At 38.9% G+C, this 115,343-nt stretch carries 87 protein-coding genes, 10 tRNA genes, 1 rRNA gene, 5 pseudogenes and 1 riboswitch (2 of these 104 cut by a window edge); of the genes and pseudogenes, 80 read left to right on the forward strand and 23 right to left on the reverse strand.

Annotated features, from left to right (window positions below):
• From GOP56_RS17050 to GOP56_RS17180, 27 genes and pseudogenes are all read left to right on the forward strand, one after another.
• A 23S ribosomal RNA gene (locus GOP56_RS17050) occupies positions 1–325 on the forward strand; it begins 2,605 nt to the left of the window's first position.
• Positions 326–383: 58 nt separating this feature from the next.
• Positions 384–458: transfer RNA gene (locus GOP56_RS17055), tRNA-Asn, on the forward strand.
• A 5-nt stretch (positions 459–463) separates the two neighbouring features.
• A tRNA-Glu gene (locus tag GOP56_RS17060) sits at positions 464–540 on the forward strand.
• Positions 541–547: 7 nt separating this feature from the next.
• Positions 548–623: transfer RNA gene (locus tag GOP56_RS17065), tRNA-Val, on the forward strand.
• A gap of 34 nt (positions 624–657) precedes the next feature.
• A tRNA-Tyr gene (locus GOP56_RS17070) sits at positions 658–742 on the forward strand.
• Positions 743–749: 7 nt separating this feature from the next.
• Positions 750–824 (forward strand) — tRNA-Gln (locus GOP56_RS17075).
• Between the two features lie 4 nt (positions 825–828).
• Positions 829–904: transfer RNA gene (locus tag GOP56_RS17080), tRNA-Lys, on the forward strand.
• 10 nt (positions 905–914) lie between these two features.
• A tRNA-Gly gene (locus tag GOP56_RS17085) sits at positions 915–990 on the forward strand.
• 8 nt (positions 991–998) lie between these two features.
• Positions 999–1,075 (forward strand) — tRNA-Arg (locus GOP56_RS17090).
• Between the two features lie 6 nt (positions 1,076–1,081).
• Positions 1,082–1,158: transfer RNA gene (locus GOP56_RS17095), tRNA-Pro, on the forward strand.
• A gap of 8 nt (positions 1,159–1,166) precedes the next feature.
• Positions 1,167–1,240: transfer RNA gene (locus tag GOP56_RS17100), tRNA-Gly, on the forward strand.
• 178 nt (positions 1,241–1,418) lie between these two features.
• Positions 1,419–2,315 carry an arginase gene (gene rocF / locus GOP56_RS17105; protein WP_003345994.1) on the forward strand — a complete coding sequence of 299 codons (897 nt, stop codon included), beginning with the start codon at positions 1,419–1,421 and terminating at the stop codon, positions 2,313–2,315.
• 387 nt (positions 2,316–2,702) lie between these two features.
• Positions 2,703–3,266 carry an RNA polymerase sigma factor SigW gene (sigW, locus tag GOP56_RS17110; protein WP_022586417.1) on the forward strand — a complete coding sequence of 188 codons (564 nt, stop codon included), beginning with the start codon at positions 2,703–2,705 and terminating at the stop codon, positions 3,264–3,266.
• Between the two features lie 20 nt (positions 3,267–3,286).
• On the forward strand, positions 3,287–3,910 hold the full coding sequence (locus tag GOP56_RS17115; RefSeq protein ID WP_163246109.1) for a zf-HC2 domain-containing protein: 624 nt from the start codon (positions 3,287–3,289) through the stop codon (positions 3,908–3,910).
• A 111-nt stretch (positions 3,911–4,021) separates the two neighbouring features.
• On the forward strand, positions 4,022–4,840 hold the full coding sequence (gene cdaA / locus GOP56_RS17120; RefSeq protein ID WP_003333740.1) for a diadenylate cyclase CdaA: 819 nt from the start codon (positions 4,022–4,024) through the stop codon (positions 4,838–4,840).
• Positions 4,833–6,068, forward strand: a complete 1,236-nt coding sequence (locus tag GOP56_RS17125; protein WP_163246110.1) for a CdaR family protein — start codon at positions 4,833–4,835, stop codon at positions 6,066–6,068. Before cdaA ends, GOP56_RS17125 begins: the two co-directional genes overlap by 8 nt.
• Positions 6,069–6,113: 45 nt before the next feature.
• Positions 6,114–7,460, forward strand: a complete 1,347-nt coding sequence (glmM, locus tag GOP56_RS17130) for a phosphoglucosamine mutase (protein WP_003333737.1) — start codon at positions 6,114–6,116, stop codon at positions 7,458–7,460.
• A 558-nt stretch (positions 7,461–8,018) separates the two neighbouring features.
• Positions 8,019–9,854 (forward strand): glutamine--fructose-6-phosphate transaminase (isomerizing), encoded by a 1,836-nt coding sequence (gene glmS, locus GOP56_RS17135; protein ID WP_163246111.1) that lies wholly within the window; start codon positions 8,019–8,021, stop codon positions 9,852–9,854.
• A 279-nt stretch (positions 9,855–10,133) separates the two neighbouring features.
• Positions 10,134–10,889, forward strand: a complete 756-nt coding sequence (locus tag GOP56_RS17140; RefSeq protein ID WP_163246112.1) for a TnsA endonuclease C-terminal domain-containing protein — start codon at positions 10,134–10,136, stop codon at positions 10,887–10,889.
• Positions 10,876–12,951 (forward strand): Mu transposase C-terminal domain-containing protein, encoded by a 2,076-nt coding sequence (locus GOP56_RS17145; protein WP_163246113.1) that lies wholly within the window; start codon positions 10,876–10,878, stop codon positions 12,949–12,951. The genes GOP56_RS17140 and GOP56_RS17145 overlap by 14 nt, the downstream gene beginning before the upstream one ends.
• Before the next feature lie 9 nt (positions 12,952–12,960).
• On the forward strand, positions 12,961–13,905 hold the full coding sequence (locus GOP56_RS17150) for a TniB family NTP-binding protein (RefSeq protein WP_163246114.1): 945 nt from the start codon (positions 12,961–12,963) through the stop codon (positions 13,903–13,905).
• 550 nt (positions 13,906–14,455) lie between these two features.
• Complete coding sequence (locus tag GOP56_RS17155; RefSeq protein WP_101667196.1) at positions 14,456–15,226, forward strand: GIY-YIG nuclease family protein; 771 nt, start codon at positions 14,456–14,458, stop codon at positions 15,224–15,226.
• Between the two features lie 251 nt (positions 15,227–15,477).
• On the forward strand, positions 15,478–17,295 hold the full coding sequence (locus GOP56_RS17160) for a TniQ family protein (RefSeq protein WP_163246115.1): 1,818 nt from the start codon (positions 15,478–15,480) through the stop codon (positions 17,293–17,295).
• 252 nt (positions 17,296–17,547) lie between these two features.
• Positions 17,548–19,398 (forward strand): TniQ family protein, encoded by a 1,851-nt coding sequence (locus GOP56_RS17165; protein ID WP_163246116.1) that lies wholly within the window; start codon positions 17,548–17,550, stop codon positions 19,396–19,398.
• Between the two features lie 542 nt (positions 19,399–19,940).
• Positions 19,941–21,977, forward strand: a complete 2,037-nt coding sequence (locus GOP56_RS17170; RefSeq protein ID WP_163246117.1) for an ATP-dependent nuclease — start codon at positions 19,941–19,943, stop codon at positions 21,975–21,977.
• Positions 21,978–21,979: 2 nt separating this feature from the next.
• A complete protein-coding gene (locus GOP56_RS17175; RefSeq protein WP_163246118.1) occupies positions 21,980–24,067 on the forward strand; it encodes a UvrD-helicase domain-containing protein in 2,088 nt (695 codons plus the stop codon).
• 615 nt (positions 24,068–24,682) lie between these two features.
• Positions 24,683–25,672: pseudogene (locus tag GOP56_RS17180) on the forward strand (IS3 family transposase).
• 786 nt (positions 25,673–26,458) lie between these two features.
• Here GOP56_RS17180 and GOP56_RS17185 read toward each other — a convergent pair.
• Positions 26,459–26,902 carry a MarR family transcriptional regulator gene (locus GOP56_RS17185; protein WP_163246119.1) on the reverse strand — a complete coding sequence of 148 codons (444 nt, stop codon included), beginning with the start codon at positions 26,900–26,902 and terminating at the stop codon, positions 26,459–26,461.
• 242 nt (positions 26,903–27,144) lie between these two features.
• Between GOP56_RS17185 and GOP56_RS17190 the strand changes: the two genes are divergently transcribed.
• The 4 genes from GOP56_RS17190 to GOP56_RS17205 all read left to right on the forward strand — a co-directional run bounded on the left by GOP56_RS17190 (position 27,145) and on the right by GOP56_RS17205 (position 32,118).
• Complete coding sequence (locus GOP56_RS17190) at positions 27,145–27,354, forward strand: hypothetical protein (protein ID WP_163246120.1); 210 nt, start codon at positions 27,145–27,147, stop codon at positions 27,352–27,354.
• Positions 27,355–28,322: 968 nt separating this feature from the next.
• Positions 28,323–29,606 carry a dsDNA nuclease domain-containing protein gene (locus GOP56_RS17195; RefSeq protein WP_163246121.1) on the forward strand — a complete coding sequence of 428 codons (1,284 nt, stop codon included), beginning with the start codon at positions 28,323–28,325 and terminating at the stop codon, positions 29,604–29,606.
• Positions 29,587–30,117: a hypothetical protein gene (locus GOP56_RS17200; RefSeq protein ID WP_163246122.1), complete on the forward strand. Its 531-nt coding sequence runs from the start codon at positions 29,587–29,589 to the stop codon at positions 30,115–30,117. Before GOP56_RS17195 ends, GOP56_RS17200 begins: the two co-directional genes overlap by 20 nt.
• 12 nt (positions 30,118–30,129) lie before the next feature.
• The gene (locus tag GOP56_RS17205) at positions 30,130–32,118 is read left to right on the forward strand and encodes an AAA family ATPase (RefSeq protein ID WP_163246123.1); all 1,989 of its coding nucleotides are present in this window, start codon (positions 30,130–30,132) and stop codon (positions 32,116–32,118) included.
• Between the two features lie 320 nt (positions 32,119–32,438).
• Here the strand turns inward: GOP56_RS17205 and GOP56_RS24020 are convergent.
• Positions 32,439–33,012, reverse strand: a pseudogene (locus tag GOP56_RS24020) (transposase); the annotation flags it as partial.
• A gap of 408 nt (positions 33,013–33,420) precedes the next feature.
• On the opposite strand from GOP56_RS24020, the gene GOP56_RS17215 reads away from it, so the two are divergent.
• The 16 genes from GOP56_RS17215 to GOP56_RS17290 all read left to right on the forward strand — a co-directional run bounded on the left by GOP56_RS17215 (position 33,421) and on the right by GOP56_RS17290 (position 58,146).
• Positions 33,421–34,260, forward strand: a complete 840-nt coding sequence (locus tag GOP56_RS17215; RefSeq protein WP_163246125.1) for a TnsA endonuclease N-terminal domain-containing protein — start codon at positions 33,421–33,423, stop codon at positions 34,258–34,260.
• Complete coding sequence (locus tag GOP56_RS17220) at positions 34,257–36,413, forward strand: Mu transposase C-terminal domain-containing protein (protein WP_163246126.1); 2,157 nt, start codon at positions 34,257–34,259, stop codon at positions 36,411–36,413. The genes GOP56_RS17215 and GOP56_RS17220 overlap by 4 nt, the downstream gene beginning before the upstream one ends.
• Positions 36,388–38,079 carry an ATP-binding protein gene (locus GOP56_RS17225; protein ID WP_163246127.1) on the forward strand — a complete coding sequence of 564 codons (1,692 nt, stop codon included), beginning with the start codon at positions 36,388–36,390 and terminating at the stop codon, positions 38,077–38,079. The genes GOP56_RS17220 and GOP56_RS17225 overlap by 26 nt, the downstream gene beginning before the upstream one ends.
• A 27-nt stretch (positions 38,080–38,106) precedes the next feature.
• Positions 38,107–39,342 carry a ComEC/Rec2 family competence protein gene (locus GOP56_RS17230; protein ID WP_163246128.1) on the forward strand — a complete coding sequence of 412 codons (1,236 nt, stop codon included), beginning with the start codon at positions 38,107–38,109 and terminating at the stop codon, positions 39,340–39,342.
• Between the two features lie 42 nt (positions 39,343–39,384).
• Positions 39,385–41,238, forward strand: coding sequence for a TnsD family Tn7-like transposition protein (locus tag GOP56_RS17235; RefSeq protein ID WP_163246129.1), 1,854 nt, complete (start codon positions 39,385–39,387; stop codon positions 41,236–41,238).
• Complete coding sequence (locus tag GOP56_RS17240) at positions 41,219–42,757, forward strand: Tn7-like element transposition protein TnsE (protein WP_174250681.1); 1,539 nt, start codon at positions 41,219–41,221, stop codon at positions 42,755–42,757. Before GOP56_RS17235 ends, GOP56_RS17240 begins: the two co-directional genes overlap by 20 nt.
• Positions 42,758–42,897: 140 nt before the next feature.
• Positions 42,898–45,651: a type I restriction endonuclease subunit R, EcoR124 family gene (locus GOP56_RS17245; protein WP_163246130.1), complete on the forward strand. Its 2,754-nt coding sequence runs from the start codon at positions 42,898–42,900 to the stop codon at positions 45,649–45,651.
• Between the two features lie 121 nt (positions 45,652–45,772).
• On the forward strand, positions 45,773–46,363 hold the full coding sequence (locus tag GOP56_RS17250) for a restriction endonuclease subunit S domain-containing protein (protein ID WP_254068440.1): 591 nt from the start codon (positions 45,773–45,775) through the stop codon (positions 46,361–46,363).
• Positions 46,364–46,375: 12 nt separating this feature from the next.
• On the forward strand, positions 46,376–47,929 hold the full coding sequence (locus GOP56_RS17255; RefSeq protein WP_163246131.1) for a type I restriction-modification system subunit M: 1,554 nt from the start codon (positions 46,376–46,378) through the stop codon (positions 47,927–47,929).
• Between the two features lie 3 nt (positions 47,930–47,932).
• Positions 47,933–49,102 carry a restriction endonuclease subunit S gene (locus GOP56_RS17260; RefSeq protein ID WP_163246132.1) on the forward strand — a complete coding sequence of 390 codons (1,170 nt, stop codon included), beginning with the start codon at positions 47,933–47,935 and terminating at the stop codon, positions 49,100–49,102.
• Complete coding sequence (locus GOP56_RS17265; protein WP_254068442.1) at positions 49,050–49,673, forward strand: hypothetical protein; 624 nt, start codon at positions 49,050–49,052, stop codon at positions 49,671–49,673. The genes GOP56_RS17260 and GOP56_RS17265 overlap by 53 nt, the downstream gene beginning before the upstream one ends.
• A gap of 1,182 nt (positions 49,674–50,855) precedes the next feature.
• On the forward strand, positions 50,856–51,395 hold the full coding sequence (locus tag GOP56_RS17270; protein ID WP_163246133.1) for a hypothetical protein: 540 nt from the start codon (positions 50,856–50,858) through the stop codon (positions 51,393–51,395).
• Between the two features lie 65 nt (positions 51,396–51,460).
• Positions 51,461–51,811, forward strand: coding sequence for a DUF1878 family protein (locus GOP56_RS17275; RefSeq protein WP_163246134.1), 351 nt, complete (start codon positions 51,461–51,463; stop codon positions 51,809–51,811).
• Positions 51,812–52,425: 614 nt separating this feature from the next.
• On the forward strand, positions 52,426–53,052 hold the full coding sequence (locus GOP56_RS17280; RefSeq protein ID WP_163246135.1) for a C39 family peptidase: 627 nt from the start codon (positions 52,426–52,428) through the stop codon (positions 53,050–53,052).
• 508 nt (positions 53,053–53,560) lie between these two features.
• The gene (locus GOP56_RS17285; protein WP_163246136.1) at positions 53,561–54,094 is read left to right on the forward strand and encodes a DoxX family membrane protein; all 534 of its coding nucleotides are present in this window, start codon (positions 53,561–53,563) and stop codon (positions 54,092–54,094) included.
• Positions 54,095–54,246: 152 nt separating this feature from the next.
• Complete coding sequence (locus tag GOP56_RS17290; protein WP_163246137.1) at positions 54,247–58,146, forward strand: Ig-like domain-containing protein; 3,900 nt, start codon at positions 54,247–54,249, stop codon at positions 58,144–58,146.
• Between the two features lie 407 nt (positions 58,147–58,553).
• On the opposite strand, the gene GOP56_RS17295 is transcribed toward GOP56_RS17290, so the two are convergent.
• Positions 58,554–59,414 carry a LysR family transcriptional regulator gene (locus tag GOP56_RS17295; protein ID WP_163246138.1) on the reverse strand — a complete coding sequence of 287 codons (861 nt, stop codon included), beginning with the start codon at positions 59,412–59,414 and terminating at the stop codon, positions 58,554–58,556.
• Positions 59,415–59,513: 99 nt separating this feature from the next.
• On the opposite strand from GOP56_RS17295, the gene GOP56_RS17300 reads away from it, so the two are divergent.
• From GOP56_RS17300 to rpmG, 4 genes are all read left to right on the forward strand, one after another.
• Entirely contained in the window at positions 59,514–60,644 is a 1,131-nt protein-coding gene (locus tag GOP56_RS17300; protein WP_163246139.1) for an MFS transporter, read from the forward strand.
• Positions 60,645–60,788: 144 nt separating this feature from the next.
• Positions 60,789–61,262, forward strand: a complete 474-nt coding sequence (gene ybaK, locus GOP56_RS17305; protein ID WP_163246140.1) for a Cys-tRNA(Pro) deacylase — start codon at positions 60,789–60,791, stop codon at positions 61,260–61,262.
• 299 nt (positions 61,263–61,561) lie between these two features.
• Positions 61,562–62,782 carry a GTP-binding protein gene (locus tag GOP56_RS17310; protein ID WP_163246141.1) on the forward strand — a complete coding sequence of 407 codons (1,221 nt, stop codon included), beginning with the start codon at positions 61,562–61,564 and terminating at the stop codon, positions 62,780–62,782.
• Positions 62,783–62,809: 27 nt separating this feature from the next.
• Entirely contained in the window at positions 62,810–62,959 is a 150-nt protein-coding gene (rpmG, locus tag GOP56_RS17315; RefSeq protein ID WP_163246142.1) for a 50S ribosomal protein L33, read from the forward strand.
• Between the two features lie 165 nt (positions 62,960–63,124).
• Here the strand turns inward: rpmG and GOP56_RS17320 are convergent, their stop codons facing one another.
• Entirely contained in the window at positions 63,125–64,327 is a 1,203-nt protein-coding gene (locus GOP56_RS17320) for a serine hydrolase domain-containing protein (protein WP_163246143.1), read from the reverse strand.
• A 299-nt stretch (positions 64,328–64,626) separates the two neighbouring features.
• A riboswitch (cobalamin riboswitch) is annotated at positions 64,627–64,824 on the forward strand.
• A 167-nt stretch (positions 64,825–64,991) separates the two neighbouring features.
• On the opposite strand from GOP56_RS17320, the gene GOP56_RS17325 reads away from it, so the two are divergent.
• The 8 genes from GOP56_RS17325 (at position 64,992) to GOP56_RS17360 (ending at position 74,562) form a co-directional block, all read left to right on the forward strand.
• Positions 64,992–65,216, forward strand: a complete 225-nt coding sequence (locus GOP56_RS17325) for a hypothetical protein (protein WP_163244156.1) — start codon at positions 64,992–64,994, stop codon at positions 65,214–65,216.
• Positions 65,213–66,325 carry a citrate synthase gene (gene mmgD / locus GOP56_RS17330; protein WP_163246144.1) on the forward strand — a complete coding sequence of 371 codons (1,113 nt, stop codon included), beginning with the start codon at positions 65,213–65,215 and terminating at the stop codon, positions 66,323–66,325. Before GOP56_RS17325 ends, mmgD begins: the two co-directional genes overlap by 4 nt.
• A gap of 115 nt (positions 66,326–66,440) precedes the next feature.
• Positions 66,441–67,865, forward strand: a complete 1,425-nt coding sequence (gene prpD, locus GOP56_RS17335; protein WP_371807997.1) for a 2-methylcitrate dehydratase — start codon at positions 66,441–66,443, stop codon at positions 67,863–67,865.
• Between the two features lie 15 nt (positions 67,866–67,880).
• The gene (gene prpB / locus GOP56_RS17340) at positions 67,881–68,789 is read left to right on the forward strand and encodes a methylisocitrate lyase (protein WP_163246146.1); all 909 of its coding nucleotides are present in this window, start codon (positions 67,881–67,883) and stop codon (positions 68,787–68,789) included.
• Positions 68,790–68,955: 166 nt separating this feature from the next.
• Positions 68,956–70,350, forward strand: coding sequence for a sigma 54-interacting transcriptional regulator (locus tag GOP56_RS17345; protein ID WP_163246147.1), 1,395 nt, complete (start codon positions 68,956–68,958; stop codon positions 70,348–70,350).
• Between the two features lie 142 nt (positions 70,351–70,492).
• A complete protein-coding gene (locus GOP56_RS17350; RefSeq protein WP_163246148.1) occupies positions 70,493–72,199 on the forward strand; it encodes an acyl-CoA dehydrogenase family protein in 1,707 nt (568 codons plus the stop codon).
• Positions 72,200–72,204: 5 nt separating this feature from the next.
• Entirely contained in the window at positions 72,205–73,092 is an 888-nt protein-coding gene (locus GOP56_RS17355; protein WP_163246149.1) for an NAD(P)-dependent oxidoreductase, read from the forward strand.
• A gap of 15 nt (positions 73,093–73,107) precedes the next feature.
• The gene (locus GOP56_RS17360) at positions 73,108–74,562 is read left to right on the forward strand and encodes a CoA-acylating methylmalonate-semialdehyde dehydrogenase (RefSeq protein ID WP_163246150.1); all 1,455 of its coding nucleotides are present in this window, start codon (positions 73,108–73,110) and stop codon (positions 74,560–74,562) included.
• A gap of 42 nt (positions 74,563–74,604) precedes the next feature.
• Here the strand turns inward: GOP56_RS17360 and GOP56_RS17365 are convergent, their stop codons facing one another.
• From GOP56_RS17365 to GOP56_RS17375, 4 genes and pseudogenes are all read right to left on the reverse strand, one after another.
• A complete protein-coding gene (locus tag GOP56_RS17365; RefSeq protein ID WP_163246151.1) occupies positions 74,605–75,645 on the reverse strand; it encodes an enoyl-CoA hydratase/isomerase family protein in 1,041 nt (346 codons plus the stop codon).
• Between the two features lie 11 nt (positions 75,646–75,656).
• Positions 75,657–75,764 (reverse strand): annotated as a pseudogene (locus tag GOP56_RS24420) (enoyl-CoA hydratase); the annotation flags it as partial.
• Positions 75,761–75,913 carry a hypothetical protein gene (locus GOP56_RS17370; RefSeq protein ID WP_003343216.1) on the reverse strand — a complete coding sequence of 51 codons (153 nt, stop codon included), beginning with the start codon at positions 75,911–75,913 and terminating at the stop codon, positions 75,761–75,763. The pseudogene GOP56_RS24420 and the gene GOP56_RS17370, both read right to left, overlap by 4 nt.
• Before the next feature lie 198 nt (positions 75,914–76,111).
• A pseudogene (locus GOP56_RS17375) lies at positions 76,112–76,348 on the reverse strand (response regulator transcription factor); the annotation flags it as partial.
• Here GOP56_RS17375 and GOP56_RS23450 point away from each other — a divergent pair.
• Positions 76,332–76,481: a hypothetical protein gene (locus GOP56_RS23450; RefSeq protein ID WP_162988307.1), complete on the forward strand. Its 150-nt coding sequence runs from the start codon at positions 76,332–76,334 to the stop codon at positions 76,479–76,481. The pseudogene GOP56_RS17375 and the gene GOP56_RS23450 overlap by 17 nt on opposite strands.
• A 6-nt stretch (positions 76,482–76,487) precedes the next feature.
• Here GOP56_RS23450 and GOP56_RS17380 read toward each other — a convergent pair whose 3' ends face one another.
• A complete protein-coding gene (locus GOP56_RS17380; protein WP_163246152.1) occupies positions 76,488–77,576 on the reverse strand; it encodes a DUF418 domain-containing protein in 1,089 nt (362 codons plus the stop codon).
• 369 nt (positions 77,577–77,945) lie between these two features.
• Positions 77,946–78,527 (reverse strand): TetR/AcrR family transcriptional regulator, encoded by a 582-nt coding sequence (locus GOP56_RS17385; RefSeq protein WP_163246153.1) that lies wholly within the window; start codon positions 78,525–78,527, stop codon positions 77,946–77,948.
• A 191-nt stretch (positions 78,528–78,718) separates the two neighbouring features.
• Here GOP56_RS17385 and GOP56_RS23455 point away from each other — a divergent pair, with 191 nt between their 5' ends.
• The 7 genes and pseudogenes from GOP56_RS23455 (at position 78,719) to GOP56_RS17410 (ending at position 84,351) form a co-directional block, all read left to right on the forward strand.
• Positions 78,719–78,862: a hypothetical protein gene (locus tag GOP56_RS23455; protein ID WP_022585363.1), complete on the forward strand. Its 144-nt coding sequence runs from the start codon at positions 78,719–78,721 to the stop codon at positions 78,860–78,862.
• Between the two features lie 58 nt (positions 78,863–78,920).
• Positions 78,921–79,025 (forward strand): annotated as a pseudogene (locus GOP56_RS17390) (DNA-binding response regulator); the annotation flags it as partial.
• 11 nt (positions 79,026–79,036) lie between these two features.
• Positions 79,037–79,240 (forward strand): ATP-binding protein, encoded by a 204-nt coding sequence (locus GOP56_RS24425; protein ID WP_371807974.1) that lies wholly within the window; start codon positions 79,037–79,039, stop codon positions 79,238–79,240.
• A gap of 281 nt (positions 79,241–79,521) precedes the next feature.
• Positions 79,522–80,499: a hypothetical protein gene (locus GOP56_RS17395; protein ID WP_163246154.1), complete on the forward strand. Its 978-nt coding sequence runs from the start codon at positions 79,522–79,524 to the stop codon at positions 80,497–80,499.
• A gap of 242 nt (positions 80,500–80,741) precedes the next feature.
• Positions 80,742–81,644, forward strand: coding sequence for an ArsR/SmtB family transcription factor (locus GOP56_RS17400; protein ID WP_163246155.1), 903 nt, complete (start codon positions 80,742–80,744; stop codon positions 81,642–81,644).
• Complete coding sequence (locus GOP56_RS17405) at positions 81,644–82,852, forward strand: MDR family MFS transporter (protein WP_163246156.1); 1,209 nt, start codon at positions 81,644–81,646, stop codon at positions 82,850–82,852. Before GOP56_RS17400 ends, GOP56_RS17405 begins: the two co-directional genes overlap by 1 nt.
• A 350-nt stretch (positions 82,853–83,202) precedes the next feature.
• Positions 83,203–84,351 carry a cation:proton antiporter gene (locus GOP56_RS17410; protein ID WP_163246157.1) on the forward strand — a complete coding sequence of 383 codons (1,149 nt, stop codon included), beginning with the start codon at positions 83,203–83,205 and terminating at the stop codon, positions 84,349–84,351.
• 206 nt (positions 84,352–84,557) lie between these two features.
• Here GOP56_RS17410 and GOP56_RS17415 read toward each other — a convergent pair whose 3' ends face one another.
• The 4 genes from GOP56_RS17415 to GOP56_RS17430 form a co-directional block, all read right to left on the reverse strand.
• The gene (locus GOP56_RS17415; RefSeq protein WP_163246158.1) at positions 84,558–85,490 is read right to left on the reverse strand and encodes an acetamidase/formamidase family protein; all 933 of its coding nucleotides are present in this window, start codon (positions 85,488–85,490) and stop codon (positions 84,558–84,560) included.
• Between the two features lie 85 nt (positions 85,491–85,575).
• Positions 85,576–86,076: an anaerobic ribonucleoside-triphosphate reductase activating protein gene (gene nrdG / locus GOP56_RS17420; RefSeq protein ID WP_101669396.1), complete on the reverse strand. Its 501-nt coding sequence runs from the start codon at positions 86,074–86,076 to the stop codon at positions 85,576–85,578.
• Positions 86,077–86,084: 8 nt separating this feature from the next.
• The gene (locus GOP56_RS17425; protein WP_163246159.1) at positions 86,085–88,343 is read right to left on the reverse strand and encodes an anaerobic ribonucleoside triphosphate reductase; all 2,259 of its coding nucleotides are present in this window, start codon (positions 88,341–88,343) and stop codon (positions 86,085–86,087) included.
• Positions 88,344–88,578: 235 nt separating this feature from the next.
• Entirely contained in the window at positions 88,579–90,663 is a 2,085-nt protein-coding gene (locus GOP56_RS17430) for a TerD family protein (protein ID WP_174250731.1), read from the reverse strand.
• Positions 90,664–90,878: 215 nt separating this feature from the next.
• Between GOP56_RS17430 and GOP56_RS17435 the strand changes: the two genes are divergently transcribed.
• Positions 90,879–92,903, forward strand: coding sequence for a molybdopterin-containing oxidoreductase family protein (locus GOP56_RS17435; RefSeq protein ID WP_163246161.1), 2,025 nt, complete (start codon positions 90,879–90,881; stop codon positions 92,901–92,903).
• A 206-nt stretch (positions 92,904–93,109) separates the two neighbouring features.
• Here the strand turns inward: GOP56_RS17435 and GOP56_RS17440 are convergent, their stop codons facing one another.
• Complete coding sequence (locus GOP56_RS17440; RefSeq protein ID WP_163246162.1) at positions 93,110–94,105, reverse strand: hypothetical protein; 996 nt, start codon at positions 94,103–94,105, stop codon at positions 93,110–93,112.
• A 199-nt stretch (positions 94,106–94,304) separates the two neighbouring features.
• Between GOP56_RS17440 and GOP56_RS17445 the strand changes: the two genes are divergently transcribed.
• The 4 genes from GOP56_RS17445 (at position 94,305) to GOP56_RS17460 (ending at position 99,137) form a co-directional block, all read left to right on the forward strand.
• On the forward strand, positions 94,305–95,963 hold the full coding sequence (locus GOP56_RS17445; protein WP_163246163.1) for a helix-turn-helix domain-containing protein: 1,659 nt from the start codon (positions 94,305–94,307) through the stop codon (positions 95,961–95,963).
• A gap of 106 nt (positions 95,964–96,069) precedes the next feature.
• Complete coding sequence (locus tag GOP56_RS17450; RefSeq protein WP_163246164.1) at positions 96,070–97,062, forward strand: iron-hydroxamate ABC transporter substrate-binding protein; 993 nt, start codon at positions 96,070–96,072, stop codon at positions 97,060–97,062.
• A gap of 22 nt (positions 97,063–97,084) precedes the next feature.
• The gene (locus GOP56_RS17455) at positions 97,085–98,095 is read left to right on the forward strand and encodes a FecCD family ABC transporter permease (protein WP_003343248.1); all 1,011 of its coding nucleotides are present in this window, start codon (positions 97,085–97,087) and stop codon (positions 98,093–98,095) included.
• Positions 98,085–99,137 (forward strand): FecCD family ABC transporter permease, encoded by a 1,053-nt coding sequence (locus GOP56_RS17460; RefSeq protein WP_022585377.1) that lies wholly within the window; start codon positions 98,085–98,087, stop codon positions 99,135–99,137. The genes GOP56_RS17455 and GOP56_RS17460 overlap by 11 nt, the downstream gene beginning before the upstream one ends.
• A gap of 117 nt (positions 99,138–99,254) precedes the next feature.
• Here GOP56_RS17460 and GOP56_RS17465 read toward each other — a convergent pair whose 3' ends face one another.
• On the reverse strand, positions 99,255–99,653 hold the full coding sequence (locus GOP56_RS17465; RefSeq protein WP_003333673.1) for a DoxX family protein: 399 nt from the start codon (positions 99,651–99,653) through the stop codon (positions 99,255–99,257).
• Between the two features lie 219 nt (positions 99,654–99,872).
• Here GOP56_RS17465 and GOP56_RS17470 point away from each other — a divergent pair, with 219 nt between their 5' ends.
• The 3 genes from GOP56_RS17470 to GOP56_RS17480 all read left to right on the forward strand — a co-directional run bounded on the left by GOP56_RS17470 (position 99,873) and on the right by GOP56_RS17480 (position 102,299).
• Positions 99,873–100,130, forward strand: coding sequence for a hypothetical protein (locus tag GOP56_RS17470; RefSeq protein ID WP_003343252.1), 258 nt, complete (start codon positions 99,873–99,875; stop codon positions 100,128–100,130).
• Between the two features lie 104 nt (positions 100,131–100,234).
• Positions 100,235–100,939 carry a response regulator transcription factor gene (locus GOP56_RS17475; protein ID WP_121473279.1) on the forward strand — a complete coding sequence of 235 codons (705 nt, stop codon included), beginning with the start codon at positions 100,235–100,237 and terminating at the stop codon, positions 100,937–100,939.
• Positions 100,929–102,299, forward strand: a complete 1,371-nt coding sequence (locus GOP56_RS17480; RefSeq protein WP_163246165.1) for a sensor histidine kinase — start codon at positions 100,929–100,931, stop codon at positions 102,297–102,299. The genes GOP56_RS17475 and GOP56_RS17480 overlap by 11 nt, the downstream gene beginning before the upstream one ends.
• Positions 102,300–102,453: 154 nt before the next feature.
• Here GOP56_RS17480 and GOP56_RS17485 read toward each other — a convergent pair whose 3' ends face one another.
• From GOP56_RS17485 to GOP56_RS17510, 6 genes are all read right to left on the reverse strand, one after another.
• A complete protein-coding gene (locus GOP56_RS17485; protein WP_163246166.1) occupies positions 102,454–102,966 on the reverse strand; it encodes a hypothetical protein in 513 nt (170 codons plus the stop codon).
• 194 nt (positions 102,967–103,160) lie between these two features.
• Positions 103,161–104,078: an NAD-dependent epimerase/dehydratase family protein gene (locus tag GOP56_RS17490; protein WP_163246167.1), complete on the reverse strand. Its 918-nt coding sequence runs from the start codon at positions 104,076–104,078 to the stop codon at positions 103,161–103,163.
• Positions 104,079–104,081: 3 nt separating this feature from the next.
• Positions 104,082–105,311: a class I SAM-dependent methyltransferase gene (locus GOP56_RS17495; RefSeq protein ID WP_163246168.1), complete on the reverse strand. Its 1,230-nt coding sequence runs from the start codon at positions 105,309–105,311 to the stop codon at positions 104,082–104,084.
• Between the two features lie 21 nt (positions 105,312–105,332).
• On the reverse strand, positions 105,333–106,394 hold the full coding sequence (rfbG, locus tag GOP56_RS17500; protein ID WP_163246169.1) for a CDP-glucose 4,6-dehydratase: 1,062 nt from the start codon (positions 106,392–106,394) through the stop codon (positions 105,333–105,335).
• Position 106,395: 1 nt separating this feature from the next.
• Positions 106,396–107,163, reverse strand: a complete 768-nt coding sequence (gene rfbF / locus GOP56_RS17505) for a glucose-1-phosphate cytidylyltransferase (RefSeq protein WP_022585383.1) — start codon at positions 107,161–107,163, stop codon at positions 106,396–106,398.
• A gap of 168 nt (positions 107,164–107,331) precedes the next feature.
• Positions 107,332–108,048, reverse strand: a complete 717-nt coding sequence (locus GOP56_RS17510; protein ID WP_254068444.1) for a glycosyltransferase family 2 protein — start codon at positions 108,046–108,048, stop codon at positions 107,332–107,334.
• Positions 108,049–108,408: 360 nt separating this feature from the next.
• Between GOP56_RS17510 and GOP56_RS17515 the strand changes: the two genes are divergently transcribed.
• From GOP56_RS17515 to GOP56_RS17535, 5 genes are all read left to right on the forward strand, one after another.
• On the forward strand, positions 108,409–109,014 hold the full coding sequence (locus tag GOP56_RS17515) for a DedA family protein (RefSeq protein ID WP_003343267.1): 606 nt from the start codon (positions 108,409–108,411) through the stop codon (positions 109,012–109,014).
• A 200-nt stretch (positions 109,015–109,214) separates the two neighbouring features.
• Entirely contained in the window at positions 109,215–109,646 is a 432-nt protein-coding gene (locus GOP56_RS17520) for a MarR family winged helix-turn-helix transcriptional regulator (protein WP_003343269.1), read from the forward strand.
• Between the two features lie 101 nt (positions 109,647–109,747).
• Positions 109,748–111,472, forward strand: coding sequence for an ABC transporter ATP-binding protein (locus GOP56_RS17525; protein WP_022585385.1), 1,725 nt, complete (start codon positions 109,748–109,750; stop codon positions 111,470–111,472).
• Complete coding sequence (locus GOP56_RS17530) at positions 111,473–113,311, forward strand: ABC transporter ATP-binding protein (protein ID WP_163246171.1); 1,839 nt, start codon at positions 111,473–111,475, stop codon at positions 113,309–113,311.
• Positions 113,312–113,480: 169 nt separating this feature from the next.
• Positions 113,481–114,551 (forward strand): DUF418 domain-containing protein, encoded by a 1,071-nt coding sequence (locus tag GOP56_RS17535; protein WP_163246172.1) that lies wholly within the window; start codon positions 113,481–113,483, stop codon positions 114,549–114,551.
• Between the two features lie 63 nt (positions 114,552–114,614).
• On the opposite strand, the gene GOP56_RS17540 is transcribed toward GOP56_RS17535, so the two are convergent.
• Positions 114,615–115,343, reverse strand: the end of a protein-coding gene (locus GOP56_RS17540; protein ID WP_163246173.1) for an ABC transporter permease. The gene runs 1,167 nt beyond the window's last position; only the last 729 of its 1,896 coding nucleotides appear in the window; the start codon falls outside the window, past its right edge — the gene reads right to left on this strand; the stop codon is at positions 114,615–114,617.

The following is a 115,343-nucleotide window of genomic DNA, read 5'->3' on the forward strand; positions in this document are numbered from 1 at the left end:
CGAGCTGGGTTCAGAACGTCGTGAGACAGTTCGGTCCCTATCTGTCGCGGGCGTAGGAAGTTTGAGGAGAGCTGTCCTTAGTACGAGAGGACCGGGATGGACGCACCTCTGGTGCACCAGTTGTCACGCCAGTGGCACAGCTGGGTAGCTATGTGCGGACGGGATAAGCGCTGAAAGCATCTAAGCGTGAAGCCCCCTTCAAGATGAGACTTCCCATAGCGCAAGCTAGTAAGACCCCTTATAGACGATGAGGTTGATAGGTTCGGTGTGGAAGTGCAGTAATGCATGGAGCTGACGAATACTAATCGGTCGAGGACTTATCCACATTGCCTTTATGCTGACTTTCATTATCTAGTTTTGAAAGAACAATTCTTTCATATTGTTCCTCAGTAGCTCAATGGTGGAGCAACCGGCTGTTAACCGGTAGGCTGGCGGTTCGAGTCCGTCCTGAGGAGCCATATATGGCCCGTTGGTGAAGCGGTTTAACACAGCAGCCTTTCACGCTGTCATACAGGGGTTCGAATCCCCTACGGGTCACCATTTATCTGGAGGATTAGCTCAGCTGGGAGAGCATCTGCCTTACAAGCAGAGGGTCGGCGGTTCGATCCCGTCATCCTCCACCATTTGTTTTTAAAAATGCAAATTTTTGCATCATATGGGGAGATAGTGAAGTGGCTAAACACGGCAGACTGTAAATCTGCTCCCTCAGGGTTCGGCGGTTCGAATCCGTCTCTCCCCACCATTCCTATTGGGGTATAGCCAAGCGGTAAGGCAACGGACTTTGACTCCGTCATTCCCAGGTTCAAATCCTGGTACCCCAGCCATAGGGAGCCATTAGCTCAGTTGGTAGAGCATCTGACTTTTAATCAGAGGGTCGAAGGTTCGAGTCCTTCATGGCTCACCATTTTTAGTTTGCGGACGTAGCTCAATTGGTAGAGCGTCGCCTTGCCAAGGCGAAGGTCGCGGGTTCGAGACCCGTCGTCCGCTCCATATATTATGTGCCCTTAGCTCAGCTGGATAGAGCGTTTGACTACGAATCAAAAGGCCGGGAGTTCGAATCTCTCAGGGCACGCCATATTGTCGGGAAGTAGCTCAGCTTGGTAGAGTACTTGGTTTGGGACCAAGGTGTCGCAGGTTCGAATCCTGTCTTCCCGACCATGCATAATGCGGGTGTAGTTCAATGGTAGAACTCCAGCCTTCCAAGCTGGTCGCGTGGGTTCGATTCCCATCACCCGCTCCATATTAGTACAGGAAAAGCAACTCAGTTGATCTGAGTTGCTTTTTTGTTTGCTAATGAATTGTTTAATAAATTCATAACTATGCAAAAAAATGTTGAGTTGAGTCATTGCCCTATTTCCGTCTACAATATAGCTTAAGAAGTTAGAAGACTTTGTTTCGCCAAGGAAGGAGTCTCGCATATGAATAAAAAAATATCATTGATTGGTGTACCTCTCGATTTAGGGGCGGATCGTCGCGGTGTAGATATGGGACCTAGCGCTATTAGGTATGCTGGGGTAGTAAAGCGTTTAGAGGGTTTAGGATACTCAGTGAAGGATTTGGGAGATATTCCTGTAATTAGACCTGAAAATTTCGAAGAGACTGACAATCATAAGTATTTACAACAGGTGTTAGAGGCTAATGAAAGACTTGCAACAAAGGTGGCACTAGAAATAGAAAATGGACGTTTTCCTTTAGTTGTAGGTGGAGATCACAGCATAGCGTTAGGAACGCTTGCAGGGGTTGCGCAGACAAAAAAGAATCTTGGTGTGATTTGGTTTGATGCTCATGGCGATATCAATACAGGTCTAACATCTCCCTCTGGGAATATTCATGGTATGCCACTTGCTGCTTCGTTGGGAATTGGGCATGAGGCGTTGGTTAAAATCGGGGGATATAGTCCAAAGATAAAGCCAGAACATGTCGTCATTATTGGAGCTAGAGATTTGGATCTTGGTGAACGTGAATTAATCAAGGAACTTGGTATTAAAGTATACACGATGCACGAAATCGATCGGTTAGGTATGACCCGTGTTATGGAAGAAACCATTGAATATGTTACACAAGGAACAGACGGAGTTCATCTGAGCTTGGATTTAGATGGTTTAGACCCAATATATGCTCCAGGAGTAGGAACACCGGTTATCGGAGGCATTTCGTATCGAGAAGGGCATTTGGCTATGGAAATTTTAGCTGAAGCGAATGTCTTAACCTCAGCCGAATTTGTAGAAGTAAATCCTATTCTCGATCAACAAAATGCAACAGCTGCTGTGGCGGTTGCATTAATGAGCTCTGTATTTGGAGATAAGCTTTTGTAAGAGTAAGACAGGAGATGGAAAAGTATCTTCCATTCTCCTGTCTTTTGTTTATTTGTTTCATATCTTATATACTTAAAGTAAGCCATTCAATTGTCTTTTCATAATGCCTTTACATTTGGAAAAGGTGGAGGTAGGTCAAAGGGTGAGTTTTGGCACTGGCTTGAAAAACCAACCATAGCACAAAACAGCTTATTTATGTTCTTTTTTATACATGATGATAAAATTCTTTTCATAAAGACTGGTTTCACACAGTTTTAATCAAGAATAAAAGGTAAACTACCTATATAATAAAAAGATAAAAATTCCGCAGAACTTTAACAGTAAAATTTGAAACTAAATCGTCTTTAGTTCGTATTAGAAGACGGGTTACATTCTAGGGAGGATGGCATGGAATTTGTAGAGAGACGCTTGGTAGAACGAGCGAAACGGGATGACCGTGAAGCGTTTGCGGAACTGGTGGAAATGTACAAGGATAAAATCTTTCAGCTTGCTTTCAGAATGGTTGGCAATCGCCAAGAGGCTGAAGATATTGCACAGGAAACCTTTTTGCGCGTTTATGCCAATCTGCATTCCTATGATGAAAATTATCGTTTTTCAACGTGGATATATCGTATTGCCACTAACCTGTGTATTGACCGGGGAAGAAAGAAAAAACCACAATTTTCTTTAGATGAAGAGCAGGGCGGAGATTTAGAAGGGCTAGATTGGTACTCCAGACTAGCCTCCGATGAGAAAACCCCTGAGGAAAAAGTCGTCGTACAAGAATTACAAGAAACGGTGCAGAACGCACTAACCAAGTTAAATCCTAAGTATCGGTCTATCATGGTGCTGCGTTACATTGAGGATTTATCATTGCAGGAAATAAGCGATGCCTTGCAATTACCAATTACAACGATTAAAACGAGAATTCATCGTGGGAGAGAAGCACTGCGAAATAAGTTGCGATTTTAATTGAAAGGAGACGTATTCAGATGGATTGCAGAGAAGCGAAGCAGCTTAACCATGTGTTTTTGGATAAAGATATCGATCAACTATCGAATCAACGTCTTCAACAGCACCTGCTAAACTGTGAAGAATGCCGTATACATTTACAACAATTGCAAAAAGTAATTGCCTATGTGGAGAGTGCCTCCCATATTCAAGCACCAAGTGATTTTACTGCACGCGTTATGGCTCAGTTGCCTCCGGTAGCGAAGCGTAAGAGCTTTGGAAACTGGATGAGACGCCACCCATTCGTAACGGCAGCGGCAGTCTTTTTTGTTCTTATGACAGGAAGTTTGTTTACCAGTTGGATTGATCGGGATAACACCTTGCAAATCACATCATCCAATATGGATAAGCTAAAGATAGATAAAGAGCGTAATGTAGTTGTCGTGCCGGCTGGGACTACCTTAACGGGAGACTTGATTGTCCGCAATGGCAGCGTAGAAGTAGAAGGTGAAGTTAAGGGAAATGTCATAGCTATTGATGGCAGAGTCTTTTTAGCTTCTACGGCTCAGGTGGCAGGAGATACAGAATCCATCGAAATGATTTTCGATTGGGTATGGTATGAAATGAAAAATATCGGAAATGACTTGCTTCCATTGACTCATTAGGGGAAAATAGAAGAAAGAGAAGTAGCACGGCATGAGAAGCCGTGCTTTTTTCCGCAAACAATCCAATCAGAATTCTTGGATAGTATTGGAGTAGGAATGTGAGGCGGCGGTATGGGGTATTTAAACTACGTGAACATACTGCGTGACGGAATAGATATTCTTTTAGTCACGTACTTGATTTATAAACTAATCATGCTGGTCCGCGGAACTCGTGCTGTACAACTTTTGCGAGGAATTATGGTAGTTATCGTTACCTGGTTACTCAGCAAGTACTTTGATTTCCGTACCCTGCACTGGTTGATGTCCCAAGCTTTTACGTTTGGAGTATTAGCGGTTGTCATTATTTTTCAGCCTGAGCTGCGTCGTGCATTGGAGCAAATTGGACGAGGTAAATTATTCTCCCGATCTTACTCGAATGATGATGAAGACAGCGTACAACGAATGGTTCAGGAAGTCGGCAAGGCTGTGACTTATATGGCTAAGCGCCGTATTGGAGCTCTAATCGTAGTGGAGCGAGATACAGGGCTAAATGATTACGTGGAGACAGGAATCGCCATAAATGGTCGAGTCACGTCAGAGTTGTTAATCAATATCTTTATCCCGAATACTCCTCTGCATGATGGAGCTGTTATTTTGCGTAAGGATACGGTGTTAGCAGCAGCTTGTTATCTGCCGTTATCTGAGAATCCTTCCATTTCTAAAGAGCTTGGAACAAGACACCGAGCCGCTATTGGAATGAGTGAAGTCTCCGATGGTGTTACCATTATTGTGTCGGAGGAAACAGGTAACGTCTCGATAACGACCAACGGAGAAATAACGCGCAACTTGACCGAAGAGCTATTAGCGCAAAAAATGCTGAGCAGACTCTCTCCACAAGCGAAGAGTAAATCCATGGCAAGTCGTTGGCAATGGGGGCGAAAAAATGGATAGATGGTTAAACAGTCATTGGTTTGTCCGCGGAATTGCCCTATTTTTGGCCATTATGTTGTGGATGATCGTAAACTTAGAGCCAGAGCAAGGCAATTCCAGTGAAGCAGTACAGCCAACTCGAATTATCGAGAGTGCAAAGGTCAAAGCTTATTATGACGCCGATAATTTTGAGATTACGAACAAATTACAATCGGTTAAGGTAGCAGTGGAGAGTAACAATCCTTTTCTAAAATATAATATTTTTGACAACTACGAGGTATTTATAGACGCTAGAGGTTTAGCGAGTGGAGTGCATCGTTTGCAGGTACAGTCGCGCGGATTTCCCGATGGGTCAAAAGTGACCATTACACCGGATTATATTGATGTTACATTAGAGGAAAAACAAACCGTTGAAATGGACGTCCAGGTCGAGAAAATTGGCAAGGCAGCGGATGGGTATGAGTTAAAACAGCCTATCGTTAAACCATTCCGCGTACTGGTTACTGTTCCAGCGAGTCAGGTTAAGAAGATTGGCGTAGTAAAAGCTGCTGTCAATGTAGATGGAGCGACAGATACTGTTTCTAGTAATGCCCAATTAAAAGTGTATGACAAGCAAGGAAATCTGATGACGGGCGCAGAAATCTCACCGCTAGTGGCTGAAGTAAGTATACCGGTGACAAGTCCGTCCAAAATGGTGCCGCTCAAATTAAACTTGACGAATGAGCTGCCAGATGGATATAGTTTGGCTAGTATCACCATGAACACGCAAGAGGTGACGGTATACGGACCAAATGAAGTGATTAAGCCTATGGATATCTACTCGGGTCCATCAATTGATTTAAAAAATATTACTTCAGATCGGGTACTTCAACTAAAAATGCCGTTGGCGCCAAAAGTGGTAAAAGTTGACCCAGATACGTTAGATGTCACACTGAAAATAGTGCCATCTGAAACCAAAAAATTGGAGAACGTACCATTAAGGGTAACTGGACTCGCTGAAGATTTGGTTGCTAAAGTCGTAACAGCGGATGGACAGGAATTAAGCACAGCAAGCTTCGATGTGATCGGTGCTCCTAACATCCTAAAAGACCTCACGGCAAATGACATTCAAATTGTAGCAGATGTAAGCTCGCTGCCTGTAGGTGTGCATGAGATCCCGCTGGTTTACAATAACAATTTACCAGATTATCTCAAGATAGCATCGAATGCACTTCATCAGGTCACGGTAGAAATCACAAAAAAACAGTAGGAACATAGCCTATTACGTGTACTAGGAAAGAAATGAGGGACAAGGATGGGGAAGTATTTCGGAACAGACGGCGTACGTGGGGTTGCTAATACGCAACTTACACCTGAATTGGCTTTTAAGATCGGTCGAGATGGTGGATACGTACTGACAAGACACAAAGAAGAAGGTAAACCAAAGGTAGTTATTGGTCGCGATACGCGTATCTCTGGTCAAATGCTGGAGAGTGCTCTAATCGCAGGTCTTCTCTCTGTAGGTGCAGAAGTAGTTCGTTTGGGAGTAATTTCTACGTCTGGCGTAGCGTATCTGACCAAGGCTTTAGGGGCAGATGCAGGTGTCATGATTTCTGCTTCACATAATCCATTTGAGGATAATGGAATCAAGTTCTTTGGTAACGATGGCTTTAAGCTGTCAGATGAAGACGAAAATGAGATTGAAAAATATCTGGATACTCCAGAGGATACGTTACCGCGCCCTACAGGGGACAAAATCGGTACTGTAATCGATTATCTGGAAGGCAGCCAGAAATACCTGTCTCATCTCAAAAGTTCTGTAAATGAGCGTTTTGAGGACATGAAAATCGTTTTGGATTGCGCTAATGGAGCGGTCTCTTCCTTGGCAGCCAGATTATTTGCAGATGTAGAGGCAGATGTAATTACGATTGGTGCAAGCCCGAATGGTATCAACATCAATGATCAATGCGGATCAACACATCCAGAACGCTTACAGGAAGAGGTTGTGAAGCATAAGGCTGTATTGGGGCTTTCCTTTGATGGAGATGCAGATCGTTGTATAGCTGTCGATGAGAATGGTGAGCTGGTGGATGGCGATTATTTAATGGCTATCTGTGCGCGTGCTCTTAAGCATAAGGGCAAACTTAACAACAATACCGTAGTAACGACCGTAATGGCTAACCTTGGCTTCTTTAAAGCAATGGAGGAGCAAGGCATTAATAGTACACGCACAGCTGTAGGCGATCGTTATGTAATGGAAGAAATGGTTCGTGGAGGCTATAACCTAGGTGGAGAGCAATCTGGGCATATTATTTTCCTGGATTACAATACTACCGGGGATGGCTTATTAACAGGTCTGCAACTGCTTAACATCATCAAGGAAACAGGCAAACCATTGTCTGAGCTAAAACAGATGATGACGAAATTCCCGCAGCTATTAGTAAATGTGCGTGTGGAGGATAAGACAAAGCTAAATGGCAACGTAGCTATTGAGCAAGCGATTAAAGAGGTAGAGGAAAGTCTACAGGGCAATGGTCGCGTGTTGGTTCGTCCATCAGGCACAGAGCCAATCGTTCGTGTCATGGCAGAAGGGCCAGATGCTGATGAACTAGAGGTTATGGTTCAAAAAATCGTAGAGGTTGTTAAAAAGGAGTTAGCATAAAAGTAATGGTAGAAAAAGGAGCGGCTTACGTCAGCTCCTTTTTTTTATGTGCTTTTGAACCCTGACAAGGGGAGCGTTTCCGCTACATTTTTTGAGTAACACATTCATACCTACACCTACATAACATAAAGTGTGGGGAAATCTTAGCCATTTATCATTAATTTATGAGGGTCATAGCGGAAAAGAGATATTGTCCCCCGCACAAAGCTGTGCTAAAGTAAGAAAGGATTTGAATATCAGAAAAAGGAGGGGGGAGAGGATTTTCATTTTCAAGATCACAGATATCTTTTAAAAGCGCCAGCACTGTGGCTGCCCGACATGGAGCACAGTGGACGAGGTGGAGGTTTATCGAAATGTTCGGCGGATGCCTCCCGGTCATGTATCAGGACCGTAAGCTCAGTTACAAAACATAGGGGCAACTTTATGGACAAAATCTGAGTATGATATGTTCACAATTACCTTATAGATAAAAATTTGCAAAGGAATGACGGGGGTACACCCCGTTAGCAAATTCAGTTGGGTCGTACCCCTGTCCATTAGAGAGGGGTTTCTATTACTATGTGCGGAATCGTTGGATATATTGGAAGTAAACAGGCGCAGGATATCGTTATTGGAGGTCTGCGTAAGCTGGAATATCGTGGGTATGACTCTGCAGGTGTAGCAGTAATGACGGAGCAAGGTTTGGATCATGCAAAATCCAAGGGACGGATTGCTACGTTAGAAGAGCGCCTAAGAGACAGACCGCTAGCGGGAATGGCTGGAATTGGCCATACTCGTTGGGCAACACACGGAAAGCCTTCCGATGAAAATTCTCATCCTCATTTAGACAAAACGCATAAATTTGCAGTTGTTCATAATGGGATTATTGAAAATTACCTGACTATCAAGGAAGAATTGATAGCAAAAGGATATGAGTTCCTGTCTGAAACAGATACAGAGGTCATCGCTCATCTATTGTCCGACCTATATAATGGCGATATCGTAGCTACAGTGCGCAAGGCTATACAAAAAATGCGCGGTGCCTATGCACTTGGTATCATGACAGAGCACGAACCAGATAAATTAATTGCCGTACGTTTAGCAAGTCCACTCATCGTGGGTATTGGTGAAGGGGAAGCGTTTATTGGCTCTGACATCCCGGCTATTTTGGAGCATACGCGTGATATGTACATTTTAAATGAAGGTGAAATGGCTGTTTTAACTCGCGATAACATCCAGTTGACAGTGGCAGAGACAGGCGAGCCTGTGGAGCGTGAAATTTTCCATGTGGATTGGGACTTGGTGCAAGCGGAGAAGGACGGCTATGACTCCTTTATGTTAAAAGAGATTCATGAGCAGCCAAAAGCAATGCGAGATACAATTGGCTCCCGTATTAATTTGGAAACCAAGCGTGTGCTACTTCCTGAGATGAAAATGACTCCAGAAGAGCTAGCTGCTTTTGACAGAATGTATATCGTAGCATGCGGTACTTCGATGCATGCTGGATTAATCGGGAAAGAAGTCATTGAGAAGCTGACACGCATTCCTGTCGAGGTAGCGATCGCTTCAGAATTTAGATATCGTGACCCGATCTTCACAGATAAGACGTTAGTGGTTGTCATCAGTCAATCAGGAGAAACAGCAGATACGCTCGCGGCTCTGCGTGAAGCGAAGAAACAAGGCGTTAAAGTAATGGCAGTCAGCAACGTAGTAGGAAGCTCAGTAGCTCGTGAAGCAGATGAAGTTATCTACACTTGGGCAGGCCCAGAGGTAGCGGTTGCTTCTACAAAAGCTTATACATGCCAAAGCTTGGCTCTGTATCTGTTTGCGCTTTATCTTGCACAGGTAAAAGGTACACAAACAGATGCACAAATCGCTGAGATTGTCGATCACCTATTAGAAATTCCAACTCAAACAGCTAACATTCTAGAAATGGAAGAGGGCCTACGCAAGGTAGCTACTTCTGTAACAAAGGATGTTCAAAACCTGTTCTTCATCGGACGAGGTCTCGACTATGCTGTGACGCTGGAAGGCTCCCTGAAGCTAAAAGAGATTTCTTACATTCATTCCGAAGCTTACGCAGCGGGTGAATTAAAACACGGTACCCTAGCTCTCATTGAAGAGAATGTACCAGTGATCGCATTGGCTACCCAGCCAGACCTATTTGACAAGACGGTTTCCAACATCGTTGAAGTCAAAGCCCGCGGCGCCTACACGCTAGGTCTCGCGTTTGAAGGAGATACAGAATTGGAGAAAACAGTGGATGAAGTGGTATATGTGCCACGCACACTGCCGATCTTAGCTCCGGTATTAACTGTCATTCCATTGCAATTGCTTGCTTACTTTGCGTCTACAGCTCGTGGTCTGGATGTGGATAAACCACGGAATTTGGCTAAGAGTGTGACGGTGGAGTAGGGTGGATTTGTTTTTATGCATGGAAATGTGGTCAGTAATATAGTTTGTCCCCAACGGGATTTAAACTTTGTCCCTGGCTGGAATAAAAAAATGTCACTAAATTTAACACCTTGATACAGTAAATATCTTTCTGTATCAAGGTGTTTTTGTTTATTAAGTAAAAAACGTTTTTTGGATAATAATGGACATATTGGTTACTCTATGCTTAGATATAGGAGAGTATTTCCAGTAACTACTTTTGTCACTTTTCGATGATTTTAATCATAAATGAGGGATTGTATGGATTGGTCAAATCATAATTGGGTGAAAGAAGATGTTGATTTTACACCAAAACGGAAGATTGAAAACAAAGGAAGTGAAAAGAACCCACATATAATCGGAACAATTTCAAGTCAAAAAATGAGCAAGGAAGTAGGGTATCAATCTCTGGGGGAGTGCCTGTTTTATTATTTATTAGAGCTAGATCATTCAACGATCCGATATTATGTACAGCCTATAGAGGTCCCTATAAAGTACTTGGATGATCAGGGAGATGTGAAGGAATGGTTGCATGTACCCGATGTTCTTGTATTCAGACAGGGTTCTGTCCCACACTTGTATCAGATTAAAGAGTCTCCAGAACAAACTAATAAAAAATTTGAGTTGTGCAATCAAAAGTGTCAGCAATTATCCAAGGCTCGAAATTGGAAATATAGCGTTATTTATCCCAAGAAATTGCCGGATAATATCACGCGTAACCTCAAATTTTTGACCCCTTACTTAAAAAAACGAACGACATATGATAAATGGATTGATGAGATCATTTTAAAGCTCTCTACTATGAGAAATTCGACAATTCTGGATTTGGCACTAAGTTTTTCGGCAAAAACAGATTTTCGATATATTCTCCCGATCATTTATCACTTGATAGCGTCAGGTGTTATTTATTCGAATATTCAAGAAGTTTTGAACGAAAGTAGCGTCATTTGCTTGGGGAATTACGCTAACCACTTATTACTGTATCTAGACGGGAGTGATCGACTTGAATCTTTATAACCTCAAGGTAAATGATCAATTTCATTTATATGGAAAACGATATGTAGTAACTGAGCTTGACCCCCCAAAAGTTTTTGTGATAGTAGTAGGTGACGTAGACGCTAAGGAAGAGATGTTTGACTATATAGCATTGGTTACCAATCATACATTTGTTGCAAGTTCCACAATGACAAAAAAGGTAAACTATAAGGTTGAAAAAGAGAAAAAAAGACATAGCTCTGCTTTGGATGCACTGGACGAAGACAAGCGAAATGAGGTATCGAGAAAGTTTGAAGCCATTCAACCAGTGCTATTATTGGAGAAGGTAAAAAATGGTGATGTTAAAGCGAAGTATGAACTTGCTGGACGTTATCAAGAGTATCTCGATGGTGTAACAGCTCTTGAAAGATTATCACAAAAGACTTTATTAGAACGCATATCCCGAAAAATGGAAATATCAACCAGGACAATAAAACGATATTTAGAAAATTATCGAAACGAACAAAAGGAACGTGGAAAAACGGGTATCGAGGGTTTAATTAGAAAAAATGCTTTAAAAAGTGACAGAATCAGAAGTGATGAAAAGCCACTATACATATGTCATCCGAAAAAGAAAGAACTTGTCCTTGATACCATCTTCATCAGAAAAGACGAAAAATATATACCCATCCTGAAAGAAGTTATTGAAACTGAATTTTTGATCACCAAAAAACCTAATATACAAAGTATTAGTGATTCCCTTGAAGCTAAATGTTTGAAAGAAAAACTAGAGCCCTTATCTTATGAAACCGTTGTGAAATTATTAGGAAGAATTAATAAGCAAATCAGAGAAAGAATGCGTAATGGTAAAAAGGCTGGAGAAATATATGATCCTATACAACGTGGATGGTCGAATGAGGAAGCGATGTTTCCACTCCATATCGTAGAAATTGATCATACACTATTAGATATTGATGTTATTGATAAGTCTGGAGAGGTTATGGGGCGTCCTTGGATCACTTTAGGTATAGACGTATATACCAGAATGGTTTGGTGCATGTATGTTTCCTTTGAACGACCATCTGCAAATAAGGTAAGAAAAGCCATTCAACACGGCATCTTTTTGAAAAGGTCGAAGGAGAAATACAACACAATAAACGAGTGGGATATTCATGGCATACCTTCCATTATCTATATGGATAATGGTCCCGAATTCAAAAATGCAGAGGTTAAACGAATGATTAATGAAACGCTTCAGTCAGAAGTGAGATATAGACCTGTAAAGACTCCTAATTACGGTGGTACAATCGAAAGATTATTTGGGACCTTGAACTGGGGAATCATTCATAATTTAGATGGTACTCGAAAAAGTTCAGTTGAGGAACTAGGAGAGTATGAACCCGAAAAGCATGCAATTTATACCTTAGACGATGTGATTGAGCTTCTGACCATCTTTATTACAGATATATATCATCATCGTGTGCACCGTTCGCTACCGTTAGACACTCCTACGCCGGCTGCGAGGTATTATTTGGGTTTAAATATTACTGGTTTCCCAGAATGGATTAATGAGGAGGATGAGGAATATTACAAAATCGAGTTATTACCAACGGATAAAAAGCCGTATACCCGCGACGGGGTAAGATTAAATAACGTTGAATACAGATCAAACGAGTTATCCAACTTAGTCGGGAGGAGAGATGTAAAGTATAAGATCAAGTACGATATTGATGATATTTCCAAAATTTATCTTCATCAGCCAAAAACAAATGAATACGTAGAATTATTAGCGGCCAATCCGTCTGCAGACGAACTATACGGGGTCAATAGTTACAGATATAAAAAAATGAGAGAGTACCTGCGAGATCGTGGTAAATTAACGATTAATAGAATACCTGGTTCTCGTCACCTGAAGGAAGCGAAAGCATACCTGAAAGACAAAGTTGAGGAGAAGAAAAAATTAAACAGAAAAGAGATTAGAGAAGCACAGAAGCTAGGCTTCGAGATCACATTAAGTACACCCAAAGTTTCAAAGATCAGTAAAGAGCCGCAAGTAGACTTATTTGATTTGTTTGATTTACAAAAGCAACAAAAAAAACTATAGGTGGTACTTATGACAGCTTATAATCCCTTCAAAGAGTTTGCAAACAGAGTAGCCAATTTATACGTTGTACATCCAAGAGTAAATGAAATATGGGAAATGTTTGATTCAAAACGAGTGATGAACCAAGCTAAAGAATCGAAAACAACGTATAGTCACTACTTCCTAATGGGAGTCTCTGGCGTAGGTAAGACAATGCTTTGTGAAAAGTATACTGAAAAAAATAGTGGGTATGTTCATATTGAGGATGACGGAACGGAAATTGATATCAAACCTGTTATCTATTTGAACCTTCCTCATCCTTTTACTGTGTTAGAATTCTATCATAGCATAGTGAAAGCATTAGGAGCTCCCCGTTTACCAGGAAGACCATTAATAGGAGAAGTCAAAACACAGGCATTTCATTTATTGGAGACACAGCGAGTTGAAATGCTGATTTTAGATGAGATTGATCATATCAGACGAACAAGAAATATGGCCAAAGAAGATGCGATGGAAGCTATAAAACATGTTGCGAACGCCGGTAAGATTACGTTGGTGTGTGTAGGAACTCCTGATGTTGATGAGCTAAGAAAGTTAGATCCTCAGTATCGAAAACGATTTTCACCAATACGATTGGATCGGTTTAAGGCCTGTGACGCGAAATTTCTTCAATTTTTATCATTAATAGAAGAGCAGTTAGATCTTCCATATCCTGTAGGTCTTGCTGATGATTCTACATCTTTACCACTAGCCTTGCACCAATACAGTTTTGGTCGTCCTGGTTATCTTGTACAAGCTCTCCAAGAAGCGTATAGAATTCTTGGAGTATATAACCCTGATTTTAATAATTTTTCTGGCTTACAATTATCTGGGGCTATTCTAAAGAGAGCATTTCAAAATGTACTTGGAGATCTTACTGATAAAGAACGTAAGGCAATGTTGGAAGAGGATTTGAAACAAGAAACAGATGATTAGTAAATATAACTATAATTAAGATACCGCTTCGATAAATTTAAGGCAGCTGTATTTTCCACGCTAACGGGTAATAATATGAAAATAGAGAATATGGATTATAATTGGAAATGTTCTTAAGTTAGTAGTGGAGGGTGAAGTATTTGGCGATGTGGGGGTAATAGATAGATCCGGACACCTTTGAACAAGTGGTGCAGGAGATGCTTGTTGGAAAACTGAAGGTTACTTTCTCCCATGATGCTGGTCGGATCGATATTCGCCGAAATACATGCAGTACATGTTTACATAGGTGCTAAAGGAATATTTAGATAGCTAGGAATAGAACTAGTCATATTTAGGAGGGGTCAGACGTTGGCAAAACTGAAAAGCATCCGGCATATGCTTAGAAATCAGAGATATTGGAATCCATTCAGCGATCAATATGATTACGAAAAGATCATGAATAAGGTGGTGTAATAATACTTAAGTAGGTGCAAGTCATAAGTACGGGAACTGACCGACCTACTGAAGGACTAGCATCCAGTTAGTTAATAACATCGAGAGGAAGTTGTTAATGTTTGGAACTATTATAATAGATGCTTATCGTATAGAAGAGATGAACCAAATAGCTTACGCTCTTGATGATCTGTGTTCGGCAACAGAAAGCTATGGCTGGGCTTCTTCAGGTATATACAGTTACTGGGATTACTACACCAATGAATTGTATTATATTGGGTTAGCGGTAGACTTAGCTGAACGTTTTAAACAACATAACGGATTACTTTCAGTAGACCCTTCCAGCTGTAAATATGAAAAGATTAAAGAATATTTTCAGACTAATGAAAAGCTTGGTTTCTCAGTTTTTGTTCAATCACCTTTGAGTCAGGCGGTAACAAGAAATAATATCTATAAGTGGTTTGGATATGATCCTGAAGAATTTAGCATTCGAGATTTTACCAAAGATAGTAACAGAACAAAACTCAAAATTTTAGAGGGTATCTTGATTGAGACATATTGCATGAATAAAGGGGTACTACCTCCTTGGAATGCAATTGCTGGGAGTGTTACAGGTCAACAAAAAGCAAAAAAAGAGAGTTATGACATAATTAAATTCTTAACATCAATGGAACCTTCACCATTCACTGCTAGATACTCTTTAAGGGAACTTTCAAATGATTCTGTTGCTGAAAGGCATGAGAATTTCTTGCACGCCGCAAGAAGTTTTACGTTGAATACAGGGATCTCATTTAAACAAGCTTTGGAAATGATTCGAATGCATGATTCGGTGGGTATTTATGAGCAATTATTAGCTTCAAACTATTTTTCCAAGAAACTTGTTATATAGAGAAGAGACGACTGAACAAGCCGCTTTGAACTAAAGGGAAACGATTAGTTCAATAACAACATAGAAAGGCAGCTATCATATGTTGATACGCTGCCTTTTCTCAACTAATTAGCAGGATAACGTCAGTCCCCATATATATTGATGGTAGTATGGATTTTGTTATGCTGGCATAGGAAGATGTTATGCATGAAAGGGTATATCTTTTTCACAAAAGGAAAATCATGAGAATAAATCCTTTTTGGAGAAGATCAATGGAAAACAAACATTTAACGGTGCGTTTACGTCCATTTGAAGGTGAATCACTTTCGAGTTATTTAAGACGTATCTCGAAAGCAAACGGAATTAGCTTCTTATCCTTTTGGAATTACTTGAAAACTGAACAAAATCATTACGCTCAGTATGACGAGATCACCTTGTTGGATTTTTGCCCTTTAAACATAATAAACATAGAAAAACTGTCAAATACTATTCGCCGGGAACCAAATGAACTGCTTTCACTCACTCTTTATAATTTATTGCAGCTTTTTGCTGTGGGAACGGAAATTGAACGATCACGATTTACCTCAGGTATGCTTCGTGAAACGCTTTATTTTTGTCCAGCTTGTTTAAAGAATAAACCTTACCACCGATTGCTTTGGCGAATCAAGGGTATCGACGCATGCATGACTCATTGTAGACTGTTACAAGATAAGTGTCCACATTGCGCAAAAGGGATTAAATACCGTGATGTTTATGTTCATGATAAATGTCCTTATTGTGATTTAGATTTAAGCAGAGTCTTGGATTCCCCAAGCGAACGTGACATTGATTGGGATCAACAGAGTTGGTGGTGGTATTCTTGGAACCAACTACTCAATTATTCAGATCTTAAAATTTCCCCGCAAAATGTTGCTCTTCGCATGTTATATCTAATAAACAACAGACAAGTCATTTTTGATAAAAAAAGAGCTATATCTGACATTCAGAGAGCCTGTAAACTTCCTACATTGTTACAGCACGCGAGAGATTCTTTAAAACAAAAACGTACGTTACATATTTCCTATATCCTTGAGGTACTTTGGGAAAAACACTTGGATATTGATGATTTCTTGAATATGGAGTTGCCACAACCATTTATTGATTCGGTCCTCAATCCAACTCGATTAAAGAAAGAGATGTTATCATGTCAAGCACCATGGTGTGAGAACTTGGGTGTTGATGGTGGCTTAATACAAACAGGAACTACATTTAAAAGAAAAAAGAGTGGGCAGGTACTTTCCTATTATTTGTCTTGTTTAGACTGTGGCTGTGAGTATGCTATCAATGATCAGGGAGAATTGCAGGAGAGGACATATTTTATAAGTGCTTACCATCTAATTAAAAATAGCCTTTGTGAAGGGGAACATATTACGTCTATCATAGAAAAGAGCGGATTGTCTTTAGACAAGTTAAAAAGGTGTATAGCCTATTTTTACACAAGGGGCATTAAATTTTGTGCATATGAAACTGACTCAATTCAAATAGAAACTCAAGTGTTGGGGCCTTTTATAGCTGCTATTAAGAAAAATGTGCCTTTAAAAAGCATACGAAAATGGGGTTGTTGGACGAATTATGTTCATTTTTTGGTATACCGTTTTCATAAAATAGTAATGAAAGAGTTACTGATGCAAACGAGAAAACGTCCGAAGCGGAACAATGCTGAACAGAATCTCAATAAAGTAAAGAGGGTTGTAGAGGAGATGTATCATCAGGAGACTACAATCACGATAGGAGCTGTCGCTGAACAAATAGGGGTAAGTGTCAATACCATCCGAAATTGGGGATGCTGTCCTTACATAAAGAAGATGAAGAAGAGTCAAATTGAAGAGCGAGTTTTTATGGAGAAAGAAAGGATTTATGGTTTCGTGGAGGAATATCTGATGGAACGCTCTCAAACCAGAGTGTTTTCAAGTCAGCTATATAAAGATCTTCAAAAACGTAGAAACTTATTGTGGCGAATCGCCCCTGAACTAACAGTATTTGTTGAAGAAAGAGTGCGGATACATAATAAAAAGGTAAAAGAATTGGTTTCGAGAACGACTAGCCCATAAAGCAAAACAATCAAAATATCTTCAAGGAAACCCGAGTTTGTCGTAACATAAGGAGGGATACTTGGAGGTGTTTTTTGCTTTAAAAGCATTTTCATGAAAAGGGAAAGTTGAATAATAATAAAATACAAGGAATAATGTAGGAAATCCCTTAAATTTACACCAATCTGGGTGTCGAATATAAAGGGATTTTGGTTTTTTCTAAAGAAAATGGTAATCAGGCTTTTTTACCCAAGTTTTTAAGGGGGAGTAAGTGTGAGTCAAAAGTTTACTGTTAGACCAAGAATGAGGAAAGTGGAATCACTAACATCGTATATTTTGCGCGTTGGTACGGCAAATTATTTTGACTATAAGCGCATTTTAAAAATGGTAAACACTAAAAGGAACAACAAAGATATCTGGAGAAGAACGTTTAGATTTGATGTTTTTGTAGATGGGAGAATCGATATGTTTCGACTCTCAAAACTACTCAAGATCTCAGAGTATGAAATTCAATCTATGACATTCATGCCACTTGTAAATAAATTAATTGAAGAGGGTCATTATACAAGTGAACAGATACTGATTGCACTACCAAAGTTAATTGAAATTAATAAAAGATATTTTTGCCCATTATGCCTAAAGGAACAAGGTTACTATAAACTTTTATGGCAGGTAAAAGAGATTGACATGTGCAATATACATTTGTGCAGATTACAATCTAGTTGTCAAAACTGCATGGAATTACAACCGTATATATCAGAAAATCTAGCTATTATGCAATGTAAGTATTGCCATTCAAAGCTGACAACCCAGGGAATACAGAAAATTGAAGATGAAAAAGAGATTAATTATCAATCTGAAAAATATATTAAATGGAACTATATGTTGAATAAAAAATCTCGAATTGCACCTCGTATCACGGGTGTCCCCAGCGACAAAATTATTTCCTATTCTATTCTTTACGCTGCAAATGCACCCGAAGAAGAGTATAACTTCAGGAAAATCAAAAGCAAAATAAGAGAGGATTATATTCATAGGATAATTAGATTTGTGAATGGCGAGGATTCTCCCCAGCATGTAACTTTTCCACAATTGATAAATATTTTAGAGGCACTACAAATAAGTATCCATGATTTCGCACAGTTAAAAGTCCCTCCTATTTTTATAAGGTCTATACCAAAGAATCAAGATACACGTAATAAACATTGTCTTACACCTTGGTGTTCTTCATATAAAACTAATGTAACGATGAGGAAAATTGAGCATATATCACACTTACAAGAAAAAAAGATACGATACTATAATGCACATGTATGTACAAATTGTTTCATGAAATATGGAATTAATGCAGAAACGGAAGAATGGCAGCAGGTTGGTAATAGAATTGTTAAAATTGAATTAGTAAGGGATTTATTAAATTTTGGAATCAATCGAAAACAGATTCATAGAGATACCAAAATCCCCGAAAAAGAACTGACTGAAATTTTCGGGTATTTGGTGCAACATAAGTTATTGCGTTCAGATTTATGTGAGCAGTATACACCTACTAATCAACCGGAGGATCTTGTCTCTGTGTTTAAACAGTTAATAAATGAGTCAGGAACATTATTTAAGAATGCTAAAAAAATGTTCGGAATGAGTCGGAGTGAATACTTTTATTATTTTTCTTCTAAAAAGGTTCAGTACTATTTTTTGTTTGAATCATACGAGGATAAGAAAAGATACAAGAGAGTTTCAAAAGGAATATGGACGGATAGAGTTCTTAAGGAATTGAAAGAATTTAAACAAAAGGATCAGGAAATTTCTATAAAATATATAGCTGCTTCGTTAAATTGCACACCTGAGTTGCTAGGGATTTATGGACTAAGAGAGATTATTGATAAAGCAAGGGAAGAACAAAGAAAATGTAGGTTAAGTAGACTAGAGATAGAGTATAGAACAAAAATTGATAGATATTTTGATCAGTGTGAAATTAATAATAAGGGAATTTTGTTTAAGGACATTTATGAACTGATTGGAAGAAGGCAAACCTACATTAAAGAGTATATGCCAAAATTGTCTGAATGGATATCTACGCAAGTAAAAAATTATAAAAATAAGAGACATGTGGATAAAAGGAAGTAGCGGGAATGATAAGTTTTTAGCGACCAAAGATTAAATGATTTTCCGTCGTTAACTATTATTATTTATTCAAAGAAAGTTTCGATTTATTTTCGATAATATCTGATCAGAAAATAAAAAAGAATAGCCTCTAGATTATCTATTCAATTAAGATTAAGTCCGGTGAGCCGTATCATAAGTGACGGCGAAATTAGATTTGTTAGAGACCCTGTCGATAAGGTTAGGTTTTTTTAAAAGGACAAAATTTGATATTATATGCTAAAATTTTAATATCAAAAATACACATTTAAAAATAAACAGTTATCGTTTTTGTTTCCTAACATAAAGTTTTAAATTTTTATAAATTCCTAAATTCCAGAGATAAAACCAATGAACGATAATAGAAAGACAGAAAAGAAAGTAAGTCTGTTTTGAAATTTCAAAAATAACACTGTATCAGCAATGCGTCTTTTGCCGTGTCAAAGTTTTGACGACTTTCATAGAGGGCCGTAATAAAGATGTGAGTGGCTATAATATGTTCCGTTTGTAGTTAAGGAGGAGATTTTATGTACTTAAAGAGTTTAAGAATCAGCAATTTTAGGAAATTTGGAATAGAAAACAACAAAATAGAATTTGTTGATGCAAAGAGTTATCAAGAACAGAAAAAGGGTAAAGAGATAAATATTGCACCAACAACTACATTGATAGTTGGAAAAAACAATTCCGGTAAAACAACTATTATTAATGCATTAGATACATTGATAAATAAAGAGGGTAAATTTAAAGCAAATGATTTTAATTTTTCTTATTTGAAGAGATTACTAGATCAATTTGGAAAATCCCCCCAAAGAGTTGAAACTCCTTTTCTCCAATTTAATATAGGCATTGGAATTGAAGATAATAGTAACGATATAATTACTAATCTTGTTCCTTTTATGCTTTTGGAGGATGTAGATAAATCCGAATTAGAAATTCTCGTAAAATTTGAATTAGAAGATGAAGAAACTTTTATTAGAGATGTCAAAGGGCTACTGGGAAAGCAAAATGAAAGTGTTCACTTTAAAAAGTTTTTAGCACTAATAGATGAGACACGATTTAAAGTAAATTATTACAATGCAAGTGGAGAGGTTATAAATAAATTTAACATTAGTAATTTGATTGAATTGAGAGCAATTAAGGCTAATAATATTGAAAATGAAAACAGTCTTTCAAAAGCTTTTGGTACAATAATTAAATATCGCTTTAAATCGTTAATTGAAGAAGGAGAACAAGACCTTGATTCAAACATAAATAGTATTAATATGAGCCTCACTAAAATAATTCATGAAAAACATACTAAGGATATAAACGAATCTTTAGGGAAAATTGAATCTATTGATAAACTTAAAATGTCATTAAATGCAGATTTGACTTTTCAAAAATTAATAAATAATTTAATAGAATATGAGTATATTGAACAAGATAATAATATTCCCGAGAATCAATTTGGTTTAGGATATACAAATCTGATGGTGATAATAGCAGATTTAATTGATTATATGGAGAAATACCCGGAAAACTCCTTTAATAGCAAAGTGAATTTAATCTCTATTGAAGAGCCCGAAACATTCATGCATCCACAGATGCAAGAGTTGTTTATAAAAAATATAAATGATGTGATTGCCTCTCTTTTGAAAAGTAAAAATAAAAATGTAAATAGCCAGTTGATAATTACAACACATTCATCACATATACTGAACAGTAAAATTCATACTGGTAATACTTTCAATAACATAAATTACGTAACGATAAATGATCACCATACTCATGTAGTAAATTTGAATGATGAAATAATTATTCCTAAAAACACCGAAATTGATGCAAATAAAATAGAGGATGATCTTAAATTCCTTAAGAAACATATTAAGTATAAAGTATCTGAACTGTTTTTTTCTGATGCTATTATTTTTGTTGAAGGGATAACAGAAGAGACACTCCTTAAATATTATATAGATCAAAAAGAGGGTTTAAATAAATACTACATATCTGTTTTCAATATTGACGGAGCTCATGGACTTGTTTATCACGAATTAATAAATTTGCTAAAAGTGCCTGCACTCATAATTACAGATCTAGATATAAAAAGAAACAAAATAGAAAAGGAAACATTTGAACAAATCAATAATTTAAAGGATAGAGTGACAACCAATAAAACAATAAAAAAGTACAATGAGAATTCCGATAAATTAGATGGACTGTCCGAAAAGATTGAAATAAATAACATGTATATTGCATATCAGGGAAATATCGAGGGATATTATGCAACAAGCTTTGAAGAAGCTTTTATTCTAACCAATTATAATCATTCCCTTATTAATAGTGTATTAGTAAAAATTAAACCTGATATATACAGGGGAATTATAGGTAAAGATAGTAGTTTCAATAATGTTAAAAAAAATTCGTATAAGCTTCAAAGGAAGTTGTCAAATAACAAAAGCGACTTTGCCAACGAATTACTCTACAAGTTTATAACCAAAACCGAGGATGAAACAATTCCTTCTTTGCCAAAATATATTGAAAATGGACTTTCATGGTTAACTAAAAAGTTAGAAGGAGGGGAGTAGAAATGTGTTTATCAATAGTATCTCCGGCTAATCGAGAAAAAGAAAATCAGTCAATATATGCCATCTTTGATTCAATAGATAAAAATGAAAGTATCATATTTAATTCGGGTGCCGGTGCTGGTAAAACGTATGCACTAATTGAAAGCATCAGATATGTAATAAATAAATATGAGAGGACTTTAAGAAAACATAATCAAAAAATTATTTGTATTACATATACAAATGTTGCAACAGAAGAAGTAAAAGAGAGACTTGGTAATACAGATTTAGTGTTGATTTCTACAATACACGAGAGAATTTGGGATCTAATAAAGGATTACAAAAAAGAATTAGTACAAATCCATAAAGAAAAACTGAAAGAAGAGGTTAATAATTTAGAAGATAATTTAGAAAAAGATAAGAAATATGGGAATTATCGAGAATTAGATAACGAGCAAAAAGAAAATTTTATAAGGATAATGATAGAAAATAAAGAGTTATTTTATCAGAATTATAATGTTAAGGCAGCTGCGTTGAGAAATGTATTTCAAGAACTCTTAAAAGACTTTCCACAAATAATTAAAAACATTAATGATTTTAGAAAATTAGTAAGTACAATATACAAAATAGATAATTATACCAAATGTTATGAAAACATTCAATTAAACAAACAAGGATATAATTCTGTAGTATACAATTCTAACTATAACAGAGATCAATTACATAAAATGCGAATTAGCCATGACACTTTAATAGAATACGGTTTAAAAATAATAGAGAAATATAATCTATTAAAGCAGTTCATTATTGATAAATATCCCTATATTTTTATTGATGAATATCAAGATACCAATGAAAAAGTAGTATTAATCATGAAATATTTGCAAAATAATGCGAGAAGAATCGACCATAAAATTTTTATTGGATACTTTGGGGATACCGCTCAGAATATTTATAATACGGGTGTTGGAAAAAGGATAATTGAAATTCATTCAGACTTAATATTAATAGATAAAGAGTTTAATAGAAGGTCTACAAAAGAAGTCATTGAGGTAATCAATAGAATTAGAAATGATGATATTAAGCAAGTATCAATCTATGATGATTGTGAGGGTGGTAGTGTAAAGTTTTACATAGGGAGTCCGAATGAAATAAATGACTTTATAAAAAAGTATGAATACGAATGGGGAATTTCACCAAGAAATCAACTGCATTGTTTAGTTTTAACAAATGAATCTGTAGCAAAGTATAGTGGCTTTGAGAACATATATAATACTTTTAAACAAACAAATAAATATAGTGGTATCAACTATGACCAACTTAATACTGAGCTTTTAAGTGCCGATATATTAAAGCTTGGTGAAATACCTAATTTATTATTCAAGATAATTGAATTAAAAAATAATCTTGATAATGGAAAAACCCCAGTCATTAATATTATTCATAAAAGCATATATCAAGATATGAATATTATAGATTTAAGAAAATTAATCCAATTGTTGAAACAAAATGAGGGAAAAACACTAGGTGATTATATAAAGTCAGTTTCATTAAACTATTTCAAAAATGTTGAAGGAAAATATAAAAAAGTTATAGATGCCATTTTTGACTTTGAGAATATCTCATTTGATATATTTAAAAATCATCTTCTTGAGAAGTTATTTCCAAATTTATCAGATGATGAAATCGAAAATGCAAATGAAACTATACAAAAACTATTAGATATAAATATGTATGAATATAGTTTGTGGTATAAGTATATATCAAATAAACATGAGGGTCATATAATTTACCATACGTATCATGGAACAAAAGGACTCGAGTTTAATAATGTCATAATTATTATGGAAAATGCATTTGGAAGAAGTAGAGATTATTTTAATTTCTTCTTTGAAAAGTATACGCACTCACAAACTTTAGAGGTTGAAAACAAAGATAAATTTGAACAAGTACAAAATTTATTATATGTTTCTTGTTCTAGAGCAATCAAGAATTTAAGAGTTCTGTATATTGATGATATAACTAATTTTCAGGCCGAAGTTGAGGGAATATTTGGACCGATACATTCATTCAATAAAGAAACTTTACATCAACCATATTTAGTATATTAAAGAATAGTATTGTTAAAATTGGCCGTTCTCTAATGTGCGGTTTTCTTATTGTAGTGTGGTTTATGGAAATACGTCATGCTGACAATTAACCAGTCAAAAGTTCTGATCTTTTTAAGGTGACCTAAATATTTCCCCTGTTATATGATATGATCAACCATACCATAAGTGAGGATATCTGGAACAAACAATGAATCAATATTATCATTCACTAGAGAATATGGCTCGCCGGGCTTAGTGGAAGGAAATAATTGGGATATATTTATGGCACAAACCTGCGTGAGGTATATAAAGCAAAGAACGAGTCTAATTAAAGCAGGCCAACATGTGAACCCTGCCTATTTTTGTGAAAAAGGTATATTTCGTTATTTTACTTATTGGCAGATGAAAGGGAGTATAATGGCGGTTTTTCTTTGGGGAATGATTATGCGACCTCTTAATGATTGATAGGCAAGAAGTGTGGTTATTTGGTGACTATCCTCATGCAAAAGGGAAAACATACTTTAGACCATAAAACACTATATAAAACCTCACTTAGATACGTTACAGTTAGCCGTATCATAAGTGGGGCTAAGGTTTTGATCAGTTTAAAATAAAAGTTCTTTTGTTTATTTTCCTATAGCTAAAAAAGGTCAAAAATTCAAATGTTATTCCGAAGAGTTTAAGCTGAAGGCAGTAAAATTGTATCAAGAAAGAGGGATGTCCTATAAAGCAATAACTAAAGGTGCATCTGGGGGAAAGATATGGAAAGTAAATCGGTTTTTAATCATAAATGAGTTACGTAAAAAATATCCGCTTACTTGGTTAGTGGAAATTGCGAGAGTGTCTCGATCCGGTTACTACAAATGGCTCAGTACAAAAGGAAAACCATCATTCAGACAGGAGCAGAATCAAAATCAGAAGGAACATCTAATAGAGATCCACCATGCTCATCCATACTTCGGATATCCAAGAATGCAAATTGCTTTAAGAAAGAAAGGATGGAATGTGAATCACAAACGCGTATACCGGCTGATGAAGGAGCTAAACCTTCGGTCTATTATCCGAAAGAAGAGATGTTATTTTGGTAAAACAGTATCTGTTATTAATCCTAATTTGCTTAACCGTAAGTTTAAAACGGACAAGCCAAATCACTTGTATGTAATAGATATCACCTTTGTATCGCTTCAAAGTCGATTTTACTATCTCTCAGTCATCCAGGACCTCTATAACAACGAAGTTGTTAGTTGGAAGATTTCTCATCGAAATGACTTACAGCTCGTATTGGATACTGTCGAACAACTGAGCAAAAAAAGAGACGTGCAGGAAGCGATCCTGCATTCTGATCAGGGCTTCGAGTACACGTCTAAGCAGTACAATAAGCTAATAAAGGAACTTGGCATAAAAGGTAGCCACTCTCCCAAAGGAAACTGCCTTGATAACGCCTGCATTGAATCCTTTTTTTTGCATCTCAAAACCAAGACATTGTACTTTTCTGAGTGTAGAACAGAAGAAGAACTCTTTCAAGCCATTGAAAAATACATATGGTTTTATAACCATGAATGATTCCAAAAAAGCCTAAGCAGCCAGTGTGCTCCGGTGGAATACCGAAACACACTGGCTGCTTAGGCTTTTTTATACTGTCTACTTGACAGGGGTAAGACCAGTTCCTGGGCTTTTATGATTGTTAGATATTTGGTTTAATGTTTACTTTTGCCGGTCATCGGATCAAAGTAAATGTAGCCCTGTGTTTGAGCAGCTCTAACTTTAGAATCAAGTAACCTGGTGAAGGTTATATAACCCCAAAAAATATAGCTCAAATCTCCACCGTCGATAAGTATTGTTAATAGACTTACCCGAAGTTAGTGCTGCAAAGGAACCTCGAGAGAATCCATTTACAGATGTGAAGAAGCCACGGCCATACAGTTTGCCTTCAATTTTATATGCAAAGTGGTAAAGTGCATCACTTGCTGTTGGAGCATCGTGCCACTTAGCTTCGACTATGTAGTTCTCGCCTTAAAACTTTATTGCCCCATCGATTTGTTCCCCACTGATCTTAAAGGGTTTGGCTACTTTAAGGACTTCATACTCTGACAAATATTGAAGTGGCTTTTCCAGCTTATATCCTCTCTCTTGATTTGAAATTTTGGCATTATTATATAACTTTATAAAGTCGTTATTCAGGTCTGACAGAGATATTCTTTTCTTTTGTGCCGCTCTGGCTGCTTCCTGTTGACGGAGCTTTTCATTTACTTTAGCGTCTTGTATTTGTAGGATTTGTTTCAGATGACTAATGCGAAGCGAGGCCTCGGTTCATCTAACTTTTTTAGATTTTTAAAAAAATAAGGGTAAAAGTGATTCCGTTCTTTTAGAGATGCAAGCATAGTCCTGAATTGTCCCCATCCTTCATCGTCCCTAGAATGGGGGTTTCCATTTACCCAGGTCGTCATTATCATCTAAGACCTCGAGTATGCGTAGATCCTCATTTAGAAAAAATCGAGGACTTTCAATGAGTAGCCTTTCGAAGCTATCACGTAGATTATAACGATTAGCATAGCCATTTCCTGCATAGAACAAATGAGGGTTAACCATGTAACCATCGGGAGCTTTTGCAATGAATTGTTTCGCACATAGCTTCTTTAAGCACTTGGAAACGTTACCTTTATCCATTGCGAGATCCTGAGCAATCGTCTTTTGTCTCACGCGGGCTGTATTGTCATCGGTCATCATTTTTTCACCCAAGTAGAACAATATCCGATAGTCGGCTGCGCTTAACTCATGGTCCTGGAGATGCTTGAACCAATCTAGGATAAATGCACCCCAATAGGCATTGCGCACACGTCCATATCTACTTGCCATTTTACTTCTCCCTTCAATATAAGTTGTGATATTTACAAATAATATCAAATTTATTGCAGATTAGACAACCAATATATGTCTGTTTTACAACTTTTTTTGATAAATTAAAACACATAAATCCCATTATTAACAACAATGTAACCGTTTACACATCGTATTGTATCCCTTCTATATATTATATGGAGTGTTGTACAATTCAAAGTGTAAAGAAAAGATGCTTTTGTTAAAAGGGGAATGCCATTATGAAGCTGTGGTTTCAGAAGAATGTATGGTGGTTAGGGATAGTCATAACGCTTGCGATTGCATTTTTTCCGCAAGCTTTTGCATTGGTTGGTAACCTTATGGCTAAGTATTTGTCAGTTTATTGGCTACAAGGCTCCATTGTAGTTATCGTTGTTTTGCTGAGTTTGATCCTGAAACAACTGTGTAAGAAGGACAAACATACGTTATGATAGGTGGTCCGAAACAGAAGGGACCAATGACAATCTAACCATTGTTTTCACTATCTGTCGGTTTGGTTCCTACTATGTACCCTAATTCGAACAGAACATTTACAGACCTAGGACAACATCGTTGCGATTTTAATGCTTTGTAGTGCATGCTGTACTTGAAGTGCATGAATATTTGTAGGATAATGGCGTCCACGTACAGCCCCTTCACGGATTCCTTCAGTGACCATGCTGCGCACGAAACCGAGGGGGCTGCGCTAACGAGGTTTGTTAAATCTCGTAACTATGGATGTCTTACGTAAATGGACGGGACGATTCCACAATTAGGGACAGATTCTCATGCAGCTATCTGTTTTCTTTGAGGATCGCGTACGACCACACATCCGTTAACAAATAAGAGAAAGGCTTCATTTCTGAAGGGATTGTCTTTTTCTACACCAACGCGTCAAGGGTTCGTTTAACCTTATGCCCTTGACTCAGTTGACTCCGAAAAAGATATCCTAATTAGGGGGATGAAAACTTTTCATATATCGGTTGAATAAGTTTACAGGAAATTATTTACATATGCTGTTGGTGGAGAAAATGAAAATGCATCGAAGTAACCAAACTAAATGTGACGTTTCAAGGTATTTTGTCGTCTAGAAGGTCTTATCATGGCTTCTCAGTAAGAGTCCGATGTGAAATAATTAAAATTTTTAAAGGTATGAGTTTTCAAGACGTTGAACAGGGGATGGATCTAGGACGTCATAGATAAATGGTGATAGGTGTAAAAGTTGGTAAACAGTCAAGACGATCTCGTGTCCTAAACTGCTATGGCTACTGGTTGAATTCTATTTGGAATTTCCCAATTTAAAGTAGTAATATTAATTTTTAGTAATAGAGGTAATTTTAAAGAATTGTAGAAGTGATATAGAGTGATACCAAAGACCTACATTCAAAATTAGTTGACTATCTAACGGGGGAGATATCGTTTGAGCGAAATTATTGAACCATCTTCTTCTTTTGATGCATTACCACATGAGCAATTGTCAACCTCTGATCCAGGTGATGAGACTCAAAAGAGATTCAGATACCAACATACCTACACAGCTCTAGTTGCTATTCAAATGTATAATGGCCAATTACCGTATAAAGAACTGTTTTGTGAGCATCATGAAGACATTTTGGCAATTAACGAGGATGGAACATATCATGGTATTCAAATAAAAACGAGGCAATTAGTTGATGGAGCTTTTGAAATTAACGATGCGGCTATTTTAGGCAGTTTAATTAGATTTATTAAACTATCTAACATGTATCAGAATAAGTTTTCTAAATTTGTAATTGTCTCGAACTGTCCGTTTCGTAAAGATGAGTCTGGAAAAAGTCTCGTAAATTTATTAAATCAAGTTAAAACGGGGAAAACAGAAGGATTTAATCCTAGAGATTTACAAAAATATGTGGAAAATTTGGTTGATAAAACAGGAGCACCAATAAATGAAGTACTAGGTGTTTTAGCAATCACCGAAGTTCAAGAAGGGCCAGGAATCGATGATATAGATGCAAAAGTAATTAATGACCATCTTGGAAAATTAACGATATGTCATAGTGTAGCTATAGAAAAAATCAGAATGATACACCGACTTTTAGTTGAAAAAATTTATGGTGCGTCTTCAAAACGTACGAATAATGCTGTGAAGGATTATTGTGCACTAATTGGCGGAAGTACAATTGCTAACGCTGAAGAAATTAACACAAAAAGAATTACTAAGCATGCAGTAGGACTACTTATTGAAACTAATATAAAGGGTGGAGTTTTTTTAAGTACCCCTAGTGCAGTTGACGGTATTACTTCTTCAGAGTCTGGCCAACTTATGAGATATAAAATGTCTTGTGGTCTTGTAGACATTGAAGATATTGATGTTATGGACGATTTACGTGCAGCAGCTGAAGATTATTTTATAAGTAACAGTTATCGGGTAGAAAACAAAGCACAGTACTTAAATCAATACAATCAAATCCGTTCCATTGTTACTAATCAGTCTGTAGAAGCTAGATCAAGGTGTAGAAAACCAGACACTCCTTATGGAACAGAAATGCTACAAAATATTGAAGACCGTCTAGAAAGCATTTCTATGAATCGTAAAGAGGACGTGTTTCATACCCCATATGAAATTCTTAAAGGCTTAGTGGGAATTTTAACAAATGATTGTAAAATCGCATTTAGTAAAGAACCAATTGGGGGATGGAAAAATCGTGACCAAATCATTAATTGAATCTGTCATTTCAGTGGATGAGCAAGAGGAGTTGCACTTGGTAAGAATAATTATCCTACTAAATATTTTAAGAGGAAAAAAGCAGACGGTCACGCTGGAACTAGCAACCTTATCAAAATTGGACTTTTTATTAAGATATCCCGTTGCACTTGAACGGGCTCTTAGTAATCTTTCCAGTAAAAAAGTAATCCAATTATCTGAAGCGGAAAAAAATAATATTGAGAGTAAAATGCTTTACTTTAGATATAGTCCTTGGAGTGCTTCTTTTCGACGGTTACTCGTACTTTTAGAAGCTAGATGTTTAATAACATGGAATTTAGTAGGCATGAAAGTTGAGTTCAGCTTGACTAATGAAGCTGAAGATATTGTTTTGAAATTATATAAGGAACATACGTTTGCTGAAATGGTTGAACAAAGTAAAATAATTAAAACGCAAATATTTAAACTTTCTAATGTTAGATTAAATGAAATCATGAATAGGGCTATATCTGATGTAGTAATCAACTATTAAGGAGTTTTCAAAGTGAAAATACAGTTGGCTAATCTAACACTAAGGTGTCGCAAGGCCTTAATTAATGTTCCTTTTGCCAAATCAATTACTTTTTTATATGGCAAAATGGGGGCTGGGAAATCTACGATTTTACATCTAGTTGATTTCTGCCTGGGGAATGAACTTGTACAAACCCCAGCATTACAACAGGAGTTTAATGGGGCAGAACTAGAAGTACTAATTAACAACTTCCGCCACATAGTATTTAGTAGAGATAAGGGGTCAAATCAAGTCAATGTAACATGGATGGACGTTAATACAGAGGAAACTTGGAATGTCATTGCACCTATTTCGTCAAAATCGGATGCAATACCACTGATTCCTAGTAGTTCTATTTACAATTTATCTGATCTTATTTTTTATTTATGTAATATCCAACCACCAAGAGTAAGGAAAAGTAAATTAAAAGAAGATACAGAGTTAATTCGTTTAAGTTTTAGAGATCTTATGTGGTACTGTTATCTAAGCCAAGATGGAATCGATAGCTCCTTTTTTTATTTAGGGCGTGATGAGCATGATTATAAACGATACAAAAGCCGTGACATTATGCGACTGTTACTTGGATTTCATCAAGAGAATGTTGCATATTTGGAAGGAGAACTTTATGAAACAAGGAGAAACAAGGCTTCAAAGTTGGAAGCAGTAACTCAAATAAACAATTTTTTAAAAGAAAGTAAAATCGCAGACAAATTTGAGATAGAGCGTAATTTGGAAAGCTTAGACGTTGAATTACATAAAAAGAAACAGGATTTGTTTGATATAAGAAATACTATAATTAGGAATAATAAACATTTAATTGATGAATATAAAACTACAGCAATAATCTATTCAAAAACTCTAGAAGAACTATCTAAAGCTGCTCTGGATACGGAGGAGCAAATAAAGACAAGAAAAAGACTACAAAATGAATATAATATTACATCAATTAAGGTTAGTAGATCGATTGTTGCGAAAAATGCATTAAAAGGTGTTGCATTTTGCTCGTGTCCAGAGTGTGGACAAGATTTAAATTTAGTAGTTCCAGTTAATCATTGCAAAGTTTGTACACAAGAAATTAAAGATCGAACTGATGTTGATGAGACAGAATTGCTTCAAGTTGATTTGAAAACACGACAACGTGAGCTACAGGACTTTCTATTAAGGTTAGAGAAGAAAAAAAGTGATATAGAGCAGGAACGTATAAATATTTCTAGAGAGAAAGCGAAAATCGACTGGAAGTTAGTGGAGTTTGAAAGTGAGTATGATTCAGCGTACTTATCTTTGGCAAGAGAACTCGAGAGAGAAATAGGTAGTATAACTGCAAATAAACAAGCCCTGATAAATCTATTACCCTTACCGGGAAAAGTTGAACAGCTTTATAAAGAGGTAGAGAATTTAATCGTCGAAGAGGAGAGATTAAAAAGAGAACTAAAGGAAGCAAGGGCAAAAGCAGAAAAAGATGCGACTAATTTGCAAGAACTGAAAGACTTTTTTCTCGATAATTTATGGCAGGTTGGATTCTCAGGAATTCACCAGGATGACCTAGTCGAAATAAATACGACTGACTTCATCCCGCATATTACTAGAAAGGGACAGGACGATCTATTTGTAATGAATTTTTCCAATCTGAGCAGTGGCGGAAAGAAAACAATATTCAAATGTTGTTTCGCACTAGCTGTTCATCGATTGGCAGCAAAAAAAAAGATTGAAATCCCTTCATTTGTAATGATTGATACACCTATGAAAAATATAAGTGAACGAGAAAACAAAGATATATTTGAAGGTTTTTATCGCTTTATTTATAAATTGTTTGCTACTGAACTTAAAGAGAGGCAACTAATAATTGTTGATAAGGAGTATATTGAGCCAGATGAGCCATTAATAAGAGAATACTATATGAATGGTGATAATTTTATTGTGAAGCACATGACACCTGATGACGATAAACACCCTCCGTTAATTCACTATTATCGTGGATTATAAGAAACGGACATGTCTGAGCAAAGTGTGAGCATCATTTGTAGGCACAAAATCACACTATCGACAACAAGTATACTTTTTTTAAAAAGTAAGCGTAAAATAACCCCAACCGCATGACCGGGTCGCTTTACAATAACGAATTTTGTATGGGAAACACTTGTTTATGTAGATATTGTTATTACTTGTTGAAATGGAAAGTCGTTGAAATTCTAAGTTTGAAGATTATTTTAATTTATAAAGACCGGTTATCATTCGTTATGAAGTGACCCCAAAAGGATAGACATGTAATTTAATTAAACAGCGTTTAGGACTTGAGTTCGGTATTATACTGGACTCAAGCCTTTGAATTTTACCTTGATACATTTGTACTATAGTAATCGATGCATTTCACTAGTTTTTTTTAAAAATGTTCAACACTGTCAAATTCTTGTGTATATAAAAATTCGGATTTTAATATGCCAAAGAAATTCTCAATAAACTGCGTTATCATAGCAGTTTCCTTTCGCGACATAACTCTGCCTAATGTTTCTTTCTTTTAATGCATCTTAGTACTTATTCATTTGGTAATGTCAGCCTTGATCCGAGTAAATAAGTAGCTTGTCTTCGCCTGTTAGTCGTTTAAAAGCCTGTTCAATCATAGTGAAACAAGAGAATATTTTGGTCCTGAATCAATGTTTTTAATTCGGCATGTTTGTTTGGAGAACCTAGGAGTTCTTACATAATAATAATAATACGTACTGCGTGGAATGCCAGCGAGCTTGAGTAAAGCATTTAGATAATATCCTTAGCTCAAATACTTGCGCTTTTCTTGCTTTGTAATTTTTCCTTGCTTTAAACTAAGGCATTCAACTTTTTTAAGTAAGCATTCTCCATGCGTAAGCGTTCTAATTCTGCTTGTTCGTCATGAAGCTTCTCTCCGTTATATATGGAGGTGTATTGTAAAAGAAAAGATTTTTGCCCTTCGATTCTCGATATGAAATATTTTTTTCTTATCAGGTATAATGATACATCATGTGTCGATTTTCCCTGTGGGAATCATTATGCATTGTAAAAATCTATCCATAAACGAAAAGTGACATGTTTTGTTGCTTGAAAACACAAAAAGTGACGCCTTAAATTACAAATAGGGACAAAAGTTCGTTACAAAACTAGCGAAATAGAGCATTATAAGGGACAAATTATATTACTACTCACAATGGTGTAGATTTGAAATAAAGTAGCGATGTTTATAAAAAAGATGCGATGTTTTGAATAAAGTCGCGATGCTTTACCCCTTTAGACATGATTATCTAAAGGGGTGTTTTTATGTCTAAAAGAAAAAGAACATCTGAAATTGAAAAGTGGATAAAAGAAGGTCGTGGTTCAGGTATCGGTATAAATTATAAACCGTGGCTGAAAATTCAAGATGTATCCTCTCTAGGGCGTTCAACTCGTTTGAAAGGAATAAAAACGAGTAGGCAACATGAATTTTTGTCAGATTTAGAACGAAACTACTTTTATTTGATTGAATATTCCGATTGTATTTTCGGTATTCGTGAGCAATTTCCTTTACTACCGTTGGAAGAAACAATCGTTATTGCAGATGAGTTAGGTATTAAGCATCCTACTAATCCTAAAACTGGTGAACCGATTGTGATGACAACGGATTTTTTATTAACAGTAGATAAAGGACAAGGTGTATTTGAAGTGGCTCGTACAATTAAAATGAAGGATGAATTATTAAAGGAACGTGTATTGGAAAAGTTCGAGATTGAACGAGAGTATTGGCAGAGGAGAGACGTTGATTGGGGCATGGTTACAGAGAAAGAGATTCATAAAGTAATGGCACGGAATATTAGCTACATTCATGACTATTACAATATTCGAGATTATGATGTATTTCAAAAAATGAGTTCGCAGCTCATCGAGGATTTATCTTTATCGTTGATGCAAAGATTGCTAAACGATTCATGCAGTGTTCGTATTATTACAAGTGAATTTGATTCAGATACACATCTGCCTTTTGGGAGTGGTGTGACCCTTTTTTATCATTTGCTTGCTCAGAAAATTATTGTGATAGATATGCTTAAACCAATAAATTTAGAGGAGGCTATTGATATTAAGTCGATTGATGAAAGCAAGTTGAAGCAGGTGAAATACGGATGATTTATATTAATCAAGTGCTTCAATATGTAACGGATTCTAAGAGGATACGTGTAATCGACATTGAGGAATCGTATGTGTATATCGTTAATATTGATACGACGAGTGCTATGCCTCAAAAAGAACTATATAGTGTTTTACAGACGGACATTAAACAAGGTGAGCTTCTAGTGGTTATGGATCCTTATGCAAAAGCTATTCCAGATAACGAATTAACAGAAGTACAAATACGAAAACGTGAAGAAGATTGGTATATAGTTGAAAAATATATTCTTCATAATATGAGTGAACTACTTAATAAACAAGGTCGTGAAAATAAGATTCAGGAGATTGTTAAAGACAGTGGACTTGGGAAAACGAAGGTAAAAAAGCTTCTCAGTCGTTATTGGCAGCGTGGTATGAACCAAAATGCGATGTTACCTGATTACGCAAATTCTGGTGGTAAGGGAAGAAGCAAATCTTTAACAAATACCAAAATAGGACGCCCTCGAAGAGTAAATATTAGTGGGAATTATCAAACGGGTATCAATATTACTGATGAAGTTAAGGTGCAATTTGAACACGCCATTAACAAGTACTATCGCAAAACAAATAATTATTCACTAACAGATGTATATCATTTTATTTTGCGTGATTTCTATTCAAACCGCTATAAAGAGAATGGTGAAATGAAATACCATGTTTGGGATGCTAGTCGAATACCTTCATATAATCAGTTTTACTATTGGTTTAAAAAACTAGAGGATCCGAAAAAAGATATTCAATTCCGTAAGAGTGCCAAGGAATTTGAGTCTAAACATAGACCAATTTTAAGTGATTCGAAATCCGAAACAAATGGACCAGGAACGCATTTCCAAATTGATGCAACGATCGCAGACATTTATTTAGTTAGTTCCTTGGATGTAAATAAAGTAATTGGTAGACCAGTTATTTACGCTGTAATCGATGTGTATTCTCGTATCGTTACAGGATTATATGTCGGATTAGAAGGTCCATCATGGATTGGAGCGATGATGGCTTTAGATAATATGGTCGCAGATAAAGTGAATTTTTGTAAACAGTATGGGATTGAAATACTTGAGGAGCAATGGCCTACAAATCATTTACCCGAAATCATTATTGCTGATCGAGGTGAGTTTGAAGGATACTCTGTTGAAAATCTAATTAATAATTTAAATATCAAAATTGAAAATACAACCGCTTATCGAGGGGATTTAAAGGGAATTGTAGAACGTAAATTTCGTACATTGAATGGTAAGGTAAAACAAAAGACGCCTGGGGCAATTCAAAAGGAATATCGTGAGCGAGGAGACCGAGATTATCGCTTAGATGCGACTTTAAGTCTTAAAGAATTTACAGTAATAATTATTACGCTAGTTCTTCATCATAATCATAAAATTATTGATAAATACCCAATGGAAAAAGAAATGATTACAGATGGCTTTGTACCAACTCCAATCAAATTATGGAACTGGGGGATTCAAAATCGTAAAGGAAGACTAAGAACTGTTGATAGAAATATTCTAAGGTTAAATGTTTTGCCACGTGGGAAAGGTATCATTTCTAGAGCAGGCATTAAATTTAAAAATCTATTATATGGTTCAAAACAAGCTGTCGAAAAGCAATGGTATCTAAAACTAAGAAATAAGAGTATCGAAATAGTTTACGATCCACGTAACGTAGAGAAAATTTATATTCCGCATGATAATGGGATGGATTTTGAGTCTTGTATTTTACTTGAGCCAAGTCAACAATATCGTAACGACTTCTTAGAAGAAGTTATTTTCCAACAACAATTACGAAGTGAATTGGAAGAGATCGAACGTTCCAATCAAATACAACTAACGATTAATACAGATGCAAAGATGGATGAAATCATTAAAAAGGCAAAGAACAAGAAACATCAATCTTTAAACGCATCTACTAGCAAAAGAGAAAAAATTGCATCTATTAGAGAAAATAAAAGTACGGAAAAGCAGTTAAATAGACAGCAAGAAAAGTTTGACTTGTCACCAGCGGCTGTTAGTGAGAAAGCAGAAGTAATTGATTTTTCTACAAAAGAAAAGGTACAAAGTGAGCTATCTAAAAGGCCTAGCTCTCGCCTAATGGAAAAATTAAAGAAAAAGCGAGATGAGAAGTTTGGAAAAGACGAATAATCTTGTCCTTAAAGGTGATTTTGAAGAGGCCAATTACAAAGAGCAGGTTTTATCTGAGTATGACAATAATCCCTTTATCGAAGCGCTCCCACCAATCTTTGATGAGGATGATGTGTTAGAAAGATTTATGGTAACGCCACGTATTACAGAGCAAGATAAACAAAGTGAAACGAACATTCGCTATCATGTGTTGAAGCGTGTGAAAAACTTCATTCAACCTTTGCCTATCCATTTTGAAGTAGAGCGTCGCCTATCGACTTTAATTCGCCGAGGATATTTAGCACGTAATCCATTAGATAAAACATTTCTAGAGCGTATTCGGGTTTTACACCAGCTAAGAGAAGATGAAGAGGAAGCACATAAATATATTGATGAGCGATTAAATTATATTCGCTCCACAGCAGATAGTTTATCGATTATTGGCATTTCAGGTATTGGGAAAACAACAGCAATTGAGCGCTTGCTACTTATGTATCCGCAAGTTATTAAACATGAAGCTTACAAAGGACAAGCGTTTAATCGTACACAAATTGTTTGGCTTAAAATCGATTGTCCATATGATGGCAGCTTATCTACAATGTGTAAAGGATTCCTCAAGGCGATTGATGAGCTACTTGGTACTCGTTATTTGGAGAAGTATGGTTATTTAAATCGTGTTACATCAACGATGCTTTTACACATGACTTCCTTAGCAAGTATGTACGGTATTGGTGTGTTAGTTATTGATGAAATTCAGCACTTACTACATTCAAAAAATGATCAAGAAGAGATGTTGAACTTTTTTGTTACATTATCAAATACAGTCGGCATCCCTACAGTGTTAATTGGCACCTCGAAGGCCCAACAATTATTTAAAGGAAACTTCCGTCAAGCTCGTCGTGCAGCAAGTGATGGTGCAATTATTTGGGATCGTATGGCTGAGGACAGTGAGGAATGGGAGTTCTTTTTAGAAACATTATGGGAGTTACAATGTTTAAAAACTCGTTCAGAGCTTACTGGCGAAATTAAAAAGACGTTTTATGAAGAATGCCAAGGAATTACTTCGGTAGCTGTAAATTTGTTTATTCTGGCACAGGAACGAGCACTATTTGATGAAGTAAACAAAAATGAGAGTATTACTTCTCGTGTGTTAAAGAAAACAGCTAAAGAGGATATGAAAATTATTCAGCCGATGCTTAATGCCATTCGTAAAAATGATCTGAAGGCGATGTATAGGTATGAGGATATTATGATTAATCTGGATGAATTAATGATTAACCATAAACAAAATAATGAGTACGAAGGTAAAATTAAAGAGGCGATGAAAGAGCGTCAAAACACGTTGCGATATAAGAGGCAAGATACAATTGAAAGTTTAAGCATTGAAGTTGCTTCACTAGGGATTTTTGATGCTTTGAGTGTAAATACCATACGGAAATTAATAAAAACGATTGTTGAAAAGCACCCTATAGATATCAGATATAATGATTTGAAGTTTGAAGCGATTCAATTAATGGTGGAATTCAATAAGAGAAACAAATTAAAAAAAGAACAATCTAGTGTCAAAACTATTGAAATACTCCATCTTGTAAAATTAAGAACACAAGCCATGGATTGTAAAAAGCACCCCTATGATTTTTTAGAAATGAATGGTTATATAAAAAATCCTATAAAAGAGCTTTACTAATAAGATACATTTAGGGAGATTTGGATAATGAATTTATACTGTGAACGAGTCCTTTTTGATTATGAAAAACAAGCATATGAGGTAGTATTTGATTTTAATAACATGTCAGATTTAGAAGAATTAGCAAGACGTACAAACGTACAAATTTCAAACGTGCCATCCCAAACACTATTAATCCTTAATAATTTGAAATTTGAAAGTTATAAAGGCCCGCGAGCTGGATTTTGGTATGATATACCGATTTGTTTTTTTGAAAATTTTAAAATGATAAATGAGGAATCTGAATATAGATTGATTAAGTTTAATTTAACAATGCGTGATGATCAAAAGTTAAATTTTCAACAATTTAGAACGATAGATGGAAAGCTATACAAGAAAAATGAGGAAACTAAAGATTTTTATGATTCTGAGTTTTACAAGGATATAAAAGAAATAGGAGATATCCGAAATTTACAATTGATTGTTAGGGATGTTGGATGTGGTAATTTGAATGAAGTGAGTGGGGAAAAGCTTTGTCCTATTTGTAATCTTGAATGCTGTAATTGGAGAGGTGTAAATGAAGATAGATTTCGTCTTATTTATGACCTTGGGGGGGATGTGAAATTTAGTAATAAAGAGATGGATGATATCTTTGATAGAGCAAACTTAACGAGTCCTTTTTATGCTGTTATTAGTCATTGGGATTTAGATCATTATAGAGCAATTTTAGATTTAGATGATACTCAACTAAGATTAATGAAAAATATAGTTGTACCGTCTAAAATGCCGAATACTCTTCAGTTAAACAAGGGGTTAAATCGTTTACAATCCTTTGGGATAAACATTGATATTATTCCCCCTGCCCTTAAAAGAGAAAGGAGCCGAAGAATTGAATTAATTTCTCGAGGAAAGATACATAACTTTAAATTATTCCGTTCAAGTGATGGTGCTAATATCAATCAAAGCGGTATTGTACTTACTATTGAGGGGGATAGAAAAGTTGCAGTATTAACGGGGGACCATCACTACCCGCAAATTTATAATGGTGTATTAAATAGAAGTTCTATAAAGCCTTACGAGTTAGTTGTACCTCATCATGGGGGAAACGCGGGTGATTTTGATTTAAGTCTTTGGAACAGAATACCTCTTGCATCAGGTGGGTTATCTACAAAATCATTTAGATACAAAAACTTGCCTCAAGGAAAAATACACAATTTTTTTATAACGCAAAAATCATTTCATTGTACAGAATGCCGAGAATCAGATTATGTAACGACACTATAGATAGTTTATTAAGGTGATCCATTTAAAAGGGGAGATGATAGTTTGTTACCTTTCTTCACTAATCCATATCCAGATGAGCTGATGTATTCAGCGATTGCACGTTATCACTTTTATAGTGGGAATCTTGACTGTAAAGATACGTTAGAAGAAGTGTTTCAAAGTCGATCTGTGATTCCGAGTGTGGAGATTGGTAGCCATTTGTCCATATTAGCTGAGCAACTAGGCTCTAACTATTCTGTTGAGACTATATTAGCTAGTAATACAATTTATCCTTATTATGCAATGTTTTTAACAAAGCAGCGTCAGCAAGAAATTCTACGAGACGTTTCTAGTAATGGACAAGCACTTTATACAAGACTCGGTATGATTGCAGGAAGTATTTGTAGAAAATCTGGAATCTATTATTGTGCAGATTGTACAAAAAGTGATGTAGAGCAATTTGGAGAACCATATATACATCGAGAGCATCAGCTACAAGGCATTGATTACTGTCCCCACCATGAGGTGCAATTGAGAAAATATCCAGTAGAGACAACTGGCCGTATTGAATATATTCGATTTGAGTTAAAAAATATGAATCTATCTTCTATTTACAAAGCTGACCCTTTTGCAGAAACTTCAATTCACTTATCAAAACAAGCATATAAATTATTGCAATTACCATTGCATAAATTTTTACGTGAAGATATTAAGCTGAAATACCGTGCGTTATTGTTTGAATTAAATCTGATTACAGTTTCGAATCGAGTACGTCAAAAAGAATTGTATCAAGCGTTTCAAAGTAAGTTCCTTAAAGGTTTTTTAGAGAAGTATGAGAGTAATCTAAATATAGCGGATGAGTATAACTGGTTAAAAGTGATTACTCGTAATACCAAGCGCCATGTACATCCTTTTAGGCAGTTGTTAATGCTTTATTTCTTAGAACAGGATATAGCTGACTTTGTGAATCAAAAGGCTCATGTAGGTCCGTTTGGTGTGGGGCCTTGGCCTTGTTTAAATAAAGCAGCAACACACTATAAAGAATCAGTCATTCCTAGTATTGAGGTTACAAGATATTTTAAATCGACAGCCTCAATTGGTACATTTAGCTGTTCTTGTGGCTTCGTCTATGCAAGAAAAGGCCCTGATAGGTCTTTAGAAGATCGATTTCGCATAGGAAGAGTAAAAGTATTTGGTGAATTGTGGAAGTCAAAGCTTAAACAGTTGTCTAATAGAAAATTTAGTACCAGGGCAATTGCGAGAGAATTAGGAGTCGATTCAAAGACAGTTAAAAAGTATTTAGAGGGATATGAGGTAGTAAGTAACCAAGCAAAAATAGAGAATAAAGCGTTACTTGAACAGTATAGAAACGAGCTGATAGAAGGTATACAGAAACTCCCTAATTTATCTCGTACAGCTTTGAGAGAACGTTTTAAAAAGCAATATATGTTCTTATATCGGCATGATAAAGAATGGTTGATAAAGAATTTGCCTATAAAACAAAAAAAGCTAGAGTCAATTAAAACAGTAGACTGGAATAAACGAGATAGAGAATATGTTACAAAAATAAAAATGCTCTATAAAGAGTTATTAGCAAAAGAAAGACCTATTCGAATAACGATTTCAGCGATAGGTAAACGATTAGGAATATTAGCGAACTTGGAGCGTCATTTAGATAAACTATCGCAGACGAAGGAACTATTAGAAGAAATAACTGAGTCAGTCGAGCAATTTCAAATTCGTAGGTGTTGTAAAGTGATTGACCAAATGATAACGATGGATGAACCAGTTATACTATGGAAAGTGCAGCGTATAGCAGCAGTAAAAACGCATCATTTTCATGAAATAAAACCAAAGTTAGAAGAATATTTAAAAAAGAAACAGGATGTGAGTAACGATGAGAAAACAACAGGTTAAACTGAATAATTGGCCATTTGATGAAGGAGAGCAAGTTCAATTAACTTGGATTAGCTCTCCTTTTTTGCAAGATAAAAAAACGATGATCCATGCTTATTTTAGAGCAAATGATAGGACTGAAAAATTATTAGTTGATTGGGGAACGTTGCCAGCTTTAGCTATTCAGCATTACTACATGAACGGCGACATTAGTCAAAGTATTCCTCCGTCAGGTATAGAAGAAGTCGAAATTACAATTTACCCAAACGCTGTGACCTATTCAGAAAGAGCTTGGAGTATATTTGGTACAAATGATAAAGATGTTTCGCGTAGTTTCACTGTTTCATACCGAAATAAAAAATATATCTTGCCTCTTATTGAAATTGTGCGTAGTATTTTAGCACCAAATCGATTTTTATTATATCGTTTATTTGAAACGAATTCTTTTCCGCAATATTTTATTGAGCAATATGAGCCCAATAAGCTACATCTAGATTTTTCATCACAATATCATCGTAAGTATACGAAAGACTCCTACTTATTCCAGCTAGTATGGCTTTTAACAAATTCAGGTCTAAGACAAGTGTTCGAAAATACAGCTTATACCTTTATTAATACAGGAGTCCTACGGTTTGATTGGTTATTCAAGCAACCTATTACCGTTACTGCTGTTGTGAAATCAAGTGTAGCGGGAGGAACTATCCTTCGAATAAAGAACGTTAAAAATAAAAAGATTCCTTATAAAGAGATTTCATTTACTCATCCAGAGATAATGCAAAATGAAAGGGCAAGCGAAGCTAAAAAATATGCATTTCATTCAAAGCAGAATGGTGGTATAGATGAACCTGAAATGAAATTAGATGAAGAAGCTGAGGGAACAACTGATGATTTTGATTTAATAGAAATGGATAATCAAATTCATGAATACGAAAAGCTCCCGAAGGTAACAAAAATTCGTAGAAATTCTAATAAGCAACGAACACAAGAAGATGAAAATACAAAACGTTATTTTATTGAGGATAATGCACGGAGATCCACCGCTGATGTTGGTGGTAATCAGCTTGTAAGAGGAATAGAAAATAAATCTTTATATGAGATACAGGCACAAGGTGAATTATTGGATTTTATTAATGTACTTAAGGTTTTAGAAGGTTATCCAGAAGTTAAAGCAATTAATGTAGCTACAGGTATATTACCAACAGGGAGTGAAAAGCGAAAATTTAGTTACTTAGATGACGGAATTACAAATCGTAAGTACATAGTACCTAGTATAGAATTATTTAATGGGAGACAGTACAAAGTTTTGGAAATAGAACGAGAAAGTCGTTCTTTATCTATGTTGATATTGTCCGCAACTATCAGTGTGGAATGGTCTTCGATTATTCAAGACATGTTGTCGGGCTTAGTGGATAAAAATGGTGTTTGGGCCAAGGAATTGATTATGGGGATAGAAAGAGAAGGTATTGTTGTAAAAAAAGCTAAACACAGTAAGAAAAGCGTTATACATAAAGCTAAATTGTTATTTGAAAAGCTAGTTTGACAAATCGTATAATTTCCCATAGAACAAATTTAGTAATATATTTTATGGAATATTAATACAGAAATTCTTTTCGATGGTATGATTATTGATAGGTAAAGATATTTTGAATATATAAAAGTGGATATGTGGGGGATATGGAAGTGGGTTATCAGTCAGAAGCACAACTAGAAAATCATTTAGTCGAGCAATTGCAAAAACAAGGTTATGAAGCTGTTCAATTATCGGATTATGCAGCTGTATTAGCCAATTTTCGTGCGCAATTAAATAAGTTCAATGAGAAGAAATTAAATGGGCAACCGTTAACAGATAAAGAATTTAAGCGTGTGCTTGTTGCAACAGAAAATAAAAGTATTTATGAGTCTGCAAAAATCTTACGTGATAAGTTGCTAATCGAGCGTGAAGATGGTACGGGGCTTTATTTAGAACTTATGAATACGAAACAATGGTGTAAAAACTTATTCCAAGTGACAACGCAAACGACAATGTTTGGCAAATACGAAAATCGTTACGATGTCACCGTTTTCATCAATGGGTTACCAATCGCCCAAATCGAGTTAAAGCGAAGAGGATTAGATTTTAAAGAAGCATTTAACCAAATTCAGCGTTACCGTCGCCATTCGTTCCAAGGGCTCTATCACTTCTTACAAATTTTTGTTGTAAGTAATGGCGTCGATACGAAATACTTCTCAAATTCTGATTATGATATTCAATTTGGTTTTACATTCTTCTGGTCAGATGAAGAAAACAATATTATTACGAACTTACAGGAGTTCACGAAGGCCTTTTTACAACCTTGTCATTTAGCGAAAATGGTAAGCCGCTATATGATTATTAACGATACGGATAAGGCCTTAATGGTCATGCGTCCTTATCAAGTATATGCGGTGGAAGCGTTAGTCAAACGTGCGACGGAGACGAATAATAACGGTTTTATTTGGCACACAACCGGTTCGGGTAAAACATTGACATCGTTTAAATCTGGACAAATTTTAGCGAATGAAGAAAGTATCAAAAAAGTATTCTTCTTAGTAGACCGTCAAGATTTAGATAGCCAAACGACTGCGGAATTTAATAAGTTTGAAAAAGGTTCTGTCGACCGTACGGATAAAACGGATGAATTAATTAAACAAATCAAAAATCCAATGAAGCGTTTTATCGTAACAACGATTCAAAAAATGAGTAACGCCGTTAAAAATCCACGTTATGAGAAAGTAATGGAGCCTTACAAGCAAGAGCATGTCGTCTTTATTATTGATGAATGCCATCGTAGTCAATTTGGTGATATGCGTAAAGATATTGATCATCACTTCCAAAATGCACAATACTTCGGATTTACGGGTACGCCACGATTTGAAGAAAATAAAAGCCAAGATGGTCGTACTACAGCGGATTTATTTGAAAAGTGTTTGCATCATTATTTAATTAAAGATGCGATTCGTGATGGGAACGTATTAGGCTTCTCAGTTGAATACATTAGCACGTTCCAATCTAAAGTGGATGAATTCGATGATACGAAAGTAGAAGGAATTGATACAGATGAAGTATTGCACCATTCTACACGATTAAATATGATTGCAGATCACATTATCGATAATCATAGTCGTCGTGCGAAAAGTAAAGGATATTGCGGCATTTTTGCAGTGGATTCAATTCAAACATTAATTAAATACTACGATTTGTTTAAAGCAAAAAATCATAACTTGAAAATTGCAGGAATCTATTCATTCGGTGCTAATGAGGAAAGTGACGGTACAGAAGAACATTCACGTGAAGCATTGGACCGCATAATTGTGGACTATAATCATCTGTTTGGAACAGATTACTCAACAGATACATGGGACCGTTATTTCTCAGACGTATCGAAAAAGATGAAGCAAGCACAGATCGATATTTTATTAGTCGTAAATATGTTCTTAACAGGTTTTGACAGTAAGCCATTAAATACATTATATGTCGACAAAAACTTGCAGTATCACAACTTATTACAAGCTTATAGTCGTACAAATCGTGTGGAAAAGGCAACGAAGCCGTATGGTAATGTGGTTTGTTACCGCAATTTAAAAGACCAAACAGATGATACCATTCGTTTATTCTCTAAAACAAATTCAGTAGATGATGTGTTAATGCAAAACTATGATGCCTATTTAGCAAAATTTAAAGAAGCATTAACGGATTTAAAGAAAGTTGCAGCATCACCAGAACAAGTAGATGCACTCCAAACCGAAGAAGAGCAACGTGAATTTATTGTGGCCTTCAAAAACGTCACGAAAATGCTTCAACGCCTGCAATCATTTTCAGATTTTGAATTTGATGAAGATGAACTGCAAATTACAGAGCAATCCTATGAGGATTATAAAAGTAAGTACTTCAAAATCCATGACCGCCTGAAAAAAGAGGATCCTCGTAAAGAATCAATTCTACAAGACATTGATTTTGAGTTGGAGTTAATGCATACAGACCGCATTAATGTTAGCTATATTATGAATTTAATTGCTAATTTAACAATGGATGATGAAAAAACAAGAGATCAAGAAATTAAGTTAATCAAACAAGAGTTAGATCACGCATCTGATGAAAAGTTACGATTAAAAGTCGAGCTCATTCATAATTTCTTAGATAAAATCGTGCCACAGCTTGGCGCAAATGTATCAATTCTTGATGAATATTCAAAGTATGAAGAGGAAGTACAGGAAGAAGAAATGAATACCTTTGCAAGCGAAGTTGGGTTAGATCAATCTGTTTTAAAAGAACAAGTGGCGACATATGAATATGCCAATATCATTGAAGATAGTACAATTATGGACCGTTTATCAGGTTCGTTCTTAAAGAAAAATAAGGCGATTAAAGCGATTAAAAGCTTTATTCATGAGCAAGTAGCAAAATATGGAGCATAGAAAAAAGAGAGGGGATTCCCCTCTCTTTTTGTGTTATTTTAAAAAATATCAAGAAATAAATGCGTATTAACTTGATATTATTTAAAATATCATTTAATATAATAACCAGAGAGGAGGTCATATGATGAAGTTAAGAGAATGTGCAGAAGTCACACAAGGCGTTTTTACAAATCGGATTGAAACTTCGAATTTGAATGAAGACAGTGTTCAACTGCAGTTAGTAACATTAAAAGAGTTCAATCATTTACTTGGAACCGATTATCGGATTTCTCAAGAAAAAGATTGCTCGATTTATGTAAAAAAAGAGAAGATTAAACAAGAAGTATTAACAGATACGAAAAGCCTTGTACTGCATACATTAACGCAAAAGGTTGTTTGGTTTCCTCCAGAATATCAAGGTCTATTGTTGACAAATAACTTTATGAAAATAGGCTTCTCGGAAGAAGTAGATGTGCATTTTATGGAGTGGTTATTTAATGAACATCCTTCGATTCAAAAACAAATTGTGCTATTTACAGAAGGAAGTATTATTTCTTCATTGAAGTTATCGAATGTAAAAGAAATTGAGCTTGTGCTTCCGACCATTGAAAAGCAACGAAAGCTTGGACAAATAGCACAATTAAAGAAGAAAAAGTCAGCACTTTTAAAAGAAAAAGATACATTGGAACAATTATTTCTTCATCATCAAATGGTGAAGATTACAGAACAATAGGGGGTCATATAGATGACAACAAGTGAAAAACAACGCCAGCAGCAAGCTGAGTTACATAAGAAGCTATGGGCAATGGCTAATGACTTACGAGGTCAAATGGATGCTTATGAGTTTAAAGATTATATTTTAGGATTGATTTTCTATCGCTATTTATCAGAAAAAGTAGAATCACGTGCAAATTCATTACTTGCGGAAGATGAATTAACCTTTGCGGAAGCTTGGGAAAATGAAGAATATCATGAATATTTACAAGAGTATTTAATTAATGAATTGGGTTATGTCATCACACCTCAATATTTATTCTCTACATTCGTAAAAGAAATCAAATTAGGTGCGAATGGTAACTTTGATATTGAAATGCTTCAAAATGGTGTAAAAGCGATTGAAGCTTCTACAATGGGTGCAGATAGCCAAGAAGACTTTGAAAACTTATTTGATGATATGGATTTAAACTCATCAAAATTAGGGCGTACTGTAAAAGCACGTTCAGAACTAATTGCGAAAGTACTTGTGAATATTGCAGATATTCCATTTTTACAAGATGATGTGGAAATCGATGTATTAGGCGATGCTTATGAATATATGATTTCACAATTTGCTGCTAATGCAGGGAAAAAAGCCGGCGAATTTTACACGCCACAACAAGTATCACGCATTTTAGCGAAAATCGTCACAGCTGATAAAACAGAAATTAAAGATGTTTATGACGGTACATGTGGATCAGGTTCACTGTTACTACGTGTAGGTAAAGAAGCGAAAGTTTATAACTACTACGGCCAAGAAAAAGTATCGACAACGTACAACTTAGCACGTATGAATATGTTGCTGCATGATATTCCATACCAGCGCTTTGATATTAAAAATGCCGATACGTTAGAAGAACCACAGCACATGGATAAACGTTTTGAATCAATTGTTGCCAATCCACCATATAGCGCAAAATGGAGTGCTGATGACAAATTCCAAGATGATGAACGTTTTAGTAATTACGCAAAACTTGCACCAAAATCAAAAGCTGACTTCGCATTCGTACAACACTTTCTTCATCATTTAGATGATAACGGTACATTCGCAGTCGTATTACCGCATGGTGTCCTATTCCGTGGTGCTGCAGAAGGTGTTATTCGTAAATATTTAATCGAAGAGAAAAACTATTTAGATGCGGTAATCGGTTTGCCAGCGAATATTTTCTTCGGTACAAGCATTCCTACATGTATTTTAGTATTCAAAAAATGTCGTAAACACGACGACAATGTAATTTTTATCGATGCCTCAAATGAGTTTGAAAAAGGTAAAAATCAAAACCATTTATCAGACGAACACGTTGAAAAAATCGTTGAGACATATTTAAGTCGTGAAACAATCGACAAATATTCTTATGCAGCAACATTAGATGAAATTAAAGAAAATGACTATAACCTAAATATCCCTCGTTATGTAGACACATTTGAAGAAGAAGAACCAGTTGATTTAGAAGCAGTAGCAAAACGTCTTCAAGAGATCGACGAAGAAATTGCAAAAGTTGATGAAGAACTAGCTGCATACTTTAAAGAATTGGGGGTGTAGGGAGTGAATGTACCAAAGTTAAGATTTAGTGGTTTTACTGGAGATTGGGAAGAGCGTAAGTTAAATGAAGCTTCTAGTTATTCAAATGGTGGCAGTTATGAAAATGATGTTAGATCTTCTGGTAAATATCAATTAGTGACGTTGAAATCTGTTGATATGGCAGGTAATCTAGTTGATTCAAGAAAATATATCGATAAAGAAGTACCCACATTGAGTAAAGGTACTCTTGTTATGATATTAAGCGAGCAATCACCAGGATTATTAGGAATGACAGCACAAATTCCAGAAAACAATAAGTATGTGTTAAATCAGCGTGTTGCTGAAATAAAGCCAAATAATAACACTGATAGTTATTTTTTATCTATGGCTATTAATCGATGTCAGCAATACTTCAGCAAAAGAGGAGCTGGAACCAAAGTACAGAACATATCCAAAGGTAACGTAGAAAATTTTGAGTTTTACTGTCCAATAATTGAAGAACAACAAAAAATTGGTTACTTCTTTAAAACTCTAGATAAAAAAATCCAACTTCAACAGCAAAAAATTGATTTGCTAAAAGAAAAGAAAAAGAGTTTGATGTCAAGAATTTTTAATCCTACGCAAGTTAGTGAATGGAGAAAAATCGAAATAAATGAATTCATGGAGTTTTCTACAGGTAAAAGTCAAAATGAATTTATTGAGCAACAAGGAGAGTTCACTGTGATGGATATGGGTGCTATTTCTAACGAGGGGAAAATAATTTCTAATAAGTTTACCAATCATTCTACAGCTCTAATTAGTCAGGGGAGTTTGGTTATGCCAAAAGATGATATAGGGGGAGGTAAAATTATTGGTTTGACGGCATATGTACCAAAAAATAACAAATATGTATTAGGGGATCATGTTTATTTAGTAAAAGTAGATGAAAAAATATGTAATCCTTTATTCGCACATTTTCAATTCCATTCAGTTCCTTTTAGAAAGCGTTTAAAAAGACTAGTAACAGGTTCTGCACAACTAGGCATAACCTCAAAAAATATCGTAAAAGAATACTTTTACCTTCCAAGTCTATTAGAACAAGCTAAAATAGCTAATTTTTTACTTTCTTTAGATAAAAAAATTGAATTAGAAATTCAAAAAAATGAATTTTATAAATTGCAAAAACAAGGCTTCATTCAACAAATGTTTATTTGAATTTTTAGCAGAGGGGTTTGGAGCTGGAACAAAAGAAAAAATTAGGCTTCTTTTTCGGAGCTGGTGCAGAGTTAGGATATGGGTTACCTTCGGGGGGAGATTCGCCTTAGATATATTTAAAGGTTCGAAAGAAGAAGAACGAGAAGTTTTTAGAGAACGGCTAGCTAAAATTGATTTGCAATCTCAAATTGCTACTCAATGGTTACCTGATAATTTTCAATCAAAAAGAATTAATGTGTTCGTTAAAGGGAATTTTGAAGAGATCATTTCTTCAAGCTTAGAACATCGTAGACAAAGTACATTAAAGTATCTTGAAAATTTTGATATTGATGAAGATACTCTATGTGAAATATTTTCTAAAGAAATCAAAATTGAAATTGGCGATAAATTATATTCACCAGAAATTGCTTTAAACAAAAAGCTAGCTGATCAAGTTTGTTTGTTTGATTCAGAATATTTCTCTGCATTTTTAAAGTTATTAGAATTGCAACCTAATAATGATTTGAAAAGAATAATTACAGCTTTTTTAGAACTACTGTTAGGAGCCTTAGGACAAAATCTTGTTTCTTAATTAAACGATGAATTTTTTGAGAAAGCCCCAACTACAGTAAATATATTTGATTGATAATCAAAGGAATACTAAAGGAGAAGATTGGTTTAAAAGTTTATAAAATGATCAATATTTTTTATAAAAACTTCATATTAACTAAAATCCAACCCATACATTTTGATTAATCTTTTTTCAAAGTGTGTGGGTTTCTTCTATATATAAAATCAACGTTTGCAGCATACTTTTGATTAAACTTTATTTCAAGCCTACACATGGAAATTAGCAACAGACAATAAGCTAGTTTCTAAAAAATAAAGATGGTACCTAAAATTATTAGCCTGACTCCGCTTTATTGGCAGAGTCAGGTTCTTTTTTGTCTAGGTTTTTTTTGAAAATTGAAAGTGAAAGCTCTTCGCTTCCTTTCGTAGATAAGCTTTAGTATAGTTTCTGTTTCTTAGATAGTTTGTCTACTCTTAATTTTTTGATTAATTCCTTCGAATATACTTTCGATCGAGATTTCCAAGCTTCAGTTGCCTATTATGCAATCACTCCATCTAGCACTGTAAAAAATAATTCAGGAACTCTTGAAATTGTAGATAGTGGAAAATAAAACAAAATAAGTATAAAATAGTTATATTATGTTAGAAAGTAACTATTTTTTTGAGAGGAGAGAACCCAATGTCAGGATTCGGCGTTTCTGGTTTAATAATTCTTGGTGTCATTCTGATTGTCATTATATGAATAATAGTTGTAAATAGGAAAAATAAAAAACGATAACACCTGTTATCCACTACATTATTAATTTTTTCTAGCATCCTTTTCTAAAGCCATATCGCACATGGACATTATAAAAGAAGCTACCCTGATAACAGAGGTTTAGCTTCTTTTAGCGTTTTCTGCTATTCCTCGGTTCCTTCTACTTACAATCCTTACCGATCAGCCAGCTCCCAAGATATAGCCTGTTCCTTTAATACCAAACAAATTGTTTCCTTACTTAGTTAGTCCACTTTCTCTCCAAGCTGATTCATTAAAAAAGTAGTTGTCTCACATGTGATAAGTTGTACGACGGAAACCATTTTAGAACGAATGAGCCGTGTTCAGCTATTCATTGAAGATAACTAGAATAATAAATATCCCTAATAATGTAAAATGATTATATTTTTGGTAAAATACACTTATACAAAGGGAAGGGAGATAAAAACAATGAAAAAAATAAGAAATTTATATTCCGTTCCTGTTGCGTTATTCATTACAGCTGTAGTAGTCACCGGTGCTAACGCCCATCCAAGTGCTTCTACCGTTTCACAAGAAGTTTCTACTAATGTTAATTCTGATCATATTACGAAGCCAAAGGTTTCTAATGCTGTAGCAAGTAAAGGAAATATTGATGGAAACGCAATAGCACCTTACGTTTCAATCGCCAAAGATGAGGACGTCAGTTATAAATCTGGTCAAGGTTCCTTTGTTTTCGATTACTCTTCTCATAATGGCAAGTACCCACACCTACGAATACACGTGGAGAATACGGGGAGCAAAAGTTTCCGGCTAGAACTTCTTTCCGAGGACGGTACAGAAATTTGGGGTATCGAGCCTGTGAAAGCTGGTGAAGTAGCTGAGTATGTGGTTCCAAAAACAAATAAATATTACGGCGAGGGCGAGTATAGACTTAGATTTGCTGGAACAAAAGGGAGTGCTGTAAAGGCAAGGGTAAATGTACGCTCTTTAACACCTAACGATATATAAAAAGGATTGCATCAGCATTGTAGTTGAAGTTTTGTTATAAAGACTCTTAAAGAGGGATAAAGCAAATGACTAAAGAGACTTTGGAACAAAGGGTAGAAAGGTTAGAGTTTTATCTAAACTTGATGAGGGAGTTTGCAGTAGACCCAGAAACGTTTGCCTTGTGGGATTATGTTATTTCAGAAGGGTTAAATGAGAACCAGACCAATCAGATTTTAGATGTACTAAGAGAGCATCATGGTCATGTAAAATCCGCTGTAGAGGCTGGTGCTTCCATTCCCGATTTAGAAGACTTATGTACCAAAATGATTCCACTTCTTCACGTTGAAGGGAGAACCACCAATAAGGAAAAGGTAATGCAGGTTTTGAGAAGAGCTAGCAAATTACCTATATTCCCCTATTTAAAAAAACATCTTTAGATTATAAAAAGTAAACCAAACGTCTGAATCTAAATTCGGACGTTTGTGCTTTTATTATCATGATTTATCCCTTTCAAATTAGGATAGGGAACTGTAGCCCCTTTATTTTTGAATATAAAAAGCGCCTCTCTTAGATGAGAAAGACGTTTTACATTTCTGCTTGTTCAGCTATATATTCTGCAGAGGAACTTAATATATCTATTTTTTTCAAGGAGTGGTTGAGAAGATGATCATATTCATAGTTGAGTATATGTTGAAGATATTTTTAATAAGCTTTGGCGTTTATTTTTTGCTGAATATTCTTCAGATTCTTCGACAAAGGAATTTCATTAAACAAAAGGGAAATGATGAGCTTGTAAAAGTACTAAAAGAACTTTCTAATGCGTTAGAAAAAAAGAATAATCCCTTAGAGTAATGAAAGAAATTTTTAAAAATAATTGATTACCCTTTTGGATGAATGGTTACCTTTAGTCTCAACAACAGCATTTTAGTTCAGTAAAAAAAATTACATAATAAAAATAAAGTGCCCCATTAAAAATACAGTTGCTTCCGAAGCTCTCTCTATGAAATAAATAGAGTAACAGAAACAGCATCAATAGAAAGCAGGGATGAACATGAGGACAGTACCTTACTTTTCGCAATGGGAGTCTCGTCAGTTAGTTTCAGATTTTTTATCCGGCAAATTACATTCTGCTGCTGATCCCTTATGGCACTTGTCTGGAGCAATTGATCGGGATGAGTATGCACGGTGGAGCTTCCATATTTGCGGGATGGCTTGTTTAAAAATGCTGCTTGCCGATTGGCACGATCGAATTATTCCAACGCTTGAACTGATGAAGCAGTGCCGGGATTATGGTGGATATCTGGTTCAGGAGGATGGGAGTATTAAAGGCTTGTTCTACCGTCCGTTTGTGTCTTTTATAGCCGAAAAATATGGGCTCCAAGCTGAGGTGAAGGAGCATACACCCATTGAAGAGATTTATGATCTGCTTGATCAGGGCTATGTGTACATGGCTTCCGTCCACCCTACGATTCGAACGCCAGAGATGACACCGCCCAACCAAGGGGGGCATCTGGTGTATGTGTTCGGAAGAGATGCTAAGCGTCGGGAGCTCATCTTCCACAATCCGTCTGGAAACACAGTTGCTAGTCAGGAAAATGTGCATCTTAGCTGTGAAGGATTTGCTCGCTTTTATGCCAAGCGTGGGATTTTGATTAAAGATCCCAGACGTGTTGTGTGATACTTAACTGCTAAAAGCAAGTGTATTGGTGCATTGTGAGGAGAAAATTATTTGTAATTGGTAAGAAGTATAAAAGACTTCCGTTTTTTATTATGACGCAAGCTCAAAATATCAATTTTTATCCTTAATTTGTTGCTGACAAGTCGAGTGGAAAACAGGAAATTCATCCTGTATAGCCTCGACTTTTTTGTTGCATATAAATACAAACGAAAGACTAAATATTAAATGTTTCAGGGATTTGGAAGCATGTATTTTAGATAAGTAATCCTCCCTTTATAAAACGGCTAGTGAACAAAAAATAACATACCCATACCCCGAGTAATGACTCCGTTATCTATATATCGATTGAGAAAACATAATCCCCACTTGGTCTTTTTACAGCCTAATATATTCCAAAAATATTGCAAAAGAGGCCCCATTTAGCAAGGAAAACAAGCCTTGACAATTATGACCAAAATAATGATAATAATAATCGTTTTCAATTAAAAATGGTGAGGAGTCTTACTGAATGAATTTTTCTCATTCTTTCAAGCAGTACATTTTTCCCTTTCTTGTTGTTCTAATGCGAATGGCTTTTGGAGGAGGGTGGTTGTTAGCTGGGGTGACCAAGATTACTGATAAGGGCTGGTTTCGGGAGCCGAGTGTGTTTTTGCAGGACTATTTAGAAGCGGCGCTAACGAAACCGAATGTACCCGAGTTTTACAAGGAGTTTATCAAGCACTTATGTATTCCTTATGTTGATTTTTATAATTATGTGATTCCGGTTGTCCAAATTGTAATAGGCATTCTGTTGATTGTTGGTTTGTGTACGCTGCCAAGCATTCTTATTTGTTTATTTATGCATATCAATTTCATTTTGTCAGGTAACATGAATCTACTTAGTCTCGTTCTTTATACCAGTGCTTTTGGTTTATTGCTCAGCGGTTCGTACACCTATTTGTTTAGTCTAGACCAATTGTTTCAACGCGTGCCTGCTTTTGCGCAGAAGAAGATATCAAAATCTGATCGTATGACTGTAAATAATAGATCATTGGTGAACTGATACATATTGGTAAGGTAAGTGCTATGTAAAGTTTCATTTCTAAAAAGGGATTGACAGATTTTAAAAAATATTGAATAATTTGTTTGAAATTAATTGATAATAATTATCATTATCATGGTTCTTTGTTGATATTAAACAGGGGAGTAAACAAAATGATACAGAAAAAGGCGATTTTTCATGTTCTAGTTTCTACGAGTCTTTTGACGTCTTTAGGGTTACCGTCTTATGTGTCTGCGGCAGTAGAGCAGAATCTGATACAAGACGGACAAGAAGCGAAGCAAATGACCGTAGAGGATAAAAAGGATGGTTCTAAATTAGGGACAAAAAGTGAAAGTATAATGAGCGGCTCGGGTACTCAAACTGGACAAATCTTAGATACAATGAGCAGCCAGTTACCTCAGACTGAACCAGGTGTGGTGGATAGCTCAGCGATTCAGACTGAAAAAAGCACAAGTCAGATCGACCCCGACGAAACTCAGAATGAAGAAGGACCAGATCCAGCGATCACTCCAACACCTCAGCCAAATCCAGAAGATACAGACCCAAAACTAAAAGCTACCACGATCGAGATCGAATCGGTAGAAGACATTTCAGAATCAACTTTCCCGAATCGGACACCTGCATATCATTTTAGTTTACCAAGTAATGTCACGGTTCAATTAAGCAACGGTAAAAAAGTAGAATTATACGTTCGTTGGAATTATGACCAGTACAATCCTGACGAGGTGAATAGTCAAACATTCACGGCTGTGGGAACGTTACGTGAAACTTCTTGGAGCTCAGCACTTCCAGAAGGCATAACGAACACCAAGAATATGAAAGCGACAGCGAAAATAACAGTGTCTGCAGCAAAGCAGATCAAGAGTGTGAATCCGTTAGCTGATATTCTCGAAAAAGAAAATGGCACAAGCTTTTATCAGTTGGGTTTGCCAAATAGCGTAGATGTGGTCTTAGATGATAGCACGACCCAATCGGTTGATGTTTCTTGGGAACATGGAGATTATGACGAAAACAATCCGAGTGCCCATACGGTTCAATTCTTAGGTAATTTGGGGAGTCGATCTGGTTTGCCTGCGGGAATTGCTAATAGCAATGCTGTTAAGGCCAAAATAAATGTTACCTTCAAAGATGCACGTACAATCACTAAGCTTGAGCCTGTAGCAATCAATAATGTTTTGAATGGTACAAAAAAAACAGAAGCAGCACTAGGCTTGCCTGAACAAATAGAAGTCGAATTGAGTGACGGTAGCAAGGCTCAGGTGCCAATCGAATGGAATGTAGATGGCAGTACGTATGACCCTAGCAATACAGCGGAGCAGACTTTTACCGTGGCTGGTACAGTAAAAAATATTCCGGCTGGTTTACAAAATCCAAATGGAGTACAAGCGGAGGCGAGGGTAAAAGTTGATGCTGCCGTTCAGGTTACAAAGATTGATCCTGTACAGGTGGCACAAGTACCTAACGGCATTAGCAAAACAGCACTTGCGTTTTATCTGCCGCAGCAAGTAAATGTGACGTTAAGTAACGGGAAAAAGGAAAAAGTGGATGTCACATGGGAGCTAACGGCTTCAAATTATGACCCAGCCAATGAACAACAACAAGCAGTGGAGGTTAAGGGCACACTAGTTCACTTGCCAGCCGGTGTTGCTCAACCTAGTGAAAAGGTAATTGCTAATCTCTCAGTTAACGCAATGCGTTATGTGCAGTCGTTGAATCCGATAGCAGACATTACCGGAATCGTTAGCGGTACGAATGCTTCACTAGAAGCGCTACACCTGCCAAAGCAAGTTACAGTCGTATTATCTGATGGTACTAGCATCAAGGCAGATGTGCAGTGGGATTTACATCACATTAGCTATGAAAAAGGTAATACTAAGGAACAGGCATTTACGATAACGGGAGCGCTGATGAATCTTCCTGATGGAGTAAAAGGTAACGGTGTCAAGGCACAAGTTAACGTTAAGGTTGATGCGAAGATTGAACCGACGGTAAATGTGGGAGTTACGATGAGTGATGTAGCTGTCGAGAGGCAAGGACGAGATACGACCGAGGTGCTTGGTGAATATTTCTTACCTTTGTCTGGAGATGTCACAGGCTCGAATGGACAACCCATCAATGGACCTGGAACGGCTCTTTTGGTGTTACAAATGTACATCAATAATGAGGAAGTAAATACAGTTGACTACTTAGGACGCAAATTAGCATTAAACCACAAGCTATATGTGGGCTGGAAGAATAAAGATGTGCTGGCCGAAATAGAAAGTGTGCTGAAAGCAGCTCTATTACATCATCCTGAGGGCAGAAATTATGAAGTTATCACTTCCGCGTCACCAGCGGGAATTATCATGAAGCAAAAGCCAGGAACAGGCAACAGCGCTAATGTCATTCTTAATGTAGTAGATAATGGAAATGGCTCAGCGGTTGAAGGGCTGACATGGGGCGAGCTGGAGACGAGAACGGAAGGAACCTTTGGATTTGTTGGACAAAAGGCTAAGTTAAGCACTCAAATAAATACAGGTGCAGATACAGCGGGAAATCTTGTTATCCATGTCGCTGATGGCAAAATCAATAAGCAAATTGCTGTTCCGGTAGAGGCAAATGATGATGCCACGGCTGTTGCCCAGAAGGTAGCAAATCGCCTAGCAGCAGATTACGGAATAGCATATGCCTATAAGGTAAACGCTCAAGGAAGCAAGATTACATTCGATGCCCTTCAAGAAGGTGCAAAAGAATTAAAGATAGCGGTAAAATCGGTTGCTGACAAAGAAAAAGAAAACAAGCCGGATGTAGATGTAGGTACAGATGGCGAGGCGAAAGATAAAGAGCCGGAGAAAGATAAAGATAAAGAGCCGGAGAAAGACAGAGATAGGGAACCGGAGAAAGACAGAGATAAGGAACCGGAGAAAGACAGAGATAAAGAGCCGGAGAAAGACAGAGATAAAGAGCCAGAGAAAGATAGAGATAAAGAACCGGAGAAAGACAGAGATAAAGAGCCAGAGAAAGATAGAGATAAAGTACCGGAGAAAGACAGAGATAAAGAGCCAGAGAAAGATAGAGATAAAGTACCGGAGAAAGACAGAGATAAAGAGCCAGAGAAAGATAGAGATAAAGTACCGGAGAAAGATAGAGATAAAGTACCGGAGAAAGACAGAGATAAAGAGCCGGAGAGAGACAGAGATAAGGAACCGGAGAAAGACAGAGATAAAGAGCCGGAGAAAGACAGAGATAAAGAACCGGAGAAAGATAGAGATAAGGAACCGGAGAGGGATAAAGAGAAGGAACCAGATAAAGAGACGGATAAGGTTAAAGATAGAGACAAGGACAGAGATAGAGATAGAGACAGGGACAAAGAGAGAGACAAAGATACGGATCAAAACAAAAACACGGCAACACCAGCAACAACAACTGCAACAACAGCGCCAACGCCAACACCAACAAACAACCAAGGAACCCAAAATTCTGCTAAAGTCGAAAAAGAAGGCAATTCGACAACAAGAACGTTTGATGATTTGAAAAACCATAAGTGGGCGCAAAACTCAATCGAGCTGTTGAATTCTAAGGGAATCATTTTAGGAACCTCTAATCACACATTTACTCCAAAAGCGGCAATGAAGGGCGGAGATTTTGCTCTCATCGTGATGAGAATGTTTGATCTGAAGCCAGATGTGGCAGGAAATACCCCTGATGTCCCACAAAATAGCTATTATTCAGGGGCAATAACAAGCTTGAAGGATCAAGGAATCATTCAGGGCTTCGAGGGTGAACCGTTCAATCCAGATACGCCTATTACAAGACAAGATCTAATGGTTATCTTGTATCAGGCCATGATTAAGTCCGGTATGGAGCTGAAAAAGGGTGAAGCGGCTGGGCTGAATCGCTTTGCCGATTCTAATCAAGTAAAAAATAACGCGAAGGAAGCTATCAGTGCATTAGTGGCAGAAGGGATTGTAAAAGGAGACGGCAAAAACCTCAATCCAACTGCTCCTGCTTCAAGAGCGGAAATTGCAGTACTGCTTGAACAAGTAGTACATAAAATGCCTGAGAAGAAATAATCAAATGGTACAGTACTAAAAATAGTGCCACTCTAAGGACGTCTAGCGGATGCCTTACGAGTGGCATTTTTATTTAGGAAACGGCTTAGTTGATCTGTGGTAAAACCCATAGGAATTCAGTACCTCGTTTGTAATTCATACATGCAGCGGGTTTGAACAGTAATACCTTTCGCAGGTGGTGGGGCTGTTTATCAATCAGAATCAGGCGAAAGTTGTAAGAATTGGCTTTTTGCAAAGGCCTTCCGAATGGCTTTGATAGCATTAATACCAGCATAACCTTCACCAACAACCATACAAGTTACTTCCTACATGCAAATCCTCTCCTTGTTTCGGTTTGCACATATAACGATCAAGCAACCAATTTTGTGACAAACGATAGGAAGAGAGGGGAAATCAGGATAGACATATTACGCATGCTGTAACTGATTACATAGACAAAAGGCATTACCAATAGGTGTTACTTCTTTAAAAGCCAAGTAGATTTGACGATATTTCTTTTGCTTTACCTTCCTTATTTCAATATTCTTATGCGATTTGAAAAATAGCTCAGGCCCCATCGTAATCCCGATACCTTGAGAGACCATGTTGACGATCGTTTCACAATGGAGAACCTCTAAAATGACATGGGGACGTACCTGATGAGCGGTTAAATTTTCTAAAACTAATGTCTGATAAGGGCCTTTTGGCATGATAAAGTCCATACCAGCTATTTCTTTAATATCGACGACTTTGTGCTGACAAAGGGTGTGGTTTTTAGGCAAACCCAAGACTAATTCATCTTTCTTTACGGGTATCGCGTTCAAACGGTGATTGATAGGAGCATCAACAATAAAGCCAATATCTACGGTTCCGTTTACAATCCACTCCATGATTTCCCCATATGTGCCCTCAAATAAAATGACTTTTACACAAGGATAGGTCTTTTTTAAATTGGCCAGCATGGCGGGTAAGATCTGTGATGCCGCGCTTGTAAAGGCCCCGATTTTTAGAGTGCCTTCGAGTTGATTATTTTGAATCGATAATTCCTGCTTAATAATAGCCTCGCTCTTGAGAATCTGCTGTATATGCGGCAGGATTCGATCAGCAAATGCAGTCCGGCTAATTTCTGCTTGCTTATTTCGGTGTAGCAAAGGATAGCCAAACTCTTTTTCTAAACTCGCAATAGCATGGCTGACTGCTGATTGAGTCATGTTAAGCTGTTCAGCAGCTCGTGTAAAATTCCCTAGCTCAACAACCTTTTGTAATACCTCATATCTAGCTATCGTCATAAGTTATCCTCATACCTTCTATGCATATTATTAATTTCACTAATATGACTATACCCGATAGGATAAGAATTGGACATCAAAGAAAAAGGGTGATTACCATTGAGAAGGATATATTTATTGCTGTTGGGTATGTTCGCACTAGGTGTGGATGCTTATGTTATGGCTGGAATTTTACCTAGTATCGCTGAAGACTTTCGTGTATCTATTGGGGTCGCAGGACAAACTGTTAGCGTATTTACCTTATGCTATGTGATTGCAGCTCCTGTATTTGCAACCTTCATGAGCAAAACAAATGCGAAATATACATTAGTAACGGCTTTATCAATATTCACACTTGCTAATTTTATTACTGCGGTTACGCATCAGTTTATCCTTTTATTGATTTCAAGAGGACTAGCGGGGATAGGGGCAGGGCTATACTCGCCATTAGCCTCATCAGCATCCGTTTCCTTAGTTGAGGAAAAGCAAAGGGGGAGGGCGTTAAGTACAATCTTGCTAGGCATGAGTGCGGGAACGGTAATAGGCGTACCTTTGGGGATTTATATTTCCGCTATCTTTGAATGGCGGATGACTATGTGGTTTATTGTATGGATTGGTGTATTAGGAATCGTAGCTGTATGGTGGAAGTTCCCAGAGGTACAATCAAATAGTTTGCCGACACTCAGAGAACGAGTGCGTATGTTTAAAAATAAAGATATAAAGCTTGTTATGATGATAACGGTGCTCCTTAGCTTTTGCAGTTTAGGCTTATATACGTACCTAGATCTTATTATTAGGGCATATGGATTTGAGCAATCGATTGTGTTTATTTGGATGTGGGGGATCGGTGGCATTGCTGGGAGCTTTATCATTGGTTATCTTATGGATTTTTATAAGAAACCCAGAGTTATATTAATGTACTTATTAATCGTGATGCTAGTATCTTTTATCATAATGGGCAGCATTCATTCCCTGTCAGCCATACTTGCTATCGTCTTGATGCTGTGGGGGGCTAGTGGCTGGGCGGCCTTAGCAACCCAGCAAAAAACACTAGTAGAAATCAGTCCAGAGCATGCTACTATTTCCATTGCCCTGTTAAGCTCTATTAATTATCTTGCTGGTTCCATTGGGACCATGACAAATGGAATATTGCTAGAACAAGGAATGACCCCGGTGATGTTACCTTATCTTACAGGTGGTATTTTAGTGATTGCGATGGGATTACAATGGGTTTTGATAGCAAGAAAATGATAGATAGAAAGCGTATAGGGGACAAACAGTAGGGCTATTGACTACTTTTTACAAAGAGACCTATTAACTAAAGAGGCAAATCGAATAAAGGAAATTCTTACATGCGTTATAATAAGGGTAACCCTTATAAGGAAGTGTAATGATATGAGCAATAAAACAAATGCTTGTCGTTTGCTAGATAAACATAAGGTTCCCTATACGGTGCATGAGTACGAATGGGATGAGGAGCATTTAAACGCGAAACATGTAGCTCAGCAGGTTGATTTACAAGTAGAGCAGGTTTTTAAAACTCTGGTACTTCGTGGTGATAAGACCGGGGTTATCATGGCTTGTATTCCTGCCCATAAGGAGCTTCACTTAAAATTACTGGCTGCCGTTAGTAAGAATAAGAAGGTAGAAATGGTGCCAATGAAAGAAGTACTAGAGTTAACGGGATACATACGGGGCGGGTGTTCACCTCTAGGCACCAAAAAAAATTACCCACTATTTATTGACGAGTCAGCTCTCAGTCTCCAGCTAATTAGTATTAGTGCTGGTAAAAGGGGTTTGCAGATCTTTCTTAATCCCGCTGATTTGATTAAGGTAAGTAAAGCTACTTCTGCGAGCCTGACTATGTAGAAAGATTCTATCTTATCTGTTGAATAACGATATCGAAATGTAGCGCTATTCTTTGGAAGCCTGTAACAGCAAAAAACTTGTTGTTACAGGCTTTTTCCGTTAGTCTGGAAGTCTTTTGCTTTACGCGATTGGCTAGTTTTTATAACAAATCTATCGTTTGTAAATCGTAATGATTATTATTTGTATTGACTTGTTGCTGTGAGTGCAGTAGTATATTGGTTAAATCGTAATCATTACGATTTGATTCTAGCATGCTATCTATTATCTTCTATACCTGTACGAAAGAAGGGTACTTACATATGGGTGAAAAGCAGGTTCCGGTTACTGTATTAAGCGGATATCTTGGAGCGGGTAAGACTTCTATTTTGAATCATGTTTTACACAATCGAGAGGGCCTTCGTGTAGCGGTCATTGTAAACGATCTAAGCGAGGTGAATATCGATTCCAATCTGATAAGGAATGGCGGTGGGATTTCTAGAATAGACGAGAAGGTTGTGGAGCTGTCGAACGGTTGTATTTGCTGTACGCTACGTGAAGATTTATTAGTGGAGGTCGAACGGCTAGTCAATGAGGATCGCTATGATTACATCCTGATTGAATCCACCGGAATAGGAGAGCCGTTGCCAGTAGCGCAAACCTTCACGTATGTAGACGAAGAAATGGGGATAGATCTTTCGCGTATGTGCCGGCTGGATACAATGGTGACGGTAGTGGACGCGAACCGTTTTTGGCATGATTTTTCCTCAGGAGAAAGCTTATTGGAGCGCGGCCATGCAGTGGATGAAACAGACACGCGTGAAATCGTCGAATTGCTAATTGACCAAATTGAGTTTTGTGATGTTTTAATCGTAAATAAATGTGACATGGTTAAAGAACAGGATGTACAGCATTTGGAGCAAATTCTTCGTAAGCTTCAGCCAACGGCAAAATTCATTCGAAGCTCCTATGGCAAGGTCGATCCTAAAGAAATTCTTCATACAGGGCTGTTCGATTTTGAAAAAGCAAGCCAATCGGCTGGATGGTTACAAGAATTACAAAAGCCAAGCCATACGCCAGAGACGGAAGAATACGGAATCTCCTCTTTTGTCTATCGCCGAAGAATTCCGTTTCACCCTGAGAGATTATATAAAAGGCTTCAGGATTGGCCTGAAGATGTAGTGAGAGCAAAGGGTTTCCTATGGGTTGCTACCCGTAATGACATAGCTTTGACGATTAGTCAGGCAGGTCCATCGATTCAATTGGAGTCAGCGGGCTATTGGGTGTCGGCTTTACCCGAAGAAGAGAAGCAGCAGATACTGGCGGAAGACCCTGAATGGGCTGAAGAATGGGACCCTCAATTCGGAGATCGTATCAATGAGCTTGTATGTATTGGATTTAATCTGGATCAAGGCAATATCATCCGGTCTTTAGATGCTTGCCTTTTAACAAATGAAGAGCTGCATGCAGACTGGAATACGTTGAAAGATCCATTGCCAACAAGTGATGTTATTGTCGAGACACTTAGTAGCCAGGATGAATAAATAGAAATGATCAGGAGGATTTAACCAATGAGAGTAACAGTTATCCTGCAATGCACAGAATCTGGAGATCGTACCTACATTACAACAAAAAATAAAAGAAATAATCCCGAACGCCTAGAGCTAAAGAAATATTCCCCTCGTCTAAAAAAATATACTCTTCATCGTGAAACGAAATAGCTGGTAGGTAAGACAAAGACACTCTTTTCGCATCTAAGAGAAAAGAGTGTCTTACTCATAGTCGGGGATCTCTGTTCAACCACATTTGCTAGTAGCTAGAGATTGGGTAGTAAAGAAATCAGCTAGCTGAGAATCGTGCCGTCAGTATGCGGAAGCAAATGAAGTTTATTTACTAAAATGATTCGCGATCGATTGAAACACAGCAAAATTTTCATCATGATAATCAGCTCTACCGTAATCAGGGTCAGCGCTGGTTTTGACGATTACTACGTTGGCCTTTGGATTAACATAGATGAATTGTCCATAGACTCCAATTGCGCTGTAGGAACCATCTGCGGGATCAGCCTCCCACCATTGGTATTGGTAGCCTAACACTCCCTTAGGGTCGTGATTAGGCTGAGGCTTTTCTATCTGTGTGGACTCTTGCACCCACTTTTTTGAAATGATTTGTTTTCCGTTCCAAACTCCTTCATGAAGATATAAGCTTCCAAACTTAGCATAATCCCTAATGGTTGCGTTTAGACCCATAAAGGATAGCTCTGTGCCAAGGCGATCGGTACTCCAGTAAGCATTAGATTCCATTCCAAGAGGCCCCCAAATTTTCTCCTGTAAATATTGGGACGGAGGATTGCCCGTAACCTTACTGATCAGCATGCCGAGAACCTGTGTATCAATGCTGATATAATGCTGAAAGGTTCCGGATGGCCGCTGAGATTGTAGCCCCAGGGCATAATCATTAATCGATTTATCGAATAGAAATGTCTTATACATCATCATGTTTATATCTGAGAAGGTGGCGTCATAGTCTTCATCAAAGCTAACTCCAGAAGCCATTCGCAGAATATCCTTAATCGGTACACCATCATAGCCGCTGCCCTTCAATTCTGGGACATAGTGGGTGATCGGATCATTTACATTTTTAATGAATCCTTCATCAAGAGCGATACCAACAAGTGCAGAGATAAATGACTTAGCCACTGACCAAGAAGTAAACCTTGTTTGTTCATTTATACCATTTTGATAGAATTCCTTCACGATCTTATCATCCTTGAGCACTAGTAATCCATTCGTCTTTGTTCGTTGCAAAAAGTCTTCAATAGCTAATGTTTGATCTTTGTATGTATAAGTTTGGGGCAACTCTTTTTGTAATGTATCAAAATGGAAAACAGGCTGCGATGCTTCTATAGCGCGACTTGGAAAAATATTGTCCATGCTCTGAAAATTATAGCTAAGCTTATCCTTATTCAGCACGTGAATAATGTTCCAATTCCGAATTACTGCCCACATGAGGAGAAGTAATATAGCAGCAACAATGATACTTATGCTATACCACCATATTTTCTTTTTCGATAGTTGTTTACTCTTCAAGAAATACCCTCCTTTATTTACCTAATTATGGTATTTCATTTGATTATAAGATAGCGGGATATTCTTGTTCAATATATTGGGTTTTTATCCTGTTTTTAGGATATGAGGACTTATGATTTTACATTCATTCGTTTATTGCTAAACAGAACATGAAGCCGCTATTGGTTATTTTTTGTTTAGAGAGCGTATATACATGTACAATAAGTTCAACATGATGATATCAAAGCAATAAAGTCACTACAGATATAAAATTAATAATTGTAATTTTTTAGACTATTTGTTATGTTTAAGCTGAAAATCAAATATGTGTAGAAACAGGTGCAGATAACCTTCGTTATTTGCTTAAAAGGGAAGTTCGGTTAGAATCCGACGCTGTCCCGCAACTGTAAATGAGAGCTATTCGAAAAAATGCCACTGTTTTCATTCAAATGAAAATGGGAAGGTTCGAATCGCGATGATCATGAGCCAGGAGACCTGCCTGTTTTAGCACACACATCAGTTCCTACGAGGATAGGAGGTGTTACGTGCGAGCGATGAAACATGTGGTATTTTAAGATTTTTACATGTTTATTTGAGTTTTTCGCTTTCGCCCATTAACAACAACTTTCTTTTAGGAAGTTGTTTTTTTGCGTGTTGCGCTGCTTTGAAGTCTAGGAGGGATTTTTTGTTTGGGACAATAGGGTACTTTAGAAATTATTTCAACACAGCAATCATGAACAATCTAAGTATAGAAAGTCCTAATTCGCTAGAAGTCATCTATGGTCTATTAGGGAATGAAATCAAGCGACAAGACGTTACAGAGGAAGTCAAAACAGATTACTATCGCAACCTTGAAAAAGCCTACAAGCTAACCAAAGAACAGTTATTTGGAATGGAGGAAGAAGAATGAACGAGCTTGAAAAATTTTCTCCTGGGCTAGACGGTGTGGTGGCTACAGAAACAAGCATTTCCTACCTTGATACCATACAAGAGGAAATCGTGATTCGGGGTTACGATCTGATTGAGCTTTCTAAATCCGTTAGCTATGTCGATATTATTCATCTTTTACTGGAGGGACGGCTTCCCGATCAGGCAGAGAAAAACTCTTTGGAAAGAAGCATGCTAGAGCGAGATGAATTGCCTAGTGCGGTGTTTGAGGTTTTAAAGCTGTTGCCTGAGCAGACACACGCTATGGATGGCCTGCGAACAGGAATTTCCGTTCTGGGAGGGTATGATCATCGAATTGACGATCGCTCCATGCTTGTTAATAAGGAGCGGGCTTATCGGTTATTAGGTCAAGTTCCTAGCATAGTGGCTAATAGTTATCGGATTCTGACCAAAACCGAGCCGATCCATCCGGACAAAAATTTACCGTATAGTGCTAACTTCTTCTATATGGTCACCGGGAGAAAGCCATCGCCGATTGAGGAAAAAATATTTGATCTGTCTCTGCTTTTGTACAGCGAGCATGAGATGCCGAATTCCACGTTTACAGCAAGGGTCATCGCTTCTACGCAATCGGATTTGTACGGAGCTTTGACGGGGGCGGTTGCTTCCTTGAAGGGTAGTCTTCATGGGGGAGCAAATGAGGCTGTTATGCACTTATTGCTAAAGGCAGGGACAATTTCCAAGTTCGAGGAGATGCTGTGTACCAAGCTGTCCAACAAAGAAAAGATAATGGGATTTGGTCACCGGGTCTATATGAAAAAAATGGACCCGAGAGCGACAATGATGAAAGGAGCCTTACAGCAGCTATGTCATATAAAAGGAGACGATCTTTTATACCACATGTGTGAAGCCGGTGAGAGGATTATGGAGAGGGAAAAGGGACTTTACCCGAATTTGGACTACTATGCAGCGCCTGTGTATTGGATGCTTGGGATTCCTATTCCATTGTATACACCTATCTTTTTCGCTGCGAGAACAGCAGGAATTTGCGCACATGTTCTTGAACAGCACGCACAAAATCGTCTATTCCGGCCACGTGTAAAATATGTAGGCGAGCGGCATGTTCTTTGAGGTAGGATTGGGAATTTTATGTGAAGCCAGCAACGCCTACATGATGTTCTGACCAACATCACGTACCATGATAAATAATTTTAAATAGAAAGGGAAGGATACTTTGTTAAAAAATATGGAGATAAACAAAACGGATGAGCTGATCGAGCAAATTACAGATTATGTTTTACATAAGAGGATTACGAGCTTGGAAGCATTTGAGACTGCTAGATATGTCCTGCTGGATACACTTGGATGTGGAATTTTGGCATTAAGCTATCCTGATTGCACGAAGCTGCTTGGACCTATTGTTCCGGGGACAGTTGTTCCCAATGGATGTAGGGTGCCAGGTACATCCTTTGTTCTTGACCCAGTGAGAGGCGCTTTTAATATTGGTTGTATCATTCGTTGGCTAGATTACAATGACACGTGGCTGGCGGCAGAATGGGGACATCCATCAGATAATCTGGGCGGAATTTTAGCTGTTGCTGATTATATAAGCCGTGTACGTATCGCGGAGGGGAAACAGCCATTAACGATGCATCAAGTGCTGGAGTCGATGATTAAAGCACATGAAATTCAGGGAGTGCTGGCATTAGAAAACAGCTTGAATCGAGTCGGGCTTGATCATGTATTGTTTGTTAAAATTGCAACAACAGCAGTGGTAGCACAGATGCTAGGAGGAACCCGGGAAGAAATAAACAACGCATTATCAAATGCTTGGCTTGATAATAGCAGTTTACGGACATATAGGCATGCTCCGAATACAGGATCACGTAAATCCTGGGCTGCTGGCGATGCAACTAGCCGAGGTGTTCAGCTAGCTATGATGGCCTTAAAGGGAGAAATGGGATATCCAACAGCTCTTACTGCACCAGGCTGGGGATTCCAGGATGTTTTGTTCAATAAACAAGAGTTAAAGCTAGCTCGACCCTTGGATGCCTATGTAATGGAGAATGTGCTGTTCAAAGTCTCCTATCCAGCCGAATTTCATGCACAAACAGCCGCGGAATGCGCAATCAAGCTTCATCCGGAGGTAATGGCTCGTTTTGATGAGATTGACAGCATTACAATCACAACGCATGAATCAGCTATTCGAATCATTGATAAGGTAGGTCCATTGAATAATCCAGCAGACCGGGATCATTGCTTGCAATATATTACGGCTATCGGCTTGCTATTTGGTGATATTAAAGCAGACCATTATGAAGACCTAGCAGCATCAGATCCAAGAATCGATATCTTACGTAATAAGATGGTGGTTGTTGAAAATAAACAGTACAGCATTGATTATTTGGAACCGAGTAAGCGCTCGATCGCAAACGCTGTTCAAGTGCATTATAAAGACGGGTCTTCTTCTGAACAAATAGAATGCGAATATCCATTAGGGCACCGCTTCCGCAGGGGAGAAGCCATCCCTAAAGTCATTGAAAAATTTGTTGAAAATATAAGTACACATTATTCACAAAAGCAGGTTCGTAAAATAAAAGAAGCTTGCATGGATTCAGAAAGGGTAAACAGCATGGCCGTTACTGAATTTATCGAATTATTTTTACTATAGAGAGGGGCAAACGAAATGGCTTGGATTGTCGATCAGCCGTCATCACAAGCTGAATTAGCAAAGAAATTCAGGGAACTGATGAATGCTCCCGATCTTTTGCAAATTCCCGGCGCACACGATGCGATGGCGGCTCTTATGGCGAGGCGGGCGGGGTTTTCAGCGCTCTATTTATCTGGTGCAGCTTACACGGCCAGTTGTGGTTTGCCAGACCTAGGAATCGTCACGTCTACTGAGATAGCTCAACGGGCAAAGGAATTGATACGCGCAACTGATTTACCAGTATTAGTAGATATAGATACAGGATTTGGCGGGATTCTTAATGTTGCCCGGACTGCTAGAGAAATGCTAGAGGCTAATGTTGCCGCGGTGCAACTAGAGGATCAGCAGCTTCCCAAAAAATGTGGACATTTAAATGGCAAGAAGCTTGTGACGACAGAAGAAATGGTCCAGAAGATTATCGCAATTAAAAAGGTAGCACCAACGTTAGTACTTGTCGCACGTACTGATGCTAGGTCAGTAGAAGGTTTGGACGCGGCGATAGAAAGGGCACGTTCTTATGTGGAGGCTGGGGCAGATGCCATATTTCCCGAAGCACTAGAATCAGCGGAGGAGTTTCGTATGTTTGCCCAGCGTATATCGGCACCTTTACTAGCAAATATGACTGAATTTGGGAAAACTCCTTATTATACAGCAGAGGAATTCGCTAAGCTGGGGTACCGCATGGTTATTTATCCAGTAACGTCGCTTAGAGTGGCGGCTAAGGCATATGAGCGTATTTTTCAAGTGATGAAAGAACAAGGTACCCAAAAAGGTGAACTAGCTAATATGCAGACTAGAAGTGAATTGTACGAAGCTATTTCATATGAAGAGTTCGAAGCGTTGGATAAGGAAATAGCGAAAACGATTTTAACCAAAGAACAATAGAACACGGGATAAAACGATAAAAAGCGATGAGGGGTTTCTTTGCGGGTCATGTACGTGCAGATACTAACCAGTCGCTTTTTTCTTCACCATGAATGAATAAGGAACGAAATACCCCTGTTCCTTCGAATTGGGCAGGATGAAATTAGGGGGAAGGAGTAAGGTAGCTATGAATAATGTGGACCGCTATTCCGTCCTGAATTGGATGAAAAAAGATAAGTGGATGGTACGTAAAGACAGCTCTATTAGAGAAGTTATGCGAGGAATGGTCCAATTAGAGAGTACGGAGCTTCCCGTTATTGAAAAGGGGAGTTTACTTGGGGTTATCAAATTGCAGGATTGTGTTCAGGGATTGGAGGAAGGAATCGGCTTAGATGGTATCATAGCCCCTTTGCTATCCAAGCGTTCTTATACGGAAACGTCTAGTTTTTCCATGCGGGATATCGAAAGGCTTCCTTTATACATCACAAATGCAAAGAATCAGAAATACGAAGGGGCAATCCGTAACAAAGAACTGCTGATGTACCAGAAGTCTTTGCATGCCATGTCGATGAGAACCAAGCCAGCTAATGGAGAGGATAAGCCCTTTGCATCGGCTGCCATGGAGGAGATACTTGGGGAAAGTCCGGCTATTATGAAGGCAAAACAAATGGCTAGGAAGGCTGCAATGTCGAGAGCTCCTGTTTTGCTGACGGGAGAGAGTGGGGTTGGAAAGGAACAGTTTGCGCGTGCCATTCACGATCTGGGAATGACCAGAGAAGGTTCCTTTATCCCTGTAAATTGTGCAGCCATTCCAGATAATCTATTAGAATCAGAACTATTTGGCTATATGGGTGGAGCGTTCACAGGGGCAAACAAGGACGGAAAGCCTGGAAAATTTGAGCTTGCCCATAGGGGTACCTTATTTTTAGATGAAATTGGTGATTTACCGCTATCTACTCAAGTGAAGATTTTAAGGGTTTTACAGGAAAAAGAGATTGAACGCATTGGCAGTGTATCTTCCGTATTTGTAGATTTTCGATTGATCACAGCGACGAATAAAAATTTAGGGGAACTGGTGAAAAGGGGTGAATTTAGAGAGGACCTCTATCATCGGCTTCACGTTATTCCTATTCATATCCCCCCTCTTAGACAAAGAAAAGCTGATATCCCGCGTATTATGGAGGAATACTCCAGCAGACTTTGTACCACGTACGGAACCACCAAAAAAACAATGGATGAAGAAGCGTTACAACTCTTTTTTAAATACGATTGGCCGGGAAATGTCCGTGAACTAATCAATGTTATGGAAAGAATGTATGTATTGATCGATCACTCTCATATAGGCACAAAAGACTTGCCAGAGGAATTTATATACCATTATCACGCTCAAACGGAGTTGAACTCGACGCTAGTTTCCTTCCAAAATCGACACAAGAGAACTATGCCGCATCAAGAAGAGGAAGAAAAAAAACGAATTGAAAATGTCCTAAAGGAGGTCAAAGGGAACAAATCAAAAGCGGCCGAGCGTTTGGGTATCTCACGAGCTACCCTATACAATAAACTAGCTAGATTTCATGTCTAATAGGAAAGTGTTTACTCTGTCAATTTGTTCAAACAAAATATACAAACTCTTCCTTGTCTCCCCCTTATATTACGGAGGCTATTCATTGGCACAGCCCTTGCAATATAGGTGAGATGTAAGAATGCCGAAGAGGAGGATAGGGATGGGGATAAGAGAAGACAACAAATGTTTGGTCGTAGGATCATGCTTGTTTGATAATCAATCTTTCTTTTCACCCGAGGATTTTGAAGCTGAGGAAGAGCTGATTGCGAAAACAACAGAGCAGTTTGTTCAGAGTGCCATTATTCCCAAATTAGAGAGAATAGAACAACATGACTACAGTGTGACGAGGAAGCTGTTTACACAGGCAGGGGAGCTTGGCCTGTTGGGAGTGGATGTTCCAGAGGCATACGGAGGAGTTTCCTTGGGGAAAAAAGTGTCGGGCTTGGTTGCAGAAAAGATGGGTTATGCTGGTTCCTTTAGCATATCCTTTAATATTCATGCAGGTGTTGGCACACTCCCATATGTATATTATGGGACCGAAGAACAAAAACAACGTATATTACCCAAGCTAGTGTCAGGGGAATGGATTGCTGGCTATGCCTTAACGGAACCTAACGCTGGTTCTGATGCTCTTCAAGCAAGAACATCTGCATATCTAAACGATGCTGGTACAGCTTGGATTCTAAATGGCGAAAAGCAGTGGATTACCAATGCAAGGCTTGCAGATGTTTTTGTGGTATTTGCAAAAACACAGCTGGGGATGACAGCATTTATTGTTGAAAAAAGCGCAAGTGGGGTTTCCTTAGGGCCTGAAGAGAAGAAAATGGGGATCAAGGGCTCTTCTACAGCCACGTTATTACTAGAAGAGGTTTCTATTCCTGTTACCAATGTTCTAGGGGAGGTGGGCAAAGGGCATCGTGTTGCATTAAATATTCTCAACTTAGCTCGGCTTAAGCTGGCGTTTGGTAATATTGGCACAGCAAAGCAGGCTCTTCAGTTATCCATTGCGTATGGCACCACACGCCAGCAATTTGGAAAGAAATTGGTCGAGTTCCCGATGATCCAAGAAAAGATAGCAAATATGGCAGTGGCCATTTACGCTTCGGAGAGCGCTGCTTATCGAACAGCAGGCGTAATCGATGATTTTTTACACAGCAAGGAAGAGGCGAGTAACGAACTATCTAAATATGCAATGGAGTGTGCCATTAATAAAGTGGCAAGCTCTGAAGCGTTAGCCTGGATTGTGGATGAAGCGGTTCAAATTCATGGTGGATACGGCTATATGCAGGATTATGAAGTGGAAAGACTATATCGTGACGCTAGGATTAGTCGCATTTTTGAGGGGACAAATGAAATCAACCGTCTAACGATTGCAAGAGCGCTGTTAAAAAGGACTGTTGCAAAAGAAGAGATCGGAATGCATAACGAGCTTAGTAAAAATCAGCAGTTTCTCTACTACGCCAAGCAGTTGTTTTATAAAGCGTTAGAAATGCTTGCAAAGCGGATCAATCAGCAAGTGGAGCAGGAACAGGAATACCTGCGGTTACTGGCTGATAGTATCCGGGATATCTATATGATGGAGTCCGTACTTATTCGGAATCAGAAGGCGCGGGCAAAGCATGGAGCAGATAAAGAGGAAGTTAAACAATTGATGACGGATGTGCTTTGTGAGGAAGGCTATCGCCAAGTAGAAGCGGCTACGATCTCCATTATTTCAAGCCTAGAGTCTAAGGAAACAAGCAGGAGGGCGCTCGTGGACAGTATTCGATCCAAAACACTCTCCATGTACTCAAATCTCGTGTTTGCGAAACGGAAAATTGCGAATAAAATGATAATTTCAGGTAAATACGTAGTTGAAGGGGGCTGAAGGCAATGAAGCAGATAGGGTTTATCGGACTGGGGAATATGGGGCTTCCGATGGCTAAGAACCTAGTGGAATCCAATTTCTCGGTATATGGGATCGACTTAAATAAAGAGGCAGAAGCTTCCTTTAAACGTGCAGGCGGGTTCGTTGATGTTGATCTTCCAAGCATGACGGCCATGTGCGAGGTTATTTTCACCAGCCTTCCTTCCCCTCAAGTAGTAGAGGATATATATCTAGGAAAAGAGGGGCTTATCGAGCATAGCCATTCTCGCCTTGTTTTCATTGACACAAGTACGGTTTCACCTGATGTAAATGTGAGGATATTGCAAGCGGCCAACGCCAAAGGAGTGCATTTTCTAGCTGCTCCTGTCAGCGGAGGGGTCATTGGCGCGATTAATCGGACGCTTACTTTTATGGTGGGCGGGTCAAAGGAAACCTATGAACGAGTTCTGCCCATTATGAAAGTGCTAGGAACCAATATTTTTCATGTAAGCGACCAGATAGATAGCGGAACCAATACGAAGATCATTAATAATCTACTGATTGGTTTTTATACAGCAGGAGTCAGTGAGGCTCTTACCTTAGCCCAAAAGAACAAGATGAATCTAGACACTCTATTTCAAATAGTAAATGTCAGTTATGGACAAAGCAGAATCTACGAAAGAAATTACAGAAGCTTTATCGCCCCTGATGACTATAACCCTGGCTTTGCATTGAAGCTACTCCTAAAGGATTTAGGCTTAGCCCTCGATTTAGCCGAAAATAGCGAGTTAGATTTGCCTATTAGTAAGGCCTTGTTCAAGCTTTATGAAGAAGCTGAAAAAGAGGGATGGGGAGAACAGGATATGTCTGTTCTTTATAAAAAAATGAATGAACAAGCCAAAAGCATTCTCTAAAAAGGAGTGAATGATATGGTAACGCTACAGGTAAAAACCATTCAGAATCATATTAATGGAGAATGGGTGGATTCCACAGGCTCAGAATATGAAAAAGTCCCCAATCCAGCCACAGGAAAAACAATCGCGATCGTTCCCTTATCCACGAGACTGGATGTAGATCGCGCCGTACAAGCAGCAGCTCAGGCTTACACGAGATGGTCGGAGGTGCCGGTTCCCAATCGGGCAAGATTCCTGTATACATTTCTCCAATTATTGCAACAGCATAAGCAGGAGCTTGCTGAAATTATCACATTAGAGAATGGAAAAACATTGAAGGATGCCAGCGGAGAAGTACAGCGCGGAATTGAAGTAGTGGAGCTTGCTACATCAGCCCCAAGCTTACTGATGGGTGAGACCTTGCCTACTATTGCTGAAGGAATTGACGGGTCTATTTGGCGTTATCCGCTTGGGGTAGTGGCAGGTATTACGCCTTTTAACTTTCCAATGATGGTCCCGCTTTGGATGTTTCCACTTGCGATCGCATGCGGTAATACCTTTGTGTTAAAAGTCTCTGAGCGCACTCCTATTTTAGCAGGAAGATTAGTTGAACTATTTTATGAGGCAGGGTTTCCAAAGGGAGTCTTGAACTTGGTGCATGGCGGTAAGGAGATAGTAAATGGCATAGTAGAGCATTCTGACATTAAAGCAATCTCCTTCGTAGGCTCGGAGCCTGTTGCCAAATATGTATATCAGGTGGGTACTGCTAATGGAAAGCGTGTTCAGGCTTTAGCTGGTGCAAAAAATCATGCTATTGTTATGCCGGATTGCCATCTGGAAAAGACGGTTGCGGGGGTAGTGGGAGCGGCCTTTGGAAGTAGTGGAGAGCGTTGTATGGCATGCTCAGTAGTTGCTGTGGTAGACGAAATTGCGGATCAGTTCATTGAGGCATTGGTTGAGGAAACACGTACATTAAAAACGGGTGACGGGCGTTATGAGCAGAATTTTGTGGGCCCCTTAATTCGTGAAGCTCATAAGGAGCGTGTCTTGGGGTATATCGAGTCCGGGATAGAGGAGGGAGCTACTCTATTAGTGGATGGCCGGAATGTGGAGGAAGAGGGAGGATATTACGTAGGGGCTACTATATTTGATCAGGTACAGCCAGATATGAAAATTTGGCAGGATGAAATTTTTGCCCCCGTTTTAAGTATTGTCCGAGTAAAAAATCTTGAAGAAGGCATAAAGCTGACGAATCAATCAAAGTTTGCTAATGGAGCGGTCATTTATACATCAAGTGGAAAGCATGTTCAAATGTTCCGAGATCAAATTGATGCGGGGATGATTGGTGTAAATGTAAACGTTCCAGCTCCTATGGCTTTCTTCTCCTTTGCAGGCAACAAAGCTTCCTTCTATGGAGATTTAGGGACGAATGGCAAGGATGGTGTTCAATTTTTCACGCGCAAAAAAGTAGTAACGCAGCGCTGGTTTTAATCACCAAAAAAGCCGATTCCTTTGCGATCGGCTTTTTTTAGCTTATTCATGAAAAAACTTCTGCACCATCTCTTCATGAACATCAGATAATTGTCTATATTGATAGTTCGGTCTATTGTCCTTATCGATTACAACAGAACGAACCCCTTCATAAAAATCGTTGTGTTTCATAAAGTTTTTGGCAAGAATAAGATCGTTTGTAAAGCATTCCTCCAGCGTTGCGCGCTCTCCTCTGATCTGCTGCTGCAAGGTTACTTTTAGGGAAAGAGGAGATTTCGACAACAGAGTTTCCCGTGTTTTGATTGTGAATTCATTGGGAGTCTGTTCAAGAGAGCTGATGATTTCCTCGACCGTAGAAAATGCAAAGTGACGGTCAATTTCTTCCTGCCATAAGGCAAGCTCACTCTGTAAGACGGAGGGCTGTGAATAGGCTTGAATCTGTTTTTCTAAAGTCCGAGATACGTCCTGCTGCTGCCAATTTGTTTCTTCTACCTGATGTAAAAAGTCATGGAAGATTTCGCTTGGAATGCAGGCATCAGCACCATTTATATAAAGCACATCTTCAGGGCGAATAACCGTTGCGGTCAAGGCCAAATAACGCCCTATTTTTCCTGGGGCCCGATTTAAAAAATAAGCTGCCCCCACATCAGGGAAAAAACCGATATTCATTTCAGGCATCGCCCATCTTGTCTGATTAGTCACAATTCTGTGGCTGCAACCATAGGTAAGACCTACACCGCCCCCCATCACGATACCATCCAGGCAAGCAAGAATAGGCTTGGAATAACGGTACATATATTGGTCGAGCTGATATTCTACTTCAAAAAAACGCTGTGCTTTTTGCAAGGACAGAACGTTGTTTTTTGCTTCATACAGTGCCTTAATATCTCCCCCTGCACAAAATCCCTTTGACCCAGCTCCCTTTAGAATAATCATGCTAATTGTCTGATCGGTCTCCCATTCCTTTAGCTTTTCTAACATGGGTAACAGCATCTCCAAAGAGAGGGAGTTAAGAGCCTTTGGCCGGTTTAATAAAATGGTGCCTATTCCATTCTGCGCAGTAAATAGAACATCCTCAGTCATGCACATCCTCCTTATGATTGGGTAAAAATAGGCTTGCGCTTCTCGACAAAAGCATGAATGCCTTCCCTAGCATCGTTCGTTTTAAATAATTCGGCAAAGCGGTTGCGTTCTCTTTTTAACCCGTGTTGTACATCCTCCTGATATCCTTATGGAAAACGGAGCGCAGTTCTGCAATAGATGCAGAGGATAATGCATTAGCTGGCGGGTTATTTACTTCTACAATGGCAACAAAATTTCTTTTTGAGATAGAAGTGAATGTATTCTCCATAAAGGGTACCTCCTTTGGATGATATAAAAGTTCATCATGCAAAAATTGCACCAACCAAGAGATACGCTTCCTGAAAGGGTAAAGCAGGAGAGAACTTGTCAAAGTGTCTATACAAAACAGACAGTTTGACATGACGTTTTTCATGAAAGGAGAAATGATGCTCGCTTTCCATTTGGATAATTATACCATCCACTATTGTTAGGTATGAACACTGAAACGGGAGAATAAGTGCCAAATAAGCTGTCTCCTGCTGGTTACCCCTGTTTTCGCGAAGATAGATTTAAGATGATCCTGCACCGTATAGGCGGAAATATGAAGCGAATGGGCGATCTCTTTGGTAGAGAACCCTTTCACAATCTGATCGAGTATTTGCTTTTCACGCTCTGATAACCCATAGGCTTCAGATATGAGAGGCAGGATGTCAGAGGGTGTAGCTGATGCGGTCTATTGCTCATCGTTCCCGTCAGGCGTTTATCATATTGAGCAGTTATTTGAGCTGGAAAACCTACAAGGCTGGCTGCAAAGTGAAATCGCTATTGAATGTTGCATAAATGGCAATCAAATATAAGGAGGGCTACCCGCTACATTTTCTCATTAGACTCTCCAGAGGACCTCGACTATATTTATTTCTCCAAAAGGCTGAGAGTACAGCCGCTATGACGAAGAAAGCTAGGGAGTAGGAGACGGCAAATGCAAGCGTTTGATTTTCCATCCTACCGATATATTGCAGAATGCTAAAGCCAATAAATACATGACCCACATAATGAGTTAACGCTAGTTGTCCGGTGCTAACCATGGTTTGGGTAAACCAGTTGGTGGAACATCGTTCTGTGAAATACACACTTAGTAGGATGACAAGAATAGATGTACTTGAACCGGATACAAAATAAAAAATAGTTGGAGGAAACGCAGTAGTCGAAAAGAAGTATTCAGCCGTATCTGTTCCGATCACATGACCGATGTGCTGAATGAGTATTGACGAGAGTATCTCCACTGCTATAGCAACTATGGCTGAGCAGATGAGGAGTTTTCTGCGACAGACTTTATTGGCTAAATCTTGCCTTCCTAGCCACATTCCTAATAGGAAGAAGCCTACCCAGGGAAAGACAGGATGATAACCATTAAACAGCAGGTTTCTAAAAAAACCTTCCAGTGTCCAGAAGTCCACATAATGGATGATCGGCTGCAATGGGTCCCAGCCTATTCCATAATGAAAAACGAGCTGGAGAAGCTGGGAGGTAACGAGAATACCTACTACAGATAGAAGTAAGGTTCTGCTGGAAGCGGCAATAAGAAAAGAACCAGCAAACATATAGACACCATAATAATGCAAAATATCACCTGTCCAGCTACAGAGGTATAAAAGGATTCCTGAAAGAAACAAAAACAGAGCGCGTTTCCAAATGATACTTCGGTTCTGTCTAATGAAAGCGGGGTTGTTGGAGTTTCTCGCTTTCTTTGTCATGAGCGAAATACCGATACCAGCTACAATCACAAAGATAGTGGATGCCCTTCCTTGAAGAAGGCTGGCTAACGCTACTAACCAATCGGGGCCATTTGTTCCCGCATTCATTACGGTAGAATAGTTCACAATGATCATACCTAGAATGGCCCAAGCTCTTGCAAAATCAAAGCCTAATATTCTTGTAGATGGTAAAGTCATTACTTACTCCTCTTTTCTCATCTCATTTTTACTGATGAACGTGGAAAGCCTGGGCATCTACCAGTGTAGAAAGCATCAAAAAGTAAGAATATTATTTATTTACTTACCGTTAAGTAAACAATATACTACAAGTAGAAATACTTTCAAGATTTTTTTATTCGAGAGCCAAATACATTTTTGTAAATGGGTGGATCAAATATTTTCAGATGGGGCTGGTGAAGTGGCTCTGGTGATCACCCGCGTATAGGAAAAAGCCTCCCTTTAACAAGCCCCCATCCCATTATTTGCTGTAAAGCCAACGATATAAAATAGGTGAGTCGCAAATGCCTGATCCTTCAGGCGGTTCTAGCTTTCAAAACGAGTAACCAATCAGTCCTTCATTTCCAAAACACGTAACACAGCTTGTCTCCAAATGTCTGCGTAATCTAAATCAAAGCCCATAAGCATGTAATTCCCGATATTATCAAACACCATAGTAAGAATATGGGCTTTTGTGGCCAGGTTTTTATTTGAGAGAATCCCAAGTTCTGCGCCTCTCGTCAATAAATCTAAGAATCCAGCAAGAAATCCCTCTAAGACATGATGTAATCTTTGCTGATATTTCTCGTTTCGAGTGGAGAGTAAAAGAAATTCATTGAAAATTAGCGATATATATTTATCTTCTTTTTGAGCCTCTATCATCTGGTAGCCATCGGATAATAATTGAGCTTGGAAATTTTCTTTTGTGTATGCCTCAATTGAAACGGATTTTTTAAAATCAATCGCTTTACAAATTTCTTCAAAGAGAAAGTCGATGAGGGCTTCTTTCGATTCAAAGTAGTAATAGATGGCAGGTTTAGAAATTCCGACTTCTTTTGCAATCATCGCTAAGCTGGTTTTTTCAAACCCATTTTCGGCAAAAAGCTTATAGGCAGTTTCAACAATTGTTGTATAGGTATCGATTTTGTTCATGATAATTGCTCCTTTATGAACCAATTGTATTTCTAGTAAGAAACGGGGCAGTCCTCGGCTGATTTTATATGCAAATGGTATCACAATCAGATATGAATTTGTCTTCCTACATAATCGTACACGTCACTTTCATTTGATGTACACATGAAAAGACTATACTAGCTGTAAAGGGTAAGCGTTAGGATAAAATTATGACACTGCCAGTAACCAAGTCAATACGCGGGCAAAAGGAAAAGGACCTGTTTATCAATGATCAGGGCATTATGATCGGTGATGGGGAAGCCTGGATTAGTAAAATCAATAACAAGCTTGGAATATATGCGATTAATCGGTAAGCATTACCCTTCTCCTTCGGGCTATACTAGAATGATAGTAATTCAAAGGCAACTGAGGTTGGGATATAAGCTGGGAGCAGATGACTATGTAACCAAGCCTTTTAGTCTCAAGGTGCTGGTTGCGCGAGCTAAGGCATTGATGAAGAGGGTGGAAGGCAGGATCATGCAAAGGTAATGCTCAACTGTGATCCGAATCTATACGTTTATGCAGATGCCAGAAGAATAGAACAAGTCATTGTGAACCTGCTAAGCAATGCTATTCGACACACGACACCAGATGGCATGATTAGAATCTCTGTTTATCAAAATGCGGGAACAATCTATCAATCTATCTACGTGTGGAAAATGAGGGAGCTCCTATCCCGGAGAAAGACCTAGATTTTATTTGGAATCAATTTTATAGAGTAGGGTCATCGAGGGATCGTAAATCAGGAGGAGAGGGCTTCTATATTAGTGGTGATGGCCAATTTTCTGGATTCTTTTATAACCCCAAAATGAAGGGGGAAAAAGGAGAGGTCACTTTCTACCTTAAGAATGAAAAGGGAAATCAGCTTGAATGGAAAAAGGAACTAACCTTACAATAGCCAGAAATTCCAAAAACAATTTAGGCTACAAATAACATCTCATACGAAGGAACATCAACTTGGGGGAAGACAAAAATGAAATCCTATAAAACAATCGTCACTGCTTTGACTATCTCTGGGATGCTAGTGGCATCAATGCCTGCTTTGACTGTTGAAGCAGGATTATCGGTGATGGCACAAGAGCAAAGATATAAGAAGACGATCGCTAATTTGGATGCGAAGACAGTTGGATTGGCTAAGAATGCAATGAAAAAACTAGCTGGAAAAGATGTTGAATTATACGGTGTAGAGGATGGAGTTGATGGACTGATCTTTATCTATCCCAAGTCTGGCAAAGCAAAAGGTCAGGTTGTTTTTAATCAAAAAACAGGCAAAATCTATAGTGCCATCCTCTATCTAACTGTTAAAGAACTAGATGCAATGAGCCCTTCCTATAAGAATAAGGCTCTTGCTGAATTGAAAAAAGCGGAGCCTAAACGCGCGATTGCGTTTCATAAGGTTAGCCGAGTCATGGGCAATCTGCCTTCTAATGGAGTAATGACGTCGATCGAGGGAAATGATATCAACGTTACTTATGAAAATGACACATTGGCAAGCATTACGATCCAATATGACTTGAAACAGGTGAACCCTAAAATGGTGAAGGCTGCCCAACAGGCAATGAAAAATTATTCAGGTACAAGGAATGCTATGTCCCAGCAGTGGATTCGTGTATATCGGAGTATAAATGGTAAAAATGATACCCTGTCCTTTCAGAGAACGACTTCTATGATAGAGATAGATACCAACACAGGTAAAGTAGTTCATGTTTCCTCCTTGGATCTAATGCCTACGATTACGCCGGAAACCGAGAAGAAGTGTAAAAAAATATCAAATAAGCAAATAAGTATGAATGCGAGTGTAGAAGTAAAGCAGGTATTCGGAATTAATATACAAGGATACTCCATGAAACGTGATCGGGATACGGTCATCTTTCATAAGAAGGGCGCTCCAACAGTGACAGGTAAAATCAATATGAAAGGCCAATTCTGGAGCTTGTCGGTTACTGCGTAATCTCCATGGTCATGAAAAACAGTAAATATGGTTCATATAACAGCCCTCTATTAGATTATCTCTATCTAGTAGAGGGTTGCTTTATATTTTTCATGGGAACGAAGCAATTGTGTCTCCTTTGTCTGGTATAGAAGCTCTACACAAATACATCATTTTTTAAAATATTGACAACTTGCAATCTGTTCTATAAAATTATAACTAAATTTGTTCTAAAAAATTAGAACTAAAGGGATGAGGACAGCATGTACAAATTGGAAGTGGACTATTCACCTGTATATGAGTTTGTTACAAGTCTGTATTATTACGTAAATAAGGATCGGTTAAAGATATATGACTTAGGTTCTGATTGGAAGAAGGAGGTAGACCAAAAGCTACAGTCTACCTTTAAGGAAGCATTAAGAGATAAGCGAATGGAGATTCTTCATCGGTTTAGCCTGCTGATACATAAATGTCCAGGGGAACGGACGCCAGAGAATTTTATTAAGTGGTTTGAACAGCTGTCTACAGTTGAAATGTATGATTGTATGCGACCGTGGGTAGATGTCATTCCTATGGATATGATTGATTTACATCAGCATTTTGTGTATCTCTTTACTGAATGGAATGAGCAATATTTCAAGCATATCGACCCTTCTATAGTAGAAGCGCTTGAAAATGATGCAAATGAAAAAAGGGAACTCATACAGAAGATGGACCCTGTTGATATTGTGGAATACAGCACGAATGGCATACGAATAGAATCAGAACAGATTCAAAAGCTATTGCTGGTTCCTCAATATCATTACGCACCTTTGAGTGTGGTCGATTATTATAAAGGATTTGTAACCTGCCTCTATCCAATAGAGCTGCAAGGGAACTCGCCCTATATCTCCAGAAGAACAATTACAATGTTTAATAGCTTGTCTGATGAGAACCGGATTCTTATTTTAAAAAGTCTGTATGCGAAGCCTCGAACATTTAAGGAGCTAACTGAAATAACGCAATTAGCAAAAAGTAATCTTCATTATCATCTAAGCTTGCTTCGGTGCGCCGGTCTGATTCGTGCCCACCATTCAAGTGAGAGAGTCATTAACTATAGTCTTCGTATCCAGCAGATTACGACTATGCAGGATAGATTGCTTTCCTATATAAAGGAGAATGAGTAATGCTACAAGCATGGAAGGAGTTCCACCCTGTTGTAAAGCTCATTTTAATTGGCTCCGTATTAATGAACGTTGGAAACGGGATGATTATTCCCTATTTTGCCATTTACTTAGGCGAACATACTAATCTTTCTATTACTCAGATCGGTTTTTTGATCGGTTCTAGTTCATTGGCAGCGATGTTTGGTGGATTTTTAGGAGGAAGTTTGTCAGATTTAATTGGAAGGAAAAAGGTCATGATGGCATCCCTTATTCTCTCAGCGATCATGTTAATTGGATTAACACTCCATGAAATTCCTGCCATACTGATGCTAGTGACAATAGGTAGAGGTTTTACGCTGTCGTTTTTTGAGCCTTGTTCGAAGGCATTAATAGCTGACCTTACCGAGAGTGGGAAAAGGCTTCGCGCCTTTTCAATGAAATACTTTTGTGGGAATCTGGGATTAGCTATTGGGCCCATAGTAGGTACATTCCTCGGCTTACAAGCAACTAGCACGCTTCCCTTCTATGTTTCTTGTGCTGTTTTTCTATTCTATGGTTTGCTATTGCATCTATGGTTTGCAAAATATAAGGTTACTTCTATTTCAGCACAGCAAGAGAAGGTGACCTTTCGAGCATCGATGAAAGCATTGGGTAGAGATAAAATTTTGTTTTTATTCCTTCTGGGAGGATTGTTAGCGACCACCGTTCATGGACAATTTTCCGTGACTCTTTCTCAATATTTTTACGCGGATCTAAAGAGTGCCATTACATTCTTAGGAGTCTTATGGTCCGCCCATGCGATTGTTATCATTATGTTGAGTGTCCCTATTTTGCGTCTTATGGAAAAAAGAACCTCCTTGCAATCGATTGTGATTGGAACTTCCCTATTTTGTGCGGGCATCATTGGTTTTGCTTTCTCGCTAAGCCTTACATCATTTTTAATTTCAATGATCATTTTTACTATAGGTGAAATATTCTTGATACCTGCTGAATATGCGATCATTGATGAGATTACGCCTGATCATATTCGCGGAACTTATTTTGGAGCAGTTAGCTTTACCACACTAGGCTCCTTTATCGGACCGGGAGTGTCAGGTATGATTCTGTCACATTTTAATGGATTGACGATGTTCCTATTTTTAGCACTTTTATCTCTTATTAGCATTATCTTTTATGTTGGGGGAACCCGCTTAAAAGAACAGAGGACGTCAGTCTCCATTCATGAATAGAATAAAAATCGAACCAAGAACCGGGCAGAACTCAGGCTGAAGCTCCTGTATTTTGTCAGGTTTTTTCTTTTTGTAAAGTGTAAAGATGTGCTCTGATTCGAAGATTGATAGCTAAAATAAAACATATTTTACATTTTGGGAATGCAGTTAATTTTGAAACCTTTTTTGAGATAATTCGTATACCTCAATCGGGAAACAAAAATGTGTTACATAAAACAGCATATCTGTTTTTTGGAGGAGCCTGCCACCGCAGCTTTGCTATGTCTTTTTTTAGCTACGGTCGATGGGCTCCTTTTGTATTTTTTTCCCTTCGTGTGCTCAAGATATAAACATAAAAGAGGTGGAGAACTATGCTTGTTTTTCAATTAGCAATCATCTTGCTAGCTTCAAAAATCGCTGGAGATATCAGTGCTAAATTAGGTCAGCCCTCTGTATTAGGAAAGCTCCTTATTGGTATCGTATTAGGGCCGACTGTACTTGGAGTAGTGACGAATACAGACATTCTTCAGGAATTGAGTCAAATAGGTGTTATCTTATTGATGTTTATTGCCGGACTTGAAACCGATACAGAGGAATTCAAACGTACTGGTAAGGCCTCAGCATTCGTAGGTGTTGCCGGAATTATTTTTCCTTTCGCATGTGGCTATCTAGTGGGTATTTACTTACAGCTATCTACAATTGAATCTATTTTCCTCGGTCTGTTACTTTCTGCAACAAGCGTGAGTATTTCCGTTCAGACATTGAAAGAAATGGGGAAATTAAAGTCACGAGAAGGAACAACGATTCTAGGAGCTGCTGTCATTGATGACGTACTTGTTATTATTGCTCTGGCTTTTGTTATGAGCTTTGCTGGTGGAGACATCAATTTGGGAGAAGTAGTCTTGAAAAAGATAGCATTCTTTGCCATAGCTATCCTTTTCGCATGGAAAGTGGTTCCATGGGTGTTAAACAAATTTGCTCCGCTTCGTGTATCAGAAGCCGTGATTTCAGCAGGTCTCATCATTTGTTTCGTGTATGCTTACGTAGCTGAGTATGCAGGTGTTGCTGGTATTATCGGTGCTTATATTGCAGGTGTTGCTATTAGTTTAACGAAACATAAGCATGAAGTGTTCGAAAAGGTAGAAACGATCAGTTACTCGATTTTCGTTCCTGTATTTTTTACCTCGATTGGGGTAACGGCTCAATTTATGGGAATCACACAGAACATCTGGCTAATCCTAGGTTTGAGTGTGGTAGCGATCCTAACAAAGCTCATCGGCTCTGCGATCGGAGCCAGATTAGCAGGCTTTAAGTGGAGAAGCTCCCTTGGTGTTGGTGCAGCTATGGTATCACGGGGGGAAGTAGCACTTATCATCGCAGCAATGGGGCTTGAATCTCAAATGCTAAGTAGCAATATGTTTGCGGTTATTGTAGTTGTAGTATTGATTACGACAATTGTGACACCTATGATGATGAAGGCGTTTTTGAGTAATTCTAGTGGGAGTAAACAAAATGCGTAAGTAGCAGGTAAAAGATTGTTGTTGTGTGGACAGAGCGGGGTTTCTTATTAGCTATAGTAGAGAGGATAGGAAGCTTTCTTGATAGCTGGAGAAGATTTTTGTTCATCGTATAAAAAGGGAAAAGGGTGCTAACTATTCCAGTTGGCACCCTTTATTTATCGAGAGCAGCAGAGATGATTTCGTTCATGCACCCTTCGATTCTTTATTTATATGATAAGTTTATCCTCGTCTAGCACTGCATGAACACCCACAACATCGTTAACCAACTGGGTTATGCGTAAATCAACAAGCAGGCTGGCTAGATTTAAGGCTTCTTTTCGTTCATAGCCATACAGCTCCTGCATCCAATCAATCATGCCCTCTAATGCGATCATAGAGGCTTCGTGCAAATTCTTATGGACTCCAAATGTGATTTTACTAGTTGGTGTTTGTGCTCGTGGGAAAGACAGCGCCCGATCTTCTACTGTAAAAGTGAGGTCAACCAACTCCATTGGACATTCTATGGCAAGTCCAGATACTTCCCCGTCGCCTTGGACGGCGTGTCCATCTCCTACGGAAAAGAGCCCGCCATCTACAGGGATGGGTAAATAGAGCGTACTCCCGGGGATTAGCTCTTTACAATCTATGTTGCCGCCACAGTAGCGAGGAGGAATAGTAGAATGAATACCTGGTTCGTCTGGCGGCATGCCCATTACTCCCATAAATGGATGAAGGCGAATTTTATGCCCTTTATCGCTGGTTCCGATCATGTTCGTCGCATCTAACTCCCAGATTAAAGGATATCCTTGCTTTTCCTGCATTCCCAGACGGTTATTTACGGTGCTGGCAAATCCGCCACCCTGACTCCAGCCCCATGTGCCTACACGTAATTCATTAATATGTATTGCTAAGCTTTGTCCAGCCTTGGCATCGGCAATGTATAAGGGACCAATCAGGGCATGTCCGCTATCCTGAGGGTGCTTTCGCGTACAAAATTCTACTCTTCTGCCGTTTGCTTGTTCCGGGCCTACGTTCCAATCCGCATCAAGCGTCTCAAAACGAACAGTGTCACCAGATTGTATTGTCAGGATAGGGGAAGCTTCTCTGCTAAAGGAGCCATGCAGAGTCGAGCGCTTTGGCTGGATGGTATATATAGCCATACATAGTTACCTCCTTGGTAGATTATTACAATAGCTTTCTATCAGAATAATACTGAGGAGGCAAAAGGTACAGATTTAAATATTGCTATTCCGTCCATTCGATAACGGAGCCTATTGCAAGACTTTTCCTCACATCAATGATGCGCTGATTACGACTTCCGCGAAACCGCAGGGAGGTGTCTTTTTGTTCCGCTTTAAATTTACCGTCAATAATGACATCACATAGCTCCAATAGCTTACGTTGTTCATCTAGCAGGAGTAATGCTTCAAAAGTAAATCCAGTATATGCCCAGACTGTTTTATCCAGACAAGCTTGGCGAAAGCTAGTGATAAAGGCGGCGCAGGCAGTGGCGGAGAAAAATGGGTCTCCTCCACATAAGGTCAGACCATGTAATAATGGATTATCGGAAATTTCCTGAATCACCTCTTGCTGGTACGCTCGTGTAAAAGGTTGTCCATAGCTGAAATCCCACGATTCTGGATTAAAACAACCCTGGCATGCGTGACGGCAGCCGCTTATAAACACGACCGCACGTAACCCAATGCCTTCGTTAATACTTTCCCTTCGATATTCGCAGATATGCATGGATTGACTCACTGGTGCTTCACCCGATCCAGAACCTCCGCTTGTTTTGCAGAATTAAAACGTTGTGTATAATCGCCTGTAATATAACCTGTTACACGTCGTAAACGTTGGAAATGAACGGAGTCTTCCGTACTTCCACAGTTTGGGCATTGCGTGCCGATAATCCCTTCATAACCGCAGCTTGGGCAACGATCCAATGGATGATTAATAGAGAAATAACCTACGTTGCTTCTTAATGCGTACTGAACAATCTGTTGGAAAGCTACTGTGTTTTGTCGGGCATTTCCATCTAGCTCAATATAAGTAATCGCCCCGGCGTTGCATAGCTCGTGAAAAGGTGCTTCAAGCTTAATTTTTTGGGAAGCGGATAGCGAATAGTAAACAGGAATGTGAAAGGAATTCGTATAATATTCACGGTCAGTAATTCCTGCAAGCTTTCCATAGTTTTTTTGATCAGCTTTTGTAAATTTGCCCGATAAACCTTCAGCAGGAGTAGCAAATAAGGTAATGTTGAGATTATATGTTTCGCTCATGTCATCGCAGTATTGGCGCATGAAGGAAATAACAGAGAGCGCACGCTGATATACCTCTGTATCTTCTCCGTGGTGCTTGCCATAAAGAGCATACATGCATTCCGCTAGTCCGATAAAGCCGACAGCTAGGCTGCCATGCTTAATTAAATCAGCTACCTCATCATCAGGACGCAATTCTTTACCGCCCTCCCAGACACCCTCGCGCATCATGAAATCCGAAGCTTTGGCCGGCTGTTTAGCTTGGATGCCAAAACGATGAATCAAACCGCTGATAGCTACATCCATATAGCTTTGTAAGGCGTTATAGAAGCCGGTGATGTCTGCCTGATCACGTTGGTTTTGACAAATCCCATATTCGATTCCCAATTTTACAAGATTGATCGTATTAAACGAGAGATTTCCCTTTCCGCTACTATAATTCCGTCCAAAACGATCTGATATTGATCTTGTCCGGCAGCCCATTGTAGCGATAATGGTGTTCGGATCATCCTCACGGTAGTAGATGAGATTAAACGTAGCGTCTACATTGACGAAATTCGGATAAAGGCGCTTACTGGAGCATTCGATTGCTTCTTGGAACAAATCATAGTTGGGATCGCCCTCAGATTGATTAATCCCTGTTTTACATTGAAAAATATGCTGCGGGAAAATAGGGGTTTCTCCATTTCCTAACCCATTACTTGTTGCCTGTAATAGCGCATGTGAGACCAGACGTCCTTCCGTAGAAGTACACATACCATAATTAAGCGAGGTAAAAGGAATTTGACCCCCAGCTCGGCTACTCATCGTATTTAGATTATGGATGAGAGATTCCGCGGCCTGATAGGTCTCTGCGACAGTCTCTTCAAAGGCATAAGTAAAGCTTTTGGGAAAATCCTGCTTTAGTTTTTCGTTATCCATATAAAGTAGATCATCAGATAAAGCTAGCTCGGAACCCTCGTTAAAATAATGAAGTCCTTTTTTCAGATGCTTGACGAAGGATTTCCGGACGTAAGGAGCTAGATCCCAGTCAATCTTGTTAGCAGAAACACCGCCGAATTGGCTATTTTGCTGCGATTGAAAGATAATCGCGACTAGAGCCATTGCCGTCATAATGCTTTGTGGGGTGCGAACTGACCCGTTTCCAGTATTAAAGCCTTCAGCTAGTAAGCGGTCAAAAGGAATGAAAATGCAGTTAGTTGTACCGATTGCATACTGATCCAAATCATGCACGTAGACATAATTATGATCGATTGCTTCACGGAGCTTGCTTGGTAAAACATATTGTTTCACATGCCATTTCGCATATTCAGAGCCCATTTTACTCATTTTCCCGCTGAACGATTCTCCGTTAACATTTGCATTTTCTCGAAGTAAGTCCATATCCTGTAGGCCGATGACAGCCTCACTAATGCTGTATAGCTCGCTTTGCTTCAGACGAAGGCGATCACGTTGTTGACGGTAGGCAGAAAAGGAATCAGCAACATCGTTGTGATCTTTTTCACATAACTGTGCAATAATTAACTCGTGTATCGTCTGTGTAGATATTGGATTTATGTAGGGAAGCTCCCGCTCTGCGGTTAGCGGTTGCATGCGTGGTTGCTGTGTAAGATGTTCCTCAATACAATGGGCAATCTCCTTACTAAGGGCCACGTTTACTGTACCTGTCGTGGGCAAGCATGCCTGAGTAATTGTTGTGATTATCTTTTCTGGCTGAAAGATTTCTTGACGACCATCGCGTTTCATTATTAGCATGAAAAAAGCCTCCTGTAATGTGAAAAACCTGATGTGAAAGGTAAAAATAAGCTTGGTAATGGTAGAAGGTAGTGCACATGAATTCAAAATGTAAGAAGCATCCCCTCATCAATTAAGAGAAAATGCTTCTGTAATGTGGTTAAATACACTATATATAGTCTACGAATTACAAAATACATCAATATATCGTATGTGTCAAATGACGGTCCTGTGACTAGACATCAGAATGCATGTGCTATAAATAATCAGACATGATTTTTTCGGTGTCATAGGGTGTTATCCCACTATTTACAGAAAAGACGGATTGGGCACGATCAGGATTATCAACAAGCGTTCCTCTGGCTAAGGCGTGTAATACAAACAGGTCGTATAAATTTGGTTTAATCAGATTTGTCATGGCTTTTCCCATGAGCTGCATGCTGTTTCGATTATGTTCAACGTTATTGGCATAGGTAGGTTCAAAAGTAAGAGCTAAATCGGTCCAGATGACCTGACGAGCCTCTATATCAATCATAACGGGAATACAAATCGTTGTATCAGCAGTGATGTCGATTTTATTTTGTACGGTAGCCGGTTCGAAGATTTCACCAGAATTAGGGTGCTGTCGCATCATCCAGCCAGCAAAGCATTCAGGGAGATCACAATAAGGATGACTGGTAAAGGAATGCAAAGACATGGAAAGATAACGAGCCCCTGCTTTTGCCGCAGCAGCTAAATCGATATCAATGAACTCGCAGGCACCTTGTGGAGCAGTAGTAATATCACCACTATGGTAGGCCTTAAAGGAAGATGAGACTAGATTCGTATAGGAAATGTGTTCTAAATCATTCCAGTTGTGGTCATACATCACAGCAGATAAATCAACATCCACTCGATCTGTCGGAACTTGGTTCACGATACCTTCTCGCCACCAGGTAAAAAAGCGGATGGTATTTCCAGCTGGTAAATCAAGCTTAGAACCTCGCGTAATCGTACGGAGCGCCTTCTGAGCTGAGCGTTGGGAGAAGGGGACATTGTAATTGCGCAATTGTTCATCGACATATACATAGCCCAGCGGCGGCAATTGGGAAAAACGCTGCATGAGTTCCTTTTGACAGATGGATATGATTGAATCACCGATTTCCTTAGGAAGAGGAGCCAGCGTGTCAGCACTCACTTGAACTTTGGCTACATTTCCTTTCGGGAAAAATGTACGGACGGCTTGCGGAATGTGACGGTTCGCAAAATGTGTCATCACCTGTAGCAATACAGGTGAAGAAACCTGATCAACTATCTTTTCAAAAGCATGGGTGATTGGCTGCCAATCCACACTGAGACGTATGATGTGATCAAGACGACGTGCCAGCTCGCCCGGTCTAGTGGAAAGTAGCTCGATTGCTTCTGATAGCCGTCGATGTAATAGAGCTTCCTCTACTTTACTGTTGAATGTTTCGATTTTTTGATTGTTACGAATCAGATAAAAAGCATCGGCGCACCGTGGGAAACGTAGCTTGTATTCCGTAGGGTGTAAAATTTCCCCTAATCGAATCCAACGGTTTTTATAGCGCAGCATATCTTCTTCGAGGGCATGACAATTCTCTAATAGCCCCAAGATAAAACGTCTTTGGGCACGTGTAAATTTACGAAAGGGCGTAGCGTTGGATAGACTGATATCACCGCCAGATAAGGCTGTAGCTACTCGTAAAACATCTATTGCTGTCTTGATATGTTTGAAAAAAAAGGCAGGTGATAGTTTACTGGATGAGAATAGTAAGCCTGTGAGCAGCGCAATATTTTCTTTTAATGGAATATCTAACTGCACAAGTTTATCTAAAACCTGATATTCTTGTATAAAGAAGCTGAGGTCATCCTTGTCGGTTTCGGAAAGGGAGGTTTTGGACTGGACGAGATTCCAGAAGATTTGCTCTAATTCCTCTTCATTTCCAAGTTCAATGACAGTTAACTGATGTTGATCAAGCAGTGGAAGTCGTTTCTTTACTTCATCAATCGGAAGAGAAAGGGTGAGATAGTGAATAATGGCGTTCACATATAAGCTTGCTTGGCTTGCTTCCATTAGTTGCTGGGGGAAATTTTGATACATCGGACGATATCGTACATGAGCTCCGACCAGTTGCTTTACGTCCTTTTCTAGCTGCTGAAAGAATGTAGTAAATTCTTCGACAGATAGGGTTTGCAACCGTTCCATCAATCGGTGGGAAAAGGTGAAGCCAAGATGCTCCAGGTTTTTTAAGGCAGTAGCTAGGTAAGGAAGAGGTAAATGACTGATTCCTGTCTGTACAAGTAGCTTACCTTTGCGTCTTAGATAGATAGAATTTTTCATTGGCATAGTAAAAAAAATCAGGAGAGCAGTGCCCCTAATATCCATTTGTCGTAGAAGGAAGGAGCACTATAGCCTGATTTTTATATCCTTTTTATTATTTGTAAAGGTTAATTTTTGAATGGGAAAGATTGTTCAATCATTATAGTATAGATACAAAAGTCTGTAAATAAGATGAAAAATAGTCGAAAAGAGAAAGAGTAAGGAGGAGAGAAGCCATGACAAAAGAGCATACCAATATCTGCCCCCACGATTGCTGGGACACCTGTAGTATGACAGTGACTGTCGATGAATCAGGAAAAGCAGTGAAAATTCGCGGTAACAAAGAACACCCGGTAACCAAAGGCTTTCTGTGCATCAAGGTAAATAATTATTTAGAGCGGGTGTATCATCCAGACCGGATTTTATATCCCATGAAAAGAACAGGTAAAAAAGGGGAAGGGGTATTTGAACGAATTTCGTGGGAGGAAGCCATCCAGCTCATTACGGATAAATGGAAGGAAACCATTCGTCAATATGGAGCCGAGGCTGTCTTACCTTATAGCTATGCTGGTACTATGGGGTTGATTAACTACGGCAGTATGGATCGACGTTTTTTTGGTAAAATGGGTGCTTCTCGTCTGGCTCGCACTTTATGCGCATCTGCTGCCTCAGCGGCTTTACACTCTGTATATGGAACCCGACTTGGTGTCGATCCAGAGGATATGGTACATTCTCGTTTGATTATCGCATGGGGCACCAATACGCTTCATACAAACGTCCATCAGTTCCCGATTATGGAGGAAGCACGGAGGAATGGCGCTGTTTTGGTGGTCATTGATCCTTATAGGCATGAGACGGCAGAAAAGGCAGATATCCATTTGCAAATTAAACCAGGAACCGATAGCGCACTTGCACTGGGGATGATGCATGTACTAATTCAAAACGATCAGCTCGATCACGCATACATTGCCAGCCATCTACAAGGCTTTGATGAGTTAAAGGTGCGCGTAAAACCATATACACCAGCTCATGTAGCTAGCATTACGGGGCTTTCCGAGCAGGAGATCATTGAATTTACTCAATTATATGCAAGCACCAAGGCTTCCCTTATCCGTTGCGGATTTGGTCCACAGCGTCATACGACTGGGGGAGAAATCATTCGTACATTGGCGGTACTTCCAGCATTAACAGGAGCCTGGCAGGAGCTAGGCGGAGGCTTTTTACTAGCCAATATGGATGTCGGAATCAATTACGAGAATCTATATCGAGCAGATGTGTATGAAGGAAATCCGCGGGAAATAAACTGTGCGCAATTAGGCTCTGCTCTCTTACAGCAAGACAATCCCGTAAAGGCTCTTTATGTCTATAACAGTAATCCAGCTTTAGTGACTCCTGATGCTAATAAGGTTACGGAGGGGCTACTCCGGGATGATTTATTTACGGTAGTCCATGAGCAGCATATGACAAAAACCTGCCGATATGCAGATATTATCTTGCCTGCGACTACAACTCTGGAGCATTTGGATATTCATACATCCTACTGGCATTTATATGTACAGTTAAACGAGCCTGCTATTGCCCCCTTAGGAGAAGCCAAATCTAATACGGAGACCTTCCGTTTGCTAGCCAAGGCGATGGGATATACAGAAGACTGCTTTACCGATAGCGACGAGGATTTAATTAGGCAGGCATTGGATTCTACCCACCCGTTTCTTAACGGAATCACGTATGAGACGCTTAAAGAAAAGAAATATCAGAAAGTATCATTTGAAGGAGATCATTTCTTTCCGTTTCAGCACGGCTTTTTAACGCCGAGTAAAAAGATCGAGGCACTAGCGCCACAGATGAAAGAGCTAGGCTTGGAGCCGTTGGTTAACTACACACCGCTTGAGCAAAAGGCGGAGGGCGCTGAGCAATATCCTTTGCACTTTTTGACGGTGAAAGCAAAGCATTTCTTAAATTCCAGCTTTGGGAATGTAGAGACACTGAAAAAACGGGAAAAGGAGCCAGTCCTCTATATGAATCCTCAGGATGCGCTTTCCCGAGGGATTGCAGAAGGCGATCAGGTGAAAGTATACAACGATCGTGGGGAGATTGTTCTCCCAGCTAAAATTAGCGAAAAAGTAGGAGCCGGTGTGCTGGTTACCCCGATTAATTTATGGCAAAAGAATGTGAATGTAACAACCTCAGAAGCACTAACCGATCTAGGCGGTGGAGCAACCTATTACACCAATTTTGTAGAGGCAGTGAAAGTAGGGTAGGGGGCGTAGGGATGGATTAAACTGTAACTTCGTATGCATACAACAATTGGGCTAACCAAAGGCTTCTGCATCAGCTAAAGGAGTTGCCAGAGCAGGTCTGGAAACAAGAGGTGCAGAGTATGTTTCCCACTCACACAGCATAACCAATCATTTTTCTATCATGAAACAAGGCTGAAGGACGTAATAAGGCTCCTTCAGCCTGTTTGTTATGCGCCGAATGTTTGCTCAACCTTTTGAGGTAATGATCCCCAAAACTTGGAGATGTCTGGCTTAGCGTCACCGATGATACTCTCTCCTGCTTTTCCATGCTCATAAATGACGTCTTTGTTTTGATTTATAATCTGCAGGTACTCTGCAATGATGCTTGTTGTCTTCGTATCACTGTGAGTTTTTATGAATTGTTCGTACGCTTTCTTTACCTTTGGCAACAGCTTCATGGTTTTTTCATCAATGGCATCGTAGCGATAGTTACTGAGATATTCTTGCAAATAGGTTTGATATAGATTCCTAACATCTGTTTTTTTGATTCCGTTCTTATAGGAGGTTAGATACTTTTCTACTTTTACGATGCGTTCTCCCAGCTCTTGATGTGAGATAGTTAAACTACCATCCCTGGAAATAGGTTTATTATATTCGTCCCATTGTAGCTCCAGGTATGACTTCATGTCGTCAGTGAGGTAGCGGGAGTATTGCTTTAAGGCATCATAATCTACCATCCAAAACAAATCCCCTTCGTTATCTGTTAAGGCTAGCTTGCCAGCCAATTTATCCTGCACGTATTTTTTTAAAGGCTCTTCTTGAATCTTCGTCACATCAACAGGGAAGCCAATTTCATATAGCTTTTGGGCATTGTTATTCTCAGCTAATAACTTGGAAAAGCTTTCGTTCAATCCAATCAAGTGAGTGGCATAATAATCATCTAAAATAACGAATAGCCGATCGGCAGTTTCACTTTTTACGCTTTTGATCGTCTTATCCAAGTAGGTGATTAATTCAACAGGCTCTTTTGCTTGTGACGCAATATCCTGCATTTGTTTGATAACGTCTTGTTCGACAGTTGGTTGATTCTTCTGGGGCGTATTTGTCTGAGGTGTGGTTTCTCCTTGTACTGGCTGGGAGCTTGTTGAACCACTGTTTCCACAGCCTGTTAATAATCCTATGGCTAACACTGAGCTAAGCACCAGATATCCTGAATTTTTCATAGGAACCACTCCATATCTAAAAGTTATTATTTGGTTAATTAGTAATTTATGTAAAAGATATGTATATGATACAAGACGATATAGTATGTTAATTGGTTTCAAATATATAACTAGCTTTGCTATACTACAAATAACTCAGATTTGTTGAGAATAGTTATCAATGAACCGATATGACAAAACATAGAAAGTGGCGACATATATGTCAGATCAACAACAGCAACATTCGTTTTCTGCTGAATCGACTGTAGAAATAGATCAATACCAATTTAAGCTAAAAGAGATAGAACTGCTTAAGGGGAGCCAGTATAAACCAGTTCCATTGATTCATCAGATGACCTCCTCGTATGTTTTGCTTATCGCTCTTCAAGGTCAGGGGCATGTCCTAATTGATGAACAAGCTCACCCACTACAAAAGGATGGCGTCTATGTATGTACACCAGGTCAAACACTTGGACTTGAATTAACTCCAGAGGTAGAAACCTATTGCTATGTGATTTATTTTCATGTCTATCAGGAATCAGGAAAGCGGAGGGGACAGTTGAAGCCTGTACGTGATAAAGGACCTTTCGGGAAAGGAGGACAAGTATCGCATACGATCTCCCAACCGACGATGCTGTGCCAAACGATCGAAAAGCAATGGAAAAGCAAGAAGCCCATGGACCGTTTTTTGGGGCAAATCACTTTTCTACAGTTTATTCATACACTTATGAACAATAAGGACATCCGCTTTGAGGATTCTAAAACTGCTATTGCTAAAGCCAAAACCTACATCGATACTCATTTTAATAAAAACCTTTGTGTAGACGATTTAGCCAAAATAGCGGGAGTAAGTTCAAAGTATTTTGGCGAGCTGTTTAAAAAGACGTATGGAATCGGGGCAATTGAATATGTAACAAAAGTGAGGATGAATCAAGCAAAGCAATTTATGAGTAGACCGCAGGTTCGCTTAAAGGACGTTGCTCATCAAATTGGCTATAACGATGAATTTTACTTTAGCAGGAAGTTTAAGCAGGAGGTTGGTGTATCTCCCACCACATACATGAAGCAACGTCAGAAAAAGGTAGCTATCTATAGTCACCGGCTTCTTGGCTATGTACTCGCCTTGCAGGTGATCCCTTATGCGGCTCCCCTGCATCCAAAATGGTCGTCCATCTACTATGAAAAATACCGCACGGAAATACCTATTCACTTAAGTGCGTACCGTGTCGATTACAAATGGGAAAGCAATATTGAGGTCTTAGAGCAAATCCATCCCGATCTTATTATCAGCATCGATCAACTAGAAGGAAAAGAGAAGGCAAAGCTGGAACAGGCAGGATCAGTGAGCTATGTCTCATGGAGTGATACAGATTGGAGAGCACAATTTCTGCAAACAGCCGAGCTTTTACAAGTACCTCAGGATGCAGATAAATGGCTTACATCTTATGATCACAAGGTGAAGATGATCAGAGAGGAAATCAGCGGAGTAGTAAAAAACGATACCTTTCTGATTGTCCGTCTACTAAAACAAAATATATATGTATACAGCAATCCTAGTATGACTCAGGTATTTTATGGTGATTTGCAAATGATTCCCGCCCATCCGCTGCATGATGTGGGAATTGATGAAAAGATAACGATACAAAAGCTGGCAGAGTATGATCCTGATCATATATTGGTACTTGCCTGCCCCGAGTCAGAGACGCTACATTACTGGAAGCAACTCCAAATGAGACCAGAATGGCAACAGATTAGAGTGGTGCGCCTAAACAATGTTCATGAAATCTTTTCAAATCCTTGGCGTGATTACTCTCCGCTGGCCCATGAGCGTTTAATCGAGGATGTTTATCGTCTCTTTTCTGGAAATCGTCCATATTGATTCCGGAAATCGTTCATGGTCGAGCAGAGTCTACTCCTCTATAATCGTAAATGAGAATTATTATCAAACATTTCAGATTGTCTTATCGAGAGGGGACATTATAAACATGAATAAACGTAAGTTTCTAGGAGTAGGTCTAGTAGCCATACTGGCTCTTATGGTAACGGCTTGCGGCGGGAAAACAGAGACAACAGCACCTGCCAATCCGACAGCTACCAGCAGTGATAGCCAAAAAGCATCAGAATCAGCAACAGGCGAAACAAGAACGATTAAGTATCTTGATCAAGAATATAAAGTTCCAGCTAAGACAGATCGCATTGTCATTACAGGTAGTATGGAGTCTATGGAAGACGCTGTGGTTTTAGGTGTAGAGCCAGTAGGTGCGATTAGTGTAGGTGGGAAATTCCCGGATATTTATAAAAGTATTACAGGCTCATCGGAATCCATTGGTGAAAAAATGCAACCAAATCTGGAGACCATGCTTAAATTAAAACCAGACGTGATCCTCGGTTCGTCTAAATTTAAGCCAGAAGTATATAGTAAATTCGAGAAAATCGCACCAACCTTCCCTGTTTCTCATATCTCAAGCAATTGGGAAGCTAATTTACACTTACTAGCTGAATTAACAGGAAAGCAAGCAGAAGCTGAGAATGTACTGAAAAAATATAAAGAAGATCTAGAAAAGGCAAAAGCTTCTTTGGGCGATAAGCTGAAAGATAAGAAAGTAGTAGCGATACGCCTGCGTCAAGGTACTATCAATATCTATCCAGAAAAAGTCTTCTTTAACCCATCCTTATATGCGGAATTAGGTTTTACAGCACCAGAGGAAGTTAAGGCGGCTAAAGCGCAAGAGGCTATGTCATTAGAGAAATTTAGTGACATGAATCCAGACTATATCTTTGTTCAATTTTCACCTGATGAAAACAAAGACCAACCTAAATCTTTAGAGGATCTAGAGAAAAATCCAATCTGGCAAAGCATTAACGCCGTGAAAAATGGCCATGTTTACGTGAATGTAGTAGATCCACTAGGACAAGGTGGTACAGCATGGAGCAAAATTAACTTCTTGAAAGCTGCGGTGGAAAAGCTGTCCAAGTAGATAAAAGGGCGAGAAGAGCGCAATGAGAGTGAAGAAATCAGTACCAGTTGCCATTTTGTTGACATCACCAATTTTTATTGTGATCTTGATGGCACTGTCCATTGTCTTTGGAGCTAAAAACATAGAGCTTAGTACAATTCAGGATGCTATCTTTCATTTTGATGCTGGTAATGCTGATCATCAGATTATCATGCATTCCAGAATACCAAGAGCTGTAGGAGCACTATTAATTGGTGCCTTCTTAGCAATGTCGGGAGCTTTAATGCAGGGGATGACCAGAAACTTTCTGGCATCTCCTTCCATTATGGGGGTATCAGACGGATCAGCATTTGTTATTACGGTGTGTATGATCTTTATGCCAGATACGTCCTCCCTACAAATGATCATGTATTCTTTACTTGGTTCTGCGTTAGGGGTAGGTATTGTATTGGGGTTTGCATCCCTGTTGCCTAATGGTATGACTCCAGTCCGATTGGCTATAATCGGGACAGTTATCGGAACAGTCCTAAGTAGTATATCGCAAGCCTTATCCACTTATTTTCAAATATCGCAGAATCTCAGCTTTTGGTATAACGCTCGATTACACCAAATTGATCCGGGCTTGATTAAATTAGCCCTTCCCTTTGCAATCGTAGGTATTTTACTGGCGTTATTTTTGTCTAAATCCATTACGATTCTGTCATTGGGTGAGGAGATAGCGGTCAATTTGGGCCAGCGTACAGCTCTGATTAAAGGGCTGACGATGCTGACTGTTGTCATTTTGACCGGGATATCTGTTGCTTTGGTAGGCAAGATAGGATTTGTTGGATTAATTGTTCCACATATTGCTCGCTTTCTGGTGGGGATAGATTATCGGTGGATCGTACCGTGTTCAGCGGTGGTTGGGGGAATTTTTTTACTATTTTCCGATATCCTAAGTCGGTTTATGAATTACCCTTTTGAAACGCCAATTGGAGTAGTTACTTCGTTGTTTGGTATTCCATTCTTCCTCTATTTGATTGTTAAAAAAGGGGGAGAAAAACATGGTAACTAACAAAAAGCAATCGCGTGTATTTGCTAAGACATCGACTGCTCGATTTTGGACAGTTACAATAGCAAGTATTTGTCTTGCATTGCTAGCTATTTATATTAGTGTTACAAACGGCGAGTTTGATATGACGCTACAAGACGTTATCAACACATTGCTACGTCATGATCCTAAACCTGAGCATGATCTGGTTATCTTTGAATTTCGCCTACCGCGTATTGTGATTGCGGCCCTTGTTGGTATGGGGCTAGGGCTTGCCGGTACCGTTGTTCAAGCGATTACCCGAAATGGACTTGCTGATCCTGGAATATTGGGCATCAATGCGGGGGCAGGTGCAGCAATTGTACTGTTTATCTTTATGTTTGAGGGGAAAATGGGTAGCGAAGGGTTATTAACAACATTAGCCATGCCTTTGTTTGGTTTAGTGGGTGGTCTGCTCTCTGCTTTCCTTATCTTTCTATTTGCTTGGCAAAAGGGGAAACTAGACCCACAACGGCTTATTCTGGTTGGAATTGCAGTTGGAACGGGTCTGGGGGCATTTACGCTCTACCTTTCTTTACGCATGAACGCAAAGGATTTTGAGATGGCAACCGTGTGGATGACAGGTAGTATCTGGAGTGCTAACTGGATTTATATTGTGGCTATGCTCCCTTGGTTTATCTTGTTTATCCCGATATTATTTCGAAAAGCCAACGTGTTAAATCTATTGCAGCTAGATGAAAACAGCGTTAGAGGACTTGGAGTATCCACCGAGAAAGAAAAAATGGTGCTCTTGCTAGCTAGTGTTGGGATCATTAGTGCATGTGTATCAGTGTCAGGTAGTATTGGGTTCGTTGGATTAATGGCGCCGCATATTGCTAAAGCATTGGTCGGGAATCATCACAGACGGATATTGCCTGTATCAGCTTTGATGGGGATGCTCTTGGTTTTGGTATCAGATTTTATTGCCAAGACCGTGTTCTCGCCGGCTGAGCTTCCTGTAGGAATCGTCATAGCGATTATAGGGGGGCCATACTTCCTTTATCTGCTGTATAAAGCACGAGCCTAAAGTAGAGATATAAACTAGTATTCATTACAAAAAGCCTGGAGCATATAACTCCAGGCTTTTGCGTGTAGAAAGAAACGGTTTCTTATGCAGTGGAAAAGCATTAATTCGTACTGTACGTTACGCTGTTTCTTTTTTTCCATAAGGAAGCAGGTTATCTACTGCTGCCATGCTGCTACCATTCAATGCAAGATATAGCGCCATTGTGAAGAGAGCAAGGTCAAATTCATAGCCACCGATGAAACCAGCCGCCAATTTAACTTTTAGGGTAGCTCCTACCATAATGACCATGAGTAAAAATGAAATGGCACGAGTTCCTAGCCCTAAAATCAATAGGATACCTCCTACTAATTCGATAGTTCCAACTACATAAGCTAGGAAGCCAGGTAGGCCGATGCTTTCGAAAAATCCTACAATGTTTTCGATGCCCCCCTGGAATTTATCAAGACCGTGCAGCAAGAAGGTTAGACCTAGTACAACACGAAGAATGAGTGCGCCAAGCTGTTGTTTGTTTGCCACTTTTGTGTTGCTCCTTTCAGATAATGTTTAGTAACTTACTAATTATAAGTATAATAATGTCATAGCTTACTTTTGTCAAGCGTCTAACTTTAATGTTGTTTTTTTCCTGTCAGGTATATATTTATATGCGTGTATTATGTCCTTCATAACTTCTTTATATTTACTACATCAGTTCCTCATTTCTTTTTTGTAAGCTAAGAAAAAAAAGGAGGAGCAGATATGAAAAAAATAATTTTTTCTCTAGCATCGTTGGTTGTCGTCTTGGGGATCGCAACAGGCGTGTATGCAGGCACGTCACAGGTAACACCTGATCAAAAGCAGAAGGAATTTGAACAGATGCGCCCTTTGATGAAACAAATGCACCCGCAACTGACAGACGCACAGATTCAATCTATGTATGAAAGCTGCCATGGCCCAAACGGCATGCATGAGAGAATGATGAACAATTATACAGACCAGACTCCAAATCGTAAATAATCGCTTATAATAAAAAAAGAAACAGGATCAGGCAGACTTTCCAGAAAGGAGGGGCTGCCTACTTGTGCATTTTTGCACATAGTAAGCGAGGCGGGTGAGAGTAGATGGGTCAACACAAGATATTAGTCGTTGATGATGAAGAAAATATTTTACAGGTAATTCGAGCTTATTTAGAGAGAAGCGGTTACATTGTTTACGTAGCAGAGACGGGGGAGGCGGCACTTCAGCTCCATCAGCTTTTACATCCAGACCTCATCATATTAGACTTGATGCTACCTGATATGTCGGGAGAGGATATATGTCGAAAGTTACGCAAGACCTCCGATATTCCTATTCTTATGCTGACAGCTAAAAGTGCTGAGGATGATAAAATTAATGGGCTGTTAATGGGGGCCGACGATTATGTTAGTAAGCCATTTAGTCCACGTGAATTAGTGGCTCGGGTTATTACGCTGTTACGGCGGACAGGTACTACGAAAAAACAAGAGCAAGCACTTACCTTTCTCCAAAAACGTCTATGTGTGGAACCAGAACTACATCAGGTAACGTTAGATCAGGCTAGCATCACATTAACACCTATTGAGTTTAAGCTATTGTATACGCTAGCTAGCCAACCAAAAAAAGTGTTTAGCCGTCTGGAATTAATTAATCACATTCAAGGTTATGGATTTGATGGATATGAACGTACCATTGACGTACACATCAAAAACGTAAGGCAAAAATTAAACGATGATCCCAAGCACCCCTCCTTTATTTCAACAGTGTTTGGTGTAGGCTATAAATTTTTGGTGAACCGTGATGAAGCATAAAGGGATGAAACGACAGCTTTTTCTTTCCCATCTGGGTGTTGCGCTCGTTTCTTTGTTAGTCATCATCATTATTGTAAATATCTCGGTTTCCATTACATTTGGGAAATATGTTGAAAATCAACTGCAAGCGGAGGCAGATGCGATCCTACAAGACCTGACCGAATCATATGTAAAAGCCAATGAATGGTCAAGACAGACACTTATGGGTGTGGGACATCGAGCTATGCAGCGTGACATGACTGTCATTTTGCTTGATGCAGAAGGGAACGTCATTTGGGATTCAACTAAGATGGGAATGCATATGGAAAGGCAAGGCACAAAGCATAGCTGTGCTGTAGATGATAAGCTTCCTCATTCTACCTACTCAACACCTATCATCATTGGAGATCAGCAGGTGGGTATGTTACATGTGGGGCTTCCAGATGGTCAATTCCAGGAGCAGGAGAGAGAATTCATTACCAGATTTAATGGAATGGTTGGAGGGGCGCTTCTGATTGTCATTGTCGGCGTTTATTATTATAGCGTTCGCATTTCGCGCGGTATTAGCCATCCCCTGCTTCACATGAAAGAGAAAGCGAATCGAATGCGGACAGGAGACCTCACAGCACGAGTGGAGACGGACACATTGCATGGGGAAATACAGGAGTTGGGTCAAGCGGTGAATCATTTGGCAGAGAGCCTACAAAAGCAAGAACGTTTACGTAAAAATTTAACAGCCGATATTGCCCATGAATTACGAACACCACTTGCTACAATTCAAAGCTACATGGAAGCATTTGAAGATGGGATATGGGAGCCGACATCAGAAAAATTGCAGATTTGTCAGGAACAGACCTCGCAGCTTGTTCTATTGATAAAGGATTTGGAGAAGTTAACGGAAGCCGAAAACCCAATGCTTCGTTTACAAAAGGAGCAAGTAAACCTACCTGCTATCATAGCGGAGGCACAAAAAAGCATTGCAGAGTTATGGGACAAGAAAAGAATTCGTTATGTTCCGCCTTTCACGGACAATATCTTTGTGCATGCTGATTATCGCAGATTGTTGCAGGTATTTACGAATTTACTCAGCAATGCTTATAAATATACTCCTGAAGATGGTGAAGTATCGGTTGCCATCGAAGTGCAGCAGTCCAATATCGTAATAAATGTAGCGGATACAGGAGTGGGTATCAGAGAAGAAGAGCTCCCCTACGTATTTGAACGATTTTATCGTGGTGAAAAGTCGCGTAGTCGTAAATCAGGGGGAGCTGGAATTGGATTAGCTATCGTAAAAGCCATTATAGAAGCGCATGGTGGAGAGGTGCGGGTTGAGAGCGAGGCGGGGAAGGGCACTACATTTTTGGTCCGTTTGCCAATGTAAAAGGGGAATCACCTGAGGAATTCTCAGGCTTCCCGTTAGCCTATCAAGCGTACTAGCCTACCACGATCAAGAAACAGGTCTTTATATCCATCATTTCAAATAAGCAAGGCCCTCTTTGTACCAGAGGGCCTTGCTTATTTGGAGAGATAAGACATTACATCCACATGCTAAATGTTCCAATGATAGTTGCTACAAAAAAAAGTGTCATAATGACAAATGGGAATGAAGTCAGTGTAATACCTGCAATTGCCATACCCCTACCGTTAGAAGAATTCCTTGCACGAATTCCCAAGATAAATCCCGAAGCGTTAATAATAAATGCCAAGAAAATGGTTAGCATCGTACCAGGGGATGGTGTGTAATATCTTGAACTGTAATTTAACATGAAGCAGGACATTACAAATAAAATAATACCAAATATACCAAAAATCATTGAAACTATCGCTTGTCCTAATCTATCCTTGGGTTGATTCTTAACGGGACGCTTCTGTTGAGGGGCAGCTTGTTGAGGGGAGGGCTGGCGAGTAGTTGATGTTCTCGTTTGACCATTTGTTCCCCTGTTGCCTTGTGTGTTCGTTCCCCGAGTCTGACTGCTCGCCATTCTATTTGTCTGGCTGAGAGTTGATCTATTGGGCTGAGTATTGTTCGTTCTAGTAGTTCGTTGCAATTTACTAGCTCCTTTCTGACTGAGTATATAAGTAGGTAAAAAGTAACAATATTAAATTCGTCATAATTTACCAATAACCTCTTTTTTGTTTATTTTTTAATCTATGTAGTTTTATAGACATGTTTTTATTAGTTGAAAGACACGAAAAGCTGATACCATATGCTCATGGAATCAGCTTGTTTTTAGGTATTTATTCATCTATAAGAACATCCATCTAAATGTTTCCTCCACCAGATTATCGTTTCTTCTAAGCCCGCTTCTAACGAGTATTTGGGATTCCAGTTTATTCCTTCCTGTAATCGGGCAATATTAGCTCCGACAAATAAAGGTTCATCTTGAGGGGATGGAATGGCTCCCCATTTGATTAAGTCCTCATTTCCGATTTTTTGACCGATAAGAGAAGCAATCTGTTTCAATTGGCTCGATTGCCCAGAAGCAATATTAACAGCTCCTCGCATATCGCTCCTTAATAAGGCTACCAGAGCATCGGCTACATCAGCGATATAGAGAAAATCACGATATTGATTTCCATGCGTGCACAAGGCCTCTTCGCCTTTTAATAGCGAGGTGATAAGGGTAGAAATAAGTCGATTCCCCGGATCATGAGGACCATATAAATGAAAGATTCTCCCCCAGCAGGCACTCAGACCAACCTGCTCAGAGTATGATTGGAGCCATAAACGCAAAATATTTTTACAAGCAGAGTAAGGTGTTTTATAAGAATAAAGAGAGTCAGCCTCAGATAAATAACCTTCCCGCCATTCATATTCTGCACATGTTCCAGCTACGATGATCCTTTTACCACCACATTTAGCAAAATGACGAAATAATGTTATGCCCGATTGCACCCAATCGTAGTTAGCAAGCGAATGATAACAGTGGGGAGGGACTGTTTCCCAAGCTAAATGTACCAGATGAGAAGGCTTCACCTGATCAATCAGAGCCGTCACTTCTGTATGGGATAAAAGGTTAGCTTGGTGCCAAGTACAGGTAATATCCAAAAGTGGCGCCTTTCGGTACGTCGCATGAACCTCCCAGCCCATTTTATGTAGCATACTAACTACATATCTGCCGATCCAGCCATTTCCGCCTGTTACGAGAACCTTTTCCATGCGCTACAGCACTTCCACTTCTGGAACAAACACTACAAATTTTCCGCCCCACTTTCGAATATAGGAGCATTCGTCCATGATTTCTGCTTTTACATTCCAAGGCAAAATGAGTACGTAATCTGGTTGTGTTCGTTGTATTTCATCAGGGTTTTTAATCGGAATACGAGAGCCGGGCAATATAAGCCCTTGTTTATGTGGATTTTGATCGACGGTATAGGGGAGAAACTCTTTTCCGATACCACAAAAGTGCAGGAGGGTATTTCCTTTAGCAGGGGCCCCGTAACCGACGATTTTCTTTTTCATGTTATGGGCTTTAATGAAAAAGGATAATATATCGATCTTCATTTGTTCCACTTTCTTTGAAAACTCCAGATACGTTGATAATTGGTGAAGCCCGTGCTCTTGTTCCTTTTCAAGGATCTTTGCCACGCTTGGTTGGATGGGCTCCTTATCTTTACTATGCTTTACGAACAACCGTAAAGAACCGCCATGGGTAGGGATTTCCTCGACATCGACAACCTTTAACTCGTGGCTAGATAGGATGCTTTGAACGGAGAGTAGCGAAAAATAAGAGAAGTGTTCATGATAAATCGTATCAAATTGCTTACCAAGTATGAGCTGCAAGACATGGGGAAATTCGATTGTGATCATACCATTTGGTTGTAGTAGTATTTTTAGTCCTGCTATAAAGTCATGTAATTCAGGTACGTGTGCTAATACATTATTTGCGACAATCAAATCCCCTTTATAGCCTTCCTGTACCAATTGCTTTGCTAATCTCTCTCCAAAAAAATCTGCCCTCGTAGGAATTCCCTTATCGTTACAAATTTTCGCCAAATTTTTTGCCGGTTCAATCCCTAGTGTTCGAATATTATGCTTGTGAAAGTATTGTAATAAATAGCCGTCATTGCTTGCGATCTCAATAACCTGCGAATGGTGATGCAAATGGAACCTTGCTATAGCCATCTCGGTATATTTCTGAGCATGGGATAACCAGCTAGAGGAATAGGAGCTAAAATAAAGATAGTGATTAAAAATCTGATCTGGCGATTCAAACTGCCCTACTTGTACCAGAAAACATTTATCACAAACATAGGCATGCAACGGATAAAATGGTTCCATGTCATCTACGCGGTCCGGTGATATAAATGAGTTAGCGAGAGGTGAAACTCCTAAATCCAGGAATGAATGAGTAAGCAACGAATTGCAAAAACGACATTTTTTATCGGACATTTTCAGTAGACTCCTAACTCCTTATAAATTTATAAACCTGTTGATTTGTTGGCGAGTGAAAGAGCTTATGTCCTTACCTGATTGATATTGCTGGTACCACTGAACAGTCCATGCAACAGCCTCTGAAGTATTTAGCTTTGGATGCCACCCGAGGGAATGGATAGCTTTAGTGCTATCAAGGGTTAGTATAGGAGATTCGTAGGGGGGAGTAGCTGACGGAGCGGTTATCTGTATCTTTTCGTTCCAAATGCTCGCTGCTTTATCTACTATTTCTCTAACGGTTAGGTGAGAATGATCGATCGGTCCGAAATTCCAGGATTGGGCGTATACGGGGTTATTCCACAGCTTTTCGGCGAGGAGCAAATATCCATGTAAGGGGTCTAGGACATGCTGCCACGGACGAATGGCGTTTGGATTTCGTATACTAAGCTTCGTTGAATGAATCAATGCCCTTGCGATATCTGGAAATATTCGATCTGCGGCCCAATCACCACCGCCAATCACATTACCAGCCCTTACAGATGCAAGTCGTGTTGTGGAAGAAGATGTAGGTTGAAAAAATGATTGTTGATAAGACTCAGTGATGACCTCGGCACATGCTTTGCTGGCACTGTATGGATCGTAGCCGCCTAGCGGATCGTTTTCCTGAAAGGAATGATTACCTAATCCATCATTTTTATAACATTTATCGCTTGTAACATTAATCATTACATGAACACTTTTTGTTTGTCGTGCAGCCTCAAGTACATGAACGGTTCCTAATACATTCGTATGATAGGTGGTAAGTGGATCTGCATACGATTGCTGAACCAAAGGCTGGGCAGCTAGATGAAAAATAATTTCTGGCTGATAATCGGCAAGGGTTTGCAGAAGTAGCGGGTAGTCTGTAATGTCGCCCTTTATAGAACGGCATTCCTTCGAAACCTCTGCTATTTCAAATAAATGAGGGGTAGATGGTGGATTGAGAGAATACCCAATTACATCTGCCCCCAGCGATGTTAACCACAACGTAAGCCATGTACCCTTAAATCCAGTATGGCCTGTTAGTAACACTTTTTTTTGATGCCAAAAGGATTTCTTCATGCTACCAAACCTTCCAAGGGGCGTTTTTACTATCCCACAAGTCCATTAATTTTTGCTTATCTCGTAATGTATCCATTGGATGCCAGAACCCATCATGACGATAGGCGGCAAGCTGATTTTGTTTTGCTAATTTGACTAAAGCATTTGTTTCCCAAATGGTTTGGTCGTCATTGATAAAGGAAAAAATGGCTGGCTCTAGAACAAAAAATCCCCCATTTATCCAGCCGCCGTCTCCTAAAGGCTTCTCTTTGAAGTCTACAACCATCTGATCCTCAAGCATAAGGGAGCCGAATCTTCCAGGGGGCTGAACCGCAGTAACCGTCGCATATTTACCGTGCTTTTGATGAAATTCAATCAATTTTTTAATAGGAATATTCCCTACACCATCTCCGTACGTCAGACAAAACGTTTCGTCACCAATATATTTTTGTATCCTCTTAATACGGCCGCCCGTCTCCGTTCCTTCCCCTGTATCGATGAGCGTTACCTTCCAGGGCTCTGCATTATTGGAATGGTTCATAATTTCATTTTTACTCATATCGAGCGTAAAATCTGACATATGCAGGTTATAATTTGAAAAATATTCTTTAATGAGGTGTCCCTTATAGCCTAAACAAATGATAAAATCATTGATTCCGTAGTAGCTAAAGATTTTCATGATGTGCCAAAGAATGGGCTTTGTCCCTATTTCAATCATTGGTTTAGGCTTTAAATGGGTTTCTTCGCCAATTCTCGTTCCATACCCACCAGCAAGAATAACTGCTTTCATTTTTATCCCCCATAGTTGCCAAAAATGTCCCTTTTATGAAGCTTTTCATGCTTTTACATTATGCAGTAGTCCCGATAATGGTGTTGGCTTTGCACAAATCGATTCATTAAGGATTCAAGAAAAGATATGCTATGATGAAATCGATAAGTCCCTAAGAAACTGCTTACATTATGGTTTTAAGTGGGGAAACAGCTCAAGGTATTCCGGATTCAAACGAAGATCTTTTGTCCCACTCGCATAAAACAAATAGGTTTCTTGTAGCTTCTCAGGTGTAGTGACATGATAGATACCCAAGCCGTGCTGGATACTGTGCGCTGAGAGCGTGGGGCCTATTTGCAGTTTTCGTTTTCGTGTTAAATCATTCCAAGGACTGTAAAAAAACTTTATGACGAAGGCAGGCGCGGTTAGATAAACGATAAATTTATGCGGGGACCAATGTCTGCCGGCTGTATAGGCGCCGTGTTCATGCTTATGAATCAGTCTACCAATATAGGGGTGTGTATTATCTATGGGGAAGTAACCATGGTAGCGTTGATTCACCAAAGGAATGTTATAAACAGCTTCTGGATAGCTATGATTGGGATCATCAACTAGCATAATCACTCTGATTGAATACATATGCTCACCTAAAGTGGTAAGGGACGAGAAAAATTCATCTTTATTTTGACAACATAGAAACTCAGTAGTGTTTAGCGCCATTTTCCAGCCTGTACATTCTTTTTCGATATCCATTACTTCACGGTCAACCTCTATCGCATCAAATTCCGGTACCCTTGAATTTCTCACCTCCCAATGGGGGGCAAAATGTTTACATATCTCAAGTGAACGATCCGTTGAACCCCGATTAATGAGAATACCATGATCAAATATCTGGGTATGATGCATCAGCCACCATGGAAGCAAATATTCTTCATTATAAAAATGCGAAATGACAGTAGTAATAGTGCTTCCTCCTTTTGGGAGCTAAATAGAAAAGAATGCTCACGTGATACTATATGACATGGATGAAAAGGTTGTCACAAACAAAGAAAACAAGGAAATAGGCAAGTAACGGACGAATTAGATAAAACCGCAGAAAACGGTATGTTTTTTGCGACAAGCAGAAAATTTAAGAAATTCTTTAGAACTCTGTTATAAAAAAGCTAAGAACTGTTCGATATGATAAAGCTATGAAAGAAAAAATGACAGAAGTGACATTTCTGACATGGTTCCTTCCGTGCTGTCATACAATCAGGGGGTTATTACTTGCAGTTGGATACGATACTTGAGTTAATTAATCAATACGGCTACTTTGCCCTGTTTTTCGCTCTATGGCTTGGCATTGTTGGTATGCCGATTCCAGATGAAGTGATTGTCATGACGGGAGGAATGGTTGGCTCATTTGGCATTCTTCAATCAATTCCTGCCTTTTTTGTCACCTATTTAGGGGTTATTTCGGGGTTGTCACTTGGATATATTTTAGGATATAAGATTGGAGCTCCCGTGTTAGATCGCATTCGGCGTAAAAGACACATGGATATCTATATTGTACGAGCTGAATATCTATTGCAAAAGTATGGGAGCCAAGCACTTGTAATTAGTTACTTTTTGCCGATTGTGCGCCACGTGGTTCCTTATCTGGTCGGGATTAGCAAAATGTCTTTTCGGAGGTATGCTCTGTTCTCCTTTACGACTGGCTTTGTTTGGACACTATTATTTTTTATTCTCGGGCATCTGTTAGGAAGCAATGCCGCTTCTGTTGGGTACCTGATTAATGAATATAGTAAATATCTCTTAATCATTCTTCCGGTAATAGCGGCAGGGACTTTTATTGTGGTTGCCAGAATGAAAAGAAAAAGGGTAAATGTCTAATGAAAGCCCTAAATTAAAATCATCAGGATACACAGATAGAGGAACCGATTGGCCTGGTAGCGGTAGTCGGTTCCTTTATTTGCTTGGATAACATTTACCTTTATTTACCTTCCACAAGCCCCCTTGCACCTTGTGAAATAAGGGAGTATAATCCTGTTTATCTTAATATATAGCTGGCTAACTAAATGAGGTGAGTAAAAGTGGAGGAGACTCCTTATCTGGATTCTTTAGAATTGCTACTATCTCGTGTGGTGCGATCGTATAATTATAAAATGTGGCAAATGTCGCATGAAGTAGGAATCTACCCGGGGCAATTGCCTGTTTTGTTTTTGCTAAAAAACAAAAATGGAAGAGTACAAAAAGAACTGGTTACGAAAATGAAGGTAAAGGCAGCTACTGTCACCGTCATGCTGAATCGTATGGAGAAATCTGGATTGATCGAACGTCAGCCTGACCCCGATGATTTAAGAGCATCTCGGGTGTATTTAACTGAATTAGGAAAAGAAAAATTAGAACAGATTGAAAAAGTGATTAAAGAGATTGAGAAAAAATGCTTTGAAGGCTTTCGGGAGGAAGAAAAAATCTTACTTCGACGCTTTTTAACACATATGCATCGGAATTTATCGGAGTAGTGTGAGGTTAGGTAAGGTAAGGTAAGCTTGCATGTCAATTGGCTGCTTCCTCTAAAATTATGTAGCTGTCAAAGTAAATGCGAAGGGAGATGCCAAGCAGAATGGGTAAACTTTTTAAATATATTGTGCCTTATAGAAAATATGCAGTAGCCGCTGTGTTACTCATGTTTCTGGAGGTGGTAATGGATTTGCTTCAGCCGACACTGATGGCTCATATTGTAGACCAGGGTGTTGCTAATGGAGATGTCACCTATATCATTCAAACCGGATTGATTATGGTAGGGGTTGCGCTTTTGGGGATTGTTGGCGGTGTAGGCTGTATTTACTTTGCCAGCATCGTTTCCCAGAATTTTGGTGCAGACGTGAGGCTAGATCTGTTTAGCCATATACAGACCTTTTCTTTTGATAAGCTGGATCAGTTCAAAACCTCTTCCTTAATTACACGCCTAACTAATGATGTTACACAGGTACAAAACGTGGTTCTAATGATGCTGCGCATGCTAACACGCTTTCCGCTTCTTTTTATAGGCGGGATGGTTATGGCATTTTCATTGAATGCGAAGATGGCGCTTGTATTGGTTGTGACCGTACCTCTCTTGATCCTATCTCTTCTGGTAATTATTAAGAAGGGTTTTCCTTTATTTAAAAAAGTCCAGGCTAGCTTGGATAAAGTAAATGGAGTTACACGTGAAAATTTGGCGGGGGTAAGGGTAGTAAAGGCCTTCGTTCGTTCAGATTATGAAAAGGAACGTTTCCAAACAGAGAACGACCAATTAGCTGATATAACGGTAAAGGCAGCACGGACCATGGCGTTGATGATGCCGATTATGATGCTGTTGATGAATCTAAGCATCGTTGCGATTATTTGGTTTGGTGGTTTTCAAGTCAATACAGGTAGCATGCAGCTCGGAGAAGTCATTGCTTTTACCAATTATATGACCCAGATTTTGTTCGCCCTTATGATGGCTGGCATGATGCTCATGATGGTGTCGCGGGCAAAAGTGTCTGCGGATCGGATTGTGGAGGTAATGGATACGAAAACCACTATTGCTGATGTCGGGCATAAAGACGTTTATATGCATACAGGAAAAATTGAATTTGACCATGTTTCCTTTCAGTATGCTGGTACTAGCGGGCAACCTGTATTAAAGGATGTAACGTTTTCGGTGACGCCGGGTGAGCGAATTGCAGTCCTGGGCTCTACGGGTTCGGGTAAATCAACGTTGGTTCATTTGCTCCCACGTTTTTATGATGTGACAGAGGGACGTATTTTATTGGATGGAACGGATATTCGCGAGCTGAGCTTACAGGAGCTTCGCAAAAACATCGGGATGGTTTTACAGGAGGCAGTACTGTTCTCGGGAACCATTCGTGATAATATTCGCTGGGGCGATCCCGAGGCCTCAGATGATCAAGTGATAGCCGCAGCAAAGGCAGCCCAAGCTGATGAATTTATAGCGAAACTACCTGCTGGCTATGATACAGTGGTAGGTCAACGGGGAGTTAATCTATCAGGCGGACAAAAACAGCGCTTGTCCATTGCTCGCGCTCTACTGGCAAAGCCAAACATTCTCATTTTGGACGATAGCACTAGTGCGGTGGATTTGACGACCGAGGCTCTCATTCAAAAAGCGTTAAAAGAGCAATTAGGACATACGACTTGTTTTATTGTTGCACAACGCATTAGCTCTGTGATGGAAGCAGACAAAATCATTGTATTAGATAATGGTCAGATTTCAGATATTGGAACTCACCAAGAACTGATGCAACACTCGGATGTGTATCAGGATATCTATCGTTCCCAAGTAAGAGAGGAGGCGATTTAGATGAATCGAGGAGGATCAGAACCACAACGTTCAAAAGGAATGGGCGGGCCTATGGGAAAAGGAATGACGGGCATGCCCGTTGTTAAACCGAAAAATTCAATGGAGGCGCTCAAACGGCTATGGGGATATTTACGGGAACAACGCTGGTCGTTATTCCTGGTGTTTTTCCTAGTGCTTGCTAGCTCCGGCTTTGCGTTGATGGGCCCTCTGCTGATTGGAAAGGCCATTGATAGCATGGGGATTACCACGGGACAGGTTCAATTCTCATTGTTAGCCAAGATTGTTGGGAGCTTAATCATCGTATATATTTTGGGGGCGCTTGCTTCCTGGTTACAAACCTATTTGATGGCAAGTGTCTCGCAAAAGACGGTCAAGAGTATGCGAAAGGATATCTTTGATAAAGTACAGACTCTGCCTTTGCGTTTTTTTGATGAAAGACCCCGCGGTGATTTGATGAGTCGTCTAACCAATGACGTAGAGAATATTAATAACACTCTCTCACAAGCAACAACGCAAATTTTTTCCAGTCTCATTACTGTAATTGGGGCCGTGGGAATGATGCTGATGCTAAGTCCATCTTTAACATTGGTTAGTCTCATTGTTGTGCCACTTGGCTTATTTATTACAAAAAAAATTGCGGAGCGTACGCGTAAGCTCTTCTTAGAACAGCAGACAGAGCTGGGGCAATTAAATGGATATATTGAAGAAATGATTTCGGGACAACGGGTGGTCAAGGCTTTTAATCGTGAACAACAAACCATCGACCAATTTGCAGAAAAAAATCAGCGCTTGAAAAAAGTAGGGGCTCAAGCGCAGGTCTTCTCTGGAGTCATTCCTCCACTGATGAATGCTATTAATAATCTCAGCTTTGCGTTGGTTGCAGGCATAGGTGGGTACATGGCTGTACAAGGTGTTATCACGATCGGGATCATAACTGCCTTTTTAAATTACTCGAAGCAGTTTGCTCGTCCGCTAAATGAGATGGCAAATCAATTTAACATGCTACAATCAGCTTTTGCTGGTGCAGAACGTGTATTTGAGGTGCTGGATGAGGAACCGGAATTCGCGGATCAAGCAGTGGCGGACTCCCTTGAACAAGTGGAAGGAAAAGTAGAGTTTAAGGATGTCACTTTTGGCTATAAGCCAGATAAGCCTGTCTTACAAGAGATTAATCTGGTAGCGGAGCCTGGGCAAATGATTGCTCTAGTAGGCCCTACTGGTTCAGGTAAAACAACAATTGTAAATCTATTGATGAGATTCTACGATGTGCAGCAGGGAAGTGTCATCGTAGACGGACGGGATATACGTCAGATTGACAAAGAGAATCTGCGGTCCTCTATCGGGATGGTACTACAGGATACCTACTTGTTTGCGGGAACTGTAATCGAAAATATTCGCTACGGCAGGCTAGATGCTACAGACGAGCAGGTCATGTATGCAGCTCGCATGGCGAATGCTCATTCCTTTATTGAACGCCTGCCAGAAGGCTATCATACGAAGCTCACGGAGGATGCTAGCAATATCAGTCAAGGACAGCGGCAATTGCTGACCATTGCGCGGGCGATTCTAGCGGACCCATCCATCCTGATTTTGGACGAGGCAACCAGCAGTATTGATACAAGAACTGAGATGCAAATTCAGAAAGCCTTGAAAGTATTGATGCAAGGACGAACTAGCTTCGTGATTGCCCATCGCTTGAGTACGATTCAGGAGGCGGATCAAATCTTGGTCATTAACCAAGGGGAGATCATTGAGAGAGGCAATCATAAGGAATTACTGGAGCAACAGGGCTTTTACTATAATCTGTACCATACACAATTTAAGAATCAAGCTTCATAAGTAACGAAGGCCGTCCAGAGAAATGCTGGGCGGCTTTTTTTATTAAACCTTACAAAAATGTAAGTGGTGTGTAATCTTCATGCATGGTTAAAAAATCTAGTATTCATTACAATAATGACAACGAGTCGCTAGCGAACGACACTATTATGATAAAAAAGGATTGATGTCTATGACCGCATTATCGGTCACAAAAAAAGAGCGTATTGTTTCGATGGATATCTTGCGTGGGATTGCACTTATGGGGATTTTGCTGGTGAATGCACCAGCCTATATGACTTATATTGAAGGGCAAAGCATAACTCAGCATGCTTTTGATCCTACCTTACGCCTTCTATATGATTTATTTATCACAACGAAATTTTTCAGTATTTTTTCGTTCTTGTTTGGACTTGGCTTCTACATTTTTATGAGTCGTGCAGAGGCACGAGGAGATAAACCGTTTATTCTTTTTGTTCGTCGTCTGGCAGCACTCTTATTGTTCGGTATTTTACACATCCTTACCTGGTTTGGAGATATTCTGTTCTATTATGCTATTTTGGGCTTTGCCTTGATACCTTTTTATCGTAGATCAGCGAAAACCATACTGATCTGGGCAATGGGACTCTTTGCTATAACAGTATTAGCTAGTGGAATTGCGGCTGTGCAAACCTATCTTGGTAGTCCAGTGCCAGAGTTTATCAGCTCATTTAAGAGCGATACTTTTGCCATTTTGGGGATGTTTTTACTGGGACTTTATGTAGGGAAACAAAAGATTGTAGCGGAGGTAGATAAGCATGTACACCTGCTGAAACGTACACAGCTTATTACATTCGTACTGAGTATCATTCCTTTTGTAGGGATTCTGTGGTGCCACTTTACAGATAACCCACTACAAGAAATACTCCAGCCATTTTTCTCCCGCTTGGATACTTATCCAATGGCTTTGTTATACATGAGTAGTTTGTTCCTTTTATTACGCAATGAGCGAGTGGCTACGATGTTAAAACCATTTGCTAATTACGGACGACTAGGGTTAACCTCTTATTTTACACAAAATATCATTGGGTCTGTGATCATTTCTCTATTTGGTTGGTCAAATGGCTATACATTAGTTCAGTCCTTCTACATGGCGATGATCATCCTTGTTGTTCAAGTGATCATAAGTAATCTGTATTTCTTGAAGTTCAAGCAGGGGCCGTTAGAGTTTATCTGGAGAAAGCTGACGTACGGTTTTAAACGTAAGGACAAAGCAACAGCTTAATTCTATGGAAAATCAAAAACAACCATTGCCTAGCAGGATAAGCAATGGTTGTTTTTTGAATCTCTACATAATATGTCTTTTTAATTTTTGTAAAAAGTGAGAGCGAACAATGAGGAAATAAACAAGCTGAAGTACAAAGAAAATCAGAATGCTTACAATTGATGTTTTAAAAATCGAAACGAAGGTGCCGCTGGAATACACCTTTTGGAGACCGACTAAAGCTACTGACGTGTGCACGATAGCTAGTGTGAATGGAACAAAGAAGAGCAGAGCGATTTGGACAGTCATGCTTTTTTGCCATTCTTCTATGGATAAGCCAATCTTAGAGATCGTTTGATAATATTGTTTATCCCGATCAAGATCCATATAAAGTCGGAAGTATAAAAAGCTTCCTGCACAAACATAAAAGATGACGGCTACAAATAAACCGATAAATAACGCACTGCCAACGGCCCGCTTTGCTTCAGCATAGTAGGCATCACGAACTAACGGATGTTGATCCTCGGCTAGCTTTTGGTTGATTTCTTTTGAGAAGGCTACCGCGTCTTTATTGATAGGGCCTCCCTTTCTCCACTCATGAACCACATAGCCTACAACCGTATAGTTAGAGGAGGCCTTTTCCTTCAGATAGGCAAAGTCTTCATCGGATACAGCTAATGTGTTCCATTGATAAGAAAGGACTGGCTTGTCTATCTTTTGTACCAAGCGAAAAGGCTTGCCGTCTTTCGCAAGAAGGTCAGGAATGCCATCCTCGGGTAAATAGCTTGCTCTAATCCAAAGAGCCTCCCCCTT

The organism is Brevibacillus sp. 7WMA2 (assembly GCF_010748895.1).
Classification (GTDB): domain Bacteria; phylum Bacillota; class Bacilli; order Brevibacillales; family Brevibacillaceae; genus Brevibacillus_B; species Brevibacillus_B halotolerans.

Bases quoted from the DNA above. Each gene is read 5' to 3' on its own strand.
- GOP56_RS17265 (WP_254068442.1), top strand. From the start codon at position 49,050: ATGAATTTTATAAATTGCAAAAACAAGGCTTCATTCAACAAATGTTTA.
- ybaK (WP_163246140.1), top strand. From the start codon at position 60,789: ATGAGCAATAAAACAAATGCTTGTCGTTTGCTAGATAAACATAAGGTT.
- GOP56_RS17170 (WP_163246117.1), top strand. From the start codon at position 19,941: ATGTACTTAAAGAGTTTAAGAATCAGCAATTTTAGGAAATTTGGAATA.
- GOP56_RS17370 (WP_003343216.1), bottom strand. From the start codon at position 75,913: ATGGAGAATACATTCACTTCTATCTCAAAAAGAAATTTTGTTGCCATT.
- nrdG (WP_101669396.1), bottom strand. From the start codon at position 86,076: ATGCATATCTGCGAATATCGAAGGGAAAGTATTAACGAAGGCATTGGG.
- GOP56_RS17405 (WP_163246156.1), top strand. From the start codon at position 81,644: ATGCTACAAGCATGGAAGGAGTTCCACCCTGTTGTAAAGCTCATTTTA.
- GOP56_RS17155 (WP_101667196.1), top strand. From the start codon at position 14,456: ATGTTTGGAACTATTATAATAGATGCTTATCGTATAGAAGAGATGAAC.
- rfbF (WP_022585383.1), bottom strand. From the start codon at position 107,163: ATGAAAGCAGTTATTCTTGCTGGTGGGTATGGAACGAGAATTGGCGAA.
- GOP56_RS23455 (WP_022585363.1), top strand. From the start codon at position 78,719: ATGACACTGCCAGTAACCAAGTCAATACGCGGGCAAAAGGAAAAGGAC.
- GOP56_RS17530 (WP_163246171.1), top strand. From the start codon at position 111,473: ATGAATCGAGGAGGATCAGAACCACAACGTTCAAAAGGAATGGGCGGG.
- GOP56_RS17225 (WP_163246127.1), top strand. From the start codon at position 36,388: ATGAGAAGTTTGGAAAAGACGAATAATCTTGTCCTTAAAGGTGATTTT.
- GOP56_RS17445 (WP_163246163.1), top strand. From the start codon at position 94,305: ATGTCAGATCAACAACAGCAACATTCGTTTTCTGCTGAATCGACTGTA.
- prpB (WP_163246146.1), top strand. From the start codon at position 67,881: ATGGCTTGGATTGTCGATCAGCCGTCATCACAAGCTGAATTAGCAAAG.
- GOP56_RS17470 (WP_003343252.1), top strand. From the start codon at position 99,873: ATGAAAAAAATAATTTTTTCTCTAGCATCGTTGGTTGTCGTCTTGGGG.
- rocF (WP_003345994.1), top strand. From the start codon at position 1,419: ATGAATAAAAAAATATCATTGATTGGTGTACCTCTCGATTTAGGGGCG.
- GOP56_RS17400 (WP_163246155.1), top strand. From the start codon at position 80,742: ATGTACAAATTGGAAGTGGACTATTCACCTGTATATGAGTTTGTTACA.
- prpD (WP_371807997.1), top strand. From the start codon at position 66,441: ATGGAGATAAACAAAACGGATGAGCTGATCGAGCAAATTACAGATTAT.
- cdaA (WP_003333740.1), top strand. From the start codon at position 4,022: ATGGGGTATTTAAACTACGTGAACATACTGCGTGACGGAATAGATATT.
- GOP56_RS17415 (WP_163246158.1), bottom strand. From the start codon at position 85,490: ATGGCTATATATACCATCCAGCCAAAGCGCTCGACTCTGCATGGCTCC.
- GOP56_RS17455 (WP_003343248.1), top strand. From the start codon at position 97,085: ATGAGAGTGAAGAAATCAGTACCAGTTGCCATTTTGTTGACATCACCA.
- sigW (WP_022586417.1), top strand. From the start codon at position 2,703: ATGGAATTTGTAGAGAGACGCTTGGTAGAACGAGCGAAACGGGATGAC.
- GOP56_RS17450 (WP_163246164.1), top strand. From the start codon at position 96,070: ATGAATAAACGTAAGTTTCTAGGAGTAGGTCTAGTAGCCATACTGGCT.
- GOP56_RS17150 (WP_163246114.1), top strand. From the start codon at position 12,961: ATGACAGCTTATAATCCCTTCAAAGAGTTTGCAAACAGAGTAGCCAAT.
- GOP56_RS17355 (WP_163246149.1), top strand. From the start codon at position 72,205: ATGAAGCAGATAGGGTTTATCGGACTGGGGAATATGGGGCTTCCGATG.
- GOP56_RS17125 (WP_163246110.1), top strand. From the start codon at position 4,833: ATGGATAGATGGTTAAACAGTCATTGGTTTGTCCGCGGAATTGCCCTA.
- GOP56_RS17350 (WP_163246148.1), top strand. From the start codon at position 70,493: ATGGGGATAAGAGAAGACAACAAATGTTTGGTCGTAGGATCATGCTTG.
- GOP56_RS17495 (WP_163246168.1), bottom strand. From the start codon at position 105,311: ATGTCCGATAAAAAATGTCGTTTTTGCAATTCGTTGCTTACTCATTCA.
- GOP56_RS17360 (WP_163246150.1), top strand. From the start codon at position 73,108: ATGGTAACGCTACAGGTAAAAACCATTCAGAATCATATTAATGGAGAA.
- GOP56_RS17525 (WP_022585385.1), top strand. From the start codon at position 109,748: ATGGGTAAACTTTTTAAATATATTGTGCCTTATAGAAAATATGCAGTA.
- GOP56_RS17255 (WP_163246131.1), top strand. From the start codon at position 46,376: ATGACAACAAGTGAAAAACAACGCCAGCAGCAAGCTGAGTTACATAAG.
- GOP56_RS17290 (WP_163246137.1), top strand. From the start codon at position 54,247: ATGATACAGAAAAAGGCGATTTTTCATGTTCTAGTTTCTACGAGTCTT.
- mmgD (WP_163246144.1), top strand. From the start codon at position 65,213: ATGAACGAGCTTGAAAAATTTTCTCCTGGGCTAGACGGTGTGGTGGCT.
- GOP56_RS17380 (WP_163246152.1), bottom strand. From the start codon at position 77,576: ATGACTTTACCATCTACAAGAATATTAGGCTTTGATTTTGCAAGAGCT.
- GOP56_RS17220 (WP_163246126.1), top strand. From the start codon at position 34,257: ATGATTTATATTAATCAAGTGCTTCAATATGTAACGGATTCTAAGAGG.
- GOP56_RS17430 (WP_174250731.1), bottom strand. From the start codon at position 90,663: ATGAAAAATTCTATCTATCTAAGACGCAAAGGTAAGCTACTTGTACAG.
- GOP56_RS17365 (WP_163246151.1), bottom strand. From the start codon at position 75,645: ATGACTGAGGATGTTCTATTTACTGCGCAGAATGGAATAGGCACCATT.
- GOP56_RS17295 (WP_163246138.1), bottom strand. From the start codon at position 59,414: ATGACGATAGCTAGATATGAGGTATTACAAAAGGTTGTTGAGCTAGGG.
- glmM (WP_003333737.1), top strand. From the start codon at position 6,114: ATGGGGAAGTATTTCGGAACAGACGGCGTACGTGGGGTTGCTAATACG.
- GOP56_RS17310 (WP_163246141.1), top strand. From the start codon at position 61,562: ATGGGTGAAAAGCAGGTTCCGGTTACTGTATTAAGCGGATATCTTGGA.
- glmS (WP_163246111.1), top strand. From the start codon at position 8,019: ATGTGCGGAATCGTTGGATATATTGGAAGTAAACAGGCGCAGGATATC.
- GOP56_RS17440 (WP_163246162.1), bottom strand. From the start codon at position 94,105: ATGAAAAATTCAGGATATCTGGTGCTTAGCTCAGTGTTAGCCATAGGA.
- GOP56_RS17270 (WP_163246133.1), top strand. From the start codon at position 50,856: ATGAAAAAAATAAGAAATTTATATTCCGTTCCTGTTGCGTTATTCATT.
- GOP56_RS17115 (WP_163246109.1), top strand. From the start codon at position 3,287: ATGGATTGCAGAGAAGCGAAGCAGCTTAACCATGTGTTTTTGGATAAA.
- GOP56_RS17190 (WP_163246120.1), top strand. From the start codon at position 27,145: ATGAAGCTGTGGTTTCAGAAGAATGTATGGTGGTTAGGGATAGTCATA.
- GOP56_RS17240 (WP_174250681.1), top strand. From the start codon at position 41,219: ATGAGAAAACAACAGGTTAAACTGAATAATTGGCCATTTGATGAAGGA.
- GOP56_RS17535 (WP_163246172.1), top strand. From the start codon at position 113,481: ATGACCGCATTATCGGTCACAAAAAAAGAGCGTATTGTTTCGATGGAT.
- GOP56_RS23450 (WP_162988307.1), top strand. From the start codon at position 76,332: ATGTCAGAGGGTGTAGCTGATGCGGTCTATTGCTCATCGTTCCCGTCA.
- GOP56_RS17160 (WP_163246115.1), top strand. From the start codon at position 15,478: ATGGAAAACAAACATTTAACGGTGCGTTTACGTCCATTTGAAGGTGAA.
- GOP56_RS17395 (WP_163246154.1), top strand. From the start codon at position 79,522: ATGAAATCCTATAAAACAATCGTCACTGCTTTGACTATCTCTGGGATG.
- GOP56_RS17345 (WP_163246147.1), top strand. From the start codon at position 68,956: ATGAATAATGTGGACCGCTATTCCGTCCTGAATTGGATGAAAAAAGAT.
- GOP56_RS17230 (WP_163246128.1), top strand. From the start codon at position 38,107: ATGAATTTATACTGTGAACGAGTCCTTTTTGATTATGAAAAACAAGCA.
- GOP56_RS17285 (WP_163246136.1), top strand. From the start codon at position 53,561: ATGAATTTTTCTCATTCTTTCAAGCAGTACATTTTTCCCTTTCTTGTT.
- rfbG (WP_163246169.1), bottom strand. From the start codon at position 106,394: ATGAAGAAATCCTTTTGGCATCAAAAAAAAGTGTTACTAACAGGCCAT.
- GOP56_RS17185 (WP_163246119.1), bottom strand. From the start codon at position 26,902: ATGGCAAGTAGATATGGACGTGTGCGCAATGCCTATTGGGGTGCATTT.
- GOP56_RS24425 (WP_371807974.1), top strand. From the start codon at position 79,037: ATGCTCAACTGTGATCCGAATCTATACGTTTATGCAGATGCCAGAAGA.
- GOP56_RS17435 (WP_163246161.1), top strand. From the start codon at position 90,879: ATGACAAAAGAGCATACCAATATCTGCCCCCACGATTGCTGGGACACC.
- GOP56_RS17385 (WP_163246153.1), bottom strand. From the start codon at position 78,527: ATGAACAAAATCGATACCTATACAACAATTGTTGAAACTGCCTATAAG.
- GOP56_RS17425 (WP_163246159.1), bottom strand. From the start codon at position 88,343: ATGCTAATAATGAAACGCGATGGTCGTCAAGAAATCTTTCAGCCAGAA.
- GOP56_RS17480 (WP_163246165.1), top strand. From the start codon at position 100,929: ATGAAGCATAAAGGGATGAAACGACAGCTTTTTCTTTCCCATCTGGGT.
- GOP56_RS17275 (WP_163246134.1), top strand. From the start codon at position 51,461: ATGACTAAAGAGACTTTGGAACAAAGGGTAGAAAGGTTAGAGTTTTAT.
- GOP56_RS17280 (WP_163246135.1), top strand. From the start codon at position 52,426: ATGAGGACAGTACCTTACTTTTCGCAATGGGAGTCTCGTCAGTTAGTT.
- GOP56_RS17510 (WP_254068444.1), bottom strand. From the start codon at position 108,048: ATGCATCATACCCAGATATTTGATCATGGTATTCTCATTAATCGGGGT.
- GOP56_RS17140 (WP_163246112.1), top strand. From the start codon at position 10,134: ATGGATTGGTCAAATCATAATTGGGTGAAAGAAGATGTTGATTTTACA.
- GOP56_RS17250 (WP_254068440.1), top strand. From the start codon at position 45,773: ATGATGAAGTTAAGAGAATGTGCAGAAGTCACACAAGGCGTTTTTACA.
- GOP56_RS17175 (WP_163246118.1), top strand. From the start codon at position 21,980: ATGTGTTTATCAATAGTATCTCCGGCTAATCGAGAAAAAGAAAATCAG.
- GOP56_RS17490 (WP_163246167.1), bottom strand. From the start codon at position 104,078: ATGGAAAAGGTTCTCGTAACAGGCGGAAATGGCTGGATCGGCAGATAT.
- GOP56_RS17410 (WP_163246157.1), top strand. From the start codon at position 83,203: ATGCTTGTTTTTCAATTAGCAATCATCTTGCTAGCTTCAAAAATCGCT.
- GOP56_RS17215 (WP_163246125.1), top strand. From the start codon at position 33,421: ATGTCTAAAAGAAAAAGAACATCTGAAATTGAAAAGTGGATAAAAGAA.
- rpmG (WP_163246142.1), top strand. From the start codon at position 62,810: ATGAGAGTAACAGTTATCCTGCAATGCACAGAATCTGGAGATCGTACC.
- GOP56_RS17460 (WP_022585377.1), top strand. From the start codon at position 98,085: ATGGTAACTAACAAAAAGCAATCGCGTGTATTTGCTAAGACATCGACT.
- GOP56_RS17475 (WP_121473279.1), top strand. From the start codon at position 100,235: ATGGGTCAACACAAGATATTAGTCGTTGATGATGAAGAAAATATTTTA.